This is a genomic window from Bradyrhizobium sp. B097, assembly GCF_038957035.1.
Taxonomy (GTDB): domain Bacteria; phylum Pseudomonadota; class Alphaproteobacteria; order Rhizobiales; family Xanthobacteraceae; genus Bradyrhizobium.
Map to the genome: position 1 here is coordinate 2,641,159 of NZ_CP152412.1, position 111,365 is coordinate 2,752,523.

Annotated in this window: 107 protein-coding genes and 1 riboswitch (1 of these 108 running past the window's edge); of the genes, 56 read left to right on the top strand and 51 right to left on the bottom strand. The window is 64.9% G+C overall.

Annotation, left to right across the window (positions count from 1 at the left end):
- The 4 genes from AAFG07_RS12215 to AAFG07_RS12230 all read left to right on the top strand — a co-directional run.
- A protein-coding gene (locus tag AAFG07_RS12215; protein ID WP_342729135.1) for a YeaH/YhbH family protein crosses the window boundary here: on the top strand, nucleotides 1–884 show its 3' portion. 385 nt of this gene lie to the left of the window's left edge; the window shows 884 of its 1,269 coding nt (coding positions 386–1,269); its start codon lies beyond the left edge, outside the window; it ends in the stop codon at nucleotides 882–884.
- 4 nt (nucleotides 885–888) lie between these two features.
- Entirely contained in the window at nucleotides 889–2,433 is a 1,545-nt protein-coding gene (locus tag AAFG07_RS12220) for a SpoVR family protein (RefSeq protein ID WP_342727483.1), read from the top strand.
- A gap of 72 nt (nucleotides 2,434–2,505) precedes the next feature.
- Nucleotides 2,506–2,649, top strand: a complete 144-nt coding sequence (locus tag AAFG07_RS12225) for a hypothetical protein (protein ID WP_342727484.1) — start codon at nucleotides 2,506–2,508, stop codon at nucleotides 2,647–2,649.
- A 42-nt stretch (nucleotides 2,650–2,691) separates the two neighbouring features.
- The gene (locus tag AAFG07_RS12230; RefSeq protein ID WP_342727485.1) at nucleotides 2,692–3,882 is read left to right on the top strand and encodes an ABC transporter substrate-binding protein; all 1,191 of its coding nucleotides are present in this window, start codon (nucleotides 2,692–2,694) and stop codon (nucleotides 3,880–3,882) included.
- A gap of 360 nt (nucleotides 3,883–4,242) precedes the next feature.
- Here AAFG07_RS12230 and AAFG07_RS12235 read toward each other — a convergent pair whose 3' ends face one another.
- The 4 genes from AAFG07_RS12235 to AAFG07_RS12250 form a co-directional block, all read right to left on the bottom strand.
- Entirely contained in the window at nucleotides 4,243–5,298 is a 1,056-nt protein-coding gene (locus AAFG07_RS12235) for a 2-oxoacid:ferredoxin oxidoreductase subunit beta (protein WP_342727486.1), read from the bottom strand.
- The gene (locus AAFG07_RS12240; RefSeq protein ID WP_342727488.1) at nucleotides 5,295–7,142 is read right to left on the bottom strand and encodes a 2-oxoacid:acceptor oxidoreductase subunit alpha; all 1,848 of its coding nucleotides are present in this window, start codon (nucleotides 7,140–7,142) and stop codon (nucleotides 5,295–5,297) included. Before AAFG07_RS12240 ends, AAFG07_RS12235 begins: the two co-directional genes overlap by 4 nt.
- Nucleotides 7,112–8,911 carry an FAD-dependent oxidoreductase gene (locus tag AAFG07_RS12245; RefSeq protein WP_342727489.1) on the bottom strand — a complete coding sequence of 600 codons (1,800 nt, stop codon included), beginning with the start codon at nucleotides 8,909–8,911 and terminating at the stop codon, nucleotides 7,112–7,114. Before AAFG07_RS12245 ends, AAFG07_RS12240 begins: the two co-directional genes overlap by 31 nt.
- A gap of 284 nt (nucleotides 8,912–9,195) precedes the next feature.
- On the bottom strand, nucleotides 9,196–9,867 hold the full coding sequence (locus AAFG07_RS12250; RefSeq protein WP_342727490.1) for a hypothetical protein: 672 nt from the start codon (nucleotides 9,865–9,867) through the stop codon (nucleotides 9,196–9,198).
- 195 nt (nucleotides 9,868–10,062) lie between these two features.
- Between AAFG07_RS12250 and AAFG07_RS12255 the strand changes: the two genes are divergently transcribed.
- Genes AAFG07_RS12255 through AAFG07_RS12265 form a run of 3 tightly spaced genes read left to right on the top strand, consistent with a single transcriptional unit; the run spans nucleotide 10,063 to nucleotide 15,179 of the window.
- Nucleotides 10,063–12,390: a caspase family protein gene (locus AAFG07_RS12255; protein ID WP_342727492.1), complete on the top strand. Its 2,328-nt coding sequence runs from the start codon at nucleotides 10,063–10,065 to the stop codon at nucleotides 12,388–12,390.
- Between the two features lie 35 nt (nucleotides 12,391–12,425).
- Complete coding sequence (locus AAFG07_RS12260) at nucleotides 12,426–13,970, top strand: DUF1800 domain-containing protein (RefSeq protein ID WP_342727493.1); 1,545 nt, start codon at nucleotides 12,426–12,428, stop codon at nucleotides 13,968–13,970.
- 15 nt (nucleotides 13,971–13,985) lie between these two features.
- The gene (locus AAFG07_RS12265) at nucleotides 13,986–15,179 is read left to right on the top strand and encodes a DUF1501 domain-containing protein (protein ID WP_097675253.1); all 1,194 of its coding nucleotides are present in this window, start codon (nucleotides 13,986–13,988) and stop codon (nucleotides 15,177–15,179) included.
- A 204-nt stretch (nucleotides 15,180–15,383) separates the two neighbouring features.
- Here AAFG07_RS12265 and AAFG07_RS12270 read toward each other — a convergent pair whose 3' ends face one another.
- The 7 genes from AAFG07_RS12270 to pqqA form a co-directional block, all read right to left on the bottom strand.
- Complete coding sequence (locus AAFG07_RS12270; RefSeq protein ID WP_342727494.1) at nucleotides 15,384–15,854, bottom strand: hypothetical protein; 471 nt, start codon at nucleotides 15,852–15,854, stop codon at nucleotides 15,384–15,386.
- The gene (gene pip, locus AAFG07_RS12275; RefSeq protein ID WP_342727495.1) at nucleotides 15,851–16,831 is read right to left on the bottom strand and encodes a prolyl aminopeptidase; all 981 of its coding nucleotides are present in this window, start codon (nucleotides 16,829–16,831) and stop codon (nucleotides 15,851–15,853) included. The genes AAFG07_RS12270 and pip overlap by 4 nt, the downstream gene beginning before the upstream one ends.
- Nucleotides 16,821–18,041 (bottom strand): pyrroloquinoline quinone biosynthesis protein PqqE, encoded by a 1,221-nt coding sequence (gene pqqE, locus AAFG07_RS12280; RefSeq protein ID WP_342727496.1) that lies wholly within the window; start codon nucleotides 18,039–18,041, stop codon nucleotides 16,821–16,823. The genes pip and pqqE overlap by 11 nt, the downstream gene beginning before the upstream one ends.
- On the bottom strand, nucleotides 18,038–18,346 hold the full coding sequence (pqqD, locus tag AAFG07_RS12285; protein ID WP_076865728.1) for a pyrroloquinoline quinone biosynthesis peptide chaperone PqqD: 309 nt from the start codon (nucleotides 18,344–18,346) through the stop codon (nucleotides 18,038–18,040). The genes pqqE and pqqD overlap by 4 nt, the downstream gene beginning before the upstream one ends.
- A 10-nt stretch (nucleotides 18,347–18,356) precedes the next feature.
- Nucleotides 18,357–19,112: a pyrroloquinoline-quinone synthase PqqC gene (pqqC, locus tag AAFG07_RS12290; RefSeq protein WP_076865727.1), complete on the bottom strand. Its 756-nt coding sequence runs from the start codon at nucleotides 19,110–19,112 to the stop codon at nucleotides 18,357–18,359.
- Nucleotides 19,113–19,132: 20 nt separating this feature from the next.
- Entirely contained in the window at nucleotides 19,133–20,062 is a 930-nt protein-coding gene (gene pqqB / locus AAFG07_RS12295) for a pyrroloquinoline quinone biosynthesis protein PqqB (RefSeq protein WP_342727497.1), read from the bottom strand.
- A gap of 160 nt (nucleotides 20,063–20,222) precedes the next feature.
- A complete protein-coding gene (gene pqqA / locus AAFG07_RS12300) occupies nucleotides 20,223–20,303 on the bottom strand; it encodes a pyrroloquinoline quinone precursor peptide PqqA (protein ID WP_035635412.1) in 81 nt (26 codons plus the stop codon).
- A 325-nt stretch (nucleotides 20,304–20,628) separates the two neighbouring features.
- Between pqqA and AAFG07_RS12305 the strand changes: the two genes are divergently transcribed.
- The 8 genes from AAFG07_RS12305 (at nucleotide 20,629) to AAFG07_RS12340 (ending at nucleotide 27,821) form a co-directional block, all read left to right on the top strand.
- On the top strand, nucleotides 20,629–20,886 hold the full coding sequence (locus AAFG07_RS12305) for a hypothetical protein (RefSeq protein ID WP_016839844.1): 258 nt from the start codon (nucleotides 20,629–20,631) through the stop codon (nucleotides 20,884–20,886).
- Between the two features lie 168 nt (nucleotides 20,887–21,054).
- Nucleotides 21,055–22,329, top strand: a complete 1,275-nt coding sequence (locus AAFG07_RS12310; RefSeq protein ID WP_342727498.1) for a PQQ-dependent sugar dehydrogenase — start codon at nucleotides 21,055–21,057, stop codon at nucleotides 22,327–22,329.
- Nucleotides 22,330–22,450: 121 nt separating this feature from the next.
- Entirely contained in the window at nucleotides 22,451–23,020 is a 570-nt protein-coding gene (locus tag AAFG07_RS12315; RefSeq protein WP_342727499.1) for a c-type cytochrome, read from the top strand.
- A 72-nt stretch (nucleotides 23,021–23,092) separates the two neighbouring features.
- The gene (locus AAFG07_RS12320) at nucleotides 23,093–24,484 is read left to right on the top strand and encodes an amidase family protein (protein WP_342727500.1); all 1,392 of its coding nucleotides are present in this window, start codon (nucleotides 23,093–23,095) and stop codon (nucleotides 24,482–24,484) included.
- A 63-nt stretch (nucleotides 24,485–24,547) separates the two neighbouring features.
- On the top strand, nucleotides 24,548–25,024 hold the full coding sequence (locus tag AAFG07_RS12325; protein WP_342727501.1) for a glutathione peroxidase: 477 nt from the start codon (nucleotides 24,548–24,550) through the stop codon (nucleotides 25,022–25,024).
- Nucleotides 25,021–25,281 carry a DUF3297 family protein gene (locus AAFG07_RS12330; RefSeq protein ID WP_342727502.1) on the top strand — a complete coding sequence of 87 codons (261 nt, stop codon included), beginning with the start codon at nucleotides 25,021–25,023 and terminating at the stop codon, nucleotides 25,279–25,281. The genes AAFG07_RS12325 and AAFG07_RS12330 overlap by 4 nt, the downstream gene beginning before the upstream one ends.
- A 138-nt stretch (nucleotides 25,282–25,419) precedes the next feature.
- Nucleotides 25,420–26,589, top strand: a complete 1,170-nt coding sequence (locus AAFG07_RS12335) for a mandelate racemase/muconate lactonizing enzyme family protein (RefSeq protein ID WP_342727503.1) — start codon at nucleotides 25,420–25,422, stop codon at nucleotides 26,587–26,589.
- A 170-nt stretch (nucleotides 26,590–26,759) separates the two neighbouring features.
- Entirely contained in the window at nucleotides 26,760–27,821 is a 1,062-nt protein-coding gene (locus AAFG07_RS12340) for a hypothetical protein (protein WP_342727504.1), read from the top strand.
- 75 nt (nucleotides 27,822–27,896) lie between these two features.
- Here AAFG07_RS12340 and AAFG07_RS12345 read toward each other — a convergent pair whose 3' ends face one another.
- Together AAFG07_RS12345 and AAFG07_RS12350 are read right to left on the bottom strand one after the other, a co-directional pair.
- On the bottom strand, nucleotides 27,897–29,249 hold the full coding sequence (locus AAFG07_RS12345; protein WP_342727505.1) for a malonyl-CoA decarboxylase: 1,353 nt from the start codon (nucleotides 29,247–29,249) through the stop codon (nucleotides 27,897–27,899).
- A 158-nt stretch (nucleotides 29,250–29,407) separates the two neighbouring features.
- Entirely contained in the window at nucleotides 29,408–30,208 is an 801-nt protein-coding gene (locus tag AAFG07_RS12350; protein ID WP_342727506.1) for a helix-turn-helix transcriptional regulator, read from the bottom strand.
- Nucleotides 30,209–30,297: 89 nt separating this feature from the next.
- On the opposite strand from AAFG07_RS12350, the gene AAFG07_RS12355 reads away from it, so the two are divergent.
- The 7 genes from AAFG07_RS12355 to AAFG07_RS12385 all read left to right on the top strand — a co-directional run bounded on the left by AAFG07_RS12355 (nucleotide 30,298) and on the right by AAFG07_RS12385 (nucleotide 38,658).
- Entirely contained in the window at nucleotides 30,298–31,488 is a 1,191-nt protein-coding gene (locus tag AAFG07_RS12355) for an MFS transporter (protein ID WP_342727507.1), read from the top strand.
- 208 nt (nucleotides 31,489–31,696) lie between these two features.
- Nucleotides 31,697–33,238 carry an SUMF1/EgtB/PvdO family nonheme iron enzyme gene (locus tag AAFG07_RS12360; protein ID WP_342727508.1) on the top strand — a complete coding sequence of 514 codons (1,542 nt, stop codon included), beginning with the start codon at nucleotides 31,697–31,699 and terminating at the stop codon, nucleotides 33,236–33,238.
- A 34-nt stretch (nucleotides 33,239–33,272) separates the two neighbouring features.
- Entirely contained in the window at nucleotides 33,273–33,698 is a 426-nt protein-coding gene (locus AAFG07_RS12365; RefSeq protein ID WP_342727509.1) for a DUF4399 domain-containing protein, read from the top strand.
- 154 nt (nucleotides 33,699–33,852) lie between these two features.
- Nucleotides 33,853–34,599, top strand: a complete 747-nt coding sequence (locus AAFG07_RS12370; protein ID WP_342727510.1) for a transporter substrate-binding domain-containing protein — start codon at nucleotides 33,853–33,855, stop codon at nucleotides 34,597–34,599.
- 215 nt (nucleotides 34,600–34,814) lie between these two features.
- A complete protein-coding gene (locus AAFG07_RS12375; protein ID WP_342722065.1) occupies nucleotides 34,815–35,639 on the top strand; it encodes an IS5 family transposase in 825 nt (274 codons plus the stop codon).
- A gap of 403 nt (nucleotides 35,640–36,042) precedes the next feature.
- Nucleotides 36,043–36,861, top strand: a complete 819-nt coding sequence (locus AAFG07_RS12380) for a formate/nitrite transporter family protein (protein WP_342727511.1) — start codon at nucleotides 36,043–36,045, stop codon at nucleotides 36,859–36,861.
- A 60-nt stretch (nucleotides 36,862–36,921) separates the two neighbouring features.
- The gene (locus AAFG07_RS12385) at nucleotides 36,922–38,658 is read left to right on the top strand and encodes a bifunctional protein-serine/threonine kinase/phosphatase (protein WP_342727512.1); all 1,737 of its coding nucleotides are present in this window, start codon (nucleotides 36,922–36,924) and stop codon (nucleotides 38,656–38,658) included.
- A gap of 191 nt (nucleotides 38,659–38,849) precedes the next feature.
- Here AAFG07_RS12385 and AAFG07_RS12390 read toward each other — a convergent pair whose 3' ends face one another.
- Nucleotides 38,850–39,638 (bottom strand): substrate-binding domain-containing protein, encoded by a 789-nt coding sequence (locus AAFG07_RS12390; RefSeq protein WP_342727513.1) that lies wholly within the window; start codon nucleotides 39,636–39,638, stop codon nucleotides 38,850–38,852.
- 237 nt (nucleotides 39,639–39,875) lie between these two features.
- The gene (phaZ, locus tag AAFG07_RS12395) at nucleotides 39,876–41,099 is read right to left on the bottom strand and encodes a polyhydroxyalkanoate depolymerase (protein ID WP_212310802.1); all 1,224 of its coding nucleotides are present in this window, start codon (nucleotides 41,097–41,099) and stop codon (nucleotides 39,876–39,878) included.
- Between the two features lie 171 nt (nucleotides 41,100–41,270).
- On the opposite strand from phaZ, the gene AAFG07_RS12400 reads away from it, so the two are divergent.
- The 3 genes from AAFG07_RS12400 to AAFG07_RS12410 all read left to right on the top strand — a co-directional run bounded on the left by AAFG07_RS12400 (nucleotide 41,271) and on the right by AAFG07_RS12410 (nucleotide 42,840).
- A complete protein-coding gene (locus AAFG07_RS12400) occupies nucleotides 41,271–41,927 on the top strand; it encodes a glutathione S-transferase (protein ID WP_342727514.1) in 657 nt (218 codons plus the stop codon).
- A 321-nt stretch (nucleotides 41,928–42,248) separates the two neighbouring features.
- Nucleotides 42,249–42,683 carry a cupin domain-containing protein gene (locus AAFG07_RS12405; protein ID WP_212310646.1) on the top strand — a complete coding sequence of 145 codons (435 nt, stop codon included), beginning with the start codon at nucleotides 42,249–42,251 and terminating at the stop codon, nucleotides 42,681–42,683.
- Between the two features lie 19 nt (nucleotides 42,684–42,702).
- Nucleotides 42,703–42,840: a hypothetical protein gene (locus tag AAFG07_RS12410; protein WP_342712494.1), complete on the top strand. Its 138-nt coding sequence runs from the start codon at nucleotides 42,703–42,705 to the stop codon at nucleotides 42,838–42,840.
- Nucleotides 42,841–42,930: 90 nt separating this feature from the next.
- Here the strand turns inward: AAFG07_RS12410 and AAFG07_RS12415 are convergent, their stop codons facing one another.
- Nucleotides 42,931–43,155 (bottom strand): hypothetical protein, encoded by a 225-nt coding sequence (locus tag AAFG07_RS12415; protein WP_029079022.1) that lies wholly within the window; start codon nucleotides 43,153–43,155, stop codon nucleotides 42,931–42,933.
- Nucleotides 43,156–43,350: 195 nt separating this feature from the next.
- Here AAFG07_RS12415 and AAFG07_RS12420 point away from each other — a divergent pair, with 195 nt between their 5' ends.
- Nucleotides 43,351–43,722, top strand: coding sequence for a hypothetical protein (locus AAFG07_RS12420; RefSeq protein ID WP_342727515.1), 372 nt, complete (start codon nucleotides 43,351–43,353; stop codon nucleotides 43,720–43,722).
- Between the two features lie 171 nt (nucleotides 43,723–43,893).
- On the opposite strand, the gene AAFG07_RS12425 is transcribed toward AAFG07_RS12420, so the two are convergent.
- Together AAFG07_RS12425 and AAFG07_RS12430 are read right to left on the bottom strand one after the other, a co-directional pair.
- Nucleotides 43,894–44,997 carry a mandelate racemase/muconate lactonizing enzyme family protein gene (locus AAFG07_RS12425; protein WP_342727516.1) on the bottom strand — a complete coding sequence of 368 codons (1,104 nt, stop codon included), beginning with the start codon at nucleotides 44,995–44,997 and terminating at the stop codon, nucleotides 43,894–43,896.
- Between the two features lie 243 nt (nucleotides 44,998–45,240).
- Nucleotides 45,241–46,482 carry an ABC transporter substrate-binding protein gene (locus tag AAFG07_RS12430; protein ID WP_342727517.1) on the bottom strand — a complete coding sequence of 414 codons (1,242 nt, stop codon included), beginning with the start codon at nucleotides 46,480–46,482 and terminating at the stop codon, nucleotides 45,241–45,243.
- 237 nt (nucleotides 46,483–46,719) lie between these two features.
- On the opposite strand from AAFG07_RS12430, the gene AAFG07_RS12435 reads away from it, so the two are divergent.
- Both AAFG07_RS12435 and AAFG07_RS12440 read left to right on the top strand, forming a co-directional pair.
- Nucleotides 46,720–47,559, top strand: a complete 840-nt coding sequence (locus AAFG07_RS12435) for an AraC family transcriptional regulator (RefSeq protein WP_342727518.1) — start codon at nucleotides 46,720–46,722, stop codon at nucleotides 47,557–47,559.
- Between the two features lie 51 nt (nucleotides 47,560–47,610).
- A complete protein-coding gene (locus tag AAFG07_RS12440) occupies nucleotides 47,611–48,465 on the top strand; it encodes a transglutaminase-like domain-containing protein (protein ID WP_342727519.1) in 855 nt (284 codons plus the stop codon).
- Nucleotides 48,466–49,564: 1,099 nt separating this feature from the next.
- Here AAFG07_RS12440 and AAFG07_RS12445 read toward each other — a convergent pair.
- Nucleotides 49,565–50,575, bottom strand: coding sequence for a polyprenyl synthetase family protein (locus AAFG07_RS12445; protein WP_342727520.1), 1,011 nt, complete (start codon nucleotides 50,573–50,575; stop codon nucleotides 49,565–49,567).
- Nucleotides 50,576–50,709: 134 nt separating this feature from the next.
- Between AAFG07_RS12445 and AAFG07_RS12450 the strand changes: the two genes are divergently transcribed.
- The 8 genes from AAFG07_RS12450 (at nucleotide 50,710) to AAFG07_RS12485 (ending at nucleotide 58,204) form a co-directional block, all read left to right on the top strand.
- Complete coding sequence (locus AAFG07_RS12450) at nucleotides 50,710–50,937, top strand: DUF2007 domain-containing protein (RefSeq protein ID WP_092116072.1); 228 nt, start codon at nucleotides 50,710–50,712, stop codon at nucleotides 50,935–50,937.
- A gap of 16 nt (nucleotides 50,938–50,953) precedes the next feature.
- A complete protein-coding gene (locus AAFG07_RS12455; protein ID WP_342729137.1) occupies nucleotides 50,954–51,757 on the top strand; it encodes a methyltransferase in 804 nt (267 codons plus the stop codon).
- Nucleotides 51,758–52,001: 244 nt separating this feature from the next.
- Entirely contained in the window at nucleotides 52,002–52,925 is a 924-nt protein-coding gene (locus AAFG07_RS12460) for a S49 family peptidase (protein WP_342727521.1), read from the top strand.
- A 116-nt stretch (nucleotides 52,926–53,041) separates the two neighbouring features.
- Nucleotides 53,042–53,233: a hypothetical protein gene (locus AAFG07_RS12465; RefSeq protein WP_050403245.1), complete on the top strand. Its 192-nt coding sequence runs from the start codon at nucleotides 53,042–53,044 to the stop codon at nucleotides 53,231–53,233.
- Between the two features lie 118 nt (nucleotides 53,234–53,351).
- On the top strand, nucleotides 53,352–54,287 hold the full coding sequence (locus tag AAFG07_RS12470; RefSeq protein WP_342727522.1) for a glycine--tRNA ligase subunit alpha: 936 nt from the start codon (nucleotides 53,352–53,354) through the stop codon (nucleotides 54,285–54,287).
- Nucleotides 54,287–56,386, top strand: a complete 2,100-nt coding sequence (gene glyS, locus AAFG07_RS12475) for a glycine--tRNA ligase subunit beta (protein WP_342727523.1) — start codon at nucleotides 54,287–54,289, stop codon at nucleotides 56,384–56,386. Before AAFG07_RS12470 ends, glyS begins: the two co-directional genes overlap by 1 nt.
- Nucleotides 56,387–56,389: 3 nt before the next feature.
- Nucleotides 56,390–56,983 (top strand): class I SAM-dependent methyltransferase, encoded by a 594-nt coding sequence (locus AAFG07_RS12480; protein ID WP_342727524.1) that lies wholly within the window; start codon nucleotides 56,390–56,392, stop codon nucleotides 56,981–56,983.
- 120 nt (nucleotides 56,984–57,103) lie between these two features.
- Nucleotides 57,104–58,204, top strand: coding sequence for a hypothetical protein (locus tag AAFG07_RS12485; RefSeq protein ID WP_342727525.1), 1,101 nt, complete (start codon nucleotides 57,104–57,106; stop codon nucleotides 58,202–58,204).
- Between the two features lie 352 nt (nucleotides 58,205–58,556).
- On the opposite strand, the gene AAFG07_RS12490 is transcribed toward AAFG07_RS12485, so the two are convergent.
- A complete protein-coding gene (locus AAFG07_RS12490) occupies nucleotides 58,557–58,916 on the bottom strand; it encodes a DUF1236 domain-containing protein (RefSeq protein ID WP_342727526.1) in 360 nt (119 codons plus the stop codon).
- A 235-nt stretch (nucleotides 58,917–59,151) separates the two neighbouring features.
- Here AAFG07_RS12490 and AAFG07_RS12495 point away from each other — a divergent pair, with 235 nt between their 5' ends.
- The 7 genes from AAFG07_RS12495 (at nucleotide 59,152) to AAFG07_RS12525 (ending at nucleotide 67,915) form a co-directional block, all read left to right on the top strand.
- On the top strand, nucleotides 59,152–59,307 hold the full coding sequence (locus tag AAFG07_RS12495; RefSeq protein WP_084518327.1) for a DUF3096 domain-containing protein: 156 nt from the start codon (nucleotides 59,152–59,154) through the stop codon (nucleotides 59,305–59,307).
- A gap of 91 nt (nucleotides 59,308–59,398) precedes the next feature.
- A complete protein-coding gene (gene ppdK, locus AAFG07_RS12500; protein ID WP_342727527.1) occupies nucleotides 59,399–62,314 on the top strand; it encodes a pyruvate, phosphate dikinase in 2,916 nt (971 codons plus the stop codon).
- 402 nt (nucleotides 62,315–62,716) lie between these two features.
- Nucleotides 62,717–64,198, top strand: coding sequence for a cell wall hydrolase (locus AAFG07_RS12505; protein ID WP_342727528.1), 1,482 nt, complete (start codon nucleotides 62,717–62,719; stop codon nucleotides 64,196–64,198).
- 178 nt (nucleotides 64,199–64,376) lie between these two features.
- The gene (locus AAFG07_RS12510) at nucleotides 64,377–65,621 is read left to right on the top strand and encodes an MFS transporter (RefSeq protein ID WP_342727529.1); all 1,245 of its coding nucleotides are present in this window, start codon (nucleotides 64,377–64,379) and stop codon (nucleotides 65,619–65,621) included.
- A gap of 46 nt (nucleotides 65,622–65,667) precedes the next feature.
- Nucleotides 65,668–66,654, top strand: a complete 987-nt coding sequence (locus tag AAFG07_RS12515; protein WP_342727530.1) for an MDR family oxidoreductase — start codon at nucleotides 65,668–65,670, stop codon at nucleotides 66,652–66,654.
- Nucleotides 66,655–66,842: 188 nt separating this feature from the next.
- Nucleotides 66,843–67,421, top strand: coding sequence for a hypothetical protein (locus AAFG07_RS12520; RefSeq protein ID WP_342727531.1), 579 nt, complete (start codon nucleotides 66,843–66,845; stop codon nucleotides 67,419–67,421).
- Between the two features lie 260 nt (nucleotides 67,422–67,681).
- Nucleotides 67,682–67,915 carry a hypothetical protein gene (locus tag AAFG07_RS12525; protein WP_050403167.1) on the top strand — a complete coding sequence of 78 codons (234 nt, stop codon included), beginning with the start codon at nucleotides 67,682–67,684 and terminating at the stop codon, nucleotides 67,913–67,915.
- A 28-nt stretch (nucleotides 67,916–67,943) separates the two neighbouring features.
- Here AAFG07_RS12525 and AAFG07_RS12530 read toward each other — a convergent pair whose 3' ends face one another.
- The 5 genes from AAFG07_RS12530 to AAFG07_RS12550 form a co-directional block, all read right to left on the bottom strand.
- A complete protein-coding gene (locus tag AAFG07_RS12530; protein ID WP_342727532.1) occupies nucleotides 67,944–70,649 on the bottom strand; it encodes a DUF2339 domain-containing protein in 2,706 nt (901 codons plus the stop codon).
- A 225-nt stretch (nucleotides 70,650–70,874) separates the two neighbouring features.
- On the bottom strand, nucleotides 70,875–71,381 hold the full coding sequence (locus tag AAFG07_RS12535; RefSeq protein WP_342727533.1) for a protein-tyrosine phosphatase family protein: 507 nt from the start codon (nucleotides 71,379–71,381) through the stop codon (nucleotides 70,875–70,877).
- A 121-nt stretch (nucleotides 71,382–71,502) separates the two neighbouring features.
- Nucleotides 71,503–72,114, bottom strand: coding sequence for an HD family hydrolase (locus AAFG07_RS12540; protein WP_342727534.1), 612 nt, complete (start codon nucleotides 72,112–72,114; stop codon nucleotides 71,503–71,505).
- Nucleotides 72,111–72,737, bottom strand: a complete 627-nt coding sequence (locus AAFG07_RS12545) for a DNA-3-methyladenine glycosylase I (protein ID WP_092116040.1) — start codon at nucleotides 72,735–72,737, stop codon at nucleotides 72,111–72,113. The genes AAFG07_RS12540 and AAFG07_RS12545 overlap by 4 nt, the downstream gene beginning before the upstream one ends.
- Nucleotides 72,734–73,615, bottom strand: coding sequence for a folate-binding protein YgfZ (locus tag AAFG07_RS12550; RefSeq protein WP_342727535.1), 882 nt, complete (start codon nucleotides 73,613–73,615; stop codon nucleotides 72,734–72,736). The genes AAFG07_RS12545 and AAFG07_RS12550 overlap by 4 nt, the downstream gene beginning before the upstream one ends.
- A gap of 129 nt (nucleotides 73,616–73,744) precedes the next feature.
- Between AAFG07_RS12550 and AAFG07_RS12555 the strand changes: the two genes are divergently transcribed.
- Nucleotides 73,745–75,079 carry a dihydroorotase gene (locus AAFG07_RS12555; protein WP_342727536.1) on the top strand — a complete coding sequence of 445 codons (1,335 nt, stop codon included), beginning with the start codon at nucleotides 73,745–73,747 and terminating at the stop codon, nucleotides 75,077–75,079.
- Between the two features lie 11 nt (nucleotides 75,080–75,090).
- On the opposite strand, the gene AAFG07_RS12560 is transcribed toward AAFG07_RS12555, so the two are convergent.
- The 5 genes from AAFG07_RS12560 to AAFG07_RS12580 form a co-directional block, all read right to left on the bottom strand.
- On the bottom strand, nucleotides 75,091–75,357 hold the full coding sequence (locus AAFG07_RS12560; protein ID WP_342727537.1) for a hypothetical protein: 267 nt from the start codon (nucleotides 75,355–75,357) through the stop codon (nucleotides 75,091–75,093).
- Between the two features lie 155 nt (nucleotides 75,358–75,512).
- A complete protein-coding gene (locus tag AAFG07_RS12565; protein ID WP_342727538.1) occupies nucleotides 75,513–76,169 on the bottom strand; it encodes an HAD family hydrolase in 657 nt (218 codons plus the stop codon).
- Nucleotides 76,159–76,536 (bottom strand): TIGR02301 family protein, encoded by a 378-nt coding sequence (locus tag AAFG07_RS12570; RefSeq protein WP_342727539.1) that lies wholly within the window; start codon nucleotides 76,534–76,536, stop codon nucleotides 76,159–76,161. Before AAFG07_RS12570 ends, AAFG07_RS12565 begins: the two co-directional genes overlap by 11 nt.
- 87 nt (nucleotides 76,537–76,623) lie before the next feature.
- Nucleotides 76,624–77,043, bottom strand: a complete 420-nt coding sequence (locus AAFG07_RS12575; protein ID WP_176529753.1) for an NUDIX hydrolase — start codon at nucleotides 77,041–77,043, stop codon at nucleotides 76,624–76,626.
- 38 nt (nucleotides 77,044–77,081) lie between these two features.
- The gene (locus AAFG07_RS12580) at nucleotides 77,082–77,582 is read right to left on the bottom strand and encodes a hypothetical protein (RefSeq protein ID WP_342727540.1); all 501 of its coding nucleotides are present in this window, start codon (nucleotides 77,580–77,582) and stop codon (nucleotides 77,082–77,084) included.
- Between the two features lie 62 nt (nucleotides 77,583–77,644).
- On the opposite strand from AAFG07_RS12580, the gene AAFG07_RS12585 reads away from it, so the two are divergent.
- On the top strand, nucleotides 77,645–78,406 hold the full coding sequence (locus tag AAFG07_RS12585) for an SOS response-associated peptidase (protein ID WP_342727541.1): 762 nt from the start codon (nucleotides 77,645–77,647) through the stop codon (nucleotides 78,404–78,406).
- 379 nt (nucleotides 78,407–78,785) lie between these two features.
- Here AAFG07_RS12585 and AAFG07_RS12590 read toward each other — a convergent pair whose 3' ends face one another.
- Genes AAFG07_RS12590 through AAFG07_RS12600 form a run of 3 tightly spaced genes read right to left on the bottom strand, consistent with a single transcriptional unit; the run spans nucleotide 78,786 to nucleotide 80,080 of the window.
- On the bottom strand, nucleotides 78,786–79,172 hold the full coding sequence (locus tag AAFG07_RS12590) for a RidA family protein (RefSeq protein ID WP_342727542.1): 387 nt from the start codon (nucleotides 79,170–79,172) through the stop codon (nucleotides 78,786–78,788).
- 3 nt (nucleotides 79,173–79,175) lie between these two features.
- Entirely contained in the window at nucleotides 79,176–79,652 is a 477-nt protein-coding gene (locus AAFG07_RS12595) for a DUF6691 family protein (RefSeq protein ID WP_342727543.1), read from the bottom strand.
- 2 nt (nucleotides 79,653–79,654) lie between these two features.
- Nucleotides 79,655–80,080 carry a YeeE/YedE thiosulfate transporter family protein gene (locus AAFG07_RS12600; RefSeq protein WP_342727544.1) on the bottom strand — a complete coding sequence of 142 codons (426 nt, stop codon included), beginning with the start codon at nucleotides 80,078–80,080 and terminating at the stop codon, nucleotides 79,655–79,657.
- Between the two features lie 203 nt (nucleotides 80,081–80,283).
- On the opposite strand from AAFG07_RS12600, the gene AAFG07_RS12605 reads away from it, so the two are divergent.
- A complete protein-coding gene (locus AAFG07_RS12605) occupies nucleotides 80,284–80,718 on the top strand; it encodes a hypothetical protein (protein ID WP_050403182.1) in 435 nt (144 codons plus the stop codon).
- 95 nt (nucleotides 80,719–80,813) lie between these two features.
- Here AAFG07_RS12605 and AAFG07_RS12610 read toward each other — a convergent pair whose 3' ends face one another.
- Nucleotides 80,814–81,329 (bottom strand): mismatch-specific DNA-glycosylase, encoded by a 516-nt coding sequence (locus tag AAFG07_RS12610; RefSeq protein ID WP_342727545.1) that lies wholly within the window; start codon nucleotides 81,327–81,329, stop codon nucleotides 80,814–80,816.
- Nucleotides 81,330–81,408: 79 nt separating this feature from the next.
- On the opposite strand from AAFG07_RS12610, the gene AAFG07_RS12615 reads away from it, so the two are divergent.
- A complete protein-coding gene (locus tag AAFG07_RS12615; protein WP_342727546.1) occupies nucleotides 81,409–81,954 on the top strand; it encodes a phosphohydrolase in 546 nt (181 codons plus the stop codon).
- Between the two features lie 263 nt (nucleotides 81,955–82,217).
- Here AAFG07_RS12615 and AAFG07_RS12620 read toward each other — a convergent pair whose 3' ends face one another.
- Nucleotides 82,218–82,613 (bottom strand): hypothetical protein, encoded by a 396-nt coding sequence (locus AAFG07_RS12620; protein WP_342727547.1) that lies wholly within the window; start codon nucleotides 82,611–82,613, stop codon nucleotides 82,218–82,220.
- A gap of 164 nt (nucleotides 82,614–82,777) precedes the next feature.
- Here AAFG07_RS12620 and AAFG07_RS12625 point away from each other — a divergent pair, with 164 nt between their 5' ends.
- Together AAFG07_RS12625 and AAFG07_RS12630 are read left to right on the top strand one after the other, a co-directional pair.
- Nucleotides 82,778–84,451, top strand: coding sequence for an NAD(P)/FAD-dependent oxidoreductase (locus AAFG07_RS12625; protein ID WP_342727548.1), 1,674 nt, complete (start codon nucleotides 82,778–82,780; stop codon nucleotides 84,449–84,451).
- Between the two features lie 127 nt (nucleotides 84,452–84,578).
- On the top strand, nucleotides 84,579–85,031 hold the full coding sequence (locus AAFG07_RS12630; RefSeq protein ID WP_342727549.1) for a VOC family protein: 453 nt from the start codon (nucleotides 84,579–84,581) through the stop codon (nucleotides 85,029–85,031).
- A 125-nt stretch (nucleotides 85,032–85,156) separates the two neighbouring features.
- Here the strand turns inward: AAFG07_RS12630 and AAFG07_RS12635 are convergent, their stop codons facing one another.
- Complete coding sequence (locus tag AAFG07_RS12635) at nucleotides 85,157–86,005, bottom strand: LysR family transcriptional regulator (RefSeq protein ID WP_342727550.1); 849 nt, start codon at nucleotides 86,003–86,005, stop codon at nucleotides 85,157–85,159.
- A 101-nt stretch (nucleotides 86,006–86,106) separates the two neighbouring features.
- Here AAFG07_RS12635 and AAFG07_RS12640 point away from each other — a divergent pair, with 101 nt between their 5' ends.
- Nucleotides 86,107–86,694 (top strand): nuclear transport factor 2 family protein, encoded by a 588-nt coding sequence (locus AAFG07_RS12640; protein ID WP_342727551.1) that lies wholly within the window; start codon nucleotides 86,107–86,109, stop codon nucleotides 86,692–86,694.
- A gap of 126 nt (nucleotides 86,695–86,820) precedes the next feature.
- Here the strand turns inward: AAFG07_RS12640 and thiC are convergent, their stop codons facing one another.
- From thiC to AAFG07_RS12670, 6 genes are all read right to left on the bottom strand, one after another.
- Entirely contained in the window at nucleotides 86,821–88,719 is a 1,899-nt protein-coding gene (gene thiC, locus AAFG07_RS12645) for a phosphomethylpyrimidine synthase ThiC (RefSeq protein WP_342727552.1), read from the bottom strand.
- Nucleotides 88,720–88,881: 162 nt separating this feature from the next.
- Nucleotides 88,882–89,490, bottom strand: coding sequence for a thiamine phosphate synthase (locus AAFG07_RS12650; protein WP_342727553.1), 609 nt, complete (start codon nucleotides 89,488–89,490; stop codon nucleotides 88,882–88,884).
- Complete coding sequence (locus tag AAFG07_RS12655) at nucleotides 89,477–90,259, bottom strand: thiazole synthase (protein WP_342727554.1); 783 nt, start codon at nucleotides 90,257–90,259, stop codon at nucleotides 89,477–89,479. Before AAFG07_RS12655 ends, AAFG07_RS12650 begins: the two co-directional genes overlap by 14 nt.
- A 185-nt stretch (nucleotides 90,260–90,444) precedes the next feature.
- The gene (thiS, locus tag AAFG07_RS12660; protein ID WP_342727555.1) at nucleotides 90,445–90,642 is read right to left on the bottom strand and encodes a sulfur carrier protein ThiS; all 198 of its coding nucleotides are present in this window, start codon (nucleotides 90,640–90,642) and stop codon (nucleotides 90,445–90,447) included.
- On the bottom strand, nucleotides 90,633–91,646 hold the full coding sequence (locus AAFG07_RS12665; RefSeq protein ID WP_342727556.1) for an FAD-dependent oxidoreductase: 1,014 nt from the start codon (nucleotides 91,644–91,646) through the stop codon (nucleotides 90,633–90,635). The genes thiS and AAFG07_RS12665 overlap by 10 nt, the downstream gene beginning before the upstream one ends.
- Nucleotides 91,634–91,777, bottom strand: a riboswitch (TPP riboswitch). Its footprint overlaps the gene before it by 13 nt.
- 195 nt (nucleotides 91,778–91,972) lie before the next feature.
- A complete protein-coding gene (locus tag AAFG07_RS12670) occupies nucleotides 91,973–92,500 on the bottom strand; it encodes a lytic transglycosylase domain-containing protein (RefSeq protein ID WP_342727557.1) in 528 nt (175 codons plus the stop codon).
- Between the two features lie 377 nt (nucleotides 92,501–92,877).
- Here AAFG07_RS12670 and AAFG07_RS12675 point away from each other — a divergent pair, with 377 nt between their 5' ends.
- Nucleotides 92,878–93,072, top strand: a complete 195-nt coding sequence (locus AAFG07_RS12675) for a hypothetical protein (protein WP_342727559.1) — start codon at nucleotides 92,878–92,880, stop codon at nucleotides 93,070–93,072.
- A 29-nt stretch (nucleotides 93,073–93,101) separates the two neighbouring features.
- Here the strand turns inward: AAFG07_RS12675 and AAFG07_RS12680 are convergent, their stop codons facing one another.
- Both AAFG07_RS12680 and AAFG07_RS12685 read right to left on the bottom strand, forming a co-directional pair.
- Complete coding sequence (locus tag AAFG07_RS12680) at nucleotides 93,102–94,457, bottom strand: ATP-binding protein (protein WP_342727560.1); 1,356 nt, start codon at nucleotides 94,455–94,457, stop codon at nucleotides 93,102–93,104.
- Nucleotides 94,458–94,459: 2 nt separating this feature from the next.
- The gene (locus tag AAFG07_RS12685) at nucleotides 94,460–95,197 is read right to left on the bottom strand and encodes a response regulator (protein WP_092115996.1); all 738 of its coding nucleotides are present in this window, start codon (nucleotides 95,195–95,197) and stop codon (nucleotides 94,460–94,462) included.
- Between the two features lie 288 nt (nucleotides 95,198–95,485).
- Between AAFG07_RS12685 and AAFG07_RS12690 the strand changes: the two genes are divergently transcribed.
- The 3 genes from AAFG07_RS12690 to AAFG07_RS12700 all read left to right on the top strand — a co-directional run bounded on the left by AAFG07_RS12690 (nucleotide 95,486) and on the right by AAFG07_RS12700 (nucleotide 100,055).
- On the top strand, nucleotides 95,486–95,863 hold the full coding sequence (locus AAFG07_RS12690; protein WP_342727561.1) for a PRC-barrel domain-containing protein: 378 nt from the start codon (nucleotides 95,486–95,488) through the stop codon (nucleotides 95,861–95,863).
- A 372-nt stretch (nucleotides 95,864–96,235) separates the two neighbouring features.
- Nucleotides 96,236–96,751, top strand: coding sequence for a PRC-barrel domain-containing protein (locus AAFG07_RS12695; RefSeq protein WP_342727562.1), 516 nt, complete (start codon nucleotides 96,236–96,238; stop codon nucleotides 96,749–96,751).
- A gap of 235 nt (nucleotides 96,752–96,986) precedes the next feature.
- Complete coding sequence (locus AAFG07_RS12700; protein WP_342727563.1) at nucleotides 96,987–100,055, top strand: glycoside hydrolase family 38 C-terminal domain-containing protein; 3,069 nt, start codon at nucleotides 96,987–96,989, stop codon at nucleotides 100,053–100,055.
- Between the two features lie 42 nt (nucleotides 100,056–100,097).
- Here the strand turns inward: AAFG07_RS12700 and AAFG07_RS12705 are convergent, their stop codons facing one another.
- From AAFG07_RS12705 to AAFG07_RS12720, 4 genes are all read right to left on the bottom strand, one after another.
- Nucleotides 100,098–101,495, bottom strand: coding sequence for a glycerophosphodiester phosphodiesterase family protein (locus AAFG07_RS12705; RefSeq protein WP_342727564.1), 1,398 nt, complete (start codon nucleotides 101,493–101,495; stop codon nucleotides 100,098–100,100).
- Between the two features lie 202 nt (nucleotides 101,496–101,697).
- Complete coding sequence (locus tag AAFG07_RS12710; RefSeq protein WP_342727565.1) at nucleotides 101,698–102,669, bottom strand: efflux RND transporter periplasmic adaptor subunit; 972 nt, start codon at nucleotides 102,667–102,669, stop codon at nucleotides 101,698–101,700.
- Nucleotides 102,656–104,986, bottom strand: a complete 2,331-nt coding sequence (locus AAFG07_RS12715) for an ABC transporter permease (RefSeq protein WP_342727566.1) — start codon at nucleotides 104,984–104,986, stop codon at nucleotides 102,656–102,658. Before AAFG07_RS12715 ends, AAFG07_RS12710 begins: the two co-directional genes overlap by 14 nt.
- A complete protein-coding gene (locus AAFG07_RS12720) occupies nucleotides 104,983–105,954 on the bottom strand; it encodes an efflux RND transporter periplasmic adaptor subunit (protein ID WP_342727567.1) in 972 nt (323 codons plus the stop codon). The genes AAFG07_RS12715 and AAFG07_RS12720 overlap by 4 nt, the downstream gene beginning before the upstream one ends.
- A 591-nt stretch (nucleotides 105,955–106,545) precedes the next feature.
- Here AAFG07_RS12720 and AAFG07_RS12725 point away from each other — a divergent pair.
- Both AAFG07_RS12725 and AAFG07_RS12730 read left to right on the top strand, forming a co-directional pair.
- A complete protein-coding gene (locus AAFG07_RS12725) occupies nucleotides 106,546–106,848 on the top strand; it encodes a hypothetical protein (RefSeq protein ID WP_342727568.1) in 303 nt (100 codons plus the stop codon).
- 158 nt (nucleotides 106,849–107,006) lie between these two features.
- Nucleotides 107,007–107,159 carry a hypothetical protein gene (locus tag AAFG07_RS12730; RefSeq protein WP_173638050.1) on the top strand — a complete coding sequence of 51 codons (153 nt, stop codon included), beginning with the start codon at nucleotides 107,007–107,009 and terminating at the stop codon, nucleotides 107,157–107,159.
- Nucleotides 107,160–107,302: 143 nt separating this feature from the next.
- Here the strand turns inward: AAFG07_RS12730 and AAFG07_RS12735 are convergent, their stop codons facing one another.
- The 3 genes from AAFG07_RS12735 to AAFG07_RS12745 form a co-directional block, all read right to left on the bottom strand.
- The gene (locus AAFG07_RS12735; protein ID WP_342727569.1) at nucleotides 107,303–108,517 is read right to left on the bottom strand and encodes an ABC transporter substrate-binding protein; all 1,215 of its coding nucleotides are present in this window, start codon (nucleotides 108,515–108,517) and stop codon (nucleotides 107,303–107,305) included.
- Between the two features lie 273 nt (nucleotides 108,518–108,790).
- Nucleotides 108,791–110,359, bottom strand: a complete 1,569-nt coding sequence (locus AAFG07_RS12740; protein ID WP_342727570.1) for a DUF4403 family protein — start codon at nucleotides 110,357–110,359, stop codon at nucleotides 108,791–108,793.
- A gap of 208 nt (nucleotides 110,360–110,567) precedes the next feature.
- Entirely contained in the window at nucleotides 110,568–111,257 is a 690-nt protein-coding gene (locus AAFG07_RS12745; RefSeq protein ID WP_342727571.1) for a L,D-transpeptidase, read from the bottom strand.
- Nucleotides 111,258–111,365 lie beyond the last annotated feature (108 nt).

Sequence of the window (111,365 nt, forward strand, 5' to 3'; positions counted from 1 at the left end):
ATCTCGCCAAGCGCAAGCTCGCGGAAACCGAGAGCGAGGGCATCCGGCGCGCGGGTTACGCGACATCCGGCTCGCCCGCCAACATTTCGATCAGCCGCACGGTGAGCCGGGCGCTGGCGCGACGCGTGGCGCTGCGCCGGCCGCGCAAGGACGAGGTCGAGGCGCTCGAGGCCGAGCTTGCGGAATGCGACGACGAGACGCGGCGTCGCGAACTGCTGGCGCTGCTCGACGCGCTGAAGGCCAAGGTCAAGCGGATCCCGTTCATCGATCCGATCGACATCCGCTATCGCCGCTTCGAGACGGTGCCGAAGCCGGTGGCGCAGGCCGTGATGTTCTGCCTGATGGACGTCTCGGGCTCGATGTCCGAGCACATGAAGGATCTGGCGAAGCGCTTCTACATGCTGCTCTACGTCTTCCTGAAGCGGCGCTACAAGCACGTCGAGATCGTGTTCATCCGGCACACCGACCGCGCCGAGGAGGTGGACGAGGATACCTTCTTCCATGGACCGGCGTCCGGCGGCACGCTGGTGTCGAGCGCGCTGGTTGCGATGCACGACATCGTTCGAACCCGCTTCCGTCCCGCCGACTGGAACATCTACGCCGCGCAGGCTTCGGACGGCGACAACATGACCTCCGACAGCGGGGTGACCGGGCATCTGTTGACCGACAAGATCCTGCCGGTCTGCCAGTTCTTCGCCTATCTCGAGGTCGGTGAGGCCGCCAACTACACCTTCGACATGCCGGACTCCTCGCTCTGGACGCTCTATGAGCGGCTGCGCAACGAGGGCCAGCCGCTGTCGATGCGCAAGGTGAGCGAGCGCGGCGAGATCTTCCCGGTGTTCCAGGACCTGTTCAAGCGCCGCACCAGCCAGGAAAGGGTATAGTTTAATGGGGTCTTCCGGCGAACTGCTGTTCGATGGCGCCGACTGGGATTTCCCGACGCTGCAGCGGATTCACGACGCCTGCGAGGAGGTCGCGCGCAAGGAACTCGGGCTCGACGTCTATCCCAACCAGATCGAGGTGATTACCGCCGAGCAGATGCTCGACGCCTATTCGTCGGTCGGCATGCCGCTGTTCTACAAGCACTGGTCGTTCGGCAAACAGTTCGCGTTCCAGGAAGCGTCTTATCGCAAGGGCCTGATGGGCCTCGCCTATGAGATCGTGATCAACTCCTCGCCGTGCATCTCCTATCTGATGGAGGAGAACACCGCGACGATGCAGACGCTGGTGATCGCGCACGCGGCGTTCGGGCACAATCACTTCTTCAAGAACAATTACCTGTTCAAGCAGTGGACCGACGCCGAAGGCATCCTCGATTATCTCGAATTCGCCAAGGGCTATATCGCGGTCTGCGAGGACCGCCATGGCCGCGAGACGGTGGAGCGGACGCTCGATGCCGCGCATGCGCTGATGTCGCACGGTGTCGACCGCTATCCCGGAAAGAAGACGCTCGACCTGCGTGCCGAGGAGAAGCGCGCCGGCGAGCGCCGGCAGCACGAGGAAGCCGTGTTCAACGATTTGTGGCGGACGGTGCCGAACACCAAGGCCAAGAGCAAGGCGACGCTCAGCGCCGAGCGACGCCGCGCGCTGCTTGGCCTGCCGCAGGAGAACATCCTCTACTTCCTTGAGAAGACCGCGCCGCGCCTGCAAGGCTGGCAGCGCGAGCTCATTCGCATCGTGCGTCACATCGCGCAGTACTTCTACCCGCAGGGCCAGACCAAGGTGATGAACGAGGGCACCGCGACCTACGTCCATTACCGCATCATGAGCCGGCTGCATCAGCAGGGCCGGCTCACCGACGGCAATTTCCTCGAATTCCTGCAGTCGCACACCAATGTGGTGTTTCAGCCCGAGTTCGACGATCGCCGCTATTCCGGCTTCAATCCATACGCGCTCGGCTTTGCCATGATGCAGGACATCGAGCGGATCGTGAAGACTCCGGAGGACGAGGACCGCGCCTGGTTCCCCGATATCGCCGGCAAGGGCGACGTCGAGGGCGTGCTGCGCGAGATCTGGAGCAACTACCGCGACGAGAGCTTCATCAACCAGTTCCTCAGCCCGGCGCTGATCCGGCGCTTCCGCATGTTCCATCTGCACGACGACCCCGCCGAAAGCCAGGGCATCAAGGTCGATGCGATCCACGACGAGCGCGGCTACCGCCGGGTGCGCCGCGAGCTGGCACGGCAATACGACGTCGGATTCGTCGACGCCAATATCGAGGTCGTGGATGTCGATCTCGACGGCGACCGCCGCCTGATGCTGCGTCACACCACCGTGAAGGGCGCGCAGCTCAACGAGACCGACACGCGGCGCGTGCTGCAGCATCTCGCCGATCTGTGGTCCTACGACGTGGCACTCACCGAACTCGACGGCACCGACAAGGTGCTGAAGGAATACGTCGTCAGCCCGCGCGCGGCTGCGGTCGCTGCTTGAGGCGTGCGCTCACGCAGCGATCAGCGCGCGGTGACCGCCGCGCGGAACGCGAGTCTTGCTTGGTGAACCCTGGTGTCCACCAAAGGCTCGCATCATGAACATCCCGGCAACATTCCGATATTGAAAGCGTATCACGTTGCACGCGTGAACGTGATTGCCGGCATGCGGAAACCTCATTGCGGTCTTCTTGGCGATTGCCTGCGCGGGCGCGATTGATAATGTGCGCCGCGTCAAGAAAACCAAGAAAAGGATACGCTCTTGTCAACTCTCTCTCGCCTGGCGGGCTTTCTCGCCTTCACCGCGCTTACAGCCTCGTCGATCTCGCCGTCCGTTGCAGCCGATTCCGCGATCAGAATAGGAAACACCGCACCCTATAGCGGCCCGGCGTCGGCCTACGGCACGATCGCACGCGCCGAAGCCGCGTATTTCCAGATGCTCAACGATCAGGGCGGCATCGGCGGCCGCAAGATCGACTTCGAGAGTCTCGACGACGCCTATTCGCCGTCGAAGACCGTCGAGCAGACTCGCAAGCTGGTCGAGCAGGACGAGGTGCTCGCGATCTTCAGCGCGGTCGGCACCGCGCCCAACATCTCGGTGCAGAAATATCTCAACATCAAGCACGTGCCTCAGCTGTTCGTGTCCTCAGGTGCGACGCGCTGGAACGATCCGAAGCAGTTCCCGTGGACGGTCGGTTTCAATCCGACCTACGAGCTCGAAGGCCGGCTCTATGCAAAGTACATCCTGAAGACCAAGCCGGACGCCAAGATCGCCGTCATCACGCCGAACGAAGACGCCGGCAAGGATTATCTCAGGGGCTTCAAGGACGGGCTTGGCGAGCATGTCGGCCAGATCGTTGCGGAGACCACGTATCTGACGACCGATCCGACCATCGATTCCCAGATGGTGACGATGCGCGAGTCCGGTGCCGACGTGTTCTTCGCCGAAGCGACGCCGAAATTCGCCGCGCAAGCGCTGCGCAAGGCGGCGAGCATGGGCTGGAAGCCGCTCACCATTCTGCCGACCGTCTCCAACTCGGTCTCCGCAGTCCTTGAGCCGGCCGGGCTCGAGAACGTTATCGGCGTCGTGACCGGGCTCTATCTGAAGGACCCGACCGATCCGCGCTGGGCCGATGATCCGGCGCAGAAGGAGTTTGCGGCCTGGATGAAGAAGTATCAGCCGAATGCGAGCGCGGGCGACCTCTTCAACGTGCAGGGCTACACGGTCGCGCAGGTCATGACGGCGGTGCTGAAGAACTGCAACGGCGACTACAGCCGCGACAACATCATCAAGCAGGCGACCAATCTGATGGCGCTGGAACTGCCGATGCTGCTGCCGGGCATCAAGGTGCAGACCGAGCCCGACAATGTGACGCCGATCCGCCAGATCCAGATGGCGCGGTTCGACGGCAAGTCCTGGGCGCTGTTCGGCGACGTCTTGAGCGACAAGTAGACGTCACGAGCTCCGCTGTCGTCCCCGCTCCCGTGCGCAATTGCGCACCAGGCAGGGACGACGCAGAGCCCACCATCGCGAGTGGGGCGCGTGAGGCGGGCACATCGCCGCGCTCCTTTGCCCACCCTACGGCGCTGAGCGACAAGTGGCGGTCACCAACTCCGCTGTCGTCCCTGCGAAAGCAGGGACCCATACGCCGCGGCTTCTGTTGTGAACGGGACTCGTCGTTCCAACGTAGCTCGACAATCTGCATCGGTGGTTATGGGTCCCTGCTCCCGTGCGCAATTGCGCACTAGGCAGGGACGACACCGGTTTGTCGCACATCCTTGCCACGTCATTCGTGACGACGAGAATGAGTGCTCAGCGCAGGCTGGCGTTGATCTTGTCGAGCACCGCTGAGCCGGGGCAGAGCGCCTGTTCGTCCAGCGTGTTGAGCGGCGTCTCGACGGTGTCGAGATGGGTGTGCAGGTCCTCGGCATCCGGATCGACATAGAGCAGCCCGGTGACGATCTGGCCCTTGGCCGCATGCTTCTGCAGGAAGGTCTGTGCTCCGAGCCGATCGTGCGGATCGTAGTCGGCATCGAGCTTGCGCAGCGCGAGCCGCGTGCCGTCATGCTGCTCGACCACCTGCACGGTGCCGGGCGCATAGTCGACGCTGATCGGATCGCGGCCGACCAGCACGTCGAGCCGGTTCACCGCGTCATTGTGCTCGCGGACATAGTCGAAGCTCTTGGTCGAGCCGGCGTGGTTGTTGAAGGCGATGCAGGGGCTGATCACGTCGATGAAGGACGCGCCCTTGTGGCGGATCGCAGCGGCAATCAAGGGAACCAACTGCGTCTTGTCGCCGGAGAAGCTGCGCGCCACGAAGGTGGCGCCAAGTTGCAGCGCGATCGCGACCAGGTCGATCGCATTGTCGGTGTTGGTGACGCCCTTCTTCGACTTCGAGCCGCGGTCGGCGGTGGCCGAGAACTGGCCCTTGGTCAGGCCGTACACGCCGTTGTTCTCGACGATGTAGGTCATGTTGACGGCGCGCCGGATCGAATGCGCGAACTGGCCGAAGCCGATCGAGGCCGAATCGCCGTCGCCGGAGACGCCGAGATAGATCAGGTCGCGGTTGGCGAGGTTGGCGCCGGTCAGCACCGACGGCATGCGGCCGTGCACCGAGTTGAAGCCGTGCGAATTGCCGAGGAAATAGTCCGGCGTCTTCGACGAGCAGCCGATGCCGGAAATCTTCGCCACCCGGTGCGGCTCGATCGAGAGCTCGTAGCAGGCTTCGATGATCGAGGCGGTGATCGAATCGTGGCCGCAGCCCGCGCACAGGGTCGAGATCTTCCCCTCGTAGTCGCGATGGGTGTAGCCCAGCTCGTTCTTCTTCAGGCCGGGATGATGAAACTTCGGCTTTGCAATGTAGGTCATGTCACGGCCTTGCGGAGAGGGGTCACCTTGAGATGATCCTGGTGGTCGCCGATCGAATTGGCGATGAAGCGCGCTGTGATCGGCGTGCCGTCGTAATGCAGGATCGGCACCAGCCGCACAGGGTCGATGCCGTTCTCGTTGACGATCAGCTGACGGAGCTGCGCGTCGCGGTTCTGCTCGACCACGTAGACGAAGTCGTGATCGGCGATGAAGCTCGCGACGCTGGAGTGGAACGGGAAGGCGCGGATGCGCATGCGGTCGAGCTGATGGCCGCGCGCCTCCAGGATCCCGATCGCCTCGTCCATCGCGGGCGAGGTCGAGCCGAAATAGAGCACGCCGTACTTGGTCGGCTTCGCTGCATTGGCCTGCAGCGGCCGCGGCACCATGTCCTGCGCCGTCTCGAACTTGCGCACCAGGCGCTGCATGTTGTCGGCGTAAACAGCGCCTTCCTCGGAATAGCGCGCGTAGCGGTCGCGCGAGGTGCCGCGGGTGAAGTAGGAGCCCTTGGTTGGATGCGTGCCGGGATAGGTGCGATAGGGGATGCCGTCGCCGTCGACGTCGAGATAGCGGCCGAAGTCGCGGCCTTCCTCGAGCATCTCCGCCGTCATCACCTTGCCGCGGTCGTATTGCTTGGCGTCGTCCCACTTCAGCGGGCGGCACAGCCGGTGGTTCATGCCGATGTCGAGATCGAGCATCAGGAAGATCGTGGTCTGTAGCCGTTCGGCGAGATCGAAGGCGGCGGCGGCGAATTCGAACGCTTCCGCCGGATCTTCCGGGAACAGCAGCACGTGCTTGGTGTCGCCGTGCGAGGCATAGGCGCAGGCGATCACGTCGCATTGCTGGGTGCGGGTCGGCATGCCCGTCGAGGGGCCGGCGCGCTGGATGTTCATGATGACGGCCGGGATCTCGGCGAAGTAGGACAGGCCGATGAACTCGGTCATCAGCGAGATACCCGGACCCGAGGTCGCGGTGAAGGCCCGCGCGCCGTTCCAGGACGCGCCGATCACGATGCCGATCGAGGCCAGTTCGTCCTCGCCCTGCACGATGGCGTATTTCGCCTTGCCGGTCTCCGGATCGTGGCGGTACTTCTTGCAGTGGCTGGTGAAGGCTTCCGCCACCGACGATGACGGCGTGATCGGATACCAGGCGCACACCGTAGCGCCGCCATAGACGGCGCCGAGCGCGGCGGCGCTGTTGCCCTCGATGAAGATGCGGTCGCCAACCTTGTCGGACTTCTTCACCCGCAGCCCGATCGGGCATTTCAGGTTCTGCAGCGCCCAGTCGCGGCCGAGATGCAGCGCATGGACGTTGGAGGAGAGCAGCTTCTCCTTGCCCTTGTACTGCTCGCCGATCAGCTGTTCGACCAGCTTGGGGTCGAGGTCGAGCAGCGCGCAGAGTGCGCCGAGATAGATGATGTTCTTGAACAGCTGGCGCTGGCGCGGATCGGTGTAGGTCGAATTGGTGATCGCAGTCAGCGGCACGCCGATGACCGTGATGTCCTCGCGGAATTTCGACGTCGGCATCGGCTTGGTCGAGTCGTAGAACAGGTAGCCGCCGGGCTCGATCGAGGCGACGTCCTTGTCCCAGGTCTGCGGGTTCATCGCCACCATCATGTCGACGCCGCCGCGGGCGCCGAGATGGCCGTCCTCGGTGACGCGCACTTCATACCAGGTGGGCAGGCCCTGGATGTTGGACGGGAAGATGTTGCGTGGCGACACCGGCACGCCGTGGCGCAGGATCGAACGCGCGAACAGTTCGTTGGCGGAGGCCGAGCCCGAACCGTTGACGTTGGCGAAGCGGACGACGAAGTCGTTTACGCTGCTGATCGGGCTTTGGACTGACATGTTGATCCCGCTTGAACCATATCGATGAGGTACTTCTGCATGTCCCAGGCGCCGGTCGGGCAGCGCTCGGCACACAGCCCGCAATGCAGGCAGACGTCTTCGTCTTTCACCATGACGCGGCCGGTCTTCAGGTCGCCGGAGACGTAGAGCGCCTGATCGTGATGCGGCGAGGGGGCTTTCAGGCGCTGCCGCAAATCATCCTCTTCACCGTTCTCGGTGAAGGTGATGCAGTCCATCGGACAGATGTCGACGCAGGCGTCGCATTCGATGCAGAGCGGCGCGGAGAATACCGTCTGCACGTCGCAATTCAGGCAGCGCTGCGCCTCGCCGAGCGCGAGCTTGAGGTCGTAACCGAGCTCGACTTCGGCGCGGATGTCCTTCAGCGCGATCACCTTGTCGCGGTGCGGCACCTTGAAGCGCTTGTCGGCGGAGATGTCGTTGTCGTAGCTCCACTCGTGGATGCCCATCTTCTGCGAGGAGATCTGCACCTCGGGCAGCGGGCGCTCGGTGATGTCCTCGCCGGACAGCATCCGGTGGATCGACAGCGCGGCATCATGGCCGTGCGCCACCGCCCAGATGATGTTCTTCGGCCCGAACGCCGCATCGCCGCCGAAGAACACCTTCGGATTGGTCGAGACGAACGTCTTGGGGTCGACCTTCGGCATGTGCCACTTGTCGAATTCGATGCCGCAATCGGCTTCGATCCAGGGGAACGCATTCTCCTGGCCGACCGCAACGAGCACATCGTCGCAGGACACGGTCTCGTCCGGCTCGCCCGAGGGCACCAGATTGCGCCGGCCCTTGTCGTCGTATTCCGCCTTCACCTTCTGGAAGGTGACGCCAATCAGCTTGCCGGCCACATGCTTGAATGCCACCGGCACCATGTAGTTGAGGATCGGGATGTCCTCGTGAAGCGCGTCCTCCTTCTCCCACGGCGAGGCCTTCATTTCCTCGAAGCCGGAGCGGACGATCACCTTGACGCTCTCGCCGCCGAGGCGGCGCGCGGTGCGGCAGCAATCCATCGCGGTGTTGCCGCCGCCGAGCACGATGACGCGGCGGCCAATCTTTTCGACGTGGCCGAACGACACGTTGGCCAGCCACTCGATGCCGATATGGATGTTGGCGGCGCCCTCCTTGCGGCCGGGAATGTCGAGCTCGCGGCCGCGCGGTGCGCCGCTTCCGACAAAGATCGCGTCATAGTTCTCGGAGAGCAGCTGCTTCAGGCTGTCGACGCGCTGACCGCCCTTGAACTCGACGCCGAGGTCGAGGATGTAGCCGGTCTCCTCGTCGATCACGTTGTCGGGCAGGCGGAATTTTGGAATCTGGCTGCGCATCATGCCGCCGGCCTTGGGATCGCCGTCGAACACGGTGCAGTGATAGCCGAGCGGGACGAGATCGCGCGCCACGGCCAGCGAGGCGGGGCCGCCGCCGACCAGCGCGATGCGCTTGCCGTTCTTCGGCCCCGGCTTCGGCAGCCGGTGCTTGATGTCGTCCTTGAAGTCGGCGGCGACGCGCTTCAGGCGGCAGATCGCGACCGGAGTGTCCTCGACCCGCCCGCGGCGGCACGCCGGTTCGCATGGACGGTCACAGGTGCGCCCGAGAATCCCGGGGAACACGTTGGACTGCCAATTGATCATGTAGGCGTCGCTGTAACGCCCCTCAGCAATCAACCGGATGTACTCGGGAACGGGGGTGTGTGCGGGGCAAGCCCATTGGCAATCGACTACTTTATGAAAGTAATCCGGCGCCGAGATATCAGTCGGTTTCATTCCTACCTTTGACCCGCGCGAAAAATGCCTGCCCGCGCGGCCTTATCGTTGACGACGAACGCTCACGTGGCGTTGTTCTGGTTTTTGAATTGGATCATAGGCTTATCTTATTAGAGCCGTTCCAGAGAAGGCAAAGGCTAAATTGTCCGATCATCAGCTTTCGCGCGGCTGATGCGCGTCTAGCGTTAATCTCGTTTGCGTTATGTGGCGGTGCAGCATGGTCTGCACCGCCGCGCCGCTCTTTGTTTGAGTATGAATGTCCACGCAAACGTTGCGCGTTTGCTTCAACCGCGCGGAAGATCGCTCTTTGCGACATCCCACAACAACCGGTAGACGCCGCTGGTGACCACCAGCGGCTTCAAGGCTGCATTGCCGGTGATGCCTGCCGCGGCTGCGGGGACCGCGCCGACATCGGTGGCGTCGATCAGCACGAACCAGTCGCCGGCACCGGGATCGGCTTTCCCGGCGTCCGGCGTCAGCGGCTTCGACAGCACTGGGTCGTTCTCGAGCAGATGCATCGAAATGATGCCGTCGCGCGCGGCTGGATCGAGTTGCTCCCGCAATGCAGCGCGGAGTTTGTCGGCCCCCTCGGCCGGCGGGCGCAGGCGGATGATGCCGAGGGCTGCGCCGCGGCCGACGCCGCGGCTGATCGTGATGCGCGCAACGCCACGGATCATGTTCTGGAAGCGCGCGATGTTGGCCTTCGACCAGTCGGTCTGGCTGGCGAGTGCCGTGCGGTAGGCGGGGCTCTCAAGCACCTCGAAGGTCGCGGTCGAGTAGAGGCTGAGATATTTCGGCTTGCCGTCATGGGCGACGTAGCGGCGGGCCTCCAGGAATCCGTCGATCGCGACCCGTTCTTCGAGATGCTCGCGATCGTACCAGCGGTTGAATTCAGCTTCGTGTAAGCTGTCGATATCCATCGAGGTCAGCAGCATGCCTTGTCCGGCGATTGGCATCGAGTGCTCCTTTTTTGCCTGTTTTATCTGCGTAATATCGCCTGATCGCGCGCGCCCGGGAAGCCGTTTCCGGGGTGCCCGCGACCGTGCAGACCAAGGATTGCCACAATTGCCGCAATCCTGTTCAGCGCGCATTCACGGAAGTAGCCTTTCCATCCGTAACGCCAACTCTTGAGAAGAAAAGGGACGACCACTATGACGCGCATTCTGTGGGCATTGATCGTCGGTCTGGTGTCGCTCTCGTCGCTTCCCGTCCATGCGCAGGATCAGGAGAAACGTCTCGCGCTCGTGGTCGGCAACGGCGCCTATCAGGCCGGCGCGTTGCAGACTGCCGCAAACGACGCTGGATTGATCGCGCAGACATTGCAGGCCGCCGGCTTCGACGTGGTCGGAGCGCGCGATCTCGATAGCGAGACGCTGCGCAAATCGTTCCGCGATTTCATCCAGAAGGTGCAGGACGCGGGGCCCAATGCCGTGGCCTTCGTCTACCTCGCCGGTTACGGCGTGCAGCTCACCGGCGAGAACTACTTCGTGCCTGTCGACGCCAAGATCGTCCGCGACACCGACATCCCGGTCGAGGCGATTCGCATCTCCGATTACAGCCATCAACTCTCGGCATTGCCGATCAAGGCCGGCGTCATCGTGCTCGATGCGGCGCGCAGCAATCCCTTCGCCAAGGACGGCCAGCCGCTGGCTGGCGGCCTTGCGCTGGTCGATCCCGATCCGAAGCTCTTGATCGCCTTCAATTCGGCGCCCGGCACCGTCGCCCCTGACGGTGCGCCGCCTTACGGGCCCTACGCGCAAGCGCTGGCGGAAATGATTCGCGCCGGCGGCCTGACCTTGCCCGAGGTGTTCGACCGCGTTCGCCTGCGCGTCAACGAGATGACCAAGGGTGCCGAGATCCCGTGGAATGCCCAGAAGGTCGACGCGCCCTTCATGTTCTTCGAGCGCAAGCCGGATGCACCGCCGCAGCAGGTCGATGCCGGACTGCGCACCAAGCCGATCCGCGATTTCCCCGCGCACGACGCCTATGCCGCCGCGCTGGAGCGCGACACGCTGCAAGGCTACGAGGATTATCTGCAGGCCTATCCGACCGATCCGCTGGCCAGGCGCGTGCGCGCGATCGTGGCGGCGCGGCGCGAGGCCATCACCTGGCGGCGCACCTACAACGCCGACACGCCCGATGCGTATTGGTCGTATCTGCGGCGTTATCCGCGCGGCCCGCATGCATATGACGCCCGGCGCCGGCTCGCTTATCTGTCGGCCGCGCTGGAGCCGCCGCCGCAGTTCACGGCACTCGACTACGACGTGCCGCCGCCGCCGCCCGACGAGGTCGTCTATGTCGACCGCCCGGTGCTCTACTACAGCGATCCGGTATTCGACTTCGCGCCGCCGCCGCCGCCGCCGGTGTTCTTCCTGCCGCCGCCGCCGCCCGACTTCGTCGTGCTGCCGCCGCCGCCGCCGCCGATCGGACTGTTCGTGCTGCCGACGCCGTTCTTCGTGGCGATACCGGCCTATGTCGCCGCACCGGCCTACGTCGTGCCGCCGCAGAACAACATCGTGTTCAACAACATTCACAACACGACCGTCATCAACACGGTGATCAACAATCCCAACCCGACGCCAGCGCAGCTCAACGCGGCCGGGGTGACGGCGGCAATGGGCGGCGCACCGGTCACGGCGGCACCGCAACTGCCGGCCGCGGCGATGCAGCGCGCCAATCTGGCACGGCCGGGCGGTCCGCAAGGCGTGACGCCGGCGCAAGGCGCGGCCATGGGAGCGCCCGGCGCTGCGCCGAACGCAGCCGCCGCGCCGAACGCGATGGGCGCGCCGGGCACACCGGGTGCGCACACTTTGCCGGGCGCCAAGAATGGACCGCCGCTGCCGCAGTCGGCGACCGCGCCGGCCAATCCCACGCAGCAGCATGGCGCCGTGCAGCCGGGCACCGTGCAACCTGGCGCCCCGCAACCTGGCGGCACGCAGCCGGGGGCAAAGCCGAACGCGGTGACACCAGGCAAGCCCGCGACAGCCATGGCGCCTGCCAACACGCAGCCGGCTCCGCCGATCAAGCCCGGCGTTGCCCCCGCGACCAACGCGCCGGCCTCGCCCGCGACCGCTGGCAAGCCCGGGAGACAGCAACCGCTCACCGCGACCGCACCGACCGCAAACGTGAAGCCCGCGACGGCGCCGTCGCCGGCGAGCCGCACGCCGCCGGCACGGCAGACGCCGGCGGCGCGTTCGGCGCCCGCGCATGCCGCGGTGTCGCCTGCGCCGGTTTCCCGGCCCGCGCCGGCGCGGGTCGCAGCTCCGCCCCGCGCGGCTCCCCCGCCGCCCCGCGCCGCAGCCGTTGCGCCGCGCCCGGCACCCGCACCGGCTCCGCGTGCCGCGCCGCCGCCACCACGGTCGGCTGTGCAGGCGCAACGCGCAGCACCGCCGCCGCCGCGGCCGGCACCGCCGCCAAGGCCCGCCGCCGCAGCACCTCGGGCCGCGCCGGCATGCCCTCCCGGTAAATGCAAACACTGAGGGCATGACACCATGAGCCGGGCAGGTCAGCCTTCATGAGCATCACGGCCACACTCGGAGCGCGGACAGCCGCGAAACTGATGATCGGTACGATCGCGGGGCTGGTGGCGTTCCACCAGCCGGCGCGGGCGGCCGAACTCGCGAGCCAGGACATCGCGCTGCTCGACCGACTGACCTGGGGCGTCAGCGCCTCGAGCGCGGCGCATCTGCGCGAGGTCGGCACCGAACGCTGGCTGCAGGAGCAACTGCATCCGGCCAACACCGCATTGCCGGCCGCCGTCCAGAAGCAGATCGAGGCGATGCCGGACGTGCATCGCTTCCCGTTCGACATTGCGGCCTCGTTCGACCAGCAGGGCAAATCCGCTAACCAAGTCGCCGATCCGGAGCAGCGCAAGGCGGCGCAACAGGTCTATCAGCAGGCCATGAACGACCGCGCCAGGCAGGCCGCGGCCCGCACCATCCTGCACGCGCTCTATGCACCGGATCAATTGCGCGAACGCCTGACCTGGTTCTGGTTCAACCACTTCAATGTCCACCAGTATAAGGCCAACATCCGCGTGCTGGTCGGCGACTACGAGGATCGTGCGATCCGCGCCAACGCGCTCGGCAAGTTCCGCAACCTGCTCTCGGCGACGCTGCATCATCCCGTGATGCTGCGCTATCTCGACAATGCCGACAACGCGGCCGGTCATCTCAACGAGAACTACGCCCGCGAGATCATGGAGCTGCACACCATGGGCGTCGGCTCCGGCTACACCCAGGCCGATGTCGAGGCGCTGGCGCGGATCCTCACCGGCGTCGGCATCGACTTCAAATCCGAGGATCCGAAGCTGAAGCCCGAGCAGCAATCCCAGCTGGTCCGCGAGGGCGCCTTCGAGTTCAATCCGGCACGCCACGATTTTGGCGACAAGACCTTCCTCGGCCATCAGATCAAGGGTCGCGGCCTCGCCGAGGTCGACGAGGCCCTCGATATCCTCTGCCGTCACCCTGCGACCGCCACGCACATCGCCAAGCAGCTTGCGACCTATTTCGTGTCGGACAATCCGCCGGCCGCGCTGGTGCAGCAGATGGCGCAGACGTTCCAGAAGACCGACGGCGATATTGCGGCCGTGATGTCGACGCTGGTTCATGCACCGGAATTCGCCGCCAGCCTGAAGGGCGGTGCCAAGTTCAAGGACCCGATGCTCTATGTGATGTCGTCGGTGCGGCTCGCTTACGACAGCAAGGTCGTCCTCAATACGCTGCCGATCCAGGGCTGGCTCAATCGCCTGTCCGAGGGCCTGTTCAATCACGAGACGCCCGACGGCTATTCGATGCTGTCGGCGGCCTGGAACGGCCCCGGGCAGATGATGCTGCGCTTCGAGATCGCGCGCGCGATCGGCTCGGGATCGGCCGGCCTGTTCAAGCCGAACGAGCCCAACGCCGTCGACCAGCCGGCGTTTCCGCTCGTGATGAACGGGCTCTACTTCAGCAACATCAGGCAGACGCTGAGCCCGACCACGCTCGCCGCGCTCGACCAGGCAGTCTCGCCGCAGGACTGGAACACGCTGTTTCTGTCGTCACCCGAGTTCATGCACTGAAAGGGAGGTTCGCCAATGGACCGCCGCGAACTGATCAAGGCCTTCGCCGCTTCCGCCTCGCTCACCCTTGCCGGCCGGGTCTGGGCCGCGCCCGCGACCGACGCGCGGCTGCTCGTGGTGTTTCTGCGCGGCGCCTATGACGCCGCCAATGTGGTGGTGCCGGTCGGCAGCGAGTTCTACTACGCCTCGCGCCCGACGCTTGCGGTCGCGCGGCCCGATGCCGGCAATCCGAACGCGGCGCTGGCGCTCGACGCCGGATGGGGGCTGCATCCGGCATTGCGCGATTCGATCTATCCGCTGTGGGCCAAGCGCGAGATCGCGTTCGTTCCGTTTGCCGGCACCAGCGATGATCTCTCGCGTAGCCATTTCGAGACCCAGGACACGATCGAGCTCGGGCAGGCGGTCGGCGGCAGCCGCGACTACCGCTCCGGCTTCATGAGCCGGCTGGCGACCGAGCTGACGCGGGTGAAGCCGATCTCCTTCACCGACCAGCTGCCGCTGATCTTCCGCGGCCAGAACCAGATCCCGAACATCGGCATCGCCAGCGTCAGCAAGCCGGGTGTCGACGACCGGCAGGCGCGGTTGATCCGGGAGATGTATGCGAAGGGCGATCTCGCCAATTCGGTGTCGGAAGGCTTTCGCGTCCGCGACGACGTCTATAAATCGGTCTCCGAGGAGATGATGGCGGCCAACCGCGGCGCCGTGTCGCCGCGTGGCTTCGAGCTGTCGGCACGGCGGATCGGCCGCCTGATGCGCGAGCAGTTCAACCTCGGCTTCGTCGACGTCGGCGGCTGGGACACCCATGTCAACCAGGGCGCGGCGACCGGCTATCTCGCCGACCGTCTCGGCGAGCTCGGCAGGGGCCTCGCCGGCTTCTCCGAGGAGATCGGTCCCGCGATGTGGCGCGACACCGTCGTGGTCGTGATCTCCGAATTCGGCCGCACCTTCCGCGAGAACGGCGACCGCGGCACCGATCATGGCCATGGCAGCGTCTACTGGGTGATGGGCGGCGGCATCAACGGCGGACGCATGGCCGGCGAACAGGTCCAGGTCGCGCAGGCGACGCTGTTCCAGAATCGCGATTTTCCTGTTCTGACCGACTACAAGGCGTTCTTCGCCGGCCTGATCCAGCACGTCTACGGCCTGCAGCAGGCCAGCCTCGAGCGCATCTTCACCGGCATCAAGCCGAAGGACCTGAACCTGGTTTGAAGGGGCACTGCCAAAATATCGAAAACAACCCCATGCAAAGTAGCCGGTTGACGGTGTTCGACCCGGCAACTTGACACGTCGGGCAACTCAGGGGTATTTTTCCATTATTCAGAAATCGTGTAATGGCGGGTCAACACCGGATAGTCGCGGCTCTGCAACAGGGTCTGCGGCGCGACCTGGACTCGCTCGCCGGCCACGCGGCCGTTACGATCGTCCCAATGGTCGCACCTTCTGCGCGAGGGCATTCACTGGGTCGGTCGCGAACTCCCAATCCGTAGCAGTGCATTCAAACGTCTCGTCTCGCAGGTAGAACAGGAAATGCCGCGAGGCGCTCGACGTCGTTTCGATAACTTGCCAGTCAGTCGGTTCTTCCAATCGGACATCCCTACCGACGATCTCATAGAACTCTCCCCAAGCTGGGGCGATAGCGCTGTAACGACATTTTCCGCGATACCAGCCCTCATCGTTTGTCGCGCCGATGCGATATCGCGAACAAGCGGAAAAGCGAATGATTCCGAGTTCGTCAGGATCAAACTGCGGAAACTGATAGGGATTGAGAAAGAACTTAAGGAAGACGTCGGTGCCCACTACCTTGATCCTTGGGTGTGGTGCATTTGGCTCGGCGTTCCAGCCCTCGTTGAGTTGGACAAACGAAGGGCCGACGTCAGTTGTCATCTCGCAATCCCGGCCGCCAAATCCGCGATCGCCTTCATCACGGCGTTGCGGATGCCGGGATCGTAGAGGATGTGGCCGGCGCCATCGATGATGCGGACCTCGCTGCCCGGCCAGCGCGCGGCGAGCGCGTGCGATGTGGCGGGCGGGCACAGCAGATCGTAGCGGCCTTGTACGATGATGCCGGGAATGCCGGCGAGCTTGTCGGCTTCACTCATCAGCTGGTTCGGCCGCATGAAACAATCGTTGGCGAAGTAGTGCGCCTCCATGAACGGCGTCGAGGGCAGGGCGCCTGCTGTCTTGGTCAGGTCGAGCCGCGCCTGCTTCGGCGTGTGCTCCGACAGCGTGCGTTCGGTGTCGTGCCAGGCGCGTGCGGCCGGCGCATGCACCTCGACATCGGGATCGAGGATACGGCGGTAATAGGCCGCAAGCGGTGCGGCACGCTCGGCGTCGGGCAGGAAGTTGAGAAAATCCTCGGAGAGGCCGGGATAGAAGCGCGGCAGGGCGCGCAGGAACACGTCCTCCAGCTCTTCGCGGGTGCCGAGAAACGTCGCGCGCAGTGCGAGCCCGCTGACCCGCTCGGGATGCGCCTGCGCATAGGCCAGCGCCAGCGTCGCGCCCCAGGAGCCGCCGACCACCATCCAGCGCGCGAAGCCGAAGCGTTCGCGGATCTTTTCCAGGTCGGCGATCAAATGCTGCGTGGTGTTGTGGTCGCGGCTGCCCTTCGGCCGGCTACGGCCGCAGCCGCGCTGGTCGAACAGCACGGCATGAAAGCGCTCGGGATCGAACAAGCGGCGATGATCCGGCTGGCAGCCGCTGCCGGGGCCGCCGTGCAGATAGACCGCGGGGATGCCGCCCTCGCGCCCGACGCTCTCCACGTGCAGGTCGTGACCATCGCCGACATCGAGCCATTCCGATGTGAGCGGAGCAAAAGGGTCGGCGCGCTTCGCGGCCTTGCCGGCATCGGCATCAGGCGCCATTGGGTTTTTCCTGGCGGTCTTCGGTCTCCAGCGTGCCGCCGGCGAAGTTGCGGTAGAGGAAGCGGTTCTGCGCGCCGGCGGATTCCTGCTCGGCCTGCTTGAAGATCTCCTCGTGCCGCGGCGACAGCGCGCAGGCCGGATCGGTGTTGCCGGCATCGCCGGTCAGCGCAAACGCCTGGCAGCGGCAGCCGCCGTAGTCGACCTCGCGGAACTCGCAGCTCTTGCACGGCTCCGGCATCCAGCCCGTGCCGCGATAGCGGTTGAAGGCCTCCGAGTTCTGCCAGATCCAGGCGATCGAATGGTTCGAGCGCACCGACTCGAATTCCAGCCCGGTGATGCTTTCTGCGGCGTGGCACGGCAGCACCTTGCCGGCCGGCGAGATGTTGAAGAACTGCCGGCCCCAGCCGCCCATGCATTTCTTCGGCCGCAGCGCGTAGTAATCCGGCACCACATAGTCGATCGCGAGCGTGCCCTTCAGGCGCACTTGCGCTTCCTCGACGATGCGGCTGGTCTCCTCGATCTGCTCGATCGTCGGCATCAGCGCGGCGCGGTTCTTCAGCGCCCAGCCGTAATACTGCACGTTGGCGACTTCGAGCCGGTCGGCATCGAGGTCGACCGCCATCTGGATGATGTCGGAGAGCTGATGCAGGTTCTGCCGATGCATCACCGCGTTCACCGTGAGCGGCATGTCGAGCTCGCGCGTCCATTTCGCGACTTCGAGCTTCTTGCGGTGCGCGTCCTTGAGGCCCGCAACGCGATCGGCAACGGTGGGTTCATTGCCCTGGAAGCTGATCTGCACATGGCTGAGGCCAGCATCGGCCAGCGCCGATAGCTTGTCCCTGGTCAGCAGCACCGCCGAGGTGATCAGGTTGGAGTACAGCCCGACATCGGTCGCGTGCTGCACCAGCTCGACGATGTCCTTGCGCGCGGTCGGCTCGCCGCCGGAGAAATGGATCTGCAGCACGCCGAGCTCGGCAAGCTCGCTCAGCACCTTCTTCCATTCCTCGGTGGTGAGCTCGGTCGAGCCGCGGTCGAGCTCGACCGGGTTCGAGCAATACGGACATTGCAACGGACAGCGGTGGGTGATTTCGAGCAGCACCGCGAGCGGGATGCCGTAAGTCTCGGCCGCCGAGCGCGTTTGCTCGAGCACCGCGAGCCCATCGGTCGGGCCTGCTGTCGTTGTCTTGTTACCGGCGAGCGTGTCACTCATGCTGTGCTCTCGCGCGCTTCGGTGAGAAAGCCCTTGTCGGCCAGATCCTGCAGCATCGCGATCACGTCGGTCGCGATCGCCTCGCGCGGGGCGGCGTATTTTTCGGCGAGCTGGTCCACCATCTCGGCGACGCTGCGCACGCCATCGCAGAGCTGTAGCACCTCGACCGCGATTTCATCGGGCGCCAGCACGCGCTCCGGCGCCAGGATCACCCAGACCTGCCGCGTCTCGTCGAATTTCAGCTTGGTATGGCGCGGCAGTTTCGGCCGGCTGGTCTCGCTGACGCTGATGTTGCGGCTGGCCATGATCTTGTCCCTAGCCTGTCTTCGGCACGAAGGCGCCGGGCGGAATCTGGCCGTCGACATAGGCGTGATACAGCGCGTCGAGCTGCACCCACAGCACGTTGGTCTTGAAGATCAGCGCGTTGCAGACCGCTTCGCGCTCGGCGGGCGTCTTCGCATGCTGCTTGACGTAATCGAGCGCAAAGCCAGCGTCGCGCGGCGCCTGGGTCAGGCGGCGGCTGAAATAGCTCATGATGTCGGGATTGACGAAGTCGTAGTGCTTCAGCATTCCCGAGATGCGCTCCTCGTGCAGGTTCGGCGCGAACAATTCGGTGAGCGAGGAGGCGATCGCTTCCAGCGGCGTACGGTCGCGGCAGAAATGCACATAGGCTTCCACGGCAAAGCGCGTCGCCGGCAGGATGCCTTCGGTGGACTCGACATAGGCCGTGTCGAGGCCGAGGCCTTCGGTCAACTTCAGCCAGCGCTCGATGCCGCCCTCATTGCCGAGATCGCCGTCGTGATCCTCGATGCGATGGCGCCATTCGATCCTGGTGTTGCGGTCGCGGAAGCGCGAGATCACCATCGCGTCCTTCAACGGGATCGTGCTCTGGTAATAATAGCGGTTCAGCGCCCAGGCCTGCACCTGGCCCTTGTTGAGCTTGCCGCCGTGCAGCAGGCGGTGGAACGGATGCAAGCTGTGATAGCGCGTCGCGCCGATCGTGCGCAGCGTTGCCTCCATCTCCTCGGCACTGTCGAGCGTGATGCCCTTGCCGATCGAGAGCGCGGTCATTCCAGACGTCAGCACGACATTCACAGCACGATCTCCGTTCCGTCGGAGGGAATCTGCCAGCCCGCCTGTTCGGCCGCCTTGCGTTCGGCCGAGGTCCCAAGCAGCGCCGGGTTGGAGTTGTTGATATGCAAAAACACTTTTCGTCCGATGTCGAGCCCGGCGAGGCTTGCGATTGCACCCTGATCGCCCGACATCGCGATATGTCCCATGCCCTGGCCGGTCTTGTTGCCAAGGCCCGCCGCGATCAGTTCGTCGTCGCGCCACACCGTGCCGTCGAAGAACACCAGCGGCGCGCCCTTGAGCCGTGACTTCAGGTCGTCGGTCACCCGGGCGCAGGCGGCCAGGAAGTAGAAGTATTTGCCGCTACGCTTATCCGCAATACGCAGGCCGAGCGTATCGCCGACGCCGTCGGCGCCCGCCGGGTGCGCCTTGCCCTCGAGATACCACGCGCCCTTGCCGGGAACCTCGAACGGCAACACCTCGAGCCCCGACGGCGATCCGTCGGGCAGGGCCGGCTCGAAGGCCTGGTCGACCGCGATCGGTCGGCGGGCGACGTTTTTCTCGCTCAGCACGTTGAAGATGCCGTTCGCACGCAGGATCGCCAGCACCCGTTCATGCGCGTAGATCGCAAACGGCGAGCCCTCACGCATCGACAACAGTCCAGCGACGGCGTCGATCTCGCCATTGGTGAGGATGACGCCGGCGATCGGGCTGTGGCGCAAGGCGCCGTGCTTCGGATGCAGCTGGGGCGTCGCGATCAACTGCTGACGGAGATCCGGGGAGGCGTTGACCAGGAACCAGTGCGCGCCATCGCCGCTGACGGCGATCGAGGCTTGCGTGCTCTGCAATTCCGGATGATCGCTTCGCGCCGTCCTGCAGACGGCACAGCCGCAGTTCCACTGCGGAACGCCGCCACCCGCCGCGGCACCCAGGACGACGACACGAAGCATGATCCGTCCCCTGGAGACGTTTAACACGGACCCAAAAACTCGGACCCAAAAACGTTACGAGGTGGACCCCGGCTGTGGAACACACCCCCATGCTCGGGAGCGCGTTACGCCCGGATGTCCACCTGCGCTAAAACGCTAAACGTGTATAGGGCGCTGCCGCTTACTTGCGGGTGGCGCACATATACATGTTGATTTCCATGCCGACCGACACTTCGACGATCTTCGGTGCTTTCCAGGCCATTAGGCTCTCCTTGTTGCAACCGGACGAACTTTCCGCCCTGGGGGTTAAACTACTGCGGTTCGAAAAGTTCGCCACTTAAATTTTTCGCAAGCGGCCCTGCGGAAGCGCATGCTGCATTGCGGGAGGCAAATCCGACCCACTCACAAATTTGTGCGCGCATTTCCCGTCAAAACCCGGTGGGATCAGACCTTTTTCCTGTTGTTCGCCACACGGTGAATGGTGATCTTGGACTATGAGACAGGAGCCTTGCGGTCCTCCGAAGGTCCTGATGACGATTCTGTGCTTCCCCGTGACTGGAAGCGACTAACCGAGCCGAGTTCTGCCGATGCCACGCTATTTCTTCAACACCCGTATCGGCGACGAGCTGATCTCCGACCCCGATGGTGAAATCCTGCGAGATCCGGATCGTGCGTGGGAGATGGCGCGGGCGATGATTCGCGAACTGCTCAAGACCGAGGGTGCCGACGGAGCGCTGCTCAGCGCGGTGATCGAGGTGACCGACGACGAGGGCGAGATCGTGCTGGAGTTTCCATTCACGGAGGCGATCCTCGACCGCCCGGACCGCTCGATGACGCGGCACTGACGCGCGCCGGTCAGGTCGCGTGGTCACAACCATGCGTTGGCCGATGTCAGCATGTTTCCGATTGCAATTGTCCGGACAAATTCGCAAGACTATGAACGGAAAGCCGAACGGCGCCGCGTGACGTCAATGGCGCAATCAACAACGGCTTCCACCCAGGGGAGATCATCCATGAAAAAACACTCGTTCGCACCGCGCAGCCTGCTGCTCGCGGGAGCCATGCTGGGAGCGTTCACGCTCTCCGCTGCGGCGCAACAGCCGGCGGCCGCGCCGGCCCCAGGTGCCGCACCGGCCGCCCAGCCACTGCCGCCGGGCTCGCCCATGATCGGGCGTCCGGACAATGAAGCCGCCGCCAAGCTCGCGCCGGTGGCCCCGCCGCCGCTGCCGTCCGCGCCCGACAAGTTGCCGCTCGCCAAGCTCAAGGTACCGGCCGGCTTCAATGTCGAGGTCTATGCCGCGGGCATGGCCAATGCGCGCTCGCTGGCGCTCGGCGACAAGGGCACCGTGTTCGTCGGCAGCCGGCTCGTCGACAAGGTCTATGCGATCGTCAACAAGGACGGCAAACGCTCGGTCAAGGTGATCGCCTCCGGCCTCTACCGCCCCAACGGCGTCGCCTTCAAGGACGGCACGCTCTACATCGCCGAGCTCTCGAAGGTCTCCAAGATCGACAAGATCGAGGACAATCTGGACAATCCGCCGAAGCCGACCGTCATCTACGACAAGCTGCCGAAGGACGAGGCGCATGGCTGGAAGTTCATCGCCATCGGCCCCGACAACAAGCTCTATGTCCCGGTCGGCCAGCCCGGCAACAACGTGCTGCATGATGCCGACCACGGCCAGATCCGCCGCATCAATCTCGACGGCTCCGGCGCCGAGGTCTACGCGCTCGGCGTGCGCAACTCGGTCGGCTTCGACTGGAATCCCGAGACCAAGCAGATGTACTTCACCGACAACGGCCGCGACTGGCTGTCGGAGACGGTGCCGGAAGACGAGCTCAACCGCGTCACCAAGGCGGGCGAGGATTTCGGCGCGCCCTACTGCTACCAAGGCAACATCATCGACCAGGAGCTCGGCTGGGGCAAGAACTGCAAGGACTACACGCCGCCGGTCGGCCTGATGGGCCCGCACACCGCCTCGCTCGGCATGCGCTTCTACACCGGAAGCCAGTTCCCGAAGACCTACAAGAACGCGATCTTCGTCGCGCGTCACGGCTCCTGGAACAAGTCGCAGAAACAGGGCGGTGACGTCGTGGTCGTCAAGCTGAACAAGGACGGCACCGTGAAGTCGGTCGAGCCGTTCATGACCGGCTTCCTCGAGGACAACAAGTATGTCGGCCGTCCGGTCGACGTGATGCTGCTGAAGGATGGCTCGCTGCTCGTCTCCGACGACTGGAACGGCGCGGTCTATCGCGTCAGCTACGGCAAGCCGAAGGTCGCGAACCAGTAAGCCGAAAGTCTAGTCACCGTCATTGCGAGCGAAGCGAAGCAATCCATTCCGCCACTTGCGGCGATATGGATTGCTTCGTCGCTTCGCTCCTCGCAATGACGGAACATGCCCGGAGCGGCCAATGCACAAAACGATCATCGCCACCCTGGCACTTGCCTCCATCGCATTCTCCGCAAACGCCGAGACCATCCAGGAACGCACTGTCGCGTGCTTTGCCTGCCATGGCGAGCACGGCACCTCGGAAACCGAAAACACGCCCTCGCTCGGCGGCCAGCAGGCGCCCTATGCGCTGATCCAGCTGTTCATGTTCCGCGAGAAGCTCAGGGTATTCGACCCGATGAACGAGATGGCGAAACCGATGACCGACGACGATCTGCGCACCTTCTCGGACTTCATCGCCACCTTGCCGAAGCCCACGCCGCCTACGGATGCCGGCGATTCGGCGCGGATGGCGCGCGGCCAGGTGCTGGCGCAGCAGAACCGCTGCAATAGCTGCCACAACACCGATTTTTCCGGCAAGGACAACGTCCCCCGGATCGCCAACCAGCGCGAGGACTATCTCGCCAAGACCCTGGCCGAATACAAGGACAACAGCCGCCACGGCTACGACGCCACCATGGCCGACGTGATGCAGACGGTCACCAAGGAGCAGATCGGCGACCTTGCCTATTACATCGCGCATGTCCGCTGAAACATCGGGCGGCAGGTGTCTGGTCTTGGCCTTCGTGCGGCGCTAAAACGCGTCCGTCATACGGAGTAGCACATGCAGGATCTTTGGCGTCTGTCGGCGGCTGAGCTCGCCAGCCTCATCAAATCCAAGAAGGTATCGGCGAAAGAAGCCGCCGAGGCCGGGCTCGCCCGGCTCGATGCGGTCAACCCGAAGATCAACGCGGTGGTCGATCACCGGCCGGACGACGTGCTGGCGCAGGCCGCCAAGATCGATGCGGCAATTGCGCGCGGTGAGGCGGTCGGTCCGCTCGCCGGCGTGCCTGTTACGATCAAGGTCAATGTCGACCAAGAAGGCTACGCCACCACCAACGGGCTGAAGGCGCAGCGCGACCTGATCGCCAAGGTCGACAACCCGGTGGTCGCCAATCTGCGCAAGGCCGGCGCGGTGCTGCTCGGCCGCACCAATTGCCCGGCGGTCTCCTATCGCTGGTTCACCACCAATCTCATTCATGGCGACACCAAGAACCCGCGCGATCCCGGCATCACGCCGGGCGGTTCGTCCGGCGGCGCGGGCTCCGCGGTCGCGGCCGGCATCGGCCACATTGCGCATGGCACCGATATCGCGGGCTCGGTCCGCTATCCGGCCTATGCCTGCGGCGTGCACGGCCTGCGGCCGAGTATGGGGCGCATCCCCGCCTTCAACGCGGCCTTGCCGGAGCGTCCGATCGGCCCGCAGATCAGCGCGGTGTCGGGCCCGCTGGCGCGCACTGTCAACGACCTTCGCATCTCGCTCGCGGCGATGTCCGCGCCGGACTATCGCGATCCCTGGTATGCGCCGGTGCCGCTCGAGGGACCGCCGCGCGAGAAGCGCGTTGCGATGTGCCTCAATCCCGATGGCCTCAATCCGGTGCCGGAAGTGGTCGCCGCGGTGGCCGATGCCGGCAAGCGGTTGCGAGACGCCGGCTGGATCGTCGAGGAGATCGCCGACACGCCGTCCCTGCGCGAGGCGGCCGAGATTCAGACCCGGCTCTGGCTCGGCGACGGCTACGAGGCCCAGCTCGCCTTCGCGGAACGCGAGGGCGATCCCGGCGCGCTGGCCTGCCTGCGCGGCGTCCGCGCCAGGGTGCATCCGTTCGACCTGTCGCAGGCGCTGACCCGCCGCGCGACCTTGACCCGCGAATGGTTTGCCTTCCTCGACAAATATCCGGTGCTGCTGATGCCGGTGTCCGGCGAACTACCGTTCCCCGATCATCTCGACCGCAAGGACGAGGCGTCGTTCGCGCGGGTGTGGCACGCGCAGCTGCCGCAGATCGCGATCCCCTTCATGGGGCTTCCCGGGCTTGTCGTCTCCACCGGCCTCGTCGGGCGGATTCCAGTCGGCGTGCAACTGGTGGCCGGGCGCTACCGCGAGGACCTCTGTCTTGCCGCGGGTGAGGCGGTGGAAGCCGGTGGCACGCCGTCGTCGCCGATCGATCCGGTGAGCTAGCGCATGATCCGGAAAAGTGGGTACCGGTTTTCCGACAAGATCATGTGCAGGTGAGGGAGAGAGATGGCAACCGTCTACGATTTCACCGCCAAGTCGCTCACAGGCGACGAGGTGCCGCTGCAGCGGTTCGAGGGGCAGGTGCTGCTGATCGTGAACACGGCGAGCGCCTGCGGGTTCACGCCGCAATACAAGGGCCTGCAGGAGCTGCACGCTGGCCTCTCGCCGCGCGGCTTTGCCGTGCTCGGTTTTCCCTGCAACCAGTTCGGCGCGCAGGAGCCGGGCGATGCCAAGCAGATCGCCGCGTTCTGCGAGACCAACTACGCCGTGACGTTTCCGATGTTCGCCAAGATCGACGTCAATGGCTCAGGTGCGCATCCATTGTACGAGCACCTGAAACGTGAGAAGTCGGGCCTGCTCGGGCCGGCGATCAAATGGAATTTCACCAAGTTCCTGGTCGATCGTTCCGGCAAGGTCGTGGCGCGGCATGCGCCGACCGCCCGGCCCGAAGGATTGAAGAAGGAAATCGAGGCGCTGCTATGAGCGACGACACCAACAACCAATTTCCCGACCGCCTCTCGGTCGATCCGAACAGCCCGTATTACAACGCGGAGATTCTTTCGCGTGATGTCGGCATCCGCTTCAAGGGTGCCGAGAAGACCAATGTCGAAGAGTATTGCATCAGCGAAGGCTGGGTGCGGGTCACCGCCGGCAACGCCAAGGACCGCTACGGCAACCCGCTGACCATCAAGGTGCACGGGCCGGTCGAGCCGTATTTCCGGGATAAGGCGAAGTCCTGACGGGCACTCTCCACCGTCATTGCGAGCGCAGCGAAGCAATCCATCGCGCCGCTTGTTGAGAAATGGATTGCTTCGTCGCTTCGCTCCTCGCAATGACAGTGAGGAGAGGGGTGGCGAGCCTAACTTGAAGAGCTCACCATGTCCGTCCGCATCGTCGACGTCCGCGAGGTCACCAAGCCGATCTCCTCGCCGATCCGCAACGCCTATATCGACTTCACCAAGATGACCTCGAGCCTGGTCGCCGTGGTCACCGACGTGGTGCGCGACGGCAGGCGGGTGGTCGGCTACGGCTTCAATTCCAACGGCCGTTATGGGCAGGGCGGGCTGATCCGCGAGCGCTTCGCGCCGCGGCTGCTCGAAGCCGATCCGAAATCGCTGCTCGATGCCTCTGGCGACAACCTCGATCCGGACAAGGTCTGGTCGACGCTGATGTCGAACGAGAAGCCGGGCGGCCATGGCGAGCGTTCGGTCGCGGTCGGCACCATCGACATGGCGGTGTGGGACGCGGTGGCGAAGATCGCGGGCAAGTCGCTGTTCCGGCTGCTTGCCGAGCGTCACGGCTTGACCGCCAATCCGCGGGTGTTCGTCTATGCCGCCGGCGGCTACTACTATCCGGGCAAGGACCTCGGGAGCTTACGCAAGGAGATGCGCGGCTATCTCGACCGCGGCTACAATGTCGTGAAGATGAAGATCGGCGGCGCGCCGCTCGCCGAGGATCGCGAGCGGATCGAGGCGGTGCTGAAGGAGATCGGCCGCGACGCGCAGCTCGCGGTCGACGCCAACGGCCGCTTCGATCTGGAGACCGCGATCGCCTACGCCAAGATGCTGCGGGAGTATCCGCTGTTCTGGTACGAGGAGGCCGGCGATCCGCTCGACTATGCGTTGCAGGCCGCGCTGGCCGAATTCTATCCGGGCCCGATGGCGACCGGCGAGAACCTGTTCAGCCACCAGGATGCGCGCAACCTGATCCGTTACGGCGGCATGCGGCCGGACCGCGACTGGCTGCAATTCGACTGCGCGCTGTCCTACGGGCTCTGCGAGTATCAGCGCACGCTCGCGGTGCTGAAGACCCACGGCTGGTCGCCGAGCCGCTGCATCCCGCATGGCGGCCACCAGATGTCGCTCAACATCGCGGCCGGCCTCGGCCTTGGCGGCAATGAAAGCTATCCCGACCTGTTCCAGCCCTATGGCGGGTTCCCGGACGGCGTTCGCGTCGAGGGTGGCCACATCGTCATGCCCGATCTTCCCGGCATCGGCTTCGAGGGCAAGTCGGACCTGTACGCGGAGATGAAGGCGCTGGCGGAGTAGCCAGCGCCCGTCCGGCCCCGCCCGACCTGCTTGAGCCTGCTGCAGAATAATTTGAGCGTCGCTCAATAAAATATTGAACGTTGCTCACGTTCCGATATACTCATCCAGGAGAGACGCCTCTTTCCGAGCCACCGGGGGGAGGGCGCGGAACCGGCCATGAGGATAGTCGCATGCCATATTCAGCGAAAAATCTCCGGGACGCCGCCGATGCCGGGGTGATCAGCGCGGCTGATCTGGACCGGTTGCTCGCCTTCCTGGCGAGCCATGACGGGCAGGGCGCGACTGATGACGCAAGCCCGGCGGCCAGGTTCGATGCTGCCCACGTGCTCTGGTACGCCGGCGCGCTGATCGTGATCGGCGCCATGGGCCTGTTCTCGACCCTGGCGTTCACCCAGATGGGCGGGCGGGCGCTCACGGCCTGCGCGGTCGCCTACGCCACCGCTTTCGCCGTGGCCGGTCACCATCTCTGGTACGGCAGGGATCTGCGGGTTCCCGGTGGCTTGCTGATCGCGATCGCGGTCTCGATGGCACCGCTTGCGGTCTATGGCATCCAGGACGAACTCGGCTGGTGGGGCAAGTTCGGCAAGCCCGGAACCATGCAGGATTTCTACATCTGGGTGAAAGGCAGCTGGATCTTCATGGAGATCGCGACCGTCGTCGCCGGCGTCGTCGCGCTGCGCTACTTTCGCTTCGCCTTCATCGTCGCGATCATCGCGTTCGCGCTGTGGTTCATGTCGATGGATCTGGCACCATGGTTCAGCGGCACGAATTATGCCGACTTCGAGACGCGGCGCCGCGTGTCGGTGTGGTTCGGATTGGCCGTGCTCGCGGTGGCCTGGATCGTCGACTATCGCAGCCGCAATGGTGACTTTGCGTTCTGGCTGCATCTGTTCGGCCTGATGGCGTTCTGGGGCGGCATTACCGCGTCCGAAGGTTCGACCGAACTCTCGAAGGTGGTCTATTGCCTGCTCAACGTCGGTCTGGTCGCGATCGCCGTGATCCTGATGCGGCGCGCCTATGCGGTGTTCGGCGCGTTCGGCATCTGCATCTACCTCGGACATCTCGCCGACGTCGTCTTCAAGGACTCGCTGTGGTTTCCGTTCTCGCTGTCGCTGATCGGAATTGCCGTGATCGGCGCAGGTCTGCTCTATCATCGCAACGAGCATGCGATCGCCGCCTGGCTCGAGGCGCATCTGCCGGCGGGGCTGCGTCCGCGATCTGCAATGGCATGAGGCCCGCGACAAGCCCGGGCCTCATGACGGCTGTGATCGTGCTGTCGCGATAGCGGACGGGGAGAGAGCGGCGTCCTACCCCAGCCGCATGTCCAGCAGCCGGCGGCCTTCGCCCTTCAACAGCTTCTTCACCGTGCTCGAGGCGATCACCTCGCCATTGTTGGCATAGGCCTCGTGGTTCTTCTCGATGTCGTCGAGGCGGTAGAGGTAGTTGACCATGACGCCGGCGGATTCGCGCAGGCCCTTGGGCGAGAGGTCGCCGAGCCAGTTGATCCGCTCCAGCCGCGCGCCGTTGCCGAGATGGAAGCGCGCGACCGAATCGATCTGCCGTCCCTTCGGCGTGCGCGCCTTCAGGAAGTAATAGGCGGCGAGCGGCTCCAGCACGGCGCGCAGCTGCGTGGCGAGCTCGGCGTTCTCGAACCAGTCGGGCTTGCCGAGGCTTTCCAGGAGCTGACGGTCCTCATCGGTAAGCGGCACGTCATCGGCCTGCTTCACCCATTGCATGAAGCCCGGCACCGGCGACAGCGTCACGAAATTGTCGAGCTTCGGCAATTCGCGGCGCAGCTCCTCGACCACCTGCTTGATCAGGAAGCTGCCGAACGAGATGCCGCCGAGCCCGCGCTGGGTGTTGGAGATCGAATAGAACACCGCGGTGCGGGCCTTCTCGACCGGCACCGGCTCGCGCTCTTCCGCAAGCAACGGCGCGATCGCGCCCGGGATGGCTTCGGTCAGCGCGACCTCGACGAAGATCAGCGGCTCATCGGCCAGCGCCGGGTGGAAGAACGCGTAGCAGCGGCGATCCACCGGATCGATGCGGCGGCGCAGATCATCCCAGTCGCGGATCTCGTGCACGGCCTCATAGCGGATGATCTTCTCCAGAATATTGGCCGGCGACGACCAGTCTATCCTGCGCAGCACGAGAAATCCCCTGTTGAACCAGGACGAGAGCAGATGCACCACGTCGCGATCGAGCGCGGCGAGGTCCTTGTTGCCCTTCATCAATGAAAGCAGATCCGAGCGGATCGACACCAACTCGCCGGTGCCGCCCGGCGCCCGATTGAGCCGGCGGATCAATTCCTGGCGGCGCGGCTCGGAGGCGAAATGCAGGTCGCTGGCGTCGTCGCCATTGGCTTTGGCGCGCCAGCTCTCGATCGCCTGCGCCAGTCTGGCGTGATCGGGGCCGAAATCGCGCGCCAGCGTCTGGAAGAACGACAGGCGGCCGGCGGCATCGAGGTGGTGGTAGCGGTCGAGTACTTCGCGCGCCATCGCGGTGCCGGAGGCCTCGCCGCGGCCGGACAGCAGCGCCTCGCACAATTCCAGCAGTTCGGACGCATCCTGCTTGTCGTCGGCCGGGCTGGCGCGGCCGAGCAGGACGCGGCCGCGTTCGGAAATCGTCGAGAGCAGATCGGAGAAGAAGGCGTTGGCCATGGGCAGTTCGTATCCAGCGGGTCGTATTCAGTGAAGCCGGACCTTACACGGGATTTAAGGTCGGGAGGACTGCAATCAAGCGCATGGATCGTACGGAAATATGTCGCAGGGCGACAACGGTACAATTCGTCAGAGCTGCAGGCGGTGACAAACCCCGTTCACGTTTTCTCCGCGAACGCGGTCGGTGTCTTGCCGGTAACCTGGCGGAACGCATGGGAAAATGCCGGCACGCTGGCATAACCGAGGTCGGAGGCGACCTGCTTGACCGAAATATTCGCGTTGGTCGACAGGCGTTCGATCGCGGCCGCGATGCGGGCGCGCTGGCACCAGCTCTTGAAGGACAGTTGCGTCTCCGCCGAGAACAGGCGCGACAGCGTCCGCGCCGAGGTGCCGACCGTGCGCGCCAGCGCATCGATCTCGTGATCCTTGGTCGGATCGGCCAGCACGATGTCGGCGGCGCGGCGGCAGCGCGGCTCCTGCGGCAGCGGGATGAAGGTCGCGGAATCTTCGGCCTGGTGCAGTTCCAGCATCACGAGCCTGATCAGGAGGTCGGTGCGATCGCGTCCGCATGAGGTGTCGAACAGCGCAAGGATCGCCTGGTGCACCAGCGGCGACACCCGCACCACGAATTCATGGCCGAGGCTGTCGCTGCGCGCTTCGCGGGCGAGCCAGGCCCGGTCGAAATACAGCGTGCGCATCTCGATATCGGCGAGCACGTCGATCGCGTGGGGGAGCAGGGCAGGGACCCACACTGCGCGGTCCGGCGGCACCAGCCAGCGGCCCTTCGGCGTCGTCACCTGCATGGTGCCGCTCGCGGCATAAACCAGTTGTGCTTCGCGGTGCATGTGCGGGTCGAGGCGGACGCCCTTTTGGTAGCTGCGCGCGACCATGTGCACGCCATCGCCGGTGACGCGCCGGTCCTTGTGGAGGGCTCTTATTGGCGGCTCAGCGATAGTCATTGGCGACATCCCGTCAGGACAAGGACCTATAACCTATTTTCGAGCAATTGAAGAATCGCGTGAGAGACTTGCCAGTGAAAGATCTCCCCATGAGCAGCCCAACCAACAGTCCAAGCCGGGTGATCAGCTTCGTCAACGCCGGCCATTTCATCGATCACTACGCGATGCTGATTTTCGCGGCCGCCGTCATCATCATGGGTCCGGCGCTCGGCATGGCCTATTCGGAACTGCTGCCCTATGCGACGCCGGGCTTCATCGCTTTCGGCGCCGGTTCGCTGATCACGGGCTGGCTCGGCGATCGCTGGAGCCGCCGCCACATGATGGTGATCTTCTTCGTCGGCATCGGCCTGTCGATGATCTCGGTGGGCTTCGTGCAGACGCCGCTGCAACTCGGCGCCGCACTGCTGGCGATCGGCATCTTCGCCTCGATCTACCATCCCGTCGGCACCGCGATGATCGTGTCCTATGCCGAGAAGCTCGGCGCCCAGATGGGGATCAACGGCGTCTGGGGCAATCTCGGCGTCGCCTCCTCGGCGCTGGTGACCGGCGTGATCGGCCAGTATCTCGGCTGGCGCTGGGCCTTCATCGTGCCCGGCACGGTCACCGTACTGGTCGGCATCGCCTTTGCGATGACGGTGGTGCATGAGGACCGCAAGGGCTCCAGGCAGGCCGCAGCCCAGGTGCGCGTCGCCAAGGAAGACATGTGGCGGGTGGTGCTGTCGCTGCTGATCGTGGTGATCGCGATCTCGACCACGTTCAACGCGGTGACGGTGGCGCTGCCGAAACTGTTCGCCGAACGGCTCGCCGATCTGACCAGGAGCCCGGCGCTGCTCGGCGTGATCGCGGCTGGGGTCTATGTGTTCGGCGCGATGACGCAGTACACGATCGGCAAGCTGCTCGACCGGCATTCGCTGAAGACGGTGGCGCTGCCGCTGTCGTTCATGCTGGCGCCGTTTCTATATCTGGCGGCGAGCCTGTCCAACCTGCCGCTGATCGTGGTCTCGATCGGCATCGTGATGGGCGCGTTCGGCCAGGTCACGGTGAACGATGCCATGGTCGGCAAGTACACCACAGAGGAATGGCGCTCGCGCGCCTACGCGGTGCGCTATTTCGTCGGCTTCACCGCGGCGGGCGCCTCCGTCGGCCTGGTGGCCTGGCTGTACGACCAGGGCGGCTTCTCCATGATGCTGCGCGCGTTCGCGGCGCTGTGCCTCTTGGCGATTGCGGCCGCGATCATCCTGCCGCGCGAGATCCGGACGCCCGCCACGCAGGTGAACTGACGCGGTCGGTTTGCCGCGGCATTTCCGCCTGAAATGAGCCCCAAGCGCCATCCGCTCCAAGCGGATGGCGCTTTTTCGCGCATCACACAATTGCGTCCGCAAACTTGTCCGGTCCCGGCGGTGTGATACGCTCCACATGGGCCTTCGGGCCGAAGGCGCCGGTTGCGCCGATCACTGCCATTTTGTGGTTTGTGGAGCAGCCGAAGCCATGGGCGAAATTCGCGACTTCAGATCCGGCAAGCCGGGCAAGCCACCGCACGGCGAATCGATGCCGCGCCGCCTCGCCGCGATCGTTGCCGGCGACATCGCCGGCTACAGCCGCCTGATGGAGCTCGACGAAGAGGGCACCCACAACCGCGTCAAGCGGATCGAGCGCGATCTGATCGAGCCCACCATTTCCGAGCACCACGGCAAGCTGGTCAAGACAACCGGCGACGGGTTCATCGCGATGTTCGACAGCCCGGTCGAGGCCGTCCGGTGCAGCATCGTGATCCAGCAGAACATGATCGGCCGCAACGCGGCGATCGCGAGAGATCACTGGATCGAGTACCGGATCGGCGTCAACCTCGGCGACGTCATCATCGAGGCCGACGATATCTTTGGCGACGGCGTCAATGTGGCCTCGCGTCTGGAAGGGATTGCAGCGCCCGGCGAAGTCTTCATCTCCGGCGGCATCTACGAGCAGATCAAGCACAAGATGGTCTGCGGGTATGAATCGCTCGGCGACAAGAAGGTCAAGAACATCACTGATCCGGTCCGGGTCTATCGCGTGTTGCCGGACGCTGCCGCGTACCAGAGGACGCGCCGGCGCCGTGAGTCCATCCTGCTTACGCTGCTCGGACTGGCGGTCGCAGTCATCGCTGGCGGCGTGCTTTGGTACATGCTGGCGCAACCGCGCAGCAAGCCGATCGACGTGGCGCAGGTGCCGCCGTCACCGGCCGCATCGCCGGCCGTTCAGCAGCCGGCACCGAGCCCGGCTCCAGGCCAAGCTGCAAGTCCGGTCCCAGGTGCCGCACCGACGCAGCAAGCCTCGCCTCAAGTCGCGCCCTCGACAGGTCCTGCAGTGTCCGTGCCGGAGCCCGAAATGATTGCGCTCCAGGGCGGGAGCTTCTCGATGGGAAGCAATGACGACCCTTCGGAGCGGCCGATCCGCAAGGTGACGGTCAAGCCGTTCGCGATGGGCAAATATCCGGTCACCGTGCGGGAATGGAATGCCTGCGCGGCGGCCAAGGCGTGCGGCTTCACAGCCAGTGGCAAAGACGACGTTCCCGTCACCAATGTCAGCTGGAGCGATGCGAAACAGTATGTGGCCTGGCTCGCCGAGGGGACGAAGAAGGCTTACCGGCTTCCGAGCGAAGCCGAATGGGAATATGCGGCGCGTGGCGGAACGCAATCGAGATACTGGTGGGGCGATCAGATGCAATCGGGCAATGCCAGTTGCAAGGATTGCGGCGGCGGCGCCGGTGCCGCCGAGCAGCCGGTCAAGGTCGGCAGCTTCAAGCCGAATCCGTTCGGTCTTTACGACATGGGCGGCAGCGTCGATCAGTGGGTCGAGGATTGCTGGCACAGGAACTACCAGGGCGCCCCGGCCGACGGCGCGGTGTGGTCCGGCGGCGACTGCGGCTCCCATGTCATTCGTTCCGGCTCCTGGAAGAATGACGCGCGCTACGTCCGTCCGGCCAATCGCGACAATTACGACACCAATGTTCGCTATCCGACCCACGGTTTCCGGGTCGCGCTGTCTCCCTGAGAGATCGTCTGCAAGCGCCAGGTTTGGAGGGGTTATGAAAAGTGCAGGCCTGATCATGCTCGCTGCGGCACTGACATTGCTTGCCAGCCCCGCCACCGCGCAAAACAAGCCGGCGGGGAAAGACACCAAGCTGTATTTCATCTGGCCGCGCGACGGAGCTAAGGTCAAAAGCCCGTTCGCGTGCCGCTTTGGGCTGCGCAACATGGGCGTCACCCATGCCGGCGACGAATATCCGAACAGTGGCCATCACCATCTTCTGATCGACGCGGGTGAGCCGCTCAATCCGAATGAGCCGATCCCGTCGGACAAGTCGCACCAGCACTTCGGTGCGGGCCAGACCGAGACGCAGCTCGATCTGGCGCCCGGCAAGCATACCTTGCAGCTGGTGCTGGGCGACGCCAAGCACTATCCATTCAACCCGCCGGTCGTCTCCGAAAAAATCACCATCCGGGTCAAATAGGCCGATACGGATAGCTCCCTTGCGCGACCGCCGCTTGCGCAAAGCGGCCTCGTGCGGTTTGTTGCGCGCCGCCGGGCGCTAGACCCGGCGTGGAGGGCATCCGATGTTGTCGCGACTGCTGCGTCTGGCTGGCCTCGTTCTGGGAGTGATTGTCATGGCCGTATCCGCCAATGCCGACGCCTTGAAGGATCAGATCGCGCCGACCGGAAAGCTCCGGGTCGCGATCGCGATCAGCCCGGCGGGCGGCGCGTTCTGGTCGACCCGGACCGAGAACGGCTATGCCGGCGTTCCCGTCGATCTCGGCAGGGAGATGGCGGCGCAACTCGGCGTTCCCGTCGAGTATGTCGTGCACCAGAATTCCGGCCAGATCACCGACGCGGCGTCGAGCAACAGCTGGGACATCACCTTCCTGCCCAAGGATCCCGAGCGTGAGACCAGGATGACGTTCGGGCCGATCTACGAGGTTGCCGACGCCACCTATATCGTCAAGCCGGGCTCGACGATCGCGAATTTCGCAGCGCTGGACCAGGACGGCGTCAAGGTCGCTGCCGTCAATGCCACCACCACGATGCGCGGCGCGATCGCGCATCTCAAGCACGCCAAGGTCACGGGCTATCAGACCTATGACGAGATCTTCAATCTGCTGAAGAGCGGCGAGATCGACGCGTTCGCGTTGTCGCGCGACCAGCTCATTGCGATGGCCAAAAAGATTCCGGGCACCCGCGTGCTGGACGAGACCTTCAAGCAGACCGTCACTGCGGTTGCGGTGCCGCTCAACCATCCGCTGGCCGCGGCATTCGCCACCAGGTTCATGACCGATGCGATCGCCAACGGCACGCTGCGCAAGGCCTATGACAATAACGGGCTGAAGGGCTCCCCGGTCCGTACCGAGGTGAAGTAGATCGGCGCGTATCGACCCCATCCCCGTCATTCTCAACTATCCCCGTCATCCTGAGGTGCGAGCTCTTGCGAGCCTCGAAGGATCGACGGCCACCAGCCAGGCCGTGCATCCTTCGAGACGCGCTACGCGCTCCTCAGAGCCTGACCGAAAAAGCAGTGAGTGATTTCAGTCGGCTGTGATTCCTTCGGATTTGCGAAGATTCGAGGGAGTGCACCATGCCATGGACCAAAATCACTCGTGCTCAGTATCTGCGGAACGGACTGCGCTATGCAAGCGACATGACCGACGCGGAGTGGCGTCTGATAGCCAGGAAGTTGCCGGGTCGGCGTCGATTGGGCCGCCCGCGGAAGGTTGATCTGCGCAAGGTGGTCGAGGCCATTTTGTTCATTCTGTCCACCGGCTGCCAATGGCGCGCTCTGCCGCGGGAGTTCCCGCCGTACTCGACGGTGCAAGGTTATTTCTATACTTGGCGCGATACTCGCCGATGGCACAGGATCGTGAAGGCTCTGGTCCGACAGGCACGGCGCAAACTCGGCCGCAAGCCGACACCGACGGCGGCCGTCATCGACAGTCAGAGCGCTTCGACGACACAAGCCGGCGGCCCGCGCGGCTTCGATCCGGGCAAACGTGTTAACGGACGTAAGCGGCACATCGTCACCGATACCAACGGTCTCTTGCTGGCCGTCCACGTTCACCCAGCCAATGTTCAGGACGTGCATGGTGCAGTCCCCTTACTGGAGCGCGTGCGAGAGCGCTTTCCGAAACTGCGTCATGTCTTTGCTGACCGGGTTTATCGCGGAAAGCAGCTTGTTGGCGCGCTCTCCCATTGCGGGCCATGGACCATTGAGATCGTTCAGCGGCCGCCTGGGGTCAAAGGCTTCCAGCTCTTACCACGACGCTGGGTCGTCGAGCGCACCTTCGCGTGGTTCGGCAGGTGTCGCCGCCTCTCCAGAGATTTCGAGGGCTCCGCCTCAACTGAGGTCGCCTGGCTCCTCGTAGCCCATCTCAGACTCTTGACCCGACGCCTCGCTACGCCCTGAAAATACTCAGCTCATTTGGAGTCAGACTCTCAGGATGACGGGGATGGAAAGGCGCGCACTGGGCGACATCTGGGCATGCTGCATAATTCCGCGCCATCGCGCGGGGTGGTTCCTGCGCCACCTGTCTAACTCATTGGATTAACAGGGATTTAGAGCCGTCCGCCAGCGCCCCCAGTTGGCATGTCCATTGCTTTTAATTGCACCAGTCAATGACGACTGCCGTCCTCCGGATTGCCGAAGCCAATGCAGGCCGAGGTGAGGGGATCAAGGCGCCCCGCCCGGGCGTCGCGAGCAATCGTTGCACCCCCTGGCTCACTTCCCGGACGGACGAGCAATTCAACCAACCCGCGTCGCTTCCGGCAGGCAACCGGCGCGGCCGAATTGCGCAAGGGGAATTTTACGAATGGCCTATCTCGCACCGTCCGAATTCGTCACCAAGATGGTGGACGCCGGCGAATCCAAGATCTTCATGTCGACGCGCGACACCGTGATCCGCGCCTACATGGCCGGCGCGATCCTCGCGCTGGCGGCCTGGTTTGCCGTGACGATCAACGTCAACACGGGCCAGCCGCTCGTCGGCGCATTGCTGTTTCCGGTCGGCTTCGTGATGCTCTATCTGCTGGGCTTCGACCTGCTGACGGGCGTGTTCGTTCTCTCGCCGCTCGCGCTGCTCGACAAGCGCCCCGGCGTCACGCTCGGCGGCGTGCTGCGCAACTGGGGCCTCGTCTTCATCGGCAACTTTGCCGGCGCGCTCACGGTGGCGTTCATGATGGCGTTCGTGACCACGTTCGGCTTCACGCAGGAGCCCGACAAGGTCGGCATGACCATCGGAAACGTCGGCGAAGCGCGAACGCTGGGCTACGCGGCGCATGGCGCGGCGGGCATGGCTACCCTGTTCATGCGCGGCATGCTCTGCAACTGGATGGTTTCCACCGGCGTCGTCGGCGCCATGATCTCGACGACGGTGCCCGGCAAGGTCATCGCGATGTGGATGCCGATCCTGGTGTTCTTCTACATGGTGTTCGAGCATTCGGTGGTGAACATGTTCCTGTTCCCGTCGGGACTGATGCTCCATGCCAAGTTCTCGATCATGGACTACCTGATCTGGAACGAAATCCCGACCGTGCTCGGCAACCTCGCCGGCGGCCTCGCCTTCACCGGGCTCACGCTCTACACGACGCATGTGAAGACGGCGCCGAAGCGCCAGCGCCTCGCGGCTTGATCCTGGCCGGCTTATGGGGCTCTCCTGTCACGGAGGGCCCCATCCGCATTGGGACGGTCGATGCCGCGCGCGCTGACAATATCGGTCGGGCAATTCTCTGATCAGGGCCGCAAGGACACCAATCAGGATTTCCACGGCGTCTTGATCCCCGACGAGCCGCTGCTCGGCTTGAAGGGCATCGCCGTGGTGCTTGCCGATGGCATCTCCTCGAGCAGCGTCAGCCGCATCGCCGCCGAGTCCGCGGTCAAGAGCTTCCTGACCGATTACTACTGCACCTCGGAATCCTGGTCGGTGAAGACCTCGGCGCAGCGGGTGCTGGAGGCGACCAATTCCTGGCTCCACGCGCAGACCAGGCGCAGCCAGAACCCCTACGACAAGGACAAGGGTTACGTCTGCACGCTGAGCGCCCTGGTCATCCGCTCGACCACGGCGCATCTGTTCCATGTCGGCGACTCGAGGATCTACCGCGTCGCGGGCAACAGCCTCGAGCAACTGACCAACGACCACCGCGTCGTGATCTCCTCGCAGCAGAGCTATCTCGGCCGCGCGCTCGGCGTGAATCCGCAGCTCGAGATCGACTACCAGAATCTCGCGCTGGAGCGCGGCGACACCTTCCTGCTGGTGACCGACGGCATCTACGAGCACGTCCCCGCGCGGCAGCTCGCGAAGACGATCAGGGATGGCGCGGCCGATCTCGATGCCGCCGCGAAGTCGATCGTCGAGCAGGCCTATCAGAACGGCAGCCCGGACAATCTCACCGCGCAGATCATCCGGATCGACGAATTGCCCGACGGCGACGCCAGCGAGGTGTTCGGCCAGCCCACCGAGCTGCCGCTGCCGCCGCTGCTCGATGCAAGGATGCTGTTCGACGGCTACCGCATCGTCCGCGAGCTGCATGCATCGCACCGCAGCCACATCTATCTCGCGGTCGACGAGGAGAGCGGCACCACGGTCACGATCAAGATCCCCTCGATCGACCTGCGTGACGATGGCGCCTATCTGAAGCGCTTCATGCTGGAGGAATGGGTCGCCCGGCGGATCGACAGCCCGCATGTGCTGAAGCCGTTTCTGCCGCAGCGCAAGCGCAACGTCCTCTATGTCGCGATGGAGTATATCGACGGCCAGACCCTGACGCAGTGGATGATCGATAATCCCGCACCGGCGCTGGAGACAGTGCGCGACATCACCGAGCAAATTGCAAAAGGGCTGCGCGCCTTTCACCGCAAGGAGATGCTGCACCAGGACGTCAGGCCCGACAACATCATGATCGACAGGACCGGTACGGTGAAGATCATCGATTTCGGTTCGACGCGGATCTCGGGCGTTGCCGATGCGGCGCCGGCTGATGTCGAGGACATTCTGGGCACCCAGCAATACACCGCGCCGGAGTATTTCCTGGGCGAGGGCGGCACCGCGCGTTCCGACCTGTTCTCGCTCGGCGTCGTCACCTATCAGATGCTGACGGGCCGCTTGCCCTATGGTGCGCAGATCGCGCGCGCCCGCACCCGATCCGACTTCAACCGGCTGGTGTATCGCCCGGCCGCGCATGGCGGCCGCGAGATTCCGGCCTGGGTCGACGGCACGCTGGAGCGCGCGGTGCACGCCAATCCGCTGAAGCGCTACGACACCTTCTCGGAGTTCTTGTTCGACTTGCGCAATCCCAATGCAAGATATCTGACGACGTCATCGACGCCGCTGATCGAGCGCAACCCGGTGCTGTTCTGGAAGTCGACCACGCTGCTGCTGGCGCTGGTCGTGGTGGTGCTGCTCGCCTACGGCGCGCATCATTTGCGGTAGGGTTTCCAATCTTGGTCCCGTCACCCCCGCGCAAAGGCTCCGCCTTTGCGCTGGAGGAGCGCGCTCTTGCGCGCGTCTCGAAGGGTCGACGGCCACCAGCGGGGCCGATTCATCCTTCGAGGCTCGCCCAGCGGCGCAAGTGCGCCGCAAGGCTCGCACCTCAGGATGACGGGGAGAGAGAGGCGATGCCGCTAATCCGTTGCCCCGCCAGCGATCGGATCCAGCCCGCTCTTGACCAGCGCATCGCGCGCATATGATGAGGCGAGGAAGCCGATCAGCGCCTTGCCGGCTTCGGGCTGTTTCGACGCGGTCGCGATGCCGGCGGAGAACACCGTGATCTTCTGCAGCGGCTCCGGCAAGGGACCTATGATGTCGATGCCGGCAACCGGCTTCAGCTCGGAGATCTGCTGCAGGCCGATCTCGGCCTCGCCCTTGGCGACGATCTCCCCGACCGGGGTCGCCGGGATCATCCGTGCCTTGTCCTTCATCTGATCGGCGATGCCGAGCTTGCCGAACATCTCGGTCGAGACATAGACGCCGCTGGCGCTGTCGGAATAGGCGACCGATTTCGCTGCCAGCAGCGCCTGCTTGACGGTGTCGGCCGAGCCGATGTCCGGCCTCGGTGCGCCTGATTTCACCGCAACGCCGATCGGCGACTTCACGAGGTCGACGCGGCTGTCGGCCGTCACCTTGCCCTGCTTGATGAGGTCCCCCAGCGCATAGCCGACCATGATCAGCACGTCGGCCGGCTCGCCGCGCTCCAGCCGCACCGGAATGGCGTTGGTCGTGGTGCCCATCGACGGCCCGAAGGCGGTCACCACCTTGTGCCCGGTCTTGCGCTCGAATTCCGGCACCAGCGCCTTGTAGGCCGCGGTCAGCCCGCCCGAGATCATGACATGGACTTCGGCGGCGGCTGCGGCTGACGTGAGGGCGAGGGCGCCGATGACGGCGAGCGTGAGGGTGCGGAAGGTGGCACGCATGGAGTTTCTCCCTGGACGATTCTTGGGAAACGGGTCGTCGTGGCCGGGAGACTACTGCGCGGGGGAATGCGTGACTAGCCGCCGCGTCTTTGCGAGGCGCGCAATGACGCAGATGGAGCAGTGTCGAGAGGCGAGATTTCGTAGCCCGGATGAAGCGCAGCGTAATCCGGGACCGGCCTCTCCGCGGAAACACTTCCCCGGATTGCGCTTCGCTTCATCCGGGCTACGCGGAATCCCTCACGAATTCACATGCACGAAATCGCGCAGCAGCGGGTAGATCTCGTTGTTCCAGCGCTTGCCGGAGAACACGCCGTAGTGCCCGACGCCGGCCTGCATGTGGTGCACCTTGCGATAGGTGCGCACGCCGGTGCAGAGGTCCTGAGCGGCGAGCGTCTGCCCGATCGAGCAGATGTCGTCCTTCTCGCCTTCCACCGTCATCAGACCCATGCGCCGGATCGCGGCCGGGTTCACCGGGCGGCCGCGATGCATCAGCATGCCCTGCGGCAACAGATGCTCCTGGAACACGTCGCGCACGGTCTCGATATAGAATTCCGCCGGCAGATCCATCACCGCGAAATACTCGTCGTAGAACGTCTTGATCACCTCGGCCTTGGCGGTCTCGCCCTTGGCGAGATGGTCGGCGAGGTCGATGTGCTGCTTGATGTGGCGCTCCAGGTTCATCGAGACGAACGCCGTGAGCTGCACGAAACCGGGATAGACCTGACGCAACGCGCCCTTGCACTGCATCGGCACGTAGTTGATCAGATTGTCCTCGAACCATTTGATCGGCTTGCTCTTGGCGAATTCGTTCACCTTGGTCGGCAGGATCCTCGTGTCGATCGGTCCGGCCATCAGGGTCAGCGATGCCGGGCGCGCCGGATGATTGTCTTCGGACATCACCGCGGCAGCCGCCAGCGCCGACACCGAAGGCTGGCAGATCGCCACCATATGCGCGCGCGGGCCGAGCTGGCCGAGGAAGTCGATCAGATGGTCGGTGTAGTCCTCGAGCCCGAAGCGGCCCTCCTGGCGCGGGATGTCGCGCGGATTGTGCCAGTCGGTGATGTAGACGTCGTGGTCCTGCAGCAGCGTCTTCACGGTGCCGCGCAGCAGCGTGGCAAAATGGCCGGACATCGGCGCCACCAGCAGGAGCCGCGGCTGCTCCGGTCCGTCCACTTTCCTGAAATGCAGCAGCGAGCCGAACGGCGTCGCATAGGCGACCTCCTCGGTCACCTGGTATTCCCGGTTGCCGGCGGACACGCTGCCGATGGCGTAGTCCGGACGGGCGTAGGTCAGGGTGGAGCGCGAGATCAGCTCAAGCGCCGCCGCGAGCCGGCCGTAAACCCGGTCGGCGGCGCCCTGCGGCACCAGATTGAGGTATTTCAGCGCCGCTGCAGCCCCGGTCCGCCATGGCGCCGTGAGGTCCATGTGGTTCTGATAGGCTTGGTACATCATCGACATCATACGCATCCGCCCCTGGCCCGGCTGGATATGCAATATCGACGCCAGAGAGGGGGCGGGCTGCCCGGCAAATTGGCACGTGGCTTGCTGCAAAATTGAACGGCTCCGGGGCGCGGCGGTTGGACCGGCGCGCGGTCACCGGGGGCGGGACGCGTTCAGGCGTGAGGATCCGATATGGCGAAAGCGACACTCACCATCAGCAGCAAGAATTATTCGTCCTGGTCGCTGCGCGGCTGGCTGCTGGTGAAATTCGCCGGGCTGGAATTCGAGGAGGTGGTCACCGCGCCCGATGACGCCTCGGCGCGGGCCGAACTGCTGCTGCTGTCATCATCGATCCTGGTGCCCTGCCTGCGCCACGAGGGCGCGACCGTCTGGGATACCCTGGCGATCGGCGAGTATCTCAACGAGATCATGCCGCAGGCCGGGCTGCTGCCGGCGGACCGGATCCAGCGCGCGCATTGCCGCTCGATCTCGGGCGAAATCCATTCCGGCTTCACCACGCTGCGGTCGTCGCTGCCGGTCAATCTCAAGGGGCATTTTCCCGGCTTCAAGATCTGGTCGCGGGCGCAGGCCGACATCGACCGTGTCTGCACCATCTGGGGCGATTGCCTCGGCATGTCAGGCGGACCGTTCCTGTTCGGCGAACGCCGCACCATGGCGGACGCGATGTATGCCCCCGTCGTGACCCGCTTCATGACCTATGACGTCAAGCTCGACCCCGTTCTCGCGGCGTATGCCAGCACCATCATGGTGATGCCCGAGATGCAGGAATGGATCGAGGCTGCGAAGGCCGAGCCTGCCGATGTCGAGGAGCTCGAGGTCGAATATTAGGCAGCGTGCGCCAAGGCCAGGCGGCGCGGGCGGCTCAAGCTCCAGGCAGGCCTTGCTCAATGGACGTGCCTTCGGCGTCCGGCACCGGCTGCGCGCGGCCGGCGCGCCCGGCAACCGCCGAGCGCAAATATGTGCCTCGCGCCAAATGCTTCGGCGGCGATATCAGCGCATGGCGGGACCGATCGCCGCAGCACAACCGGGCTGGCAAGGATTTCGCATAGCAACAAGCGAGCTGTGACCGCGACGATGCGACGCTGCCGAAAATTTGGACGCTGAGCCGGCGCCGCGATCTCGCGAACACGAGAACCGTGGAGGCTTGAAATGAACCAGCACGCCGCCGTCAGCAAATTCTCCCACGTCAAACCCGGTGACACCGAGTTCAAGGGCGGAGGTCTGCGCGACTTCTTCCTGTATCGCGATCTCGGCATCGCCGATGCCACCGGCGGGCAGGTGATCTGCCATCTGGTCAAGGCCAATCCCGACCTGCCGCCGGAAGAGGGCACCGGCTGGCACAAGCATCTGTGCGATTTTCAGATCGTCATCATGACCAAGGGCTGGGCGCGCTTCATGTACGAGGACAAGGAGACGCTGGTCGAGGCGGGCGACGTGATCCATCAGCGGCCCGGCATCACCCACTATCTGTTCGATTACTCGAAGGACATGGAATACCTCGAGATCGTCAGCCCGGCCGATTTCAAGACCGTGGATGTGCCGCCGGCAACCGAGACGGTGCCGCCGGTGACGCCGTGGAAATGATCGCGAGGAGGGACCGCAAATGTCGTCCGCGGAGGAATTAACCTTTGTCGTCGGCCGCTGGCTGCGGCCGATCGTCATGCTTCTGTATGTGGTGCGCCGCCTCGGACTGATGACCACATCTAGCCGTGAACAACGGAGTACGTCGCTCGATCAGTGATTCGGACGCGGTTCGTTCCATCCGCGTTCCAAATCTTAAAACGCCTCGCGTGCGCGTCGCGTTTTGAAACAGCGCGCGCCCACGCAGCGCTCAGGCCATGCCCGCCTGCTTCACGCGCGGCATGCGCCAGGCGATGACGTTGACCTCCAGCGCGCCGCCGGTCGTGTCATTACGCCACTGCCCGTCGATGAATCGGCAGGCGAACGGCAGCTGATACGTGCCGCTGTGATCCTCACAAAGCACTTCCACGCGTTGTTCCGGCGAAGGTTCGCCATTGCCGTCGAATTGCGCCAGCCGTTTTTCGCGCGTAGCCATACGATCTGTCTCCACTGCCCAAGGTCGAGCCAAAAGGGGTCGAACCAAACTAGTTCCGAAGGCCCCCGTCCCCACGAGTAGTCCCGGTAATGGGTCAAGCACACCGCTTGAATGCGGTTTCAGTGTGGTATGTGTGCCTGGCTTTCAGCGTCGCGAGCACAAAACTGTGAATGACGCATGTGATTGGGGATGTCGATGATCGCGCGTTTCGCTGCTGCCTTGCTCGTGCCGCTTGCACTCGGCGTCGTCGGAACCGCGCATGCGCAGGACGTTCCCGGCATCGAGATCTGCACCGTCGAGAAAACGATGGAGCGGCGCACCAGCTGCCTGCAGAGCAACGTCGATTTCCTGCAGAAGACGATCGGCAAGCTCACATCGGATCACCAGCAGAAGCTCGACGCCGCCAACCGGCAGGTCGAAAGCCTGAAGGGTTCGGTCGCGACCTTGCAGAAGATCGTCACTGATTTGCAGGCGGCGCAGATCAAGCTGACCGAGGATATGAAGAAGAAGGTCGACGCACCGCCGGCGAAGGATGCGACGCCTGTGGCGAAGGACGGGACGAAGTAGAAGAATTCCATCCGCGACCTCGCTTCACCTCTCCCGCTTGCGGGGGAGGTCGGATCGCATCGCCAGATGCGATCCGGGTGGGGGCTCTCTCCACGATGTGACTCGTGGAGAGAGCCCTCCCCCGCAAGCGGGAGAGGGGGCACACCGTTGTCGTGGCTCGCAGCGTACGTCTCACGCCACCCGATACGTCTCCATCACACCGCGATCCGGCTCGTAGCCGAGCCCGGGGCCCTGCGGCACGGCGACATGGCCATGGGCGTCGACGTCGATGCGGCCGCCCCACAGGCAGGCGGGGCGCTTCATGAAGAAGACTTCGATCAGGCCTTCGTCGCGGATCGCCATCAGATGCAGCGTGGCGAGGAAGCCCGGCCCGAAATAGGGCGAGTGCGGAATCACCTGGACGCCGAACTCGTCGGCGAGCACCGCCACGCGCAAAAATTCGGTGACGCCGCCGACCTTGATCACCGATGGCTGGGCGTGACTGACCGCGCCCGCGGTCATCATCTGGCGGAATTGATGCACGGTGCAGGCGTTCTCGCCGGCCGCGATATCGAGCCGGCCTTCTTTCCGCACCTCCGCGAGCGTCGCAAAATCCTCCGGCGGCCAGACCGGCTCCTCCAGGAACATCGGCGCGGCCTGCTTGCAGTCGCGGGCGAACTGGATCGCCGCCGGTCCGTCCAGCGGGCAATTCATATCGACCATCAGCGGCACGCCGGGGCCGATCGCTTCGCGCGCCGCAGCAGCCGCAGGCACGGTGGTCTCGTGCAGCTTGATCGCGGCGTAACCGAGCTTGATCGCCTTCTTGCATTCGGCGGCGATGTGCGTCGGATTGCCGATCCGCATCAGGCTCGCATAGGCCGGAATCGTGCTGCGCTTGGCGCCGCCGATCAATTGATGCAGCGGCACGCCCTTCGCCTTGCCGGCGAGATCCCACAGCGCGATGTCGAGCGCCGAGATCGCAAACATCGTGATGCCGTAGCGGCCGAATAGATGCAAATTGCGCTGGATCTGTTCCATCGCGGCGGGAATGCTGGCGGCGTCGGGCACCTCGAGGCCGCGGGCCTGCGGCGCGATCATCTCGGCCACCGCCGCGCAACTCGTCTTCGGGCAGACATAGGCGAAGGCATCGCCCCAGCCGGTCAGGCCGGCATCGGTCGAAACCTCGACCAGCACCATGTCGAGCGCCGAGATCGCGGAAGCGCCCTGGCGGAAGCTTGCAGGGCCGGCGTCATAGGGAATGCGGATATGGTGGGCGCGGACGTCGGTGATTTTCATTGTTGTTGTCCTTCCGATCGCAGGATTTAGCAGGATGTCCCTGGAGCTCGTGAGGGCCGGACGCGGCAGCCTGGACAGCGCTGCTGCGGCGCGCCCGGGTTCCAGCCATCGCAGGTCTTGGTTGTAAAGCCTTGCTTGTGGCGAGTCTTGCCCGTGACAAGTCTTGCTCGTGAATCGTGTCGAAGACGTGGATGCCCGGCGTGGCGCCGGGCATCACGAACTCCGAAATTGTGGAGAAGGCTGCTACGAACTCTTCTCGCCGCTCATGATGGGGCCGAACCGCTCCCAGCTCTCGCCCTTGAAGCGCATCATCTGCAACTGCTCGATCGGTGCATAGTCGTCCGGTCCGGTCTTGATCTTGGTGCCGGGCAGATAGATGCCGATCTCGAAGTTGAGGCTCGCCGCCTGCTTCATCAGGTTCTCGCGGGTGAGGTTGTCGCCGCATTGCCGCAACACCTGCTCCAGCCCCTTGGCGACGCCGTAACCGAACACGGTCGAGGCGTCGTTCTGGTCGCCCTCAGGATACCATTTGGTCATGAAGGCGCGCCACTCGTTCATGGCCGGATCGTTCTTCCACTCGTGATCCGCGGGATCCTTCAGATACTGGGTCGACAGGATGTCCTGGCTCGCCTCATAGCCGGCGGGCTTCATCACGCCGCCGATCGAGACGGAGACGTTGGTCAGGAACTGGACCGGATGCCAATCCAGCTCGGCAGCCTTCTTGATCGCCTGCGCCGCGAACTTCGGCGTCGCGATGTTGACGAAGATGTCGGGGTTGGCGCCCTTGATCTGCACGATCTGCGAATCCACCGTCGGCGACGTGGTCTCGTAGGAGGATTCGACGACGATCAGTTTCTTGGCCGCATCGCCGAGCCCCTCATGCAGGCCGATCAGATAGTCCTTGCCGAAATCGTCGTTCTGGTAGAGCACGCCGATGGTCTTGCCGGGATATTTCTGCAGGATGTATTTGGCATAGATGCGCGCCTCGACCTGGTAGCTCGGCTGCCAGCCCATGGTCCACGGAGAGTTCTTCGGATCGTTCCACTTGGCGGCGCCGGTGGAGACGAACAGCTGCGGCACCTTCTTGGCGTTCATGTATTTCTGGATCGCGGTGTTGCCCGGCGTGCCCAACGGATTGAAGATCAACAGCACCTCGTCGCTCTCCACTAGCTTGCGGGCCTGCTCGACCATCTTCGGCGGGCTGTAGCCGTCGTCGTAGGAGACGAAGTTGATCTTGCGGCCGTTGATGCCGCCCTCGCTGTTGACCTTGTTGAAATAGGCGGCTTCCGTCTTGCCGATCGTGGCGTAGGCGGATGCCGGACCCGAATAGGGCATGATGTTGCCGACCTTGATCTCGGTGTCGGTCGCGCCCGGATCGTATTTCTTCTGGGCGTTGGCTGCGCTGGCGACGGCGATCGTCAAAAGCCCCGCAAGCGCCGCAGACTTGACGCAGTTGACATAGCTCAGGCGGTGGTGATGCATCATTGTCCTCCCTGACATGCTGGCCGCGGCTCGTGCAGTCTTGATTTTCGGGCAGCTTGGTGAGCCGTCGGATCGATGCAACTGCGAGTATGCACGATTGCAGCGGTGTTGCCAGCGACGGCTTTGCGGTAAAATTTCGCAGAGCGGAACCATAGTTTCGCCGCCGCGCAGCAAGGACTGTCAAACGCCGCGCGCGGCAGCCGTGCATGATGCCCGAGCTTTGCAGGAAGGCCGTCGTCCATGAATCCAGCCCAAAAGGCGCTCTGGTACATCGAAAGCCACCTGCGCACGTCGCTGACGCTGGATGATATCGCGGTCGTTGCCGGGGTCTCGCGCTTCCATCTGGTGCGGGCGTTCGCGGAGGCGACCGGGTTTTCGGTGATGCGCTACGTGCGGGCGCGCCGCCTCAGCGAGGCCGCGCGCGAGCTCGCCGCCGGTGCGCCCGACATTCTCACGCTCGCGCTGGATGCGGATTACGGCTCCCACGAAGCATTCACCCGCGCGTTTCGCGACCATTTCGGCGTCACGCCGGAGACGGTGCGCGCGACGACGTGCCTGACCAAGCTCAAGCTTCAGGAGCCGATCACCATGATCTCGACCGCTCTCGATCACATCGATCCGCCGCGCATCGCGACCGGAAAGGCGTTTCTCGTCGCGGGGGTCGGCGAGCGCTACAACCACGCCAATGACAGCACGGCCGGCATCCCGAACCAGTGGCATGGTTTCCACCAGCAATGCGCGCATATTCCCCGCCAGGTCGGTGACGTTGCCTATGGTGTCTGCTGCAACGGCGACGATGCCGGCAATTTCGACTACATCGCAGGTGTCGAGGTCGCCGATTTCTCGGACCTGCCGCGCGAGTTCGCGCGCGTCCGGATCCCGGCGCAGAAATATGTGGTGTTCACCCACGCCGACCACATCTCGACCATCCGCCGCACCGTCAACACGATCTGGAATCGCTGGCTGCCGCAGGCCGGCATGAAGGTCGCGGACGCGCCGAACTTCGAGCGCTACGACGACAAGTTCGACAAGAACAGCGGTAACGGCGGGCTGGAGATCTGGGTGCCGGTCGAGGAGTAGCGGCCGGTGTGGTGGTTGCGCGGGAGGCGAGACTTGCGGGAGACCTTTCAGATGAACGTCGACAGGTACGAAAGACCGGTTGCCATGAGCGATCCGGGGCGTCACGCCGCGCTGTTCGAAAGCCTGCCGCGAGGCGCCGGCGCGCTTGCCGCGACTGTGCAGGGTCTACTGATCCATCAGCACATCGCCCCGGCCTATGGGGTTACGCTCGGCGGCGACCGGCAGGCGCAATCGCAGGTCCGCGCTGTCGAGAACATGCTGGATGAAATCGTGACGCGCAACGCGCGGCCGCTTGCCGTGGCGCGTGCCGTCAACGAGCGGCAGGTCGGTGTGTGCAGGCACTTCACGCTGCTTCACGTGGCGATGTTGCGCACGCAGGGCATTCCGGCGCGCGCCCGTTGCGGGTTCGGCGCCTATTTCGAAGCGGGAAAATACCTCGACCATTGGGTGACGGAGTACTGGAACGAAGACAGGAAATGCTGGGTATTGTTCGATTCCCAGATCGACGATCGCCAGCGTGAGCTGTTCGGGATCAGGTTCGATGCAGCCGATGTCCCCCGAGACCAGTTCCTGGTCGCGGGCGATGCCTGGTCGCTCTGCCGCGCCGGGCGCCGTGATCCCGGCGCCTTCGGCATCCTCGACATGCACGGACTCTGGTTCATTGCGGGCAATCTTGTCCGCGACATCGGCGCGCTGAACAATCGCGAGATGCTGCCGTGGGACGTTTGGGGCGCCATGCGCATGCAGGACAGCGAACTGGATCTCGCGTTTTTCGACCGGCTGGCAATCGTCAGCCGTGAGCCCGATGCTCACGCCGATGAACTCAAGGCGCTTGATCGCGATGAGCGGGTGCATGTTCCCGCAGCCGTGTTCAACGCCGTGCTCGACCGCGTGCAGGACCTGTAGCTGCAGGTCGCGGGCGCGCCGAACGTTCAAGCGCTGCCGATGTGTGATTCACACGCGGCGCCACGAACTCGCCGTCGTCCCGGCGAAGGCCGGGACCCATAACCACCAATGCTCGTTGTTGAGCGACGCAGTGGCCACAGCCTTCTTCAGCAACCTAACCCTGTGGTTATGGGTCCCGGCCTGCGCCGGGACGACACCGTGGGCGTGGCGAGCTCAATGCGAGCGCGCGATCCGGTACGCCGCGGCCTCTCGGTTCACGCACGGACGTCTCTGGAATACTGGATCACCCGCATGCGCGGGTGATGACGGTGCATGGTCTGGCAACTTGAATCGCGAACCATCCTCGCCGTCGTCCCGGCGAAGGCCGGGACCCATAACCACCAATGCTCGTTGTTGAGCGACGCAGTGGCCACAGCCTTCTTCGACAACGCAGCCCTGTGGTTATGGGTCCCGGCCTGCGCCGGGACGACACCGTGGGCGTGGCGAGCTCAATGCGACCGGGCGATCCAGCACGCCGCGGCCGCTCGGTTCACGCACGGGCGTCTCTGGAATACTGGATCACCGGCATGCGCGGGTGATGACGGTGTGTGGTGTGGCAACCTGAATCGAGAACCATCCTCAGCGTCGTCCTGGCGAAAGCCAGGACCCATTACCCCAAATGGCAATCGTTGTGCGACGCTGGGGCCACGATCTCTTCCACAATCAAATTCGGTGGCTATGGGTCCTGGCTTTCGCCAGGACGACGATATTTTGCGACGGCGGTGCGCCACACACTCGATGTCGTCCCGGGCAAGCGATGCGCGACCCGGGACCCATAACCACAAATGCTAATTGGTTTGCAAAGCTGGGGCCACTACCCGCTTCAACAATGCAGCCCTGTGGTTATGGGTCCCGGCCTGCGCCGGGACGACGTCATTTTGTGACGGACAGCGCAACAAACTCGCCGTCGTCCCTGCGAAAGCAGGGACCCATACCACGAGTGGTTATTGTTTGAACACTTCGGAACGACGACTGCCGTTCACAACTCTCGCCGCGGCGTACGGGTCCCTGCTTTCGCAGGGACGACACCGTGTATGCGGGCGCAGTTTGCTCTGCGAACTTAATGCGATCTTGCGAGGCAGAACGCCACGACCTGTTCCAGCGCCGTCTTCATCGGCGAGGACGGGAACAGCGCCAGCGCGTCGACGGCCATTGCGCCGTAGTGCTGGGCGCGGCTGATGGTGTCCTCCAGCGCGCGGTGCTTGGTCATCAGTCCGATCGCGTGATCGAGGTCGGCCGCTCCGATCTCGCCGCGCTCCAGCGCGCGGATCCAGAACTGGCGCTCGGTGTCGTTGCCGCGGCGGAAGGCGAGCACCACCGGGAGCGTGATCTTGCCCTCGCGGAAATCGTCGCCGACATTCTTGCCGAGTTTTGCCGATTTGCCGCCATAGTCGAGCACGTCGTCGACGAGCTGGAAGGCGATGCCGAGATTCATGCCGACCGAGCGGCAGGCGGTCTGCTCAGCCTTCGGGCGGTTGGCGATCACGGGACCGACCTCGCAGGCGGCGGCGAACAGCTCCGCCGTCTTGCCGCGGATCACGGCGAGATACTCGTCCTCGGTGGTCGCGGTGTTCTTGGCGGCGGCGAGCTGCATCACCTCGCCCTCGGCGATGGTGGCGGCGGCGGCGGAGAGAATGTCGAGCGCGCGCAGCGAGCCGACCTCGACCATCATCCGGAACGCCTGGCCGAGCAGGAAGTCGCCGACCAGCACGCTGGCCTCGTTGCCCCACAGCATCCGCGCGGACAATTTGCCGCGGCGCAGCTCGCTCTCGTCGACCACGTCGTCGTGCAGCAGGGTCGCGGTGTGCATGAACTCGACCGCGGCGGCGAGCTTGATGTGGCCATCGCCTGTGTAGTCGGCGAGCTGGGCCATCGCCAGGGTCAGCATCGGGCGCAGCCGCTTGCCGCCTGAGGAGATCAGATGATTGGCGACCTCGGGGATCATGGTGACCTCGGAGCCGGTCCGCGAAAGGATGGTCGCGTTGACGCGCTCCATGTCGGCGGCGACAAGTCCCACCAGCCCGTCGATCGAAGCATCGGACGGGCTTTCGAAGGGTACAATAACCGCCACGCTGGTCTCCAATTTTGCCGAATTCGCACTAGCTCAGCTATAACAATAGAAACTGCGAAGGTGTGCGGCAAGGCCACGAAGTTGTTGACATGTGATGCATTGGCCGCACAGCCGGGCGGAGAGGAGAGTGGATTTTGCGGGAATTGGTACGGACCAATGACGTGGTGCTGGTCTCCGCCGTCGGTGCGCTGCTCGACAGCGCTAACATCCATCATCTGGTGCTGGACCAGAACATGAGCATCATCGAGGGCTCGCTCGGCGTGCTGCCGCGGCGGATCCTGGTGCACGAGGACGACAACCACGAGGCCCGCCAGCTCCTGACCGATGCCGGCCTGGGCCACGAATTGCGGGCCGATGACTAGAGCGTTTTCAAGCGAAGTGGGCCCCGGTTCGCGTGAAGAAAACGCGTCAAAAAACGAGTCTCCGGCCGCTGAAATCACCGAAGACGGATTCCTCGGCGGGCAATTGCGGCTGCGGCAGCCCCGCAGCGGCCACCGCGCCGGTCATGACGCGATCCTGCTGGCCGCGGCGACGCCGGCGCGATCAGGCGACCGGGTCGTCGATCTCGGCTCCGGCGTCGGCGCCGCCGGGCTGGCGGTGGCGCGGCGGGTGAAGGAGATCGATCTGGTTTTGGTCGAAATCGACCCTGCATTGGCCGAGCTGGCCCGGAATAATGCCAGCGCCAACGCGATCATGGCCGAGGTGATCGTGCTCGATGTCGAGGCCGGCGCCTCCGCTTTCGATGATCTCGGACTTGCGCCCGACAGCGCCGACGTCGTGCTGATGAACCCGCCGTTCAACGATCCCTCCAGGCACCGCGCCTCGCCGGACGGCGTGCGGCAGCGCGCCCATGTCGCGACCGCGACCACGCTCGCTGGCTGGGTTCACGTGGCGCGGCGGATCCTCAAGTCGAACGGGCAGCTTGCGATGATCTGGCGGGCCGACGGGATTGCCGAGGTGCTGGCCGCGCTGGATCGCGGCTTCGGCAGCCTCGAGATCCTGCCGGTTCACGGCGAGGTGACCTCGCCGGCGATCCGAATCCTGGTGCGGGCCACCAAGGGCGGCCGGGCGCCGACGCGGCTGCACGCCGCGCTGTTGCTCAATGAAGAGTCAGGTGTGCCCAATAAATGGGTGCAGGAGATCTTGGCTGGGAAAGGGGAATTGCCGCTGGCGCGGCGCTGACGGGCAGGGATGCTGCCCGCGTCGTACTGGCACTAAATCACTGCGGGGCCGTTTCCGACTGGCGTTCAGGCCTGGATGTGAAGTGGATCGCGGTCAGAAGTGTACCGATCAGCAAAATCAGCAGGTAGATCTTCATGGCTCCCTCTCCGCCGCGCGTTGCAACCCCAATGACAAAATGCAAAACGCGTTCCACGAAATCCAATGACACTGGCGTGATAAAAAGTGGTTAATTCGAGGTAACGGCATGAGTGAACAAACAAGTGATCGCCAGGGACATTCCGGAGGACGTTCGGGATGGCTCGAACGCGCGCAAGGAATGTTGCCGGCACGTTTCCGGCGCGGCATGGCTGTCGTGCCGGTGGTGCGGCTGTCGGGCGTGATCGGCGCGGTGACGCCGCTGCGGCCCGGCATGTCGCTCGCCGGCGTCGCCAAGATGCTGGAGCGCGCCTTTGGCACGCGGAACGCCAAGGCGGTAGCGCTGGTGATCAATTCGCCGGGCGGCTCGCCGGTGCAGTCCCGGCAAATCTATCTGCGCATCCGGCAACTGGCCGCCGAGAAGAAGCTGCCGGTGCTGGTGTTCGTCGAGGACGTCGCGGCCTCCGGTGGCTACATGATCGCCTGCGCCGGCGACGAGATCTATTGCGATCCGTCCTCGATCCTGGGCTCGATCGGCGTGGTCGGCGGCAGCTTCGGCCTCGAGGGGCTGATCAAGAAGATCGGCGTCGAGCGGCGGCTCTATACGGCGGGCAGCCACAAGGCGATGCTCGATCCGTTCCTTCCCGAAAACCCCGACGACGTCGCCCGGCTGAAGTCGATCCAGCGCGAGATCCATGCGATCTTCATTGCGCTGGTGAAACAGAGCCGCGGCAGCCGCCTGAAGGGGCCCGACGACGAGTTGTTCACCGGCGAATATTGGGCGGGCGAGACCGCGATCGGGCTCGGGCTTGCCGATGGCATCGGCGACCTGCGCGCGACGCTGCGGGCCCGCTATGGCGAGAAGGTGCTGACCCCGGTGATCGCGCCCGCAAGCGGCATGCTGTCCGGCCTGCTCGGCCGGCGGGCGCCGGGGGCGGGGTCGATGGCGGCGCTGGACGGGCTCGCAAGCCTGCCGGACGATTTGATCTCGGCGGTCGAAACCAGGGCGATTTGGGCTAGATTCGGGCTCTGAACACGGGGATTTGAGCGCGCCATTTAGCCCCAAAAGCGCGATTGCAGCGCAGGCCGCCTTGCGCGAGAATACCTTCCATTGGGGGCCTGACAGACGTGAACGACAAGGATCGACCGATGCCGCCGCTGATTGCATTCGCAGGCGTCCTGGGTGGCCTGGCCGTGGTCCGCTGGGCATACAAGACGGCCGTCCGGATCAACCAGGAACTGGAAGAGGCGCGATTGTCCCGCGTGGCCGAGACCACGCGTGCAAGCGAAATCAAGACCCTGCGCCGCGACCCCGTGACCGGCGCCTATCGTCCGGGCTAGCGAACTCTGAAAAGCCGCAAGAAGCGGTGCCGGATTTCCGGCATCGCCTTGATTCCATTGGCTGCCGCCGATACGGTCCCGCGCGCTTCAAAACCCCCTCGCGAGACCTGTACTGACGATGGACGCCCTGCCTGACCACATGCGCCCGGAACGTTCGTTCCAGGGCTTCATCCTGGCTCTCCAGCGATTCTGGGCCGAGCAGGGTTGCGTCATCCTGCAGCCCTACGACATGGAAATGGGCGCCGGCACCTTCCATCCCGCGACCACGCTGCGCGCGCTGGGGCCAAAGCCCTGGAACGCGGCCTATGTGCAGCCCTCGCGGCGGCCCAAGGATGGCCGCTATGGCGAAAATCCCAACCGGATGCAGCACTATTACCAGTTCCAGGTGATCATGAAGCCGTCGCCGCCGAACCTTCAGGACCTGTACCTGAAGTCGCTGGCCGCGATCGGCATCGACGCCGCCGTGCATGATATCCGCTTCGTCGAGGACGATTGGGAGAGCCCGACGCTCGGCGCCTGGGGCTTGGGTTGGGAATGCTGGTGCGACGGCATGGAAGTCAGCCAGTTCACCTACTTCCAGCAGGTCGCCGGCGTCGAATGTGCGCCGGTCGCGGGCGAGCTCACCTACGGGCTCGAGCGGCTCGCGATGTATGTGCAGGGCGTCGATCGCGTCTACGACCTCAACTTCAACGGCCGCGAGGGCGCCGAGAAGGTCACCTATGGCGACGTCTTCCTGCAGGCCGAGCAGGAATATTCGCGGCACAATTTCGAGTACGCCGACACCGCGATGCTGTTCGAGCAGTTCAGGATGGCGGAAGAGGCCTGCCGCAAATATCTCGCCGCCGGCTGGCGCGAGAACAGCAATATCAAGGAACATCTGATGGCCTTGCCGGCCTACGACCAGTGCATCAAGGCGAGCCACGTGTTCAACCTGCTCGACGCCCGCGGCGTCATCTCGGTGACGGAGCGGCAGAGCTATATCGGACGCGTGCGCGACCTGGCCAAGGCCTGCGGCGAGGCATGGATCCACACTGAAACGGGCAGGGCGGTCTGATGCCCGATCTCCTCCTCGAACTGTTCTCCGAAGAAATTCCCGCGCGCATGCAGGCCAAGGCGGCGGACGATCTGCGCCGCATGGTGACCGACAAGCTCGTCGCGGAAGGCCTCGTCTATGAAGGCGCCAAGGCGTTCGCGACCCCGCGGCGGCTTGCGCTCACCGTGCACGGCATTCCCTCGCGCCAGCCCGATTTGAAGGACGAGCGCCGCGGCCCGCGCGTCGGCGGACCCGAGCCCGCGATCCAGGGCTTCCTGAAGGCCACTGGTCTCACCTCGATCAGCGAGGCCAAGATCCAGACCGACCCGAAGAAGGGCGATTTCTACATCGCGTTGATCGAGAAGCCCGGCCGCGCCGCGATCGACGTGATCGCGGAGATGATCCCGGTGATCATCCGCACCTTCCCCTGGCCGAAATCGATGCGCTGGGGCGCGCGCTCGGCCAAATCAGGCTCGCTCACCTGGGTGCGCCCGCTGCACGCCATCACCGCGACTTTTGGGCTCGAGACCGAGGAGCCTGACGTCGTCAAGTTCTCGGTGGACGGCATCGAGGCTGGGCAGACCACCTATGGCCATCGCTTCATGGCACCGGGTGCGATCAGCGTGCGCCGCTTCGAGGATTACGAGGCCAAGCTGAAGGCCGCCAAGGTCATCCTCGATCCGCAGGCGCGCAAGGACATCATCCTCGAGGACGCCAAGGAACTGGCCTTCGCGCAGGGCCTCGAACTGGTCGAGGACCAGGTGCTGCTAGATGAGGTCTCCGGCCTCGTCGAATGGCCGGTCGTGATGATGGGATCGTTCGAGAAGGAATTCTTGTCGATCCCGGACGAGGTGATCCGCGCCACCATCCGCAACAACCAGAAGTGCTTCGTGGTCAAAGATCCCAAGACGGGGAAATTGACCAACAAGTTCGTGCTGACCGCCAACATCGAGGCGCCCGATGGCGGCAAGACCATCGTCGCCGGTAATGAACGCGTGATCCGTCCGCGGCTGTCCGACGCAAAATTCTTCTACGAGACCGACCTCAAGACCAAGCTGGAAGGCCGGCTGCCGAAGTTCGAGCAGATTGTGTTCCACGAGAAGCTCGGGACGCAGGCGGAGCGGATCAAACGCATCGAGCGCTTGGCGGCCGAGATCGCGCCGCTGGTCGGCGCCGATGTCGAGAAGACCAAGCGCGCAGCGCGCCTCGCAAAGGCGGACTTGCTGACCGAAGTGGTCGGCGAATTCCCCGAGTTGCAGGGCCTGATGGGCAAATACTACGCGCTGGCGCAGGGCGAGGATGCGTCCGTCGCGGCTGCGAGCGAGGAGCACTGGAAGCCGCAAGGTCCGACCGATCGCGTGCCGACCGATCCGGTGAGTGTGGCGGTGGCGCTGGCGGACAAGCTGGATACGCTTGCGGGGTTCTGGGCGATCGATGAGAAGCCGACGGGATCGAAGGACCCATACGCACTGCGCCGTGCGGCGTTGGGCGCGATCAGGCTGATCGTCGAGAACACGTTGCGCCTGCCGATCCTGAAGGCAGCCAAATCCGCGTTGCTCGGGCTGTCGGTTAAGACTGATGCGGAAACGCTGCCGAACGACCTGCTCGCCTTCTTCGCCGACCGCCTCAAGGTCCAGCTGCGCGACCAGGGCGCGCGTCACGATCTCGTCGATGCCGTGTTCTCGCTCGGCGGCCAGGACGATCTCTTGCTCGTCGTCCGCCGCGTCGAGGCGCTGGGCAAATTCCTCGACAGCGACGATGGCAAGAACCTGCTTGCGGGCACAAAGCGCGCCAGCAACATCCTCAGCATCGAGGAGAAGAAGGACAAGCGTACCTTTGACGGCGCGCCTGACGCCGCGCTCTATAAGCTCGATGAAGAGAAGATTCTCGCGAAGGCGATCGACCAGGTGAAGGCCGAGGCCTCCGCCGCCGTCGCCAAGGAAGACTTCGCCGGTGCGATGAGCGCGATGGCAAAACTGCGTCCGGCGGTCGATGCCTTCTTCGACAAGGTCAAGGTCAACGACGATGACCCCAAGGTGCGCGAAAACCGCCTGAAGCTGCTCAACGAGATCCGCGCCGCGACGCGCGCGGTGGCAGATTTCTCCAGGATCGAGGGCTGACCGATGGATCGCGCAACGCTCGCCGCTTACGACAAGGAGGCGGCGGCGTTTGCGCAGGACTGGCACGACCAGCCGGCACCTTGCGACCTGCAGGAGATCGTCGGGCAGTTCTTCATCAAGGGCGGCGCGACCGCCGATATCGGCTGCGGCAGCGGCCGCGAGGTGGCGTGGCTGAATGCCAATGGCTTTCCGGCCGAAGGTTTTGACGCGTCCGAGGGCCTGCTGGCGGAAGCTCGCACCCGCTATCCGGCGCTGCGCTTTGTGCGCGCCGAATTGCCCGAGCTGTCCGGCATCGCCTCTGGCAGCTTCGACAACGTGCTCTGCGAGACCGTGATCATGCATCTCGATCACGCGCTGATCGCGCCGTCGGTGCGCCGCATGTTCGAACTCGTGAAGCCCGGCGGTATCTCCTATCTGAGCTGGCGCGTCACCGCGGGTGACGATGCGCGCGATGCGCATGGTCGGCTCTACGCGGCGTTCGATACCGCGCTGGTGCGGGCTGAACTGGCGGCAGCCGAATTGCTGCTCGATGCGGAAGTCGTCAGCGCCTCGTCCGGCAAGGTCATTCACCGTATCGTGGCGCGGAAGCGCGTCTGATCGGGCCCTCAGAAATATTTCGAAACAATTTGCAATTTGTTAACCATGCCCTGCGAGGGTCCTGGCGAGTCAACGATTTCTTAAGAAATCGCCCCTCGCGCCAATGCAGGGACCTCCCCGATGACCTCGATCGGCACCACGCCAAATCCTTACGCCCAATACGGCTCGGCCTATGCGCGGGCCGCCGCGACACCCTCGCTGGCGGCGACCTTGTCAGGCGACGGCAGCGCCGGTGACCTGTCGACATCCGCGACACCGAGCGCTGCGACCAACCTCACGCTGTCGGACGTCGCCCGCGCGCAGCTCGCCAAGGCGCCGCTGCCGGATTTCGCGACCGTCACCAACGACGCGCGCGTCACGCTCGACCGGCTCTACACGGTCGCGGGGGTGAAGAAGCCGATCGTCGACGGCAAGACCACGATCGATCTCTCGACACTGGATCGCCGCTCGCTGTTTGCGATCTCGACCAACAATGGCGGCAAGTTCACGCCGGACGAGCAGGCGGTCGCCGCCACCGAACTGAAGCAGCGCTTCGACAAGGTCTTGGCGCCGTCGCTTGCGACCACCCGCCTGACCGGCGACTACAGCGTCAGCTACAAGTCGGCGCTCGACTATCTCGACGGCGCCAGCGATGAGGAAAAGGCCACCGCAACCTGGGCCAATCAGCGCGCCGCGGTGCTGAAAGGCTATCAGGCGACGCAGCAGGATCCGAACAAGGCGCCGGCGGGAATTTCAGGCGACCCGATCGCGGCCGCGCTGGCGGGAACCACGCCTCCTGCGACGGGTAAGCCACGTGATTTCAGCAGCGTAGCGAGCGACGTGCGGGCCTTCCTGGATCGGCTGAAGAGCGAGGCGGCGAGCAACGGCAAGCAACTGGTTTACGATTCCCGCCGCAAGACCGGACAGCTCGCCGACCTGTCCTCGCTCGACAACCGCTCGCTGTCAGCGATCTCGCTGAACCAGGACAAGAAGTTTTCAGGCGAGGAGATCTTCGCGGCCAAGCAGGAACTCAACACGCGGACCCGCCTTGCCGTGCTCGATGCGCTGAAGCAGAGCCAGTCCGCCGGCGATCCGCGCCAGTTCAGCCTCGGCATCCTCAAGCAATATTCCTCGATGAGCGCGGAGGAACGCCAGGCGGCCAACTGGACGCAGGATTTCCAGGACGCCGCGATCAAGAGCTACAAGTCGACCTCGACGCTGCTCTCGATCCTGAAATCGTAGATCGCGACGACACTAGAACGCGATGAGATTAGGTCGAATAGCACCGCGAAGGCGGTTCGCTCCCTCTCCCGCTTGCGGGGGAGGGTTGGGGTGGGGGCTCTCTCCGCGAGTCACATCGTGGAGAGAGCCCCCACCCGCATCGCATCTTCGATGCGATGCGACCTCCCCCGCAAGCGGGAGAGGTGAGCCAGTCCGCCGCAAGACCGATTCAACATGACATCATCTTGCTCTAGAACCGAAGAGCCCCGCCCGGAGGGGAGGCCGGGCGGGGCTTTCTGGTCCGGTCGAACTGCGCGCACATCCGCTTGCGCGGCGCCCGGACTGTTCGTTCAGGCGATCCCGCCGAGCTGAGCTATTCGACCACCTGAACGATCCGCCGCGAACGCGGCTCGACCAGAACGGTCTCGCCATTCACGACGGTGTAGCGATAGGGCGTCGCGCCGAACCGTTGCGGCACGTCGTAATAAGTTACGCCGGCATCCGGCAGCACGGTGCCGATCACGACGCGATCCGGAACGGTGTAGTTCGGCACGCGCTCGCGCACGATGTATTCGCGGAATGCCGGGCGCTGCTCGACCGCAATGCCTTCGTCATCCTCGACTGCAACCGGCGGGCCACCGCGGACAACGCCGACGGTCTGGGCCTGTGCGGCAACAGCCGGCACCGTGATCGCAGCAGCAACCGCTGCAACGGCAAGTATTCTGTTTCGCATGGCTCGCTCCATTCTTTTGACGCGCGCGCCGACCTTCGCCGATGCGCACGGCGAGCCAATGCATCTGGTGTGGTGATGTTCCGGAAAAACCGCCGCCACATACGCGGCATTTTGGAGCAATTTTCGTGAGTTGCGGGAACTCTCAGGCCGTGACGGACGTCTTGATGTGGAAACCCCCGCAGCGGATAAACTGCCGCTCGATTCGCTCCTCCAAAAACCGCCGGAGAACTCTTCAATGGTCATCACCGCTGGGCATTTGCCGCACATTGTCGCTCTGATTGCAGGCATCCTGATCCTGATCATGCCGCGGCTGCTCAACTACATCGTCGCGATCTACCTGATCTTCGTCGGGCTCGTCGGGATGGGCCTGCTGCGCTGGCTGCACCTGTAGCGGGAAAGCGGGGTTTCGCGGCTTGCGCGGAACCCCCCAAAATGGTGTAAGGCGCGCATCTTCGACCCCTCTTTTCGGATTGTTGTCTGACATGGCCAAAGCCGTCGCGAAGTCCAAGAAAACTGCCGAGAAAACCGCAGCGAAATCAAAGTCCTCGGCACCGGCCCGGAAGGCCGCTCCAGCGCGCAAGGCGCTGAAGAAGAGCGCCCCGAAGCCGGCGCCGAAGCCTGCCGCCAAATCGACTGCGAAGCCGGCTGCAAAGCCCGCCAGCAAGGCGCCGGTAAAGGCGGTCACCGCTGCGAAAAAGGCGGCTCCGCCAGCGATCAAGGCCGGCAAGTGGGTCTATACGTTCGGCGACGGCAAGGCCGAGGGCCAGGCGACCTTGCGTAATCTGCTCGGCGGCAAGGGCGCCAACCTCGCGGAAATGGCCAATCTCGGCCTGCCGGTGCCTCCCGGCTTCACCCTCCCGACCTCGGTCTGCACCTATTTCTACGACCACGACAAGACGTATCCGAAGGAACTGAAAGCACAGGTTGAGAAGGCGCTCGACTATGTCGGCAAGCTGACCGGCAAGACCTTCGGTGACGCCAGGAACCCGCTGCTGGTCTCGGTCCGCTCGGGCGCGCGCGCCTCGATGCCGGGCATGATGGACACCGTGCTCAATCTCGGCCTCAACGACCGCACGGTCGAAGCGCTCGCAGAGCTCTCCGGCGACCGCCGCTTCGCCTATGACAGCTATCGCCGCTTCATCACGATGTATTCGGACGTGGTGCTCGGCTTCGAGCATCATCACTTCGAGGACATCCTCGACACCTTCAAGGACGGCCAGGGCTACTCGCTCGACACCGACCTCACCGGCGACGACTGGGTCGAGCTGGTCGGCAAGTACAAGGAGGCGGTCGCCAAGGAGACCGGCCACGACTTCCCGCAGGATCCGCACGACCAGCTGTGGGGCGCGATCGGTGCCGTGTTCTCTTCCTGGATGAACGCGCGCGCGGTGACCTATCGCAAGCTGCACGACATCCCGGAATCCTGGGGCACCGCGGTCAACGTGCAGGCGATGGTGTTCGGCAACATGGGCGAGACGTCGGCCACCGGCGTTGCCTTCACCCGCAACCCCTCGACCGGCGAGAGCAAGCTGTACGGCGAGTTCCTGATCAACGCGCAGGGCGAGGACGTCGTCGCCGGCATCCGCACGCCGCAGGACATCACCGAAGAGGCACGGCTGGAATCCGGCTCCGACAAGCTGTCGATGGAAGCCGCGATGCCGGCCGCGTTCAAGGAGCTGACGCGGATCTACACGCTGCTCGAGAAGCACTACCGCGACATGCAGGACATGGAGTTCACGGTCGAGCAGGGCAAGCTGTGGATGCTGCAGACCCGCGGCGGCAAGCGCACCGCCAAGGCGGCGCTGCGCATCGCGGTCGAGCTTGCCAATGAAGGCCTGATCTCGCGCAAGGACGCGGTGACGCGGATCGATCCGGCGTCGCTGGACCAGCTGCTGCACCCGACCATCGATCCGGCCGCCAAGCGCGACGTGATCGCGACCGGCCTGCCGGCGTCGCCTGGCGCGGCCTCCGGCGAGATCGTGTTCTCGTCTGACGAAGCGGCCAAGCTGCAGGCCGACGGACGCAAGGTGATTCTGGTCCGCATCGAAACCAGCCCGGAAGACATCCACGGCATGCACGCCGCGGAAGGCATCCTGACCACCCGCGGCGGCATGACGTCGCATGCTGCGGTGGTCGCGCGCGGCATGGGCAAGCCCTGCGTCTCCGGCTGCGGCACCATTCGTGTCGACTACGGCCGTGGCACCATGAGCATCGGCTCGCGCACCTTCAAGACCGGCGACGTCATCACCATCGATGGCTCGGTCGGGCAGGTGCTGGCCGGCCGCATGCCGATGATCGAGCCGGAACTGTCCGGCGAGTTCGGCACGCTGATGGGCTGGGCCGACGAGGTCCGCAAGCTCGGTGTTCGCGTCAACGGCGACACGCCCGATGACGCGCGCACCGCGGTGAAGTTCGGCGCGGAAGGCATCGGCCTGTGCCGCACCGAGCACATGTTCTTCGAGGAGACCCGCATCCGCACCGTGCGCGAGATGATCCTCTCCGAGGACGAGCAGTCGCGCCGCGCCGCGCTGTCGAAGCTGTTGCCGATGCAGCGCGCCGACTTCGTCGAGCTGTTCGAGATCATGAAGGGCCTGCCCGTCACGATCCGCTTGCTCGATCCGCCGCTGCACGAGTTCCTGCCGCACACCCAAGCCGAGATCGAGGAAGTGGCGCGCGCCATGAACACCGATCCGCGCAAGCTCGCCGACCGCGCCCGCGAACTGTCCGAGTTCAACCCGATGCTCGGCTTCCGCGGCTGCCGTCTCGCGATCGCCTATCCCGAGATCGCCGAGATGCAGGCCCGCGCGATCTTCGAGGCGGCCGTCGAAGCCGGCAAGCGCACCGGCAAGCCGGTCGGACTCGAGGTGATGGTGCCGCTGATAGCGACCAAGGCCGAGTTCGATCTGGTCAAGGCGCGGATCGATGCGATGGCCAACGCGGTGATGAAGGAAACCGGCGTCAAGCTGACCTACCAGGTCGGTACCATGATCGAGCTGCCGCGCGCCTGCCTGATGGCGGGCGAGGTGGCGGAGACCGCGGAGTTCTTCTCCTTCGGCACCAACGACTTGACGCAGACCACCTACGGCATCAGCCGCGACGACGCCGCGAGCTTCCTTGGCACCTATGTCGCCAAGGGCATCCTCGAGATCGATCCGTTCATCTCGGTCGATCGCGACGGCGTCGGCGAGCTGGTCAGGATCGGCGTGACGCGCGGCCGCAAGACACGGCCGAACCTCAAGGTCGGCATCTGCGGCGAGCATGGCGGCGATCCCGCCTCGGTCGCGTTCTGCCACGAGGTCGGGCTCGATTACGTCTCGTGCTCGCCCTATCGCGTGCCGATCGCGCGTCTCGCCGCAGCGCAGGCCGCGCTCGGCAAGGAGATCGCCAGCCAGGCGTAAGCGATCAATCAGTCCAGAGAGTGCGATGGCCGGGACCAAGTCCCGGCCATTTGCTTATCGGGGTTCGTAGGATGGGTGGAGCGAAGCGATACCCATCAATTGCCTCCGCGTGGAGAGATGATGGGTATCGCTGCGCTGCACCCATCCTACGCGTCGGAATCCTGCGGCGCGCGCAACACTCTATTCACCATCCCTGTTGACCGGATGTTTACGACTTTCATGCGCCGCGCATTTACCAAGACGCGTGATGCGACGTGCGTCGCACGTGCGATCGCTTGAGTGTAGCGCGCGTGCAACGCTGATTAACTCCGCGGCAACCTAAACAAGTTAGCAACGAGAAAGGTCGAATTGCGCGGATGTACCGCGTTCGATTGCACTCAGTAAGCGTTGCGTGAGCGTACGATGTTTGTGTCGCGTAACCAGCCGAAGGGCGCACGTCTTGCGCTCTTCGGTCTCGGTCTTGGCATCTTCGCACTGATGCCGACCGAGCTCGGATATCAGGATATTGCGTCGCTTTTGGCCCGGCAGCCCGGCGTTGCCGAGCGCTGGCAGAAGCGCGTCTTCGCCTCCGCGGTCGGCTCCATCCAGGTGGCGACCTACAGCTTCGGCCGTCCGATCGGAACATCGGCGCCGCAGGATCCGCAAATCCTGCTCGCGCGGCTGGACAGTCCGAGCGTCGATATCACCGGTACGGTGACGCGCAATCCGATCACAGCACCGCCGCCGCGCTACCAGGCATCCGATTTTCCCAAGGTCGATCGCACCCTGAAGGGCGATCGTCTCGTCGTCGGGCGGCCTGACCAGGTCGATCCTGCACGGCCCGCGAACCCGGCGCCGGCGAACGAGGATCCCGCGACTTCGAATTCGTCGGTCAAGGGCATGAAGACCACGACCGCGCCGGCCGACAACGCGCCGCTCGATCCCGAATTGCAGGAGGCGCTGCGCGCGCCGCCACTGCCGCAATATGTCAAGCCGTCGCCGCAGCAATACGACGTGTCGATGTCGCTCGAGGCCAGTCCGCTCGATGATCTGAAGCCTGCGCCCGCAAAGCCTGCCGCTGCGCCGCCTGCCGATGCAACGCATGCGCGCGACCCGTTTGCATTCAAGACCGCCAGCCTGTTCTTCGGCTCGTCGCTCGGCACGCCCGAGAATCTCGAGCGCTGGCAGCCCGGCGAGGCGCCGGTGGTCGTTGCGCCGGCAGCGCAGCCCGATCCCGACCTGAAGGTGATGGCGTCACTGCCGGTCGATGCCGACGGCCCGGTCAAGGCCGGCGAGATGGGCGAGAGCATCGCGCCGAAGGGCGAGGTCAACGCCGACGACCAGCACACCAAGACGCCGGCGGAGCGGCTCGGCCTGTTCGACGAGAAATCGCGCGCCAAGTCGGAGAAGTGCCTCGCCGAGGCGGTCTATTTCGAGGCGCGCGGCGAAGCGGTGCGGGGCCAGATCGCGGTCGCCCAGGTGGTGCTGAACCGCGCCTTCTCCGGCAAATATCCGGAGACCGTGTGCGGCGTGGTCTACCAGAACAAGAACCGCCACTACGCCTGTCAGTTCACCTTCGCCTGCGACAACATCCCAGACGTGGTCCGCGAGCCCGACATGTGGGACCGCGCCAAGAAGATCTCGAAGGCGATCCTCGACGGCAAATTGTGGCTGCCGGAAGTCGATCGCTCGACCCACTACCACGCCTATTGGGTGCGGCCGTCCTGGGTCAGTGAAATGAAGAAGACGTACAAGTTCGGCGTCCACACCTTCTATCGCCCGCGCGCCTGGGGCGACGGCAGCGACGCGCCGAGCTGGGGCAATCCGGCCGAGACCGCCAAGATCTCGGCGCAACTCGCCGAAGCCGCCCAGAGCTCGGCCGAGCAGGCCAGCGCCAAGCGATAACGCCTCCGGCCTTCCATTCCAGGTTCGCCATGCCCCGGAATGACCGTCGCATATTCTGCAGAGCTGCCTTGCGAGCGAATATTTTTCTCCGCCGCCTCTTGGGATTTCCATGCAGATGCATTAACTCCCGGTAATGTTTCGCGGGGCGGTTCCCCCGCCAGTCGCGGGGGAAGACAGCATGGCCGTTACCAGCGGGGATCTCCGACCGACGTCCGGCACCTGGCGCACGCCGCTCGTCATCATCGTCTGCGGCTGTGCGATCGCGCTGCTGAGTTTCGGCCCGCGCTCCAGCCTCGGCTTCTTCGTGCAGCCGATGGGCCGCGAATTCGCCTGGGGCCGCGACGTGTTCGGCCTTGCCATCGCGCTGCAGAACCTGTTGTGGGGGCTCGGCCAGCCGATCGCAGGCGCCATTGCCGATCGCTTCGGCCTGCTGCGCGTCATGGTCGTCGGCGCCTTGCTGTACGCCGCCGGCCTGCTGCTGATGCGTTACTCGACCACCTCATTGTCGCTCGACATCAGCGCCGGCGTGCTGATCGGCTTCGGCCTGTCGGGCTCGTCGTTCAATCTGGTGCTGGCGGCGTTCAGCAAGCTGCTGCCGCCGGAGAAGCGCGGCATCGCGCTCGGCGCCGGCACCGCCGCCGGTTCGTTCGGCCAGTTCCTGTTCGCGCCGTTTGGCGTTGCGATGATCGACAATTTCGGCTGGCAGACCGCGCTCGTCGTGTTCAGCGCGCTGATGCTGCTGATCGTGCCGCTCTCGCTCGCGCTTGTGACGCCACCCACCGAGACCGGCGAGGTGCCGGCCGCCGACCAGCAGTCGTTCAAGACCGCGCTCGCCGAAGCCTTCGGCCATCGCTCCTATGTGCTGCTGGTGCTCGGTTTCTTCACCTGCGGCTTCCAGCTCGCCTTCATCACCATCCATCTGCCGGCCTATCTGGCCGACCGCGGCATTCCGGCGACCACCGGCGGTTGGGTGGTTGCGGCGATCGGCCTGTTCAATATCGTGGGCTCGCTCAGCGTCGGCTGGCTGCAGAACTTCTTTCCGAAGCGCTATTTGCTCTCGGTGATCTACTTTTCGCGCGCGCTGGCGACCGTCGCCTTCATCTCGTTCCCGGTGACGCCGTTCTCGGCGATCGCATTCGGCGCGGTCTCGGGACTGCTGTGGCTGTCGAGCGTACCTCCGACCTCGGCGCTGGTCGCGCTGATGTTCGGCACCCGCTGGTTCTCCACCCTCTATGGCTTCGCCTTCGTCAGCCATCAGGTGGGCGGCTTCCTCGGGGTCTGGCTCGGCGGCGTCGTGTTCGAGCAGTATGGCTCCTACACGCCGATCTGGTGGCTGTCGGTGCTGTTCGGCGTGCTGTCGGCGCTGATCAACCTGCCGATCGTTGAAAAGCCCGTCGTGCGCCCGGTTGCGCAGCCGGCCTGATGGGTTAAACACTCCCCCGAAACCAAGATTACGGGGAGTGCTCATCGTGGCAACGTTCAAGGCAATCAGGATCGACAAGGCGGACAAGGGTACCACCGCCGCACTGACCCAATTCGACGACGCGGAATTGATGGACGGCGACGTCACCGTCCGCGTCGAATGGTCGACGTTGAACTACAAGGACGGCCTGGCGCTAACCGGCAAGGCGCCGGTGGTGCGCCGTTTCCCAATGATCGCCGGCATCGATTTCGCGGGCACGGTCGAGCAATCCAGCCATCCCGACTGGAAGGCGGGCGACAAGGTCGTCTGCAACGGCTGGGGCATGGGCGAGACCCATCTCGGCGCCTATGCGGAAAAGGCCCGCGTCAAGGGCGACTGGCTGGTGCGGCTGCCGGACGGCATTTCGGCCCGCGACGCGATGGCGGTCGGCACCGCCGGCTATACCGCGATGCTGTCGGTGCTGGCGCTGGAGAAGCATGGTCTCACGCCGAAGAGCGGCCCGGTGGTGGTGACGGGCGCCGCCGGCGGCGTCGGCTCGGTCGCGATCGCCGTGCTGTCGAAGCTCGGCTACCACGTCATCGCCTCGACCGGGCGGATGTCGGAGGCCGACTATCTCAAAGGTCTCGGTGCCACCGAGGTGATCGATCGCGCCGAACTGTCGGGTGCCCCCAAGGCGCTTGCGAAGGAGCGCTGGGCCGGCGGCGTCGACAGCGTCGGGTCGACCACGCTCGCCAATCTGCTTTCGATGACCAGGTATGGCGGTGCCATCGCGGCCTGCGGCCTGGCGGCCGGGATGGACCTGCCGTCGTCGGTCGCGCCCTTCATTTTGCGGGGTGTGTGCCTTCTCGGCATCGATTCCGTGATGTGCCCGATCGAGCTCCGCAGGACCGCCTGGCATCGCCTTGCCAGCGATCTGGATAAGGTAAAACTGGCTGATATCACTCATGAAATCGCCTTGGACGACGTCATGGGGTATGGTGCGAAAATCCTCGGTGGCCAGGTCCGCGGCCGCATCGTGGTAAAAATAGTCTGAGGACGTTCAGACTTTACCAACCAAGCTGCTCCAATGTTGCCACTGTTGGTATGGTAAGCAGCGGGTAAAGAGACTTGCAGCATGATCCCGGGGGGGCCGGGTTTCCTCGCGCAGACGTCGAGAAGCGTCGGTCGCGGGGATCATGCTCAACAAGGAGCGGGTGCCCGCGCTCGTAAGTGGAGTAGCTCATGCTTGCGCGTTTGGTGTTGGGGGCCGTCACGGCCGGAGCGATGGTCGTGCCGGCGTTCGCAGGCATGATGAACGCCGATGAGGCCCGCAAATTCGTCGCCGGCAAGGTGTTCGCGTTCACCTGTTTCGACGGCACAAGGGGCGCCGGCCGTATCCTCGACGATCTGGGTGCGGCAGGCTCGATCCAGTTCTCCGGCTCCGGACCCATCCGCCGCGTGCGCCTGCCCGGCAATACGCTGCAAATCCGCGGTCAGAGCGTGTGCGCCTCGCTGAAGGGCATTCCGTTCGAACCGTGCTTCAATCTCGACAAGCAGGACGACCGCACGTTCCGCGGCTCGGTCTCCGGTATGGGCTTCGCCTACTGCGATTTCCATCACCAGGGCGGCCAGCAGATGCTGATGGCACGCGCGGTGGCGCGCCCGCGTTCGCTGCACCCGCGCACACGATCCGCGGATGCCTCGCCGACAGAAGTGTCGCGCGTCGAGACACCGCAGGTCGAAAGGGCGAAGCTCGAGCCGGTCAAGGTCGAGCCCGCCAAGGTCGAGAGCGCGCCGGAATTGCGCCGCTCCACCGACTAGAGCCTATCCGTTCCGATTGAATCGGAACGGGGCTCTAGATTCTTGTTTTGACGCGTTTTCTTCACGCGAACCGGTATCCATCCCGCATCAAGTGCGGGACAGGCTTCGCTCGAAAACGCTCTGACGCCTCATCTGCGCGCCAGCGGGAATAACGCCAAGCCGTAGTCATACGGATGGCGGTCGCCACGCGTTGATAGCTACTCAATACCTTAGCGTTCGCCGACAGGCGGGATGACGGGGACACCGATTTGAGTAGTCATATGGCGCAGTATTTTTTCCGTATCAGTGATGGCGATTACGCTGGTGCGTCCGACCACGCGACGGAGTTCGAGAGCCGTGACGTGGCCTGGGCCGAGATGACCAAGGTCTGCGGTAATTTCCTTGGCAGCATTTCGCGCAACATGAAGCAAGACAGCGAATGGCACATGGAGCTGCTCGACGAGAGCCGCAAGCCCGTATTCAGGATTCGGCTGGTTGCCGAATCCGTCGACTGAGGCTTTTCGCCGTTCAGGACACCAAGCTTCAAGCCTCTGCCTGCGGGACAGGCGGAGCGACCCGCCTGCGGAACAGGATCCGCTGATACAGCCAGCCGATCGCGACCAGCACGATGCCAAGGCACATGAACGACAGCGCCCGGTAGACTCCCGTGAGCGTCGACATGTCGACCAGGAACGCTTTCAGGATCGTCAGCCCGATCACCGCAGCGGAGGCGAGCCGTGCCCGCTGCGAGTTGACGACGATGCCGATGCCGAGCAGCACGACGCCGAACATCAGCCAGGCGATCGAATAGGTGTATTGCTCCGCGCCCGTGGTCTCGCCGCGCGTCAGCACCGGTCCATGATAGAGCCTGCGGATTTCGAACGTGACGTAAGCGAGCGCCAGCACCAGCGCGCCGGCGGCGATCGCGTTGGCATATGTAGCGGGACGATGCCCCGCCACCGCATAGGACAACAGCAGCGCCAACACGGCCGGCAATGCATAGCCGAGCAGCAGCAGATTGATGAAGCTGCCGCCGACGTCCTGCCACCACAGCATCGGGTTCTCCAGCCCCAGCAGCCCGAACAGGCTGGCAAGTCCGGCGAACGCGGTCAGCAGCACCGCGCCGACATTGTGGACGATGCTGCCGCTGCGTAGCCGCAGCCGCTCCAGCCCGATCGCCATCGCGAGCGTCACGCCGACCTGCAACGCGACCTCGGTCAGCCCGGCGTTGTCGCGATAGACGTCGCCGGCATTGACCGCGTGGCGGATCTCCATGAAGGCGAGCAGCACCGTGAACAGGATCGCGGCGGATTCGACCATCCGCAGCGGGACGTCGTCGCCGTTGCGGCGCAGGAAATGGCTTCCCGCCCAGAATGACAGCGCCGGAACGCCATAGCCCCACAGCAGCCAGTTGAAGATCGGCGTGGTGCCGACGGCGTCGCCCGCGATCCGCGGCTCGTAGCCGATCCGCAGCACCACGATGCCGGCCAGGATGGCGGCGAGCCAGCGCAGGAACGGGATCGGCCGCTGCACCGACAGCCATGCCGTGCCCATTGACACCAGCGCCAGCGCGATGGTGAGCCAGCCCTTGTCGAGTGCGAAGGTCAGCGCCAGCGCCAGCGAGGCGAGGGCGCCGGTCGCCGACAATGCGATCGAGGGCGACAGCTCCGGCCGCTCGCCGCGCCGGCTCAGCGCTTCGGTCGCGGCGGCGTAGGCGGCGGCGAGCAGCACGGCGAGGATCGCGAACGGGATCGAGCGATCGAGATGCGCGATACGTGCATAGAGTGCGACCAGCAGCGCGACCGGCGTGAACACGGCCGCCGCGGCCCATGTCACCGTGATCTTCGTGGTGGCAAAGCGCAGTTGCGCGAGGAAGCCGGCGATGCCGAAGGCGGCCGCGAACAGCGCGGCAGTGACGAGATGCAGCGAGACCGAGCCGTCGGTCGCGGAGGGGCCGATGCCCGGGATCGCACCGCCCGGCAGCACCAGCATGTCGACATTGCGGCGGACCGCCCACTCGCCGAACACGATGAAGACAAAGGCCGACGCGGCGCCGATCGCACCCGCAGCCGCGGGCGCGCGCCAGGCGACGAACAGGCTGCCCGCCGTCAGCAGTGCGAAGCCGATCATCGCGCTGTCGGCGTGCGCGCTGTTGAGCACGATCAGCATCGCGCCGAACAGGTAGGCCGCGAGCGACCCGGACGAGATCGGCTCGATCTCCTCGCCATCGCCGTCGGGGCCGAACATGAAGCCGCAGACCACGAGCAGCGCTGCCAGCACGAAGCCCGCGATGACGTGGAAGACGTGCGGCGCGATCATCTCCGGCCCGCATTGCAGGCAGGGGAAGGTCCATAGCAGCGCGAAGGCGATGGTCGTGACCGCAAGCCAGCGCCACAGCCGGATCCGCGCGAGGCCGAACGCCGCCGCGGTGACGATGGCAAGATAAATGTAGAGCGACCAGAAGTCCGGTTTGTCGGATGAGACCAGGATCGGGGTGACGAAGGCGCCGACGATGCCGAGCCCGGCCAGCGCAGGCCCGTGCAGCAGCGCGGCCGCGAGCGTGCCGAGCGCGACCATGCCGAGCAGGATGAAGGCGGTCGCCGGCGCGAGGAAGTCGTACAGCGCATAGGCGGCGTAGACCGTGGCGAACGCCACCGCGGTGCCGGCCGCGGTGAGGATCGCCGGAATGTTGGCGATCGGCAGCGCCGCGATGTTGGAGATGCTTTCCTTGCGCCGCGTCCATTCACCGGCGCCGAGCAGCGCCAGTGCGAACAATCCGCCGAGCATCGTGCGCACGCCGGGGCCGAGCAGCCCGGCCTCGATCGAATAGCGCACCATGAAGAAGCCGCCGAGCGCGAGCGTCAGGCCGCCGATCCACACCACCCAGCGCGTGCCGAGCGTCTCCTCGAAGCCGGGCGCCGGGGGCGGCGTGGCGGGCGGTTCTGGCAGCGGCGGCGGGGCGGCGCTTGCCGCCTCAGCGGCTGCCTCTGCATGCACATCCGCTTCACTCGCAGCCGCTTCGGGGAGCGGCGGCGGCGCGATGGGAGGCGCCGCCGGAAGCGTCTGCTCGAACGCCTCGAGCGGCGTCAGCGGCGGCGGCACGGCCGTCCGCGCGGCGGCCACGGCTGCGGCCTCGATCGCATCCAGCCGGCGCTGCAGCACCGCATTCTGGCCCAGCGCCTTGCGCGCAAAGATGATCGCGACAATGGCGATGACGAGCGTGAGGAAATCGAACGGCGAATCGAACATCGGGCCTCCGGCAGGGCACGCCGGACCATCGGCTACCGAGCGGCCCGTCGCAACCTAGTAGTGCAGTTGAGCGGACTGGAAGTTCAAGCGATCGTGCGAGGCACGTTCGTGCTAAAGCGAGATGGGATTGGGTTACAACGGCATCATAGGTTCACCCCTCCCCAGTGGGGAGAGGTGAACCGAAACCTTGGCGAGATGAGATTCAACCAAATTCATCCGCTCTAGTTAGTCCAGGTCGATGTGGAAGGGGCGGCCTTCGACGCTCATGCTGCCGGGGCCCATCGCATCGAGCGCGCGCAGCATCCGGCCCTCGCGGCCCAGCGCCTTGTCGGCGAGGCTGACGATCAGCCGATTGGGCGCCGCGATCGGCGAGGCCGCGCGGATCAGCCGGGCGATGGACATTTCGTCGCGGTGCGGATTGAGCGCGCAGACCGTGGCGAAGGCGCTTGCGGTCGAGCGGCTGATGCCGGCGTAGCAATGCACCACCATCGGCGCGCGGCGATCCCAGCCGCGCACGAAGGCCAGCACCCTCTCGATATGCGTCTCATTGGGGGCAACGAATCCGTCCATCTGTTCGATGATGTCGTCCATCGACACTTTCAGATGGTTGGCCGGAAGCACGGAGGGCGGCCGCTGCACCTGATCGACATTGGCCATCACGGTCAGCACATGGCTGGCGCCGGTGGCACGAACCGTGTCGGGGAGCGCGGCAAGCGAGCAGACGTGAAGCATGATGGTCCTTGGTTATCGGTGTGCCCGATTATAACGACTGCTCCCGGGTGGGCAAAGGCGCGCGGCGCCATGCCAGCTCTTCGTTTTGCGGCGCAACCGGCGGCAACACAGGCGGTGCTGCCTATGACGCGTGCAATGTCTTGAAGCGCTCGAGGAACTGCTTTTCAGCCCTCGCGGCGGTCCATGGCGTCAGATAGTCGCGCTCGCTGGCTTCCGGCAATTCCGGATCGCGGCCGAACAGCCGCCTGGCTTCGGCTTGCGAGAATCCCGCCAGATGCGTCGCCTCCAGATAGGCGGCGCCGCGATCGGCGGCCTTGATCTGCTGGGTGATCTCGTCCGCCAGCACCGCCGGCAGACCGAAGCGGATATGGATTGCCGACAGCAGCCGCTTCTCCACCGCCTTGTATTCGCCTGATAGCACCGCCTTGAACGGCGAGATCATGTCGCCGATGACATATTCCGGCGCGTCGTGCAGCAGCGCGGCGAGACGATGGCTGATATCGACGCGCGGCATCTGCTGGCGCATCACGGCCTCGACCAGCAGCGTGTGCTGCGCCACCGAGAAGATGTGCGCGCCGCTGGTCTGGCCATTCCAGCGCGCGACCCGTGCCAGTCCATGCGCGATGTCGACGATCTCGATATCGAGCGGCGACGGATCGAGCAGGTCCAGCCGGCGCCCCGACAACATCCGCTGCCAGGCGCGGGCGGTCTCGGTCGATCGACGCGCAGTCATTTCTTCTTGAGCCGCGGTGTGCGGAGCTTGCCGCTACAGGCCTCGTGGCAGAAGCAGGTGACGAGGTGATCGTTGACCATGCCGGTCGCCTGCATGAAGGCATAGACGATGGTGGGGCCGACGAATTTGAAGCCGCGCGCGCCGAGCTCCTTGGAGACCTTGATCGAGACCGGCGTCGAGGCCGGCACGCTCGCGGTGGTCTTGAACTGATTGACCTTCGGCTTGCCGTCGACGAAGTCCCACAGGAACTTCGAGAAGCCGGGGCCCTTCTCCATGATCTCGAGATAAGACTTGGCGCTCGCCACCGTACCTTCGATCTTGGCGCGGTTGCGGACGATGCCGGCGTCGTTCATCAGCGCATGCACCTTCTTGTCGGTGTAGCGCGCGATCTTCTCGGGCTGGAAATCGTCGAAGGCTTTGCGGAAATTCTCGCGCTTGCGCAGGATCGTGATCCAGGACAGGCCGGCCTGGAAGCCGTCGAGGATCAGCTTTTCATAGAGCGCGCGGTCGTCATATTCCGGCACGCCCCATTCATTGTCGTGATAGGCGACGTAGAACGCGTCTTCGCCCGGCCACGGGCAGCGCGTCTTGCCGTCGGGATGCAGTTGCGCAGTGCGGCTCATGCGACGGTCTTCTTGGGTGTGGTGCGGACAGCATCAGGATCGGCGAGGTGAAGTGCGAGCCCGCCCGCGGTCAGCGGCAGGCCGGCATCGAGCGCATCGGCGACACGGTCGATGCGCACCAGCGCGAGGCCCTTCTCGCCGGCCGTCGAGCCCATGGTGCCGACCTGCTTGTCGCCGGCCTGGATCGCCGCGCCCGTCTCGGGGGAGGGGCCGTCGAGAATGATCTTCACTGTGCGGGTGCGCGCCGTGCCGCGATGCTGCATGCGCGACACCACCTCCTGGCCGACATAGCAGCCCTTGTCGAAATCGACGCCGTTGAGGCGGTCCATATTGGTCTCGTGCGGGAAGGCGTCGCCGTACATGAAGTCGAGCCCGCCGCGCGGCACGCCGGCCGCGATGCGATGCGCCTCATAGGCGCTGGAGTCGACGAGATCGGCGCCGATCAGCTCGGCGAGTTTCTGCTTCAGATCTTCCGGGATCAGGATGCGCCAGCCGAGCGCCGCATTGCGCGGATCGGCGAAGGCGAGATCGGGGATCGCCGCCGGCTCGCCATCCCAGGCGGCCAGCACGCCGAGGCTGTCGGAGAGGTTCTCGACCACGACCTTGGCGCGCAGCTTGTAGAAGCCGAGCTTGTCGGCAAGCCCCTTGGCGAGCGCGCGCGGGGCGTCGATCAGGAAGCCGCCGCCATGGCCTGTGGGTATCTCGGTGATCAGGAAATCGACGATGATCTTGCCCTGCGGCGTCAGCAGCGCGCCAAACCGGGCCTGTCCCGGGGCCAGCTGCTCGACATCGGTCGTGATGAGGCCGTTGAGGAAGTTGCGGGCGTCCTCGCCAGAGATTTTGACCACGCCCCGATCTGGAAGAAACGCTGCTTTCATTCGCAAAATTGGCTCTTTTTCCAAGTTCCTTGGGAAACGCGCGGCGCGCGGATATCCCCTGCCAAGCTAAGGCGCTAGAGTGCGCCGAACAAGGCCCGCGCGACAGCCGAAAGCGGGCGCCGAGGACCGATGAATCAGCATTTCGACACCATTCTAAAATCCGGCACCGTGGTCAATCAGGACGGCGAGGGCGTGCGCGATATCGGCGTCACGAATGGCCGCATCGCCGCGATCGGCGCGCTCGGGCAGGCCTCGGCCGGCGAGGTGATCGACTGCAAGGGCCTGCACATCCTGCCCGGTGTGATGGACACCCAAGTGCATTTCCGCGAGCCCGGGCTGACGCAGAAGGAAGATCTCGAGACCGGCTCGCGCAGCGCCGTGATGGGCGGCGTCACCGCCGTGTTCGAGATGCCGAACACCAATCCGCTGACGGTCACCGAAGCGGCGTTCACCGACAAGGTCAAGCGCGGCCACCATCGCATGCATTGCGACTTCGCGTTCTTCATCGGCGGCACCCGCGAGAACGTGCAGGACCTGCCGGAGCTCGAGCGCGCCCCGGGCTGCGCCGGCATCAAGGTGTTCGTCGGCTCCTCCACCGGCGCGCTGCTGGTCGAGGACGACGAGAGCCTGCGGCGGATCTTCCAGGTGATCCGGCGCCGCGCCGCGTTCCACGCCGAGGACGAGTATCGCCTGAACGACCGCAAGCCGCTGCGCATCGAGGGCGACCCGCGCTCGCATCCGGTGTGGCGCGACGAGACCGCGGCGCTGATGGCGACCGAGCGCCTGGTCAAGCTCGCGCGCGAGACCGGCAAGCGCATCCATGTGCTGCACATCTCGACCAAGGAAGAGATCCTGTATCTGCGCGACCACAAGGATGTCGCGTCCTGCGAGGCGACGCCGCACCACCTCACGATGGCCGCGCCGGAGTGCTACGAGCGGCTCGGCACGCTGGCGCAGATGAACCCGCCGGTGCGCTCGGCCGATCACCGCGCCGGCATCTGGTACGGCATCGAGCAGGGCATCATCGATGTGCTCGGCTCCGACCACGCGCCGCATACGCTGGAGGAGAAGGCCAAGACCTATCCGGCCTCGCCGTCAGGCATGACCGGCGTGCAGACGCTGGTGCCGTTGATGCTCGATCACGTCAATGCCGGACGGCTGTCGCTGGCTCGGTTCGTCGATCTCACCAGCGCGGGTCCGGCGCGGCTGTTCAACATCGCCTGCAAGGGCCGCATCGCGGCGGGCTATGATGCCGACTTCACCGTGGTCGATCTGAAGCGCAGCGAGACCATCACCAACAAATGGATCGCCTCGCGCGCAGCCTGGACGCCCTATGACGGCGTGCGGGTGCAGGGCTGGCCGGTCGGCACCTTCGTGCGCGGCAAGCGGGTGATGTGGCAGGGCGAAGTGACGACGCCGTCGACGGGCGAGCCGGTCCGCTTCCTCGAGACGCTGAAGCCGTAGCGTTCGGTCTGTTACTGTCTGGCGAGCGCCAGCGAGAACTCGCCGTTGTGCACCCGCGCGGCGAGGCCCTCGGCGAACTTCGCCACCGCGTCCTCGCCATAGGTGCCGACGAGCTCAGCGAGCGCCGCAAACAGGCTCGCCTGCGCCAGGCAGTCGCCATCGACGCCGTCGTGACGCGCTTCGGCCCAGGCCTCGTTCAGGTAGCCCAGCGCCGCCTGCTTCTGCTCGTGATCGGGACGGGGGTCTTGGTGATGGGGAAAGGACGCTGGATGGCGCATGAAACTCTGCAAAATGAATGCGCGCGGTCCGAGGAGCGAACCACTGCGACGCGCGAGATTTATCACGCATGCGGGTACCGCCTAGCCCACATCTTTCGAAAAGGTTAACGGCCGTCACGGCATTTAAAGGGGAATTCCGGATCGCGCCGCCGCGATCAGCCAAATGAGCTGTGGATATGGTCCAGCACGGCGCGCGGCGAGGCGCACAGCTGGCTGGCGCCGGCCCCGACCAGCTCCTCCGGCGTGCCGTAACCATAGGTGACGCCGATCGCGCCGATACCGTTCCTGACAGCGCCGATCACGTCGTGGCTGCGGTCGCCGATCATCAGGGCGTGCGCCGGATCGGCCCCGGTCTGCGCGAGCGCATAGGCCAGCAGGTCGACCTTGTTGACCCGGGTTCCGTCGAGCTCGGAGCCGAACACGTGGTCGAAATACCGGCTGAGGCCGAAATGCGCGACGATCCGCGTCGCGAACACATGCGGCTTCGAGGTCGCAACGTAGATGCGCCCCGGCGCCTGCCGCAGCTCCGCCAGCACGTCCGCGATATCGGGATAGACGCTGTTCTCGAACAGCCCGACATCGCCGAACCGCTCGCGGTAGAGCTCGACGGCGCGGTCGGCGAGCTCCTCGCCGCCGAGCAGCATGGCAAAGCTCGCCCGCAGTGGCGGCCCGATGCACCAGGTCAGTTCGTCCTGTGACGGAACCGGCCGGCCGAGCTTGCCCAGCGCATACTGGATCGAGCCGGTGATGCCGGGCTTCGGGTCGGTCAGGGTGCCGTCGAGGTCGAAGAAGATCGCGCGGTCAGTTGGCATAGCGGGCCGTCAGGTCGCGCGAGATCTTCGAGCCTTCCTCGATGTAGCGGCGGATCGCCACGGAGGCCGCGGGGGTGCAGGTCCGGTAGGTCTGCTGGAAGCCGTTGTAGCCGCGGTTGAAGCCCGCGATCATGCGGGCGCGGCGGTCGCCGGAGGGGGTTTCGGCGTCGATCAGCGCCTGCATCTCGTTGCGCCATTTGGCGCCCTCGTTGGAGCCGCAGATGCCGCGCAGGTAGTGCAGGGCGCCGAGGATCTCGGCCAGCCGCTGCAGGTCGCCGTCGAACGGCGCAGCCGCGTCCTGCGCGCGAGCGGGCGTCGCGAGGCATGCCGACATCAGGATCACAACGGCGAGAAAGGCTCTGATCATCAGGGGTTCCGGAATCGCCGTGGTATGCCCCCTCAATGCGCCCGACGCAAGGCGGCAGAGCGCTCCAAGGCGCCCCCAAAACAGGCCTCAAACCAGCCGCCGGGCGGCCGCAATGACCTCATGGAGCCCGCCGGTGACCTTGAGGTCGCCGATCTCCTCCGGCGCCAGCCATTTGAAATCGTCGTGCTCGTCGTTCAGCACGGGCTCGCGGGAGGCCCAGCGCGCCGCGAATGTCATGATCAGATAATGCCCGGTGCCGGGACCGGTCGGCAGCACCTCGCGCCAGCCGGCCAACCCTAAGATCTCGACCCGCAGGGCGGTCTCCTCGTCGATCTCGCGGTGCAGAGCGGTGTGCAGCGTTTCGCCGAACTCGACCCGGCCGCCGGGCAGCGAATAGAAGCCCTTGCCGGGCGAGCGGGCGCGGCGCACCAGCAGCACCTTGCCGTCGCGGAAAATCACGCCTGACACGGCGAGCTGCGGGCGGATCGGAGGTTCGGGAGAGCTCAAGATGACAACCAGTTTTCACGACCATCATGCCCGATAAATCAGGCGCCCGCCATGATGCTCTCGACATCGGCCTCTGCGGCGCCGTTGATGACACCGGCGGTCTGCATCACCAGCGGCTTGACCCAGACGATGGCCTGCTCGGCGAGCGCGACCCGGCTCTTGTCCTGATGCAATTGCCGCATCGCCACGCCGACCTCGGTCAGGATACTGGTCATGTTGGCGGTGAGCTGGTCGAATTCGGCCCGGATTCGGGCGTCCGCGGTCTCATAGGCCTCGATCGCGAGATCACGCGCCTTGAAGTTGGACGCGGTGAAATGCTCGGCATAGGACAGCGGCTGCCATTCCAGGAAATCGCTGGCGCATTCCGGCAGGTCCGGCACCATCTCCAGCAGCATGATGGCTTCGTTGAAGTGATTGAGGTAGTCGGTCGCAAGCCCGGTGCGGGGATTGATGTTGGCGGCGCGCAACAGCGCCGCCCGCGCCTCGTCGGGGTACGTCGGTCGCGGGGAAGAGCCCGCTATGGCGGCCGTTGAGGTCATTGGTCGCAGTCTTTAACGGTCCAAGTTAAGGCGGAATAAACGGATACCACCCTGGACAGGATATGTGCGGACGCTTTGTCATTACCTCGCCGCCGGCGGCCTTGCGAGAGATGTTCGGCTACATCGAGCAGCCGAATTTTCCGCCGCGGTATAATGTTGCGCCGACCCAGCCGATCCCGGTCGTGCTGCTGCAAAATGGCGGCCGGCATTTTCAATTGATGCGCTGGGGCCTGATCCCGTCCTGGGTCAAGGATCCCCGCACATTCTCGCTGCTCATCAACGCCCGTTCCGAGACGGTGCGGGAGAAGCCGGCGTTCAAGAACGCGATCAAGCGGCGCCGCGCGCTGATCCCGGCCGACGGCTATTACGAATGGCAGGATGCCGGCGGCCGCAAGCGGCCGTTCTTCATCCATCGCCGCGACGGCCACCCGCTCGCTTTCGCCGCGCTTGCCGAGACCTGGATGGGGCCGAACGGCGAGGAGCAGGACACGGTCGCGATCGTCACCGCGCCCGCGAGCCCCGACCTCGCGCAACTGCATCACCGTGTGCCCGTCACGATCCGGCCCGAGCAATTCGCGCGCTGGCTCGACTGCCTGCCCAACGATGTCGACGACGTGATGCCGATGCTGAGGGGCCCCGATGTCGGCGAGTTCGCCTGGCATCAGGTGACGATGCGCGTGAATGCCGTCGCCAACGACGATGCGCAATTGCTGCTGCCGATGACCGCGGAAGAGATCGCCGCGGAGGACGCGCCGGCCCCGAAGAAGGTAGCGCCGCGCAAGGCGCCGGTGCGCGAGGACGACGGGCAGGGGTCGCTGTTTTAGGGGCGACTGAAGAAGCGTGCGCGATCAGGATATCGGCCCGCGTCTCTCCACATCGTCGTCCTGGCGAAAGCCAGGACCCATAACCGCCGAATTCGCTTGTGAACGGGACCGCGGCCCCAGCGTCGCGCAACAATCGAGATGCGCGGTAATGGGTCCTGGCTTTCGCCAGGACGACTGCGAGTGTGTTGCACGGCCTGAATTCAATCAGCTTGTTTTGTCGCAGGCGCGCGCTCTCTCAACTCGTCATTCCCCGGTGCGCAATTGCGCACCTGAGGGCTCGCGAAGCGAGAACCCGGAATCCATTCCGCTATACGCTATGTGGCCCGATGGATTCCGGGCTCGCGCCAAGTGGCGCGCCCCGGAATGACGGAGAGAGTTGTCACCCCTTCACGTGTGCCACGCCCTCGATCTCGATCAGCATCTTCGGATTGGGCAGCGCCACCACGACGCAGGTGGTGCGCGCGGGGTAGGGCGCGGGGCCGAACGCGCCGGCATAGAGGACGTTCATCGTCGCGACGTCAGAGGCGCGGGTCAGCAGCACGTTGACCTTGACGAGATCGCGCATCGTGGCGCCGGCCTCGGTCAGCACGCGCTTGAAATTGGTGACGACATTGGCGAACTGCGCCTCGAAGCCATCGGGCAGCTCGCGGTTGGCGTCGAAGCCGGGAATGCCCGAGATGAACAGGAGATCGCCGACGCGGGCGCCGAACGAGAGCGGCGGCGCCGTGACGCCGGTCGGAGGAGGGAAGTGCTTGATCGTCGTCATGGGTCACCCGTCTGCGCGAGATGGAAGTGGAGGATTGTCGATGCGCGGCGCCAGCGTACGCCGCCGCCAGAGATTCTTGCCGAAGAGATTCTGGCCGATCATGCCTGCCAGCATCGCAACGACGAACACCACGATCGGCAACGAGAGCCCGGCAAGGTTGACCAGTGCGGGCCCTGGGCAGATGCCGGCGAGGCCCCAGCCGATGCCGAACAGCACGGCGCCACCAACGAGCGGCGCATCGATGTCGTTGCGGTCGGGCCAGAGGAAGCGCGCCGAGAACGCAGGTGCGGTGCGCCGCCGCGCGATCGCAAAGCCGGTTGCCGCGACCGCAACCGCGCCCGCCATCACGAAGGCAAGCGTCGCATCCCACGCGCCGAACAGGTCGAGGAAGCCGAGCACCTTCTGCGGATCGGTCATGCCCGAGATCAGAAGGCCTGTGCCGAAGATCAGGCCGCACACGAAGCTTGCGAGAAGCGGCATGGCTAGCCTCCGATCCCGTGCCTGACGACGGCAACCGTCGCGACCGCCGCCGTCATGAAGATGAACGTCGCCACGATCGAGCGGCCGGACAGCCGCGCGAAGCCGCAGACGCCGTGGCCTGAGGTGCAGCCATTGCCCATCCTTGTGCCGAACCCGACCAGAAGGCCCGCGATCGCGATCACCACAAGGCTCGCATTCATCGCAGGCCGCGGCAGCGGCGCGCCGAACAATGCCGCAATCAGGGGCGCCGCGATCAACCCTGCAATAAAGGCGATGCGCCAGGCGCGGTCGGCGGTATCGGGCTGAAGCAGCCCGCCGACGATGCCGGTGACGCCGGCGATCCGCCCGGTCAGCAGCATCAGCAGCGCCGCGGCAAGGCCGATCAGGGCGCCGCCGAGAAGGCCGGAAAGTGGGGTGAAATCGTGCATCGGTGCGGGTCCCTGTTGCGCAAACTCCTCAGCGATGGCGCAAAGCGCTGGGCGCGGGCGCCAATGGTCGCGCGACTACATGGGCGATGATAGACTCCGCAATAACAGGAACAAGCGCAATCCCGCGTGTTTTGCCGGCATTTCGACGTGCCGCCGCCCGATTGGATTGCCGCGATTCGCTTCACTTCGTCCGGAGAACCCCCATGAGATTGTCATCCGCCGCCCGCGCCGTGCTGTTTGCGCTGGCGTTGCTCACCGGATCGTCCGCTGCACTGGCCGACGAGGGCGCGGTGACGCTCGTCATCTTCAAGGGCGGCTGGATCTTCGGCGGCTCCGCCGGCAAGGGTGTTTTGACCTTCCACGGCCAGACCTACGGGCTCACCGCCGGCGGGCTCGACTATGGTCTCGTGTTCGGCGGCTCCCAGACCACGTTGCAGGGGCGGGTGCGCAACATCCGCCGCGCCCAGGATATCGCCGGTGTCTACGCCGCGGCGGGCATGGGCGTTGCGCTCGGCGCCGGCGTGCGCGGCATCCTCTTGACCAACCAGAACGGCGCGGTGCTCGAACTGAGCGGCAAGCAGATCGGCCTGATGGCCAATGTCGACCTCAGCGGGCTTGCGATCACGTTGAAGGAGTGACGGGCGCGGGCTTCGTAGGATGGGTAGAGCGAAGCGAAACCCATCATCGCTCCCCGCGCTAAGAAGTTGATGGGTTTCGCTGCGCTCTACCCATCCTACGATTCCGCGATCCACTGCGCCAATTCACGCCACGGCTGCAACGTCCAGTGTCCGGACGCCGCACCCGATGGCGACGGCAGCACGAACACATCTGGAAAACCGCTCACGGCCGGCTGCCGCCCGAGCACAAGCGCGCTGGTCGGCTTGTCGTAAAACAGGCTCGCCGCCTTCTTGCTGGTGAAAGCGATGGTCTTCGGCCGAACCATCTCGATCTTCGTCCTGAAGCCCGCGACATCGAACGAGCCCCGCGCGATCTCATGATCCATCCCGGCGCCGGTCTTGGAGAGATCGGTGAAGCCGATGCCGAGTCCGAGCAGTGCCGTGAACTCGTGGGGTCGATAAAGCCGCGGCGTGATGCCGGCCTCATGCAGCGCGCGCCAGAAGCGGTTGCCGGGATGCGCGTAGTAATGTCCGACGGCGGCGGAGCGCGTGCTGGCCGCCGTGCCGACGAACACCAGCCGCAGATCGGCGCGGAGCTGGTCGGGGAGGCGGTGATCGTCGCTGTCAGGCATTTGAGAGATCGTGGAGTCGCAGCCGGTGCGGCGGACCCGACCGCTACCATTTCCGCCGCTCCCGTCATATACCTCGGCGATGACCCGCGAAGAATTGGTCGCCGCCTACACGGCGCCTGGACGTCACTATCACAACCTCGCGCATATCGAGGACTGCCTCGCGGCGCTCGCGCGCGTCGACGGCCTCTCGGCGGCCGAGCGCGAGATCCTGTCGGAAGCGATCTGGTGGCACGATGTCGTCTACGATCCGACCCGGCCGGACAATGAGGAGCGCAGCGCGCAGCTCGCCGAGCAGCACGTTCGCGCCGGGATCGGCGACGAGGTCGGCCGCCTGATCCGTTTGACGAAGACGCATGATGTTGAGGTCGATGATCGTCTCGGCGCGATCTTGATCTCGATCGATCTCAGCATTCTCGGCGCCGAGCCCGCGCGCTACGATGCTTATGCCGCGGCGATCCGGCAGGAGTTCATCCATGTCGGCGATGCCGACTATCGCGCCGGCCGCGCCAAGGTGCTTCGCCACTTTGCTGCACGCCAGGTGATCTTCCCCGATGCCGGTTTCGCCGCGACCCACGACCGCCGCGCCCGCGACAACCTCGCGCGTGAGATCGCGGCGCTGGGGTGAGGGGCTCCAACCGCATATGGCCTGCCTCCGCAGGGGCGCTTGCCAAAATATCGAAAACAACCCCATGCACAGTAGCCGGCGGCGTGCCGGCATTCGATACGGCCACTTGACATGTCGGGCAAATCAGTCGCATTATTCTATTATTCCGAAACAGCGCAGGCGCGCTTTACCCCGCGCTGCGGGACATGGCCGTAGCCCCTACGCGATTGGCCTGCCGAAAGCAGGGCGAGGTCGCGGCTCGATTCCCCTGATCTCATCAGGTGCTAACGCGCCGGCTCCTTGATCTCGTCTTCGGCCGTCACCGCCTGCGCCGGCCCCGTCGCGCGCACCATCAAAAACCTGCCCGAATACGCGGTGCCGCGGATGCGCCAGCGCCCGTCGATCTCAGTCGCGTCGGCATTGACCGCGCCTTCATAGTGGACCGTGTCATAGCCGTAGCCCGGCGGCTCGTAGCGTTTGACGAACGACACCGCGCTGCCGGAGCGGTGACCGGAGAGCGAAGCATTGTGGGTGCTGATCGGGCAGCCGGGCGCAACGCATGGTTCGGTCACGCTGCCGCCGAGCGCGCCGCCGGCGTCGATCAGCGTCGCCAGGAACGTGACCATGCCGCTCGGCTGAACGTAGCTGCCGTCCCAGACGCCGGTGAGATTGTCGGTCATGTGCTCGTCCGGATTGCGCGCGTCGAATTGCAGTGATCGATGTGGTGCAGGCAGCGTCTCAACGCAAGTCGCGCGAGCGGAACGCACGCCGCGCCCGGTTGCCTGATCAGGCAAAAGGGTCTGTAATCCAGCCCAACAGATCAAGAAGAATTTTGGGAGCGGACATGACGGGAGAGGCGAAGACCCATTACGAGGTGATCGTGGTCGGCGCCGGCGTCGCCGGCATCTACCAGATCAAGCGGCTCGCCGACCTCGGCATCGACGCCACCGTGCTCGAAGCCGCGCCCGATCTCGGCGGCACCTGGTACTGGAACCGTTATCCGGGCTGCCGCTTCGATTCCGAGAGCTACACCTACGGCTTCTCATTCTCGCGCGAGCTGCTCGACGAGTGGCACTGGAAGGAGCGGTTCTCCGGCCAGCCCGAGAATCTGCGCTACCTCAACTACGTCGCCGACAAGTTCGACCTGCGCAGGCACATGCAGTTCAACTGCAAGGTCGAGGCCATGCAATTCGACGCGGCGCGCGATCTCTGGCAGCTAAAGCTCAGCGACGGCCGCACGCTCACCTGCCGTTTCGTCGTGCTGGGGATAGGCCTGCTCTCGGCGCCGACCATGCCGCGCGTGCCCGGCACGTCCGACTTCAAGGGCCGCTCGTTCCACACCTACTATTGGCCGCACGAGCCGGTCGATCTCAAGGCTAAGAAGGTCGCCGTGATCGGCACCGGCGCGACCGGCATCCAGGTGATCGGCGAGATCGCCGACAAGGTCGGTGAGCTCACGGTGTTTCAGCGCCGGCCGAACTGGAGCGCGCCCCTCAACAACAGCGCGATCTCGGAAGCTGAAATGGCCGACATCCGCGCACGCTACGACGAGATCTTCGCCGCCTGCGCGCTGACGCCGGGCAGCTTCGTGCACGGCCCCGACAAGCGCGGCTTCTACGAGGTGAGCCGCGAGGAGCGGCTGGCGCTGTGGGACAGGCTCTACGACGAGCCCGGCTTCGGCATCTGGCTCGCGAACTTCCGCGAGATTTTCATGGATGAAGCCGCCAACGCCGAGCTGTCGGAATACATCGCAGGTCGCATCCGCGGCCGCGTCAACGATCCCAAGGTCGCCGAGAAGCTGATCCCCAGAGATCACGGCTTCGGCGTGCAGCGCCTGCCGCTGGAGACCCGGTATTTTGAGGCCTACAATCGCGACAATGTGCATCTCGTCGACCTCAGCGAGACGCCGCTGGTGCGCGTCACCGCATCAGGCCTGCGCACGACGGCGCGCGACTACGAGTTCGACATCATCGTCTATGCCACCGGCTTCGATGCCATCACCGGCGCCTATGATTTGATCGACATCGAAGGCATCGGCGGCGCGAAGCTATCAGACAAATGGAAGCAGGCGCCGTCGACCTTCCTCGGCATGCTCGTCCATGGCTTTCCGAACCTGCTGATGCCGACCGGCCCGCAAAGCGCCTCCGCGTCCACGAACTTCCCGCGCGGCATCGAGAACGGCGTCAATTGGTGCACCAACCTGCTGCAATACATGTGGGACCGCGGCCTGACCCGCGCCGACGCCACGGAAGAAGCACAGCAGCGCTGGACCGCGCATGTCGCCAAAATGTACGAGATCATGCTGATGCGCAAAGCCAAGTCGTGGTTCACCGGCTACAACTCCAACGTCCCCGGCCACGAGGAGGGGACGGTGCGGTACTTCGTCTACAACGGCGGCACGCCGAAGTTTCTGGGAATCATCAACGGCGTGGCGGCGGAGGGGTATCGGGAGATTCAGTTTGGAGTGAGGACGCGTGGTGACGTGCAGGTGGCAACTGTTGGCGCGTCGGCGCCGTAGGGTAGGTTAGCGCAGCGTAACCCACCATCTTCTCGCCGCCCAGTCGGTGGGTTACGCCTTCGGCTAACCCACCCTACATAAAACATTGTCCGAAACAGACAACACGATCCACATCGAAGGCGGCCAAATGATCGACCACGTCTACATCTCCGTCACCAACATCGAGAAGTCACTGGCCTTCTACTCTGAAGCCTTGAAGCCGCTCGGCTGGAAGGTCTTCGGCAACTACGACTCCGCTTCGGGCCCCGAGGGCGTCCCCGATCTTTACGGCATCGTTGACGATATGTACGGCAGCGGAAAGGCGGTCGGATCGAGCATCTGGCTTCGGCAACGCAAACCCGGCGAGACCGGGCTGTATCTCGGGATTGTCTGCGACACCAATGAGCTCGTCGACGCCGCCTACACAGCTGCAATCAAGGCTGGCGGCATCGACGAGGGCAAACCAGCAGATCGCACCTACTTCGCCCCTGGCTACTACGCCGCCAACGTCGCCGACTTCGACGGCAATCGTCTTGAGTTCGTGCACAAGGCGTGGAGTCCCAAGCGGAGCATATGGCAGCAGATTGGAGCGTCGGCGTAGACGTTTGGCAGCCGTTGGTAGCCCGCATGAGCGCAGCGATATGCGGGACGGTGCAACCCCGGATGTCGCTTCGCTCATCTGGCTCGCTTGAGCACGCGGTCTGACATTCCGGAGTCAAGCCGCCGCTAGGTCATGACCTGCTCGATCCATGACATCACCGCTCTGACGCGCGCCAAATGCTTGAGGTCGGGATGGACGATCAGCCACATTTCGCGAGAGAGAACAGGCCTTGCGCCGCTCAAACGATACAGCTCAGGAATCTCATCCGCTATGCGGCAGGGCAGCAGCGATCGGCCCAAACCGGCACGGACCGCATGGAGGGCCAAGTCCGAGTCATTGACCCTAACAGATGCTTCCGATTCCGGATCCGACGCCATCGCTTTCGCCATCCAACGCGTGTGCGGCAAGTGAGACCACGTGGCGTCATATGTAATCCAAGGCAAAGCATGGTTCACGTTCGATGTAGCGTACACAGCGTAATCGAACATGGCGACCCGACGCGCGACCAGGCGACACTCGCTATCCGGTCGCGCCATGCGCAAGGCGATGTCGGCCTCGCGGTTCGTTACACTGAGATTGCGGGGGTCGGCGGCAAGTTCGATCTGCAACCGTCCGTGCGATCGCAAGAAAGCCGGAAGTGCGGGGATCAGAATATGGTTTAGCAGCAGCGGCATTGCCGTCACGCGCACTTTGCCGGCTTCAACCCTGTCGGCATTCGTCACGCTCTCTTTGACCGCGTCGACATCAAGCTCGATGCGCTCGGCTCGGCTGATGACGATTTGGCCGCAGTTGGTCGGCGTCAGAATACCTGCGTTGTGCTCAAACAAACGCGCTCTCAACAGCTCTTCAACACGCGCAATGCGCCGAGCGACCGTGGTTGCATTGACGCCAAGTTTCTTCGCCGCGCCCGAGATGCGGCGCGTGCGCGCCAGGGAGAGAACGTATCGCAGATCGTCCCAATCGAGCTCCTGCATTTTTGCAGTTTACTACAGCATGGTTGCCAATCGAGCAGCATTTTTTCTGGTGGTAGATTTAGCGCGGGAATGTGTATCGCAAGCCGGAAGGAGGAGGAGCCATGTCGGCCGCGCTGTCCCATAGGAGGTTACTCACATCAGTCATGTTCGCTTCGGCAACCCATATCGCGTTGCTCTCAATGCCGGCTTGTGCCGATGAGAATCAAGGCACGAAGCCGATCCAAGATCCGATCACGGGTAAGGAGAATCTCGGAGATTTGAGCGAGCCTCAGCAGGCGTTGGCCCAATTCTACCGCGCCTTCAATACTCGCGATCTGAAGATGATCGACGACAACTTTGCCCATTCTGAAGAGGTCGCTATTGACAATCCTCTCGGAGGAATTCGGCGGGGGATGAATGTGCCGCACAAAATGTACGAAGGGATATTCAAGAGCCCGGCGGACGTTCACGTCGAATTTTGGGACTACACAATCCATCGCGCCGGCGATGTATTCTGGGCTGTAGGGCGTGAGCGCGGCACGTACCATGATGGCGATGCCGTCAAGAATCTCAACATTCGCACGACCCGCGTTTATCAATTGACCAATGGTCGCTGGCGGCAGATGCACCATCACGGCTCAATTGAAGATGCTGGGCTTCTTGGCGACTATCAGAACGCCGTGCGTTCGGCCTCGTCCAGAACGCAGTAGTACAGACGGCGGCCTTGCCAAAAAAAAGCCGGGCCCTTGCCCGGCTTTTTGTCTTGGATGGATGCCCGGGTCATCCAGCGCGGAGACGCGCGTCTCGCTTTTGCCCGGGCATGACGAGCGGAAGGGTCACAGCACCCGATTGCTCTCCTTCACCTTCTCCGCATCGAGATACAGGTTCTCGCCCATCTCCTTGAACTTGGCGCTCATCGTCGCCATGCCGTCCTCGATGGTGCCTGAGATCGACGCCCCGACGCCGGTGGGATCGTTGAGCGTCGCGGCGTAGTCGCGGACGTCCTGGGTGATCTTCATCGAGCAGAACTTCGGGCCGCACATCGAGCAGAAATGCGCGACCTTGTGGGCTTCCTTCGGCAGGGTCTCGTCGTGGAAGTTCTTCGCGGTCTCGGGGTCGAGGCCGAGGTTGAACTGGTCCTGCCAGCGGAAGTCGAAGCGGGCGCGGGAGAGCGCGTCGTCGCGGAGCTGCGCGGCGGGGTGGCCCTTGGCCAGGTCAGACGCGTGGGCGGCGATCTTGTAGGTGATGACGCCGACCTTGACGTCGTTGCGGTCGGGCAGGCCCAGATGCTCCTTCGGCGTGACGTAGCACAGCATCGCGCAGCCGAACCAGCCGATCATCGCCGCGCCAATACCCGAGGTGATGTGGTCATAGCCCGGCGCGATGTCGGTCGTCAGCGGGCCCAACGTATAGAAGGGCGCCTCACCGCATTCCTTGAGCTGCTTGTCCATGTTGATCTTGATCTTGTGCATCGGCACGTGGCCGGGGCCCTCGATCATGACCTGGCAGCCCTTGTCCCACGCGATCTTCGTCAGCTCGCCGAGCGTCTCCAGTTCGGCAAACTGCGCGCGGTCGTTGGCGTCGGCGATCGAGCCCGGGCGCAGGCCGTCGCCGAGCGAGAACGAGACGTCATACTTGCGCATGAGGTCGCAGATCTCGTCGAAATGGGTGTAGAGGAAGCTCTCCTTGTGATGCGCGAGGCACCACTTCGCCATGATCGAGCCGCCGCGCGAGACGATGCCGGTGACGCGGTTCGCGGTGAGGTGGATGTAGGACAGCCGCACGCCGGCGTGGATCGTGAAGTAGTCGACGCCCTGTTCGCACTGCTCGATCAAGGTGTCCTTGTAGAGCTCCCAGGTCAGCTTGACGGGATCGCCTTCGCACTTCTCCAGCGCCTGGTAGATCGGCACGGTGCCGATCGGCACCGGCGAGTTGCGCAAAATCCATTCGCGGGTGGTGTGGATGTTGCGCCCCGTCGAGAGGTCCATCACGGTGTCGGCGCCCCAGCGGATCGCCCACACCATCTTGTCGACCTCTTCCTCGACCGAGGAGGTCACCGCCGAGTTGCCGATATTGGCGTTGATCTTGGTGAGGAAGTTGCGGCCGATGATCATCGGCTCGAGCTCGGCATGGTTGATGTTCGATGGGATGATGGCGCGGCCGCGCGCGATCTCGCTGCGGACGAATTCCGGCGTGATGAAGGCGGGCACCGACGCTCCGAAGCTTTCGCCGTCGGCGAGGGCGGCTTCCGCGCGCTCGAGCTGCTGCTTGCGGCCGAGATTCTCGCGCTCGGCGACGTAGATCATCTCCTTGGTGATGATGCCGGCGCGGGCGAATTCGAGCTGGGTGATCTTGTGGCCGTCGAGGCCGCGCAAGGGCTTGTGATGCGCGGTGAAGGCCTTTGCGGCGTGCGAGGCGCCGACATTGCCGTTGTCCTCCGGCTTGATGTCGCGGCCGACATACTCCTCGACGCCGCCGCGCTCCTTGACCCAGGCAAGGCGATTGCGCGGCAGGCCGGTGTTGACGTCGATCGTCACGGCCGGATCGGTGTAGGGGCCGGAGGTGTCATAGACCGGCAGGTTCGGCTCGCCGGCGCCTTCGGAGAGGATGATCTCGCGCAGCGGCACGCGGATGTCGGGTGCGGCCTCCGGCGTCGCAAAGATCTTGCGCGATGAGGGCAGCGAGCCGGTGGTGACGGCGGGGAGCGTGGTGTCGGGGTTGGAGCGGATGTTCATGGGATCCTCCGGTTTAATTCGTGTGCGAAATGTTGACCTCGTCATCCTGAGGAGCGCGAAGCGCGTCTCGAAGGATGAACGAGCCGGGCCGTCGCCCTTCGAGGGCCGCTGAAGAAGCGGCCACCTCAGGGTGACGGTATGGACAGTGTGTGGTGGGCAGCATCACGCGGCCTCCGCACGGATGCCGAGCCATTGCCGCACCCGCGCGTCGGGGTCGGCGTTCTGGGTGACGTCGCTGACGACGGCGATCGAATCGGCGCCGGCGGCGAAGATCTCGGCGGCGTGCTCGAACTTGATGCCGCCGATCGCGACAAGGGGGATCGCGCCGATCCGCTTCTTCCACTCGGTGATCTTCGGTATGCCCTGCGGCGCGAACCGCATCGACTTCAGCGTGGTGAAGAAGATCGGGCCGAGCGCGACATAGTCGGGTTTCGCCGCGAGCGCGGTGGCGAGCTCGGCATCATCATGGGTGGAGACGCCGAGCGTGAGTTTTGCTTTGCGGATTTCAGAGAGGTCGGCGTCGGCAAGGTCTTCCTGGCCGAGATGCAGATGCTCGGCGCCCGCGACGATCGCCGCGCGCCAGTAATCGTTGACGACGAGTTTTGTGCCCGTGCCCTTGGTCACGGCGAGCGCGTCGGTGACGATCTGCAACGCTTCGGCATCGTCGAGCTCTTTGGCGCGGAGCTGGATGGTGCCGACGCCGAGCTTGGTCAGTCGCTCGACCCAGTTGATGCTGTCGACGACGGGATAGAACGGATCAGGATACGGCATGCCAGAACGGGGTCCCAACGACAGGGGTGGAGGGGGAGGCGAAGTCGCGGGCTTCCATCAGCCCGGCTTCATAGGCGGTGCGGCCGGCCTCGACGCCGAGGCGGAAGGCGCCCGCCATCGCAACCGGATCGGCGGCCTTCGCCACCGCAGTGTTGAGCAACACGGCGTCGTAGCCGAGCTCGAGCGCTTCGGCCGCATGCGACGGCGCACCCAAGCCGGCATCGACCACCAGCGTGATGTCGGGCAGGCGGTCGCGCAGCAGTTTCAGCGCGTCGCGGTTGGTGATGCCTTTTGCACTTCCTATTGGCGCGGCCCACGGCATCACCACCTTGCAGCCGGCCTCGACCAGCCGCGCGGCGACCGAGAAGTCCTCGGTGCAATAGGGGAACACCTCGAAGCCGTCCTTGATCAGGATGGTGGCGGCCTCGACCAGGCCGACCACGTCGGGTTGCAGCGTGTCGTTGTCGGCGATCACCTCGAGCTTGATCCAGGGCGTGCCGAACAATTCGCGCGCGAGCTTTGCGGTGGTCACCGCCTCGCGCACGCTGCGGCAGCCCGCGGTGTTCGGCAGCACGGTGACGCCGAGCTCGCGGATCAGCGCCCAGAACGCATCGCCGGTCTTGCCGCCGGCCGCCTCGCGCCGCAGCGACACCGTGACGATGCTGGCGCCGGAGGCGCGGATCGCGTTCTGCATGATCGCAGGTGACGGATACAGCGCCGTGCCGATCAGGAGGCGTGACGGGAAGGATTTGCCGTAGAAGGTGACCATGTGTCTCCTCACACTATGCCGTCGTCCCGGCGAAGGCCGGGACCCATAACCACGACCGGGTGTTGTTGCGACGAGCGTCTCCAAGTGTGCCCAAGGAAGGGCCGCGGCGTATGGGTCCCGGCTCCGTGCGCAAGCGCGCACTCGGCCGGGACGACGCGGGGAGGGAGCGTGCGAACAAACTCACATCACCCTCCCTGCCGCGGCGTGATGATCTCGATCTCGTCGCCGGCCTTGAGATGGGTCTCGGCCCAGCGGCCCTTCGGCACCACGTCGTAATTCACTGCGATCGCAAAATGCGTGCCCTCGTAGTCGAGCTCGGCGAGCAGCGCATCGACGCTGGAAGCCGCGATCTCCCGCTGCTCACCGTTGACGATCACGCGCATTGCATCACCTCATTGTCGATTTCGCCGCGTGCGAGAAAGGCGAGCGTCAGCTCGGCCAGCGCCGGCGCGAGCAGGAAGCCGTGACGGTAGAGTCCGTTCACCGTGATGCGTTCCTGCTCGATCCTGATTTTGGGCAGATTGTCGGGGAAGGCCGGGCGCAGGCCGGCGCCGAACTCGACGATGCGCGCCTCGCCGAACGCCGGATGCACCACATAGGCGGCCCCTAACAGTTCCAGCGCCGAGCGCACGCTGACGCCGTTGTCCTCGGCCTCGATCGAGGTCGCGCCAAGCATGAAGCGGCCGTCGCCGCGCGGGATCACGTAAAGCGGCCAGCGCGGATGGATCAGCCGCACCGGGCGCAACAATTCGACCTCCGCGGTCTCGATGACGATCATCTCGCCCTTGACGCCGCGCAGGCTCGGCTCGCGGTCGCGCCCGGCAAGCCCGCGGCAGTCGATCACGAGGCCGTCGAGATCGTCAGCCTCGGCGTCGCTGCCGAACTTGATGGCGCCGCCGGCCTTGGCGATCGCCGCATGCAGCCGCGGCAGCACGCGGCGCGGCTCGACATGGCCCTCGTCGGGATAGAACAGACCGTCACGGAAGCGGCCCTCGAGCGACGGCTCGAGTTCGCGGACGCCCTCGGCATCGAGCCGGCGATAACCTGACGTGAGGCGCGCAAAGCGCTCGAAATCGGCGCGGTCGCGCGGATGCGCCACCACCAGCGAGCCGTTGAACGCCGTTTCCGGAAAATGCTGCCGCCACAGGTCGAGCGAGCGAATGCCGAGCCGCGAGATCACCGGCTCGGAGGCCTCCGCCTCGCACCAGGGCGCCAGCATGCCGCCGGCGAAGTAGCTTGTGGATTGCGTCATCGCAGCGTCACTGCGCTCATGCAGGGTGACGGCACGTCCGGCCTCCGCGAGCAACAACGCATGCCAGGCGCCGGTTATGCCTGCGCCGATGATGGAGACGGGGGAATCCCCCCGCAGTCGTGACGTCTGATACATCCCTGTCCCTTCGCCGGCATGACCCGGATCAGGTTCAAAGGGTCACCGCGGTCTCGAACTGATCGCCGTGATGGCGAAGTCCAAGCTTGCGGTATCTCAGCTCCTCCTTCGGAGCACCCCTCGGAACGCCCCTAATGTAGGCGGATGGGCGGATGTGTCAACTTGTATGCCAGGACCTGTACCGCGGCGCGCGCCAGGGCGCGCGTGCCCCGGACGCAGCACGACAGCGGTGCGCGGCCGAGCCGGGGCCCATTCTTTCGAAACGGAGGTCCCGGCTCTGCGGAGCAACGCTTGCGCGTTGCACCGCGTCCGGGACACGCAAGCACCTATTTGGGAGCCTGTTCAGGCTTCGGCTCGGCGGTCTCGGCCGACATTTGCTCTTGCTTGGCGAGCTCCTTCGGCGGCGCACCCGCGCCGCCATGCATCGCCTCCTTGAGGTGACCGCCGCGCTGCCGCTTTGCGACGTAGTAATAGCCGCCCGCGAAATAACGCACGGCTCGGTCGAAATCCCCATTGGCGGCGCGATAGGCGCCCGCGAGGTATTTGACGCCGTATTTGAGGTTGGTCGCGGCGTCGCGCAGACCTTCGGCGGTACCGGTGTAGCCGACCCCGCGGGCGGTCGCGAGCTTGATCTGCATCATCCCGATGGCGCCGCCGCGCCCGATCAGCTGCGGATGGTACTTGCTCTCGCGCACGATGACGCGATGCACCAGCTCTTCCGGCACCAGGTTGGCCTGGGCCTCCGCCGCCACCATCGCCTCATATTGCGCCCGCGATTGTGCATGCGCACCGGCGCAGGACGCCAGCACCGCGATCGCGGCGGCAAGGCAGCTAAGGCTCTGAAGGGTCTTCATCTCGGGTCGCCCGGGTGATCAAACGCGCGTCGGTTCTGCGGTCTCATTGGTACGGCGAGCGGGCAGGAATGTGGCAAAACCTTCGCATCAGCGAACGTTCTGCGTCCGTGATCGTCCGGGTGCGGGCGAAGCGGACGATGCGCTTGTGAAGACAGATGCTTCAAATTGTTTGCTTCGGTCGTCTCAGCCGAAAATTGTTTCGCGTCCGATTTTCTTCTCCAGTTTTCTCGCCCGCCTTTTGCCGCACACTATCCACAGCGGATTGTCGTGCAAACGACTTGATGAAGGTCTACACTCGTCAGTGACAGCGAGCGTGTTGAGTCAGCACGTCTGTCCGTTTCAAAAGCACGCAAGAAACAACATTCGGGAGATGCGCCATGGTCCGACAGGACACCGGCTACATGCCTCGCGAAAATCCCTGCGCGCAATGCGGCAAGCCGATTGCCCGCCCCGATTGGGTGGAGCACAGCGAGGGGCGCACGTCGTTCCTGTGGAATTGCCGCGCCTGCAATTACCGCTTCGAGGCGATCGCGATCTACAACACGGCGCAGCTCACGCCGCTCGCCGCCTGACGCGCTTGCCGTCGATCAAATCGGCCTGATCAGGCTGCGGATTTCCGCGGCTGCAATTGTTGCTGCCGTGCCGGCAGTTCGATCCGGACCACCAGGCCATGCGGCTTGCGATCGTGCAGCGACAGCGTGCCGCCATGCGCGAGCACGATGGCGTTGGCGATCGACAGGCCAAGGCCAAAGCCTTCGGCCTCGTCCATGTTGCGCGCCTGGTCGCCGCGCACGAACGGCTCCAGCACGCTTGCCTTGTGCGCGTCCGAAATGCCGGGGCCGTCATCCTCGATGTCGATGACGAGGCGATCCGGCCTGACGTCGAGGCGAACCGCAACTTCGCCGCCGAAGCGCACGGCATTGTCGACCAGATTGGTGATGCTGCGATGCAGGTCGGCCGGCCGCGCGGTCGCCATCGCGTGCTGCGGCCCCTCGTAGCTGACCTTGTGTCCCATGTCGGCGAACTGGTCGGTGACGAGATGCAGCGTGCTCGCGATGTCGACCAGCGTCATCTCCTCGAGCTTGCGGTCGTTGCGCAGGAACGACAGCACCGATTCCAGCATCGAGCGCATCTGGTCGAGGTCGCGCAGCATGCGGTGGCGATGGGTCTCGTCCTCGATGAATTCGGCACGCAGCCGCATCCGCGTGATCGGCGTACGCAGGTCGTGGCTGATCGCGGCCAGCATCTTGGTGCGGTCGTCGATCAATGCCGTGATGCGCTCGCGCATCCGGTTCAGCGCCTTGGCAAGCGAGCGGATCTCCTCGGGGCCGCGTTCGGGCAGCGGCGCGGCCGCGCCGTTCAGGCTGAAGGTCTCCGCGGCCTTGACGAAGGACGACAGCGGCGCCGTCAGCGCCCATGCCGCCCACAGGCCGAGCAGGGTGACGCTGATGACGGCGAACAGCACCGTCATCATCCACGGCCCGCCCCAGAACGGCCGCATGTGCTGGTCCGGCATCAGGTTCGCGGCGAACATGCTGCCGTCGGGCAGGCGGATCGCGACGCGGCGGATCTCGGCGTCATGCGGCGTGGTCCGCGCCTCGCGCGGCAGCTCGAAGACGCGATAGCCGGCGCCGAGCCGGCGCAGCGCGTGCAGGCTCGGCGGGTCGGTCTCGGTGAGGGCGCCGGTATCGGACGTGAAGTCAGCGATCGCAAGCTGCGGGAAGGCTCTGATGACGTCGGCCTGGAGCCGCGGCCGCTCCGATGCCGGGGCATGCCCGAGCAGTTGTGCGGCGGCGGCGAGCTGGGTGTGCCAGCGATCGGACGGCTCCGGCCGGTCCGGCCGATGGATCAGGAAGGTGGCGGTGATGATCAGGTGCAGCGTGACGATCGAGACGACGACCAGCGCCGCCATCTGGGCGCCGATCCCCCGCAGACTCAGCACACGCAGCAGCTTCATAGTCAGTTGCTCGTGGCGGCAACCGCCTCCACCCTCGGAGTGAACACATAGCCGCCGGACCGCACCGTCTTGATCATGGTGGCTTCCTGCGGATCGGGCTCGATCTTGCGTCGGATACGGCTGACCAGCACGTCGATCGAACGCTCGAACGAGCCGGCGCTGCGGCCCTGCGTCAGGTCGAGCAGGCTGTCGCGCGACAGCACGCGGCCGGGCCGCTCGCAGAAGGTACGAAGCAGGTCGAATTCGGCGCTGGTCATGGCGACGCGCGCGCCTTCGGGGTTGCGCAGCTCGCGCAGGCGGATGTCGATGCGCCAGCCGAGGAAGGTCAGCGTGGTCGCACCCTCGATCGCGCTGGCGTTGCGCGCGGCGGCCTGCCGGCGCAGCACCGCATTGATCCGCGCCAGCAGCTCGCGCGGGTTGAACGGCTTGGCCAGGTAATCGTCGGCGCCCATCTCGAGGCCGAGGATGCGGTCGACGTCCTCGCCGCGCGCGGTCAGCATGATGATCGGCGTCTGCGACTCCGCGCGCACCTTGCGGCACAGGCTGAGGCCGTCCTCACCGGGCAGCATGACATCGAGCACCAGCAGATCCACGCGGTGGTCGGTCATGGCCTTGGCCATCTCGCGGCCGTCGGAGGCGGTCGTGACATTGCAGGAATTGGTGCGGAGATATTTTGCGATGAGAGACCGCGTTTCGCGGTCGTCCTCGACGACGAGGATATTGGGCGCAGCCTGGGTCATACCGACTCTTTTGTCCGTGATTCGGGGGAAGCGGCTCAGGAATTTTGTTTCAGTGCATTTCTGGAATCTTGCCCGGCATAACGAGTTAACAGGTCGGCGCTGTGGAGAAAAGTTAGCGTTCTGTCATCAAGCCTAATCCGTTGAAATACCGGCGGAAGTCTCCGATGCCGCCCGTCGGTCGCGCGGCGCCATGGCGGTCCGAAAAAGGGGAAGAGCGGCTGTCATATCCAGCGTCGGAACCCGTTCCCCAGGCGACGCGTTGTTTCTCTTTCAGGCCAGGAGGGTGAGATGGCTGTCGAGGTCAGGGCAAGGCCGCATCAGCTCATTGCAAGCGATCGGGTCGAGGGCACGGCGGTGCGCCGCGCCAATGGCGACATGATCGGCCATATCGAGCGGCTGATGATCGACAAGATCTCGGGCAAGGTGTCGTACGCGGTGCTGAGCTTCGGTGGTTTCCTCGGTATCGGAACCAATCTGCTTCCGCTGCCGTGGGGCCGGCTGCACTACAATCCGAAGTTCGAGGCCTATGAGCTCGACATCGAGGACGACGAATTGAAGCGCGCGCCGTCGTTCCGCGCCGACAAGGATTTCGATTGGGGCGACCGCTCGCAGGAAGTCGAGCTGCATCGCTTCTACGGCGTGCCGCCCTACTGGGGCGGCTTCTGAGCGCAACACGTCGTGCTCCATCAGCTTCCGGGGCGCGACGCGACATGCGCGTGCGGATGATTTTGGGCAAGCGCGGTTCGCCGGGACGACTTAGTGAGCCAAACATCGTCACATCAGGGACTGCGCGTCCGGCGCAGTCGTGAGGCTCAACCGCAGCCTACTTGAGAGATCACGATCGCTTTCGTCAAGGACCGCAACGTTCCATGCGTTGGAAAGTGCGCAACCCTCGGGCTTGCCGCATCGCTTCCATGGCGTTCCCGGCATGGCGTTCCCAAGCATTGGGGCGGCTTTTGAGCGCAGGCTCATTAGGAACGGTCGCGGACATCACGGGTTTTCCCAGCATCGATTTTGCGAACTGAGGAGAGCGCAACTATGTTGGTCAAATCCATCATCGCCGGCGTGGCCGGCTCCGCCCTGCTTGCAACCGTCGCAATTGCACAGACACCCACCGACAAGGGCGACAAGATGTCTCCTGCGGCGTCGACATCAACGTCGACCACGTCTGCCACCTCGTATCAAGGTAACTGGCGCGCGTCGAAGGTCGTCGGCCTCAGCGTGTACAACGACAAGAACGAGAGCGTCGGTTCGATCAACGATCTCTTGATGGACAAGGACGGTGCCATCAAGGCCGTCGTCATCGGCGTCGGCGGCTTCCTCGGCGTCGGCGAGCATCTGGTCGCCGTGCCGCTCGACAAGGTGAAGTTCTCAAGCGAGCCGGTCGCCTACACCGGCGCGTCGAACACCGGCAGCACGACCAAGTCAACGACCACCACCGGCGCGGCGCCCGCGGCGGCGAAGCCGAATCCCTGGTATCCGGATCACGCGGTGTTCAGCGCGACCAAGGATGAGCTGAAGGCGATGCCGGAGTTCAAGTACGCGACCGACTGACGCGGATCGTAACCACCACCCGTAAGAGACCAGCGCGCCCGGTACTGCCGGGCGTGCTTTTTGTTGACTTGCGGATCAAGGCCCCGGTCGAGAGTAGGGAAAGGAGTAGGCAGGAAGCAGTTTTGGATATCGCGCCCGTGCACCTTTGGTAAGGTGAGGTCGGCGAGACGCCATTGCTTTTATCAATCCTTGAATTGCGCTTAGGTACTCTTTCGTCAACTGGCTGAAGAACCCGATGAATGAAACCGATCGAGAGAGCGGCAATCCCGCGGTAGCCCGGATTCGCGGCCGCTACCCGCAATACACGCGGCGCCGGTTGGAGAGCTTTGCCGGGCGGCTGCAACAGAAGATTCACGCCGACCGCGCGCCGGTCACCTCGCTCGACATCGCCGGTCCCACCGAGCGGATCAGCCTTGCGGAAGCCCTCGAGCTCGATTACCGGCCGGTCGCATTTGGCGAGACGCTGGGGCCGCTCTGGGCGACCTACTGGGTGCGGGTCGTGGCGGTCGTACCGGAAGCCTGGGCCGGTTCGCGCGTCGATCTCTATTGGGACAGCCGCTCGGAAGCGCTGCTTTGGCTCGACGGCCGCTCGTCGCAAGGCCTCAATCCTGGCCGTCACACCGCGCCGCTCGTTCAGTCGGCGCGCGGCGGAGAGACCGTTAGCTTCCATGTCGAAATTGCTTGCAACGGCCTGTTCGGTGCGTTCTGGAACGACCCGCAAGCCTACGCGCTGACGGCGTGCGAATTGCGCCGCTTCGACCCCGAGGCTTCCGCGTTCTATTTCGACTACGAAGTGCTTCGCCAGCTCGAGGCCGATCGGGATCCCACGACAAAGAGCAGGTCGTATGGAGCTGTTGGCGAAACCGCGCAGCCGGCGCTGGATCGGACCTGGGCGGGACGCCTGCTGCACGATCTCAACCGCGTTTGCAACATCGCCGATCCCGACGATCGCGTGACCTGGCCGGCGGCACGGGAGATCCTCACCACCTTGCTGGCGGCGCGCAACGGCACCATTGCCCACGAGATGTCGGCGATCGGTCACGCCCATCTCGACACCGCGTGGCTGTGGCCGCTGGCGGAAACCCGCCGCAAGGCGCAACGCAGCTTCTCCACAGCCGTCGCGCTGATGGACCGCTATCCCGATTTCAAGTTCGCCTGCTCGCAGGCCTATCAGTACGCTGTGATCGAGGAGAACGACCCCGACCTGTTCGCGCGAATCCGCGCCAAGGCCGCGGCCGGGCAGTGGATTCCAGTCGGCGGCAGCTGGATCGAACCGGACTGCAACCTGCCATGGGGCGAGTCGATCTGCCGGCAGTTCCTCTATGGCCAACGCTACTTCGAGCGAACGTTCGGCGCGCGCTCCACCGTGTTCTGGAATCCCGACGTGTTCGGCTACGACGCCCAGTTGCCGCAGCTGATGCAGTCGGCGGGGATGTCGCGCTTTCTCACCCAGAAGCTGTCATGGAACAGGTTCACCACGCCGCCGCATCACAGCTTCCATTGGCGTGGACTGGACGGCAGCACCGTGCTGGCACATTTCCCGCCGGCGGACACCTACAACGGATCGGTGCAGCTTGCCGAACTCCGCTATCACGCCGCCAATTACAAGGACGCCGATCGATCGCCCGACGCGCTCTATCTGTTCGGATATGGCGACGGCGGTGGCGGCGCCGATGAGACGATGCTCGAGGCGTTGCAGCGGATGAAGGATCTGCAGGGCCTGCCGCGGATTCAGATCCGCACCGCCGACGAATTCTTCGACCGCCTGGCGATGTCAGCGCAGAATCTGGCGACGATCGAGGGCGAGCTCTATCTCGAATATCATCGCGGCACCTACACCACGCAGGGCGAGACCAAGCGCCTCAACCGCGCCTGCGAGGCCGGTCTTCAGGCGCTCGAATTCGTGACTACGGTCGCTGCCGCCTGGCAGCAACCGGCGCCGTCCGCGCAGGCGATCGAAGGCCTGTGGCGCACGCTGCTGGTCAACCAGTTCCACGACATCATCCCCGGCAGCAGCATTCGCGAGGTCTATGAGCGCGCGGAGGTCGAACTGGCCGGGGTCGCCGAGGAAGCCAACCGCCGCTCGCAGACTGTGCTGGCCACGCTGTGCGATTCCGGAGGTGCCGGCTGGACGCCGGTCAATACGCTGGGTCGCGCGCGCACCGAGATCGTGTCTGATCCCGACGGGGTACTTCGCCATGTCGCCGCCGCGCCCTTTGCGGCGGGAGAATCGATGGCGATCGACGACCGCGTCACTGTCGCCGCCGATGCCGACGGCTTCGTTCTGTCGAATGCGCAACTCACGGCACGTCTTGATCGCACCGGGCTTGTCCGATCGCTGCTGCATGTCTCGACCGGGCGCGAGACGTTCGCATCGCCGGCGGCGCGCTTGCTGCTGCTCGATGACAGGCCTCTCGATTTCGAGGCATGGGATATCGATCCATTCGCGCTGGAGACCGCCCGCGACGCGGCAGGGGAGGTGAGTTGCGAGGTGCTGTCGGATGGCGGACTGCGTGGCGAGCTTCGTTTCGAGCGCTCGCTCGGACGCGCGAGCCGGCTCTCCCAGGTGATCCGTCTCGATGCCGGCGCTGATCGTCTCGAATTCGAGACGACGGTCGATTGGCAGGAGCGCAAGACGACGCTGAAGGTCATGTTTCCCGTGGCCTGCCGCGCATCGAACGCGACCTATGAGACGATGTTCGGCGCGACCGAGCGGCCGACCCATGCCAACACCGATGCCGATGCGGCCAAGTACGAGGTGCCGGGCCATCGCTGGGCCGATCTCGCCGAGCCCGATTTCGGCGTGTCGTTGTTCAGCGATTGCCGTCATGGCTATTCGGCGTTTGGCAACCAGCTCGCGCTGACGCTGCTGCGCGGCTCCGAGTTGCCTGATCCACAGGCCGATATCGGACGTCACCGGATGCGCTATGCGATCTATCCCCACCAGGGTGATTGGCGCACGGCCGACACGGTCGGGCGCGCTTTGTGCTTTGAGCGTCCGATGCTCTGGGCCAAGGGGCAGCCGCGTGCGCCGCTGCGGCAGTCGTTCCTGACCGCGGCGCCGGCCAACGTGATCGTCGATACGATCAAACCCGTCGAGGACGGCGAAGGCTGGGTGGTGCGGCTCTACGAGAGTGCGGGCGTCCGTGCCGCCGCGACGCTCGATTTCGGCGTCGACATCTCGTCGGTGTGGATGAGCAACACGTTGGAAGATCGCATCGCGGCCATTCCGACCGAAGCGCGGAGCTGCCGTTTGTCACTGCGGCCGTTCCAGATCGTGACGCTGCGGGTTTTCCAAACGTGATGCAAGCGCGCTCGGTGATGCCGGGCGCGCCGTGCTGCGGCGTTACCAGCCCAGTTCACGCAGGTAAGCTGCACGGGCGGCAACGCCGGTGTGCGTGAAATCCGTGAAGACCCCATCCACGCCGAGACGGAAGAACTTCAGATATTCCAGGCCAGGATCGCCGTGATAGTCGGCGGCCAGATATTTCTTCTCGTTCCGGAACGTGAAGACGTGCACGAACAGGCCGAGCTTGTGCGCGTCGGCAATGACGCTGGTGGCCTCCTGCGTCGAGGCCTCCGCCGTCGATCCCTTGTAGGGCTTGCCGTCGGCGTTGCTGTCCTTCCATGGCGAGATCTTGTAGGGGACGATATAGGCCTTCCACGGACCGATGCCGTCGGCATAGGTCTTGATCTCGGCGAGGCCCTCGGGCGTCAGCATCGCATCGAAGGTGCGGCCGTCACCCGCGACCGTCCAGTCGTATGGACGGGAATTGGCGATGTTGTTGAGCAGCACCTTGCCGGTCTTGAAATCGACGCCGTTGCCGTCGATCAGCTGGACCTGCCGCGTTTCCAGTCCGTGGCTGCGCATATATTTCAGGCTGCCGGGCTCAAAGCTCTGAACGATGATCGGCGCGTCCTTCGTGTTGAGGCCGTTATCCCTGATGATCTTGATCAGGGCGTCCTCGAGCGGGTGGCTGCCGGGCGCGCCGCAGCCATTGGCGATCGCCTGGGCATTGTTCCAGGTCGGATTCTTGGTTTCCGGATAGACCGCGATCGACCGTCCCGTCGCCTTGCTCTTGGCTTTGGCGATGTCGATGATGTCCTGGAAGCTTATGATCGGAAACTTGCCGTTGAACAGTTTTGGCCGTTCGTTGGCCGCATCATAGGTGGTGCCGGCGATCCAGGTCTTTAGCTCGTCCATCGTGAAATCGGTGATCGACCAATCATTGGTGTGGTCGTCGCCGTCGACGATGAGCGCTTTCAGCACCGATTTGGGATCGGCCGGATCGATGAGGTCGGTGGGATATTCGGCCGGCCCGCTGGTCGGCGTTTGCGGCCATTTCACCTTGACGGGAACGCCCGGCGCCGTGCGCTTGCGTTTGGCGACTTCCGCATTGGTCTTCGCCACCTCGGCGACGTTGGTGTTGTCGCCGAGCCAAGGATTATGACGTGCCACCAGCACGCAATCCCTGGTCAAATGCAGGTCCTCTTCGAGCGCGTCGGTGCCGAGGTCGGCGGCCAGCTCATACGATGCCTCGGTCTCCTCGGGCACCAGGCCCGGCACGCCGCGATGCCCGATCACGAGCGGCAACTTGCCATCGACGGTCAGGAACGGGTTGGCGCCGGCCGGGGCCGGGCCGGTTTGCGCTGATGCCATCGACGGCAGCAGGACCGCCAAAGCCGCCGCACCGAGCAGCATCGCGCCAACATGCATCTTCCGTCGCGAACGAATCTGCCTCACGGCCAAATCTCCATCTTTTGCGTGGCATCGGGGCGATGCCATGAAGGCCGAGCCGAACAGGGCCGACGCCGTTGTCTTCTTGTCGCAATCTTCTGACAGTCCGATGACTATTCGGCGAGACGGGCCCATACAAGCTTCCGCGACGCGCCGGGGGGCGACAGCACGCACCTCACTGCGGCTCGCGGCCGGGCGCGGCGCGTTGTCAACGTCCGATCCGGACGCTCATGCCGGGTTCGAGGCCTTCTGCGGCGCCTGCGGGGTCGAGACGCAGGCGCAGCGTGTTGCGGTCGTGATCGCCGATCACGCGCTCGGCCTGCCAGGTGGCGAACACCCCGAGCGGCCGCAACTCGGTGATGGCAGCCTTGGTGGCGGCGCTGGAACCGTTCGGTATCACGCTCACGGTCTTGCCCATCGCAAGACCGTCGAGATGGTCCTCGCGCACGTTGAACGACAGCCATTGCTTGCCGGCCGCCGCGATCATCAGGATCGGCTGACCCGCGCGAACGTTCTCGCCCACTTCCGCGGCGATCACGCTGACCACGCCGTCGACCGGCGCGCGCAGCACCATCTTGTCGAGGCGGCGCTCGAGCACCGCAACGGCGGCCGCGGCCGCCTGCACCTGGGCGTCGGCGATGGCGCGCTCCTCCTTGGTCGGCCCCGCCATGGCGGCTTCGTAATTCGCCTGCGCCGCCGCCACGCCGGCGCGCGCCGCGGCAACGTCGTTCTCGGCCTGGTCGAGCGCCTGCTGGGTTTCAAAGCTCTGGCTCGCCAGCGTGGTGATCCGCTTCAGCTGGGTCTCCACATAGTCGAGCCGCGAATTGGCCTTCGAGATCGCAGCTTTCAGCGAGTCGATCTGCTCGCGGCGGACGCCGGCATAGACGTTGTTGCGGCTCGCCTCCGCGGCGGCATGCGCGGCCCGTGCCTGGTCCGCCTGTGCGCTCAACTCGACCGCGGAGAGCTTGGCGAGGACGTCGCCCGCGTGCACCTTGGCGCCTTTCTCGACCGCGATCGACACCAGCTGGCCGTTGACTTCCGGCTCTATCCTGACTTCGGTCGAGCGGACCACGCCGACGATTGCGGGCGCCGGCGTCGCGCGGCTCTCGGCGTAGATCAGCGCACCGGCGACGAGCACAAGCGGGATCGCGACAATGGCTGCGCGCCTAGCGTTGGGCATGTTGCTGTCCTCTCTTGAACACCAGCGCGGAGATCACGGCGAGCACGAAATAGCCCAGGGCCAGGCACCACAACCTGAGCCAGTCATGCGAGACCTCCCAGATGCTGGCGCCGAGCTGGTTGATACGCACGAGGCCGTCGATCGCCGAGTCGGCCGGAAACAGCCGGCCGAGCGCCGTGGCCGCTGGAGGGATGGCCTCGCGCGGCCATGCGAAGCCGGCGGTGAAGAATTGCGGCAGGCTGGTCGCCAGCAGCAGGATGGTGGCGTTCTCCGGCCGCGTGAACCAGGCGCCGATCGCCTGTCCCAGGAAGCTCGTCGCCAGCAGGAAGACGGTCGCCAGCGCGAAGATCTGCGGCAGATGGCCCAGCGTCGAGAAACCATAGATCCGCGGCAGCACGATCAGATAGAGCGCGAGCGCCGGCAGATAGATGGTCAGATGGGCCACGCCGCGCCCGAACACGCCCGCGACCGTGTTGCGGGAGTTCGCCAGCGCCGTGCCGGTCAGCATCGCCGCGCCGATCAGCAGCGTCTGTTGCAGGATCAGGATGAACGCCGCCGGCACGATGTAGCTCGCATAGCCGCCGACCGGGTTGAAGATCGGTTGCAGCAGGACGTTGGCCGGGCTGAGGCTCGCGAGCTTCGCCTTGACCAGACTGCCGTCGGAGCGGGCGCCCCGCGACACCAGTTCGGATGCCAGCGTGCCGATCGCGGTGGCGACCGCGCCTGCGGTCGACCGGAAGATGAACAGATAGGTGGCGTCGGCGTAGACCGGGATGTGCGCGGTGAGGCCCTTGAGCACGTCGCGTTCGGTGCCGGGCGGAATCTGCACGGCGGCGAATGCATAGCCACGGTCGATGGCGGTGCTTGCCTCCGCGAGGGTGCGGGCGCGAACCGTCACGCTCAACGTGCCGCTGGCGTCGAGCGTCTCGACGATCTGGCGTGAGAGATCGCTGAGATCATTGTCGACGACCGCAATCGGCAGCTTGCGCAGGATCTGGTTCAGATAGGGTTGCGGATAATAGATGCCGTAGACCAGCGGTGCCAGGAACAGCAGGCTGAAGGCGCTGCGCGTTCCGAGCACGCGCCGCCATTCCGCCAGGAAGGCGCCGCCGACGCCGGGCGGCGTCTGCTCGCTGACCGGCGGTTCGGCCGGCCGCGCCGCCGCGAACCAGCCCCGGCGCGTCAGGCTCGCCATGCGCCACCATGCGAGCGCGGCAAACAGCAGGGTGAGGCCGGCGAGCGCCGCGAAGGGAATTGCCGATTCCGACGCGGGCAATCCGCGCGCCGCCTGTCCCATCAGCACCGCCATGTACCAGCGCAGCGGCAGGATCGCGCTCCAGACCTGCGCAAACGTATTCATGCCGATGGTGGGAAAACCGACACCGGCATAGCCGAACGCAGGGGAGGCGATCAGGCCGGCGAGGCCGAGCCCGGTCGCGAGGTCGCGGACCAGAAGCTGGAGCAGGGCGCCGAGCGACAGATAGGCGATGATCAGAAGCAGGCCCGCCGCGATCATCAGCAACGCGTCGCCCTTGAAGGGAATCTGCAGCACGCCCTCGAGGATCAGCGGCTGGGCCAGCATGATCAGGATGAAGATCACGAACAGCGGCGCGAGCTTGCCGGCGAGTGCGGCGATCGGATCGCCGCCGGCGCTTTCGAGCCACTCGCGGGCGTTGCGGCGGCGGAATTCGGAGCCGACCGAATAGCCCGCGGCGAGCGTGATCACGACGTGGATGATCGTCGGCAGCAGCGCACGCAGCAGGAATTGCGCGTAGTTCTTCTGCGGATTGACCAGCGCAATGGTCTCCGCGGTCAGCGTTCCCATCGACGCCGGGGCGGGGGCGGCGCGATTGGCCGGCGCGGCCGCGCTCGCCGCGGCGGACAGCACATCGTTCAAGCCCGACGACGCGATGCCGGCCGCGGTCAGGAATTGCTGGTTGTAGAAGCCGACGACCTGCGGACGGCGATCCGCCTTCAGGTCGCGTTCGAAATTCGGCGGGATGAAGATCGCCGAAATCGCCTTGCCGGAGCGGATGTCCTGCACGGCTGACGACAGCGAGCCGGAATCGTCGACGATCCGCAGGCTCGGCGAGGCCGCGACCTGCTGCGTCAGCGCGCGCGAGGTATCCGACTTGTCGGTGTCGACGATGGTGACGCCGAGGCCGCGGATCACCGGTTGGCTGAACACGGTGGTGAGCACCGCGAAGGCGAACAGCGGCACGCCGAAGATCAGCAGCAATGCTACGCGGTCGCGCACCAGCCACCGGCACTCGCGCTGTGCGACCCGCCAGAATCCGGGCTTTGAGGCCAGCCTCATTGCCGCGACCGCCAGTCGAGATAGGCGCTCATGCCGGGCCGCAGTTCGGGCACCGGCTGCACCGGATAGGCGCGGATCGAGAATGTCCGCAAATCGAAATCGCCGGTGGCGCGGGTCGCCCGCCAGCTCGCATATTCGCCCTTGGTGGCGATCAGCTTGACCTCGACCGTGACATGACGGTCGTCGAGCGCTGGAATGCGGACGTCGAACTTGTCGCCGACCTTCAGGCCCTTGACGAGGTCCTCGCGCAGATCGAAATGGATCCAGAGATCTCCGAGATTGATCAGCGTCACCAGCGGCACGCCCGGCGAGACGAACTCGCCCGGCTCGACGTTGCGCTGATAGACTTGCGCTGCGACCGGCGCGTAGACCGCGAGCTGATCGATCACCGATTGGACGCTCTGAATGTCGGCTTCGGCTTTCTCGACATTGGCTTTCGCGATCGCGCGTTCTTCCTTGGTGTAACCGTTGACCGCCTGCTCATAGGCCGATTTCGCCTGATCGAGCCCGCGCTCGGCCTCGTGCAGCGCATCGGTGGTCTGGTCGAGACGGGCCTGCGGCGCGTTGCCTTGCTCGGTCAGTGTCTTGGCGCGATCGAAGGTCTTCTGCGCCAGCACCTGCGCGGCCTCCGCGCGCTCCATTTCCGCCTTCCGCGCGGCAATGGTTTCGACCCGCGTTCCAACCATGACATTGGCGAGCTGCGCATCCGCAACAGCCTTGGCGGCGCGCATCTGGTCCTGCTTTGCAAGCGTTTCCGGGTTGTCGATCTTCACCAGGACAGCGCCCGCGGCGACGTTCTGGCCGCGTTCGACCGGGATGTCCTTGACCCGTCCGTCGACGCGCGCGGCGATATCGAGCCGTGTCGCGTCGACCTCGCCCTGCACGAGCAGCGGCTCGGGCCGCAGCAGATAATAGATCGACAGCGCAACGATGATCGCGGCAACGACGCCGACAATGATGGCCGGCATGCGCGTCGCAGCGTGCGCATTGTCCTGGCGCGCTGCCTGTGGTGGCTCCGACGTGCTTCGGCTCTCGTTACCAGAAGGTGACACGTCCATAGCTGACCCCACATTGGCTCATGACCAGGATAGTCATTCACTATGGCGTGGATGTTAAATCCTGCCAACCTCGGCAGCCTGTCCGATCCGGCTCGAATTTGACCGGAGCAACCGCGTCCGGTGCCGCCGAGGCGATCTCGTTGCGATGTGCGCCGCATCGATGCGCGGTTGCACGCACAATTCCAGCCGCGGGCGCTTTGAAGCGCGAAGCCCGCGTGCTCGCTGCATGTGACGAACCATCCTGCAGTGAACCCAGGTTCCGCCCAGGTTCGCGCTTGCGACCGCGGGCGTGCCCGCTGACTTTCGCGCCGCTGCCGCGTGGCCCGAGCAGGCCGCCATTGCGGGCCGCGCATGGCATCGCCGGTCACACGGATATTTGAAGCCCCGCGCCCGAATAAATCGTATCCGATTAAATCGGGATACTTGAAGACCAGCCGCTCCATGCCTTTATCTGGCGCGAGCGAATTAATCGTATGCGATGTAAATCGCGGGAGCGTTACCATGACTATCAGGATTTCCCACGTCGCCAGGTCGTTCAGCACCACGACGTTCAGAACAATCGCGCTGGCTGTGGCGCTGTCGGCCATCGCGGCGACGGCCGCCTCGGCCCAGGCCGCGATCTCCGAGCCGGCGGCTTACCAAGCGCTGTATCCGTATCGGGACGTGCTCAACAACGGCGCGCCGACGCCGGCGGCCAAGCTGGTGCTGCTGCCGCCCGCGGTGCTGCAGGCGCTGCAAGCGCAGGAGAGCGGCATCGGCGTCGTTCATGTGCCGCGCCGCAGTGCGCATCGTGCCCGGCGCTGAGGCCCAGCAGAGAATGTGCGTCGATCGACCCGCATCCTCAAACCGGATCAGACCAGCTCTCGCGCCTGTGATTGAATGATAAAAATCATTCTATTGATCGCCGGCGCGGCTCGACTACGTCGAAATAGAGTTGCTTCCCCTTATGACGGAGACGTTCCATGACCAAGCAGATCGACGACCTCTCAAGGTACTATCGCTATGAGCTCGTGCACGGCGACCATGCAGATTTCATCGCCTATCAACGCAATCTGGGCGACGGCGTCTGGCAGACGTATTCGACCTGGATGATCCCGCGCGCGAATGGCGAATAGCGCCGGCTGACGCGGGCGATCACCGGGACCTGCCGCGGAAAGAAACGCGGAAAGAAAAATGCGCCCGGTGCCGGCCGGGCGCATTTCTTGTTGGCTGTCATCGGGCACGCATCCGGGCGACGCGGCGCGCGGCAGCGTGCTCGTCAGTTCGACTTCACCAGCGGGCAACCGCCCTTGTCGAGCGGGCGGAAGGCTTCGTCGCCGGGCACGGTGGTGATCAGCTTGTAGAGATCCCACTCGCCCTTGGATTCCTCGGGCTTCTTGGTCTCGAACAGGTACATGTCGTGCACCATGCGGCCGTCGATCCGGATATGGCCGTTCTTGGCGAAGAAGTCGTTGACCGGCGTCTTGCGCATCTGCTCCATCACCTTCGGCGCCTCGTCGGTGCCGATGGCTTCGATCGCCTTCAGGTAATGCATGGTCGCCGAATAAAGGCCGGCCTGGATCATGGTCGGCATGTGGCCGACCTTCTCGTTGAAGCGCTTCGAGAAGGCGCGGGTCTCGTCGTTCATGTCCCAGTAGAAGGCGTCGGTGACGATCAGGCCCTGTGTCGCCTTCAGGCCCAGCGCATGGGTGTCGGTGATTTCCATCAGCAGCGCGATCAACTTCTGGCCGCCCTGGGTCAGGCCGAACTCGGCGGCCTGCTTCAGCGCCGTGGTGGTGTCGCCGCCGGCATTCGCCAGCGCCACGACCTTGGCCTTGGAAGCCTGCGCCTGCAGCAGGAAGGACGAGAAGTCCGACGAGTTGAGCGGGTGGCGGACTTCGCCGAGCACCTTGCCGCCGGTCTCCTTGACGACGTTGGCGGCGTCGCGCTGCAGCGCCATGCCGAAGGCGTAGTCGGCGGTGACGAAGAACCAGGTGTCCTCGCCGCGCTTGACCATCGCCTTGCCGGCGACATTCGACAGCGCATAGGTGTCGTAGGTCCAGTGCACGGTGTTGGGCGAGCAGGCGGTGCCGGTGATATCGGAGGAGCCGCCGCCGGAGTTGATGTGGATCTTGTTCTTTTCGCGCGTCAGCGCCGAGATCGGCAGCGCGACGGACGAGGTCGGCACGTCGAGGACCGCATCGACCTTGTCGTTGTCGTACCAGTTGCGCGCGATGCTGACGCCGACGTCGGGCTTGTTTTGATGATCGGCCACGACGACCTGGATCGGCTTGCCCTTCACCTTGCCGCCGTAATCTGCGACCGCCATCTCGACCGCGGCGACCGAGCCCTTGCCGGTGGCGTCCGCATAGAGGCTCGACATGTCGGTGAGCACGCCGAGCTTGACGACGTCGTCGGAGATCTGGGCGTTCGCCGCGGTGCCGGAGACCGCAAGCGCGAGGCCAGCCGCTGCCGCGGCCAAGAGCGATTTCATCGTGTTTCTCTCCCTGATTTTTCGTTCGAGGTTGCTTCCACGAGGCACCTTCTATCCGGTGCGGCAACCTGTCGCAAAGACGACTTTTTGGGCATGCGGCGGACCGAATCTTCTCCCTCTCCCCGCTCTTCGCGGGGAGAGGGTTGGGGTGAGGGGCCTTCTCCACGAGTGGCGATTGTAGTGAGACCTGTACCCCCTCACCCGGATTGCTTCGCAATCCGACCTCTCCCCGCAAGCGGGGCGAGGTAAAAGAGCAATCCGCTCGAGCAGCTCCTACAGCGCCGGTAGCGCGGTGACGGCGGCCTTGATGGTGCCGTCGGTCTCCACGATCACCCGGAGCGTCTTCGAATCGAACGCGATGCCGGCGAGGCGGATGCTGTTGACGTCGGCGTCGACGCGGATGCCTTCCTCGTTCTTCTGCAGGTCGGCGATGGCGGCGGTGATCTTCCGCTGCGCGTTGGTCGCAAATGGCTTCAGGTCGACGACCAGCCGATCGGCGAGTGCCTGCTGCAAATGCGGGATCGCCGCGCGCGCGGCGGCGCCGAGCAGGCCGAACGCGGCTTCGGACTCGACCGCCAGCTCGACGTCGGTGAGCCGCAGCGTCTGCGCCGCCTGGTCGAGTCGCGGCCGGCCCCAGATGTGCACGGTCGCCTCGGCGCCGAAGCCGAAGAAGCTCTTCTTCTCCTTGGCGTGCACCAGAAGCGAGATCAAAAGCCGGTCGCCGGAGGCGGCGATGCTCGCACTCTTGACGGTCACGTCGACCGGGCCGGAGCCGTCCTCGGGGAAGGTCTTGCCCTTCAACTGCGCCTCGACCAGCTGCGTCAGCGTGGTGAAGGACATGTCGACCGGCAGGCCGACCGAGACCTGGCTCGGCATCGGCGGCACGATCGAGAGCTTGTCGGGGAACGGGCAGTTCGGCGTGGTCTGCGCCTCCGTGATCCGCGTCTCGGCCTCGATCCCCATGGTCAGGATCAGCGAGGACGCATCGACCTTCGGCTGCGCGGCGATCGCGCGGGTCGGCCGCAGTTCGAGCCACATCGGCGGCATCGACGCGGTGCCGCCGGTACCCTGCAGCGGGATCGAGCGGCAGGCCTTGACCCATTGCGTGCGGGCGGCGTTCTGGAACACCGGGTCGTTGTGCAAGCGCTCCTCGACCGCGGAAATCTGGTCGGCGACCGCCTTGTCGATGACCGGCTTCACCTGGGCCGGCACGCTGATGCGGACGCCGGCGGCCGACAGGCTGGTGTCGCCGAGATTGACTTGCGCCTGCAGGTTCGGCTCGATCCGCCAGGACGCGCCGAGCTTCGGCCGCGCGGTCAGCGTGACGCTGCCCTTGATGTCGGCATTGGCGTTGATGTTCTTGATGTTCACGGCGCCGATCTGCTTGGCGACATTGCCGCCGAGCAGGCTGCCGAGCGCGTCGCTGACCGCGCCGGTCGCCTTCGCGGACAGCGAGCCGGTGACCTGGAGCGTGCCGTTGATCGGGGTCGTCAGCGTCAGCACGTCCTGCGCGCCGGTCGCCGCGATCGGCCCGCGCGAGGCGGTCCAGCCGATGTCGGCATTTTGCAGGATCTGCTGGACCGGATTGTCGGCCTTGCCGCCGAAGGTCTTCGGCGCGCCGCGTTCGGCGGCATCGCGGATCGCCGACAGCGCGACCGAGACCTGCGCCACGACCGTCGAGGAGCGCGGCGCCTGCGGCAGCGGCGGCAGCTGCACGAGCGGCGGCGCCTGCACCGTGACGCTCGGCGCCAGCCAATCCATGGCCTTGAGGCTGATCGCGAACGAGACCAGCACCACCGTGAGCCCGAGCGCGATCGTTCTTGGATGCATCGGTAGACGCATCATTCCCCCGGATGAAATCAACTTGACGGGTTGTACAGGCCCGCCGACGAGGGCGCCAGTGTGGCGGGATCAAGCTGCTTCGGCGGCGGAAGCGGGCCGGTCGCCCGAGATCACATGGAAGTTAACGATCCGGACGTTAACGATTATGAACGCGACGATGGCCCCGGCATGATGCCGGAGCCGTCGTCGATGTCTGAATGTGTCGGGCCTAGCGGACGGCCGAGCCGAGGTCGGCGCGGCGGTCGGTCATCGGCAGCACGATCACCTTGGTGCCGACGTTGACCCGCGAATAGAGGTCGGTGACGTCCTCATTGGTGAGGCGCAGGCAGCCGGAGGAGACGTGGGTGCCGATCGTCTCCGGCGCGTTGGTGCCGTGGATGCGGTACACGGTGCCGCCGAGATACATGGCGCGGGCGCCGAGCGGGTTGCCGGGACCGCCGGCCATGTGGCGCGGCAGATAGGGCTGGCGGGCGATCATTTCCGGCGGCGGGGTCCAATCCGGCCACTCCGCCTTCTTGGTGATGGTCTGGGTGCCCGACCAGGTGAAGCCGTCGCGGCCGACGCCGATGCCGTAGCGCATGGCCTGGCCGTTCCCGAGCACGAGATAGAGATAGGTGTGCGGGGTATCGATGATGACGGTGCCGGGCGCCTCGCGGGTCGGATAGGCGACGACCTGGCGGCGCAGCCGGGCCGGCAATTCGACGGAACGGTCTTCCTCCTGCGCCTGCGGCATCGACTGCACCGGCGGCTGCACGGCCTCGGTCGGCGGCGTCAGGATGAAGGGGAATAGCGGCAGCGGAGCGGCCGCGGCGGAGCCCGAGAAAGCGACGGTGCCAATCGCCAGCGCACCGAAGGCGGCGGCAGCGAGACGTGCGTTCAGCTTGATGGAATTGAACATTGTCGACCCCTGTTGTTTGCGCCCTGCGCGCCAGTTCCGGCGCGTCGTTGGGTCAAACCAGTACAGGTGAGGCGTTTCAGGACGTTTGCACGAAATCGCCAAAATGGT

Coding starts and splice junctions, on each gene's coding strand:
- AAFG07_RS12640 (WP_342727551.1), top strand. CDS start 86,107: ATGTCGGCCGCGCTGTCCCATAGGAGGTTACTCACATCAGTCATGTTC.
- AAFG07_RS12370 (WP_342727510.1), top strand. CDS start 33,853: ATGGCCGTATCCGCCAATGCCGACGCCTTGAAGGATCAGATCGCGCCG.
- pqqE (WP_342727496.1), bottom strand. CDS start 18,041: ATGAGTGACACGCTCGCCGGTAACAAGACAACGACAGCAGGCCCGACC.
- glyS (WP_342727523.1), top strand. CDS start 54,287: ATGCCCGATCTCCTCCTCGAACTGTTCTCCGAAGAAATTCCCGCGCGC.
- AAFG07_RS12320 (WP_342727500.1), top strand. CDS start 23,093: ATGCAGGATCTTTGGCGTCTGTCGGCGGCTGAGCTCGCCAGCCTCATC.
- AAFG07_RS12535 (WP_342727533.1), bottom strand. CDS start 71,381: ATGCTTCACGTCTGCTCGCTTGCCGCGCTCCCCGACACGGTTCGTGCC.
- AAFG07_RS12740 (WP_342727570.1), bottom strand. CDS start 110,359: ATGCGTCTACCGATGCATCCAAGAACGATCGCGCTCGGGCTCACGGTG.
- AAFG07_RS12710 (WP_342727565.1), bottom strand. CDS start 102,669: ATGCCCAACGCTAGGCGCGCAGCCATTGTCGCGATCCCGCTTGTGCTC.
- AAFG07_RS12235 (WP_342727486.1), bottom strand. CDS start 5,298: ATGACCTACATTGCAAAGCCGAAGTTTCATCATCCCGGCCTGAAGAAG.
- AAFG07_RS12700 (WP_342727563.1), top strand. CDS start 96,987: ATGAATGAAACCGATCGAGAGAGCGGCAATCCCGCGGTAGCCCGGATT.
- AAFG07_RS12730 (WP_173638050.1), top strand. CDS start 107,007: ATGACCAAGCAGATCGACGACCTCTCAAGGTACTATCGCTATGAGCTC.
- AAFG07_RS12675 (WP_342727559.1), top strand. CDS start 92,878: ATGGTCCGACAGGACACCGGCTACATGCCTCGCGAAAATCCCTGCGCG.
- AAFG07_RS12745 (WP_342727571.1), bottom strand. CDS start 111,257: ATGTTCAATTCCATCAAGCTGAACGCACGTCTCGCTGCCGCCGCCTTC.
- AAFG07_RS12735 (WP_342727569.1), bottom strand. CDS start 108,517: ATGAAATCGCTCTTGGCCGCGGCAGCGGCTGGCCTCGCGCTTGCGGTC.
- AAFG07_RS12305 (WP_016839844.1), top strand. CDS start 20,629: ATGCCACGCTATTTCTTCAACACCCGTATCGGCGACGAGCTGATCTCC.
- AAFG07_RS12430 (WP_342727517.1), bottom strand. CDS start 46,482: ATGATGCATCACCACCGCCTGAGCTATGTCAACTGCGTCAAGTCTGCG.
- AAFG07_RS12340 (WP_342727504.1), top strand. CDS start 26,760: ATGCCATATTCAGCGAAAAATCTCCGGGACGCCGCCGATGCCGGGGTG.
- AAFG07_RS12360 (WP_342727508.1), top strand. CDS start 31,697: ATGGGCGAAATTCGCGACTTCAGATCCGGCAAGCCGGGCAAGCCACCG.
- AAFG07_RS12260 (WP_342727493.1), top strand. CDS start 12,426: ATGAGCATCACGGCCACACTCGGAGCGCGGACAGCCGCGAAACTGATG.
- AAFG07_RS12380 (WP_342727511.1), top strand. CDS start 36,043: ATGGCCTATCTCGCACCGTCCGAATTCGTCACCAAGATGGTGGACGCC.
- AAFG07_RS12315 (WP_342727499.1), top strand. CDS start 22,451: ATGCACAAAACGATCATCGCCACCCTGGCACTTGCCTCCATCGCATTC.
- AAFG07_RS12585 (WP_342727541.1), top strand. CDS start 77,645: ATGTGCGGACGCTTTGTCATTACCTCGCCGCCGGCGGCCTTGCGAGAG.
- AAFG07_RS12625 (WP_342727548.1), top strand. CDS start 82,778: ATGACGGGAGAGGCGAAGACCCATTACGAGGTGATCGTGGTCGGCGCC.
- AAFG07_RS12605 (WP_050403182.1), top strand. CDS start 80,284: ATGAGATTGTCATCCGCCGCCCGCGCCGTGCTGTTTGCGCTGGCGTTG.
- AAFG07_RS12245 (WP_342727489.1), bottom strand. CDS start 8,911: ATGAAACCGACTGATATCTCGGCGCCGGATTACTTTCATAAAGTAGTC.
- AAFG07_RS12685 (WP_092115996.1), bottom strand. CDS start 95,197: ATGACCCAGGCTGCGCCCAATATCCTCGTCGTCGAGGACGACCGCGAA.
- AAFG07_RS12270 (WP_342727494.1), bottom strand. CDS start 15,854: ATGACAACTGACGTCGGCCCTTCGTTTGTCCAACTCAACGAGGGCTGG.
- AAFG07_RS12345 (WP_342727505.1), bottom strand. CDS start 29,249: ATGGCCAACGCCTTCTTCTCCGATCTGCTCTCGACGATTTCCGAACGC.
- pqqB (WP_342727497.1), bottom strand. CDS start 20,062: ATGCTTCGTGTCGTCGTCCTGGGTGCCGCGGCGGGTGGCGGCGTTCCG.
- AAFG07_RS12310 (WP_342727498.1), top strand. CDS start 21,055: ATGAAAAAACACTCGTTCGCACCGCGCAGCCTGCTGCTCGCGGGAGCC.
- AAFG07_RS12440 (WP_342727519.1), top strand. CDS start 47,611: ATGAACGTCGACAGGTACGAAAGACCGGTTGCCATGAGCGATCCGGGG.
- AAFG07_RS12600 (WP_342727544.1), bottom strand. CDS start 80,080: ATGCACGATTTCACCCCACTTTCCGGCCTTCTCGGCGGCGCCCTGATC.
- AAFG07_RS12695 (WP_342727562.1), top strand. CDS start 96,236: ATGTTGGTCAAATCCATCATCGCCGGCGTGGCCGGCTCCGCCCTGCTT.
- AAFG07_RS12545 (WP_092116040.1), bottom strand. CDS start 72,737: ATGAGCCGCACTGCGCAACTGCATCCCGACGGCAAGACGCGCTGCCCG.
- AAFG07_RS12330 (WP_342727502.1), top strand. CDS start 25,021: ATGAGCGACGACACCAACAACCAATTTCCCGACCGCCTCTCGGTCGAT.
- pqqA (WP_035635412.1), bottom strand. CDS start 20,303: ATGGCCTGGAAAGCACCGAAGATCGTCGAAGTGTCGGTCGGCATGGAA.
- AAFG07_RS12715 (WP_342727566.1), bottom strand. CDS start 104,986: ATGAGGCTGGCCTCAAAGCCCGGATTCTGGCGGGTCGCACAGCGCGAG.
- AAFG07_RS12400 (WP_342727514.1), top strand. CDS start 41,271: ATGGCGAAAGCGACACTCACCATCAGCAGCAAGAATTATTCGTCCTGG.
- AAFG07_RS12725 (WP_342727568.1), top strand. CDS start 106,546: ATGACTATCAGGATTTCCCACGTCGCCAGGTCGTTCAGCACCACGACG.
- AAFG07_RS12325 (WP_342727501.1), top strand. CDS start 24,548: ATGGCAACCGTCTACGATTTCACCGCCAAGTCGCTCACAGGCGACGAG.
- AAFG07_RS12385 (WP_342727512.1), top strand. CDS start 36,922: ATGCCGCGCGCGCTGACAATATCGGTCGGGCAATTCTCTGATCAGGGC.
- AAFG07_RS12635 (WP_342727550.1), bottom strand. CDS start 86,005: ATGCAGGAGCTCGATTGGGACGATCTGCGATACGTTCTCTCCCTGGCG.
- AAFG07_RS12435 (WP_342727518.1), top strand. CDS start 46,720: ATGAATCCAGCCCAAAAGGCGCTCTGGTACATCGAAAGCCACCTGCGC.
- phaZ (WP_212310802.1), bottom strand. CDS start 41,099: ATGATGTCGATGATGTACCAAGCCTATCAGAACCACATGGACCTCACG.
- AAFG07_RS12375 (WP_342722065.1), top strand. CDS start 34,815: ATGCCATGGACCAAAATCACTCGTGCTCAGTATCTGCGGAACGGACTG.
- AAFG07_RS12495 (WP_084518327.1), top strand. CDS start 59,152: ATGGTCATCACCGCTGGGCATTTGCCGCACATTGTCGCTCTGATTGCA.
- AAFG07_RS12350 (WP_342727506.1), bottom strand. CDS start 30,208: ATGACTATCGCTGAGCCGCCAATAAGAGCCCTCCACAAGGACCGGCGC.
- AAFG07_RS12425 (WP_342727516.1), bottom strand. CDS start 44,997: ATGAAAATCACCGACGTCCGCGCCCACCATATCCGCATTCCCTATGAC.
- AAFG07_RS12505 (WP_342727528.1), top strand. CDS start 62,717: ATGTTTGTGTCGCGTAACCAGCCGAAGGGCGCACGTCTTGCGCTCTTC.
- AAFG07_RS12490 (WP_342727526.1), bottom strand. CDS start 58,916: ATGCGAAACAGAATACTTGCCGTTGCAGCGGTTGCTGCTGCGATCACG.
- AAFG07_RS12615 (WP_342727546.1), top strand. CDS start 81,409: ATGACCCGCGAAGAATTGGTCGCCGCCTACACGGCGCCTGGACGTCAC.
- AAFG07_RS12540 (WP_342727534.1), bottom strand. CDS start 72,114: ATGACTGCGCGTCGATCGACCGAGACCGCCCGCGCCTGGCAGCGGATG.
- AAFG07_RS12560 (WP_342727537.1), bottom strand. CDS start 75,357: ATGCGCCATCCAGCGTCCTTTCCCCATCACCAAGACCCCCGTCCCGAT.
- AAFG07_RS12220 (WP_342727483.1), top strand. CDS start 889: ATGGGGTCTTCCGGCGAACTGCTGTTCGATGGCGCCGACTGGGATTTC.
- AAFG07_RS12250 (WP_342727490.1), bottom strand. CDS start 9,867: ATGCCAATCGCCGGACAAGGCATGCTGCTGACCTCGATGGATATCGAC.
- AAFG07_RS12590 (WP_342727542.1), bottom strand. CDS start 79,172: ATGACGACGATCAAGCACTTCCCTCCTCCGACCGGCGTCACGGCGCCG.
- AAFG07_RS12510 (WP_342727529.1), top strand. CDS start 64,377: ATGGCCGTTACCAGCGGGGATCTCCGACCGACGTCCGGCACCTGGCGC.
- AAFG07_RS12365 (WP_342727509.1), top strand. CDS start 33,273: ATGAAAAGTGCAGGCCTGATCATGCTCGCTGCGGCACTGACATTGCTT.
- AAFG07_RS12265 (WP_097675253.1), top strand. CDS start 13,986: ATGGACCGCCGCGAACTGATCAAGGCCTTCGCCGCTTCCGCCTCGCTC.
- AAFG07_RS12470 (WP_342727522.1), top strand. CDS start 53,352: ATGGACGCCCTGCCTGACCACATGCGCCCGGAACGTTCGTTCCAGGGC.
- AAFG07_RS12460 (WP_342727521.1), top strand. CDS start 52,002: ATGAGTGAACAAACAAGTGATCGCCAGGGACATTCCGGAGGACGTTCG.
- ppdK (WP_342727527.1), top strand. CDS start 59,399: ATGGCCAAAGCCGTCGCGAAGTCCAAGAAAACTGCCGAGAAAACCGCA.
- AAFG07_RS12525 (WP_050403167.1), top strand. CDS start 67,682: ATGGCGCAGTATTTTTTCCGTATCAGTGATGGCGATTACGCTGGTGCG.
- AAFG07_RS12610 (WP_342727545.1), bottom strand. CDS start 81,329: ATGCCTGACAGCGACGATCACCGCCTCCCCGACCAGCTCCGCGCCGAT.
- AAFG07_RS12465 (WP_050403245.1), top strand. CDS start 53,042: ATGCCGCCGCTGATTGCATTCGCAGGCGTCCTGGGTGGCCTGGCCGTG.
- AAFG07_RS12650 (WP_342727553.1), bottom strand. CDS start 89,490: ATGCCGTATCCTGATCCGTTCTATCCCGTCGTCGACAGCATCAACTGG.
- AAFG07_RS12665 (WP_342727556.1), bottom strand. CDS start 91,646: ATGTATCAGACGTCACGACTGCGGGGGGATTCCCCCGTCTCCATCATC.
- thiS (WP_342727555.1), bottom strand. CDS start 90,642: ATGCGCGTGATCGTCAACGGTGAGCAGCGGGAGATCGCGGCTTCCAGC.
- AAFG07_RS12565 (WP_342727538.1), bottom strand. CDS start 76,169: ATGCCAACTGACCGCGCGATCTTCTTCGACCTCGACGGCACCCTGACC.
- AAFG07_RS12555 (WP_342727536.1), top strand. CDS start 73,745: ATGAATCAGCATTTCGACACCATTCTAAAATCCGGCACCGTGGTCAAT.
- AAFG07_RS12630 (WP_342727549.1), top strand. CDS start 84,579: ATGATCGACCACGTCTACATCTCCGTCACCAACATCGAGAAGTCACTG.
- AAFG07_RS12335 (WP_342727503.1), top strand. CDS start 25,420: ATGTCCGTCCGCATCGTCGACGTCCGCGAGGTCACCAAGCCGATCTCC.
- AAFG07_RS12485 (WP_342727525.1), top strand. CDS start 57,104: ATGACCTCGATCGGCACCACGCCAAATCCTTACGCCCAATACGGCTCG.
- AAFG07_RS12595 (WP_342727543.1), bottom strand. CDS start 79,652: ATGCCGCTTCTCGCAAGCTTCGTGTGCGGCCTGATCTTCGGCACAGGC.
- AAFG07_RS12480 (WP_342727524.1), top strand. CDS start 56,390: ATGGATCGCGCAACGCTCGCCGCTTACGACAAGGAGGCGGCGGCGTTT.
- AAFG07_RS12620 (WP_342727547.1), bottom strand. CDS start 82,613: ATGACCGACAATCTCACCGGCGTCTGGGACGGCAGCTACGTTCAGCCG.
- AAFG07_RS12680 (WP_342727560.1), bottom strand. CDS start 94,457: ATGAAGCTGCTGCGTGTGCTGAGTCTGCGGGGGATCGGCGCCCAGATG.
- AAFG07_RS12550 (WP_342727535.1), bottom strand. CDS start 73,615: ATGAAAGCAGCGTTTCTTCCAGATCGGGGCGTGGTCAAAATCTCTGGC.
- AAFG07_RS12655 (WP_342727554.1), bottom strand. CDS start 90,259: ATGGTCACCTTCTACGGCAAATCCTTCCCGTCACGCCTCCTGATCGGC.
- AAFG07_RS12520 (WP_342727531.1), top strand. CDS start 66,843: ATGCTTGCGCGTTTGGTGTTGGGGGCCGTCACGGCCGGAGCGATGGTC.
- thiC (WP_342727552.1), bottom strand. CDS start 88,719: ATGAACATCCGCTCCAACCCCGACACCACGCTCCCCGCCGTCACCACC.
- AAFG07_RS12255 (WP_342727492.1), top strand. CDS start 10,063: ATGACGCGCATTCTGTGGGCATTGATCGTCGGTCTGGTGTCGCTCTCG.
- AAFG07_RS12355 (WP_342727507.1), top strand. CDS start 30,298: ATGAGCAGCCCAACCAACAGTCCAAGCCGGGTGATCAGCTTCGTCAAC.
- AAFG07_RS12240 (WP_342727488.1), bottom strand. CDS start 7,142: ATGTCAGTCCAAAGCCCGATCAGCAGCGTAAACGACTTCGTCGTCCGC.
- AAFG07_RS12570 (WP_342727539.1), bottom strand. CDS start 76,536: ATGATCAGAGCCTTTCTCGCCGTTGTGATCCTGATGTCGGCATGCCTC.
- pqqC (WP_076865727.1), bottom strand. CDS start 19,112: ATGACCGCGCTCTCGATCGGCAAGGGCATCACGCTCGACAGTGCCGAG.
- AAFG07_RS12580 (WP_342727540.1), bottom strand. CDS start 77,582: ATGACCTCAACGGCCGCCATAGCGGGCTCTTCCCCGCGACCGACGTAC.
- AAFG07_RS12420 (WP_342727515.1), top strand. CDS start 43,351: ATGATCGCGCGTTTCGCTGCTGCCTTGCTCGTGCCGCTTGCACTCGGC.
- AAFG07_RS12690 (WP_342727561.1), top strand. CDS start 95,486: ATGGCTGTCGAGGTCAGGGCAAGGCCGCATCAGCTCATTGCAAGCGAT.
- AAFG07_RS12415 (WP_029079022.1), bottom strand. CDS start 43,155: ATGGCTACGCGCGAAAAACGGCTGGCGCAATTCGACGGCAATGGCGAA.
- AAFG07_RS12390 (WP_342727513.1), bottom strand. CDS start 39,638: ATGCGTGCCACCTTCCGCACCCTCACGCTCGCCGTCATCGGCGCCCTC.
- AAFG07_RS12720 (WP_342727567.1), bottom strand. CDS start 105,954: ATGCCGGCCATCATTGTCGGCGTCGTTGCCGCGATCATCGTTGCGCTG.
- AAFG07_RS12410 (WP_342712494.1), top strand. CDS start 42,703: ATGTCGTCCGCGGAGGAATTAACCTTTGTCGTCGGCCGCTGGCTGCGG.
- AAFG07_RS12405 (WP_212310646.1), top strand. CDS start 42,249: ATGAACCAGCACGCCGCCGTCAGCAAATTCTCCCACGTCAAACCCGGT.
- pqqD (WP_076865728.1), bottom strand. CDS start 18,346: ATGGCCAGCCGCAACATCAGCGTCAGCGAGACCAGCCGGCCGAAACTG.
- pip (WP_342727495.1), bottom strand. CDS start 16,831: ATGGCGCCTGATGCCGATGCCGGCAAGGCCGCGAAGCGCGCCGACCCT.
- AAFG07_RS12670 (WP_342727557.1), bottom strand. CDS start 92,500: ATGAAGACCCTTCAGAGCCTTAGCTGCCTTGCCGCCGCGATCGCGGTG.
- AAFG07_RS12530 (WP_342727532.1), bottom strand. CDS start 70,649: ATGTTCGATTCGCCGTTCGATTTCCTCACGCTCGTCATCGCCATTGTC.